The 115,343-nt window shown below is 70.0% G+C and carries 98 protein-coding genes and 5 pseudogenes (2 of these 103 only partly in view); 45 read left to right on the top strand and 58 right to left on the bottom strand.

Going from position 1 to position 115,343, the window contains the following annotated elements; translation table 11 throughout:
• Positions 1–3,511, bottom strand: a pseudogene (locus VAB18032_RS32600) (SDR family NAD(P)-dependent oxidoreductase) (its annotated part extends 4,373 nt beyond the left edge of the window); the annotation flags it as partial.
• A 13-nt stretch (positions 3,512–3,524) separates the two neighbouring features.
• The gene (locus VAB18032_RS12385) at positions 3,525–16,850 is read right to left on the bottom strand and encodes a type I polyketide synthase (RefSeq protein WP_013733177.1); all 13,326 of its coding nucleotides are present in this window, start codon (positions 16,848–16,850) and stop codon (positions 3,525–3,527) included.
• A 218-nt stretch (positions 16,851–17,068) separates the two neighbouring features.
• Here VAB18032_RS12385 and VAB18032_RS12380 point away from each other — a divergent pair, with 218 nt between their 5' ends.
• Together VAB18032_RS12380 and VAB18032_RS12375 are read left to right on the top strand one after the other, a co-directional pair.
• Complete coding sequence (locus tag VAB18032_RS12380; RefSeq protein WP_043720534.1) at positions 17,069–17,467, top strand: YybH family protein; 399 nt, start codon at positions 17,069–17,071, stop codon at positions 17,465–17,467.
• Between the two features lie 10 nt (positions 17,468–17,477).
• A complete protein-coding gene (locus tag VAB18032_RS12375) occupies positions 17,478–19,037 on the top strand; it encodes an aspartate aminotransferase family protein (protein ID WP_013733175.1) in 1,560 nt (519 codons plus the stop codon).
• A gap of 317 nt (positions 19,038–19,354) precedes the next feature.
• Here VAB18032_RS12375 and VAB18032_RS12370 read toward each other — a convergent pair whose 3' ends face one another.
• From VAB18032_RS12370 to VAB18032_RS12335, 8 genes are all read right to left on the bottom strand, one after another.
• Positions 19,355–19,900, bottom strand: coding sequence for a flavin reductase family protein (locus VAB18032_RS12370; RefSeq protein WP_013733173.1), 546 nt, complete (start codon positions 19,898–19,900; stop codon positions 19,355–19,357).
• Between the two features lie 70 nt (positions 19,901–19,970).
• Positions 19,971–20,390, bottom strand: a complete 420-nt coding sequence (locus VAB18032_RS12365; RefSeq protein WP_013733172.1) for a YybH family protein — start codon at positions 20,388–20,390, stop codon at positions 19,971–19,973.
• 108 nt (positions 20,391–20,498) lie between these two features.
• Complete coding sequence (locus VAB18032_RS12360; protein ID WP_013733171.1) at positions 20,499–22,070, bottom strand: GMC family oxidoreductase; 1,572 nt, start codon at positions 22,068–22,070, stop codon at positions 20,499–20,501.
• 50 nt (positions 22,071–22,120) lie between these two features.
• Positions 22,121–23,530 (bottom strand): flavin monoamine oxidase family protein, encoded by a 1,410-nt coding sequence (locus VAB18032_RS12355; RefSeq protein WP_013733170.1) that lies wholly within the window; start codon positions 23,528–23,530, stop codon positions 22,121–22,123.
• A 35-nt stretch (positions 23,531–23,565) separates the two neighbouring features.
• Positions 23,566–24,720 (bottom strand): acyl-CoA dehydrogenase family protein, encoded by a 1,155-nt coding sequence (locus VAB18032_RS12350; RefSeq protein ID WP_013733169.1) that lies wholly within the window; start codon positions 24,718–24,720, stop codon positions 23,566–23,568.
• Positions 24,717–25,970: a cytochrome P450 family protein gene (locus tag VAB18032_RS12345; RefSeq protein ID WP_013733168.1), complete on the bottom strand. Its 1,254-nt coding sequence runs from the start codon at positions 25,968–25,970 to the stop codon at positions 24,717–24,719. Before VAB18032_RS12345 ends, VAB18032_RS12350 begins: the two co-directional genes overlap by 4 nt.
• Entirely contained in the window at positions 25,967–27,523 is a 1,557-nt protein-coding gene (locus tag VAB18032_RS12340) for an aspartate aminotransferase family protein (protein WP_043720529.1), read from the bottom strand. Before VAB18032_RS12340 ends, VAB18032_RS12345 begins: the two co-directional genes overlap by 4 nt.
• 187 nt (positions 27,524–27,710) lie before the next feature.
• Positions 27,711–30,905, bottom strand: a complete 3,195-nt coding sequence (locus VAB18032_RS12335) for an AfsR/SARP family transcriptional regulator (protein WP_013733166.1) — start codon at positions 30,903–30,905, stop codon at positions 27,711–27,713.
• Between the two features lie 185 nt (positions 30,906–31,090).
• Between VAB18032_RS12335 and VAB18032_RS12330 the strand changes: the two genes are divergently transcribed.
• From VAB18032_RS12330 to VAB18032_RS12315, 4 genes are all read left to right on the top strand, one after another.
• On the top strand, positions 31,091–31,981 hold the full coding sequence (locus VAB18032_RS12330; protein ID WP_013733165.1) for an NAD(P)-dependent oxidoreductase: 891 nt from the start codon (positions 31,091–31,093) through the stop codon (positions 31,979–31,981).
• Between the two features lie 67 nt (positions 31,982–32,048).
• Positions 32,049–33,563, top strand: coding sequence for an MFS transporter (locus VAB18032_RS12325; protein WP_043720526.1), 1,515 nt, complete (start codon positions 32,049–32,051; stop codon positions 33,561–33,563).
• A 129-nt stretch (positions 33,564–33,692) separates the two neighbouring features.
• The gene (locus VAB18032_RS32495; protein ID WP_158309495.1) at positions 33,693–35,930 is read left to right on the top strand and encodes an ATP-binding protein; all 2,238 of its coding nucleotides are present in this window, start codon (positions 33,693–33,695) and stop codon (positions 35,928–35,930) included.
• Between the two features lie 210 nt (positions 35,931–36,140).
• Positions 36,141–37,061: an aminoglycoside phosphotransferase family protein gene (locus tag VAB18032_RS12315; RefSeq protein WP_013733162.1), complete on the top strand. Its 921-nt coding sequence runs from the start codon at positions 36,141–36,143 to the stop codon at positions 37,059–37,061.
• 92 nt (positions 37,062–37,153) lie between these two features.
• Here VAB18032_RS12315 and gdhA read toward each other — a convergent pair whose 3' ends face one another.
• Positions 37,154–38,497 carry an NADP-specific glutamate dehydrogenase gene (gdhA, locus tag VAB18032_RS12310; RefSeq protein WP_013733161.1) on the bottom strand — a complete coding sequence of 448 codons (1,344 nt, stop codon included), beginning with the start codon at positions 38,495–38,497 and terminating at the stop codon, positions 37,154–37,156.
• 520 nt (positions 38,498–39,017) lie between these two features.
• Entirely contained in the window at positions 39,018–39,965 is a 948-nt protein-coding gene (locus VAB18032_RS12305) for a hypothetical protein (RefSeq protein WP_013733160.1), read from the bottom strand.
• Between the two features lie 102 nt (positions 39,966–40,067).
• Between VAB18032_RS12305 and VAB18032_RS12300 the strand changes: the two genes are divergently transcribed.
• Both VAB18032_RS12300 and VAB18032_RS12295 read left to right on the top strand, forming a co-directional pair.
• A complete protein-coding gene (locus tag VAB18032_RS12300; RefSeq protein WP_013733159.1) occupies positions 40,068–40,520 on the top strand; it encodes a hypothetical protein in 453 nt (150 codons plus the stop codon).
• A 484-nt stretch (positions 40,521–41,004) separates the two neighbouring features.
• Positions 41,005–41,502: a hypothetical protein gene (locus VAB18032_RS12295; RefSeq protein WP_043723966.1), complete on the top strand. Its 498-nt coding sequence runs from the start codon at positions 41,005–41,007 to the stop codon at positions 41,500–41,502.
• A 251-nt stretch (positions 41,503–41,753) separates the two neighbouring features.
• On the opposite strand, the gene VAB18032_RS12290 is transcribed toward VAB18032_RS12295, so the two are convergent.
• The 3 genes from VAB18032_RS12290 to VAB18032_RS12280 all read right to left on the bottom strand — a co-directional run bounded on the left by VAB18032_RS12290 (position 41,754) and on the right by VAB18032_RS12280 (position 45,535).
• Positions 41,754–42,974, bottom strand: coding sequence for a CorA family divalent cation transporter (locus tag VAB18032_RS12290; RefSeq protein ID WP_013733157.1), 1,221 nt, complete (start codon positions 42,972–42,974; stop codon positions 41,754–41,756).
• The gene (locus VAB18032_RS12285) at positions 42,971–43,822 is read right to left on the bottom strand and encodes a glycosyltransferase family 2 protein (protein ID WP_013733156.1); all 852 of its coding nucleotides are present in this window, start codon (positions 43,820–43,822) and stop codon (positions 42,971–42,973) included. The genes VAB18032_RS12290 and VAB18032_RS12285 overlap by 4 nt, the downstream gene beginning before the upstream one ends.
• 1,098 nt (positions 43,823–44,920) lie before the next feature.
• Positions 44,921–45,535 (bottom strand): TetR/AcrR family transcriptional regulator, encoded by a 615-nt coding sequence (locus VAB18032_RS12280; RefSeq protein ID WP_232510788.1) that lies wholly within the window; start codon positions 45,533–45,535, stop codon positions 44,921–44,923.
• Positions 45,536–45,784: 249 nt separating this feature from the next.
• On the opposite strand from VAB18032_RS12280, the gene VAB18032_RS12275 reads away from it, so the two are divergent.
• Both VAB18032_RS12275 and VAB18032_RS12270 read left to right on the top strand, forming a co-directional pair.
• Positions 45,785–46,753 carry an NAD(P)-dependent alcohol dehydrogenase gene (locus VAB18032_RS12275; RefSeq protein ID WP_043723957.1) on the top strand — a complete coding sequence of 323 codons (969 nt, stop codon included), beginning with the start codon at positions 45,785–45,787 and terminating at the stop codon, positions 46,751–46,753.
• A gap of 166 nt (positions 46,754–46,919) precedes the next feature.
• Entirely contained in the window at positions 46,920–47,624 is a 705-nt protein-coding gene (locus VAB18032_RS12270) for a hypothetical protein (protein WP_013733152.1), read from the top strand.
• A gap of 137 nt (positions 47,625–47,761) precedes the next feature.
• On the opposite strand, the gene VAB18032_RS12265 is transcribed toward VAB18032_RS12270, so the two are convergent.
• Complete coding sequence (locus VAB18032_RS12265; RefSeq protein ID WP_013733151.1) at positions 47,762–48,733, bottom strand: zinc-binding dehydrogenase; 972 nt, start codon at positions 48,731–48,733, stop codon at positions 47,762–47,764.
• 257 nt (positions 48,734–48,990) lie between these two features.
• Between VAB18032_RS12265 and VAB18032_RS12260 the strand changes: the two genes are divergently transcribed.
• The gene (locus VAB18032_RS12260; RefSeq protein ID WP_232510787.1) at positions 48,991–49,278 is read left to right on the top strand and encodes a hypothetical protein; all 288 of its coding nucleotides are present in this window, start codon (positions 48,991–48,993) and stop codon (positions 49,276–49,278) included.
• Between the two features lie 427 nt (positions 49,279–49,705).
• Here the strand turns inward: VAB18032_RS12260 and VAB18032_RS12255 are convergent, their stop codons facing one another.
• Together VAB18032_RS12255 and VAB18032_RS12250 are read right to left on the bottom strand one after the other, a co-directional pair.
• Positions 49,706–50,365, bottom strand: coding sequence for an acVLRF1 family peptidyl-tRNA hydrolase (locus tag VAB18032_RS12255; RefSeq protein ID WP_013733148.1), 660 nt, complete (start codon positions 50,363–50,365; stop codon positions 49,706–49,708).
• 207 nt (positions 50,366–50,572) lie between these two features.
• Positions 50,573–51,178, bottom strand: a complete 606-nt coding sequence (locus VAB18032_RS12250) for a TetR/AcrR family transcriptional regulator (protein WP_232510786.1) — start codon at positions 51,176–51,178, stop codon at positions 50,573–50,575.
• 93 nt (positions 51,179–51,271) lie between these two features.
• On the opposite strand from VAB18032_RS12250, the gene VAB18032_RS12245 reads away from it, so the two are divergent.
• On the top strand, positions 51,272–52,324 hold the full coding sequence (locus tag VAB18032_RS12245) for an aldo/keto reductase (RefSeq protein WP_013733146.1): 1,053 nt from the start codon (positions 51,272–51,274) through the stop codon (positions 52,322–52,324).
• Between the two features lie 124 nt (positions 52,325–52,448).
• On the opposite strand, the gene VAB18032_RS12240 is transcribed toward VAB18032_RS12245, so the two are convergent.
• From VAB18032_RS12240 to VAB18032_RS12180, 13 genes and pseudogenes are all read right to left on the bottom strand, one after another.
• On the bottom strand, positions 52,449–53,039 hold the full coding sequence (locus tag VAB18032_RS12240) for a hypothetical protein (RefSeq protein ID WP_013733145.1): 591 nt from the start codon (positions 53,037–53,039) through the stop codon (positions 52,449–52,451).
• A 75-nt stretch (positions 53,040–53,114) separates the two neighbouring features.
• Positions 53,115–53,561 carry a PH domain-containing protein gene (locus VAB18032_RS12235; protein WP_013733144.1) on the bottom strand — a complete coding sequence of 149 codons (447 nt, stop codon included), beginning with the start codon at positions 53,559–53,561 and terminating at the stop codon, positions 53,115–53,117.
• A gap of 212 nt (positions 53,562–53,773) precedes the next feature.
• Complete coding sequence (locus VAB18032_RS12230) at positions 53,774–54,364, bottom strand: DinB family protein (protein WP_013733143.1); 591 nt, start codon at positions 54,362–54,364, stop codon at positions 53,774–53,776.
• 104 nt (positions 54,365–54,468) lie between these two features.
• Positions 54,469–54,618: a transposase gene (locus tag VAB18032_RS32845; RefSeq protein ID WP_013732928.1), complete on the bottom strand. Its 150-nt coding sequence runs from the start codon at positions 54,616–54,618 to the stop codon at positions 54,469–54,471.
• A gap of 30 nt (positions 54,619–54,648) precedes the next feature.
• Positions 54,649–55,269, bottom strand: a complete 621-nt coding sequence (locus VAB18032_RS12225) for an IS110 family transposase (RefSeq protein ID WP_013732929.1) — start codon at positions 55,267–55,269, stop codon at positions 54,649–54,651.
• 311 nt (positions 55,270–55,580) lie between these two features.
• Positions 55,581–56,225, bottom strand: a complete 645-nt coding sequence (locus VAB18032_RS12220) for an alpha/beta fold hydrolase (RefSeq protein WP_013733142.1) — start codon at positions 56,223–56,225, stop codon at positions 55,581–55,583.
• A gap of 173 nt (positions 56,226–56,398) precedes the next feature.
• Entirely contained in the window at positions 56,399–56,797 is a 399-nt protein-coding gene (locus tag VAB18032_RS12215) for a hypothetical protein (RefSeq protein WP_043720520.1), read from the bottom strand.
• Positions 56,798–56,877: 80 nt separating this feature from the next.
• The gene (locus VAB18032_RS12210; RefSeq protein WP_043720517.1) at positions 56,878–57,405 is read right to left on the bottom strand and encodes a GNAT family N-acetyltransferase; all 528 of its coding nucleotides are present in this window, start codon (positions 57,403–57,405) and stop codon (positions 56,878–56,880) included.
• Positions 57,406–57,623: 218 nt separating this feature from the next.
• The gene (locus VAB18032_RS12205) at positions 57,624–58,265 is read right to left on the bottom strand and encodes a DUF7003 family protein (protein ID WP_013733139.1); all 642 of its coding nucleotides are present in this window, start codon (positions 58,263–58,265) and stop codon (positions 57,624–57,626) included.
• Positions 58,266–58,376: 111 nt separating this feature from the next.
• Positions 58,377–58,925 (bottom strand): hypothetical protein, encoded by a 549-nt coding sequence (locus VAB18032_RS12200; protein ID WP_043723953.1) that lies wholly within the window; start codon positions 58,923–58,925, stop codon positions 58,377–58,379.
• Positions 58,926–59,485: 560 nt separating this feature from the next.
• The gene (locus VAB18032_RS12190) at positions 59,486–60,748 is read right to left on the bottom strand and encodes an ATP-binding protein (protein ID WP_013733136.1); all 1,263 of its coding nucleotides are present in this window, start codon (positions 60,746–60,748) and stop codon (positions 59,486–59,488) included.
• A 141-nt stretch (positions 60,749–60,889) separates the two neighbouring features.
• Positions 60,890–61,081 (bottom strand): annotated as a pseudogene (locus VAB18032_RS12185) (hypothetical protein); the annotation flags it as partial.
• Between the two features lie 59 nt (positions 61,082–61,140).
• Positions 61,141–61,591 (bottom strand): annotated as a pseudogene (locus VAB18032_RS12180) (TOTE conflict system archaeo-eukaryotic primase domain-containing protein); the annotation flags it as partial.
• Positions 61,592–61,811: 220 nt separating this feature from the next.
• On the opposite strand from VAB18032_RS12180, the gene VAB18032_RS12175 reads away from it, so the two are divergent.
• The 4 genes from VAB18032_RS12175 (at position 61,812) to VAB18032_RS12160 (ending at position 65,281) form a co-directional block, all read left to right on the top strand.
• Positions 61,812–62,123: a hypothetical protein gene (locus VAB18032_RS12175; protein ID WP_043720514.1), complete on the top strand. Its 312-nt coding sequence runs from the start codon at positions 61,812–61,814 to the stop codon at positions 62,121–62,123.
• A gap of 6 nt (positions 62,124–62,129) precedes the next feature.
• Positions 62,130–63,281 (top strand): hypothetical protein, encoded by a 1,152-nt coding sequence (locus tag VAB18032_RS12170; protein WP_043720512.1) that lies wholly within the window; start codon positions 62,130–62,132, stop codon positions 63,279–63,281.
• A gap of 257 nt (positions 63,282–63,538) precedes the next feature.
• Entirely contained in the window at positions 63,539–64,381 is an 843-nt protein-coding gene (locus VAB18032_RS12165; RefSeq protein ID WP_013733131.1) for an oxidoreductase, read from the top strand.
• A 15-nt stretch (positions 64,382–64,396) separates the two neighbouring features.
• Positions 64,397–65,281, top strand: coding sequence for a helix-turn-helix domain-containing protein (locus VAB18032_RS12160; RefSeq protein ID WP_013733130.1), 885 nt, complete (start codon positions 64,397–64,399; stop codon positions 65,279–65,281).
• A 257-nt stretch (positions 65,282–65,538) separates the two neighbouring features.
• On the opposite strand, the gene VAB18032_RS12155 is transcribed toward VAB18032_RS12160, so the two are convergent.
• A complete protein-coding gene (locus VAB18032_RS12155; protein WP_043720509.1) occupies positions 65,539–66,519 on the bottom strand; it encodes a zinc-dependent alcohol dehydrogenase family protein in 981 nt (326 codons plus the stop codon).
• An 80-nt stretch (positions 66,520–66,599) separates the two neighbouring features.
• On the opposite strand from VAB18032_RS12155, the gene VAB18032_RS12150 reads away from it, so the two are divergent.
• From VAB18032_RS12150 to VAB18032_RS12135, 4 genes are all read left to right on the top strand, one after another.
• The gene (locus VAB18032_RS12150; protein WP_013733128.1) at positions 66,600–66,959 is read left to right on the top strand and encodes a winged helix-turn-helix transcriptional regulator; all 360 of its coding nucleotides are present in this window, start codon (positions 66,600–66,602) and stop codon (positions 66,957–66,959) included.
• Between the two features lie 534 nt (positions 66,960–67,493).
• On the top strand, positions 67,494–68,585 hold the full coding sequence (locus VAB18032_RS12145; protein ID WP_013733127.1) for a helix-turn-helix domain-containing protein: 1,092 nt from the start codon (positions 67,494–67,496) through the stop codon (positions 68,583–68,585).
• A 29-nt stretch (positions 68,586–68,614) separates the two neighbouring features.
• The gene (locus tag VAB18032_RS30040) at positions 68,615–69,130 is read left to right on the top strand and encodes a PIN domain-containing protein (protein ID WP_126713179.1); all 516 of its coding nucleotides are present in this window, start codon (positions 68,615–68,617) and stop codon (positions 69,128–69,130) included.
• Between the two features lie 459 nt (positions 69,131–69,589).
• A complete protein-coding gene (locus tag VAB18032_RS12135) occupies positions 69,590–70,117 on the top strand; it encodes a hypothetical protein (RefSeq protein ID WP_148272255.1) in 528 nt (175 codons plus the stop codon).
• A gap of 105 nt (positions 70,118–70,222) precedes the next feature.
• Here VAB18032_RS12135 and VAB18032_RS12130 read toward each other — a convergent pair whose 3' ends face one another.
• From VAB18032_RS12130 to VAB18032_RS12120, 4 genes are all read right to left on the bottom strand, one after another.
• Positions 70,223–71,053: a DUF5984 family protein gene (locus tag VAB18032_RS12130; RefSeq protein WP_013733124.1), complete on the bottom strand. Its 831-nt coding sequence runs from the start codon at positions 71,051–71,053 to the stop codon at positions 70,223–70,225.
• Entirely contained in the window at positions 71,050–71,610 is a 561-nt protein-coding gene (locus VAB18032_RS30035) for a hypothetical protein (protein ID WP_013733123.1), read from the bottom strand. The genes VAB18032_RS12130 and VAB18032_RS30035 overlap by 4 nt, the downstream gene beginning before the upstream one ends.
• Before the next feature lie 11 nt (positions 71,611–71,621).
• Positions 71,622–71,762: an HAD family hydrolase gene (locus VAB18032_RS31670; RefSeq protein WP_013733122.1), complete on the bottom strand. Its 141-nt coding sequence runs from the start codon at positions 71,760–71,762 to the stop codon at positions 71,622–71,624.
• A 100-nt stretch (positions 71,763–71,862) separates the two neighbouring features.
• Positions 71,863–72,210 (bottom strand): cold shock domain-containing protein, encoded by a 348-nt coding sequence (locus VAB18032_RS12120; protein WP_013733121.1) that lies wholly within the window; start codon positions 72,208–72,210, stop codon positions 71,863–71,865.
• 69 nt (positions 72,211–72,279) lie between these two features.
• On the opposite strand from VAB18032_RS12120, the gene VAB18032_RS12115 reads away from it, so the two are divergent.
• Both VAB18032_RS12115 and VAB18032_RS12110 read left to right on the top strand, forming a co-directional pair.
• Positions 72,280–72,939 (top strand): class I SAM-dependent methyltransferase, encoded by a 660-nt coding sequence (locus VAB18032_RS12115; RefSeq protein ID WP_013733120.1) that lies wholly within the window; start codon positions 72,280–72,282, stop codon positions 72,937–72,939.
• 294 nt (positions 72,940–73,233) lie between these two features.
• Entirely contained in the window at positions 73,234–73,722 is a 489-nt protein-coding gene (locus VAB18032_RS12110) for an SRPBCC domain-containing protein (RefSeq protein WP_013733119.1), read from the top strand.
• Between the two features lie 33 nt (positions 73,723–73,755).
• Here the strand turns inward: VAB18032_RS12110 and VAB18032_RS12105 are convergent, their stop codons facing one another.
• Positions 73,756–74,535, bottom strand: coding sequence for an SDR family NAD(P)-dependent oxidoreductase (locus tag VAB18032_RS12105; RefSeq protein WP_013733118.1), 780 nt, complete (start codon positions 74,533–74,535; stop codon positions 73,756–73,758).
• A 124-nt stretch (positions 74,536–74,659) separates the two neighbouring features.
• Here VAB18032_RS12105 and VAB18032_RS12100 point away from each other — a divergent pair, with 124 nt between their 5' ends.
• The 6 genes from VAB18032_RS12100 to VAB18032_RS12080 all read left to right on the top strand — a co-directional run bounded on the left by VAB18032_RS12100 (position 74,660) and on the right by VAB18032_RS12080 (position 78,808).
• Positions 74,660–75,340 carry a TetR/AcrR family transcriptional regulator gene (locus tag VAB18032_RS12100; protein ID WP_050814590.1) on the top strand — a complete coding sequence of 227 codons (681 nt, stop codon included), beginning with the start codon at positions 74,660–74,662 and terminating at the stop codon, positions 75,338–75,340.
• Positions 75,341–75,486: 146 nt separating this feature from the next.
• Complete coding sequence (locus tag VAB18032_RS12095) at positions 75,487–76,251, top strand: hypothetical protein (RefSeq protein ID WP_013733116.1); 765 nt, start codon at positions 75,487–75,489, stop codon at positions 76,249–76,251.
• Between the two features lie 344 nt (positions 76,252–76,595).
• On the top strand, positions 76,596–77,003 hold the full coding sequence (locus tag VAB18032_RS12090; RefSeq protein WP_013733115.1) for an ArsR/SmtB family transcription factor: 408 nt from the start codon (positions 76,596–76,598) through the stop codon (positions 77,001–77,003).
• Positions 77,000–77,653 carry an SRPBCC family protein gene (locus tag VAB18032_RS12085; RefSeq protein ID WP_013733114.1) on the top strand — a complete coding sequence of 218 codons (654 nt, stop codon included), beginning with the start codon at positions 77,000–77,002 and terminating at the stop codon, positions 77,651–77,653. The genes VAB18032_RS12090 and VAB18032_RS12085 overlap by 4 nt, the downstream gene beginning before the upstream one ends.
• Before the next feature lie 302 nt (positions 77,654–77,955).
• Positions 77,956–78,120, top strand: coding sequence for a hypothetical protein (locus VAB18032_RS32090; protein ID WP_157626870.1), 165 nt, complete (start codon positions 77,956–77,958; stop codon positions 78,118–78,120).
• Positions 78,121–78,136: 16 nt separating this feature from the next.
• Positions 78,137–78,808 carry a DNA alkylation repair protein gene (locus VAB18032_RS12080; RefSeq protein WP_043720505.1) on the top strand — a complete coding sequence of 224 codons (672 nt, stop codon included), beginning with the start codon at positions 78,137–78,139 and terminating at the stop codon, positions 78,806–78,808.
• Positions 78,809–78,931: 123 nt separating this feature from the next.
• Here VAB18032_RS12080 and VAB18032_RS32085 read toward each other — a convergent pair whose 3' ends face one another.
• Positions 78,932–79,216: a hypothetical protein gene (locus VAB18032_RS32085; RefSeq protein ID WP_013733112.1), complete on the bottom strand. Its 285-nt coding sequence runs from the start codon at positions 79,214–79,216 to the stop codon at positions 78,932–78,934.
• Positions 79,217–79,387: 171 nt separating this feature from the next.
• On the opposite strand from VAB18032_RS32085, the gene VAB18032_RS30030 reads away from it, so the two are divergent.
• On the top strand, positions 79,388–80,038 hold the full coding sequence (locus VAB18032_RS30030; RefSeq protein WP_013733111.1) for a hypothetical protein: 651 nt from the start codon (positions 79,388–79,390) through the stop codon (positions 80,036–80,038).
• Between the two features lie 312 nt (positions 80,039–80,350).
• Here the strand turns inward: VAB18032_RS30030 and VAB18032_RS12065 are convergent, their stop codons facing one another.
• The 3 genes from VAB18032_RS12065 to VAB18032_RS12055 all read right to left on the bottom strand — a co-directional run bounded on the left by VAB18032_RS12065 (position 80,351) and on the right by VAB18032_RS12055 (position 82,249).
• Positions 80,351–81,205 carry a hypothetical protein gene (locus tag VAB18032_RS12065; RefSeq protein ID WP_148272254.1) on the bottom strand — a complete coding sequence of 285 codons (855 nt, stop codon included), beginning with the start codon at positions 81,203–81,205 and terminating at the stop codon, positions 80,351–80,353.
• On the bottom strand, positions 81,181–81,462 hold the full coding sequence (locus tag VAB18032_RS12060) for a hypothetical protein (protein WP_013733109.1): 282 nt from the start codon (positions 81,460–81,462) through the stop codon (positions 81,181–81,183). Before VAB18032_RS12060 ends, VAB18032_RS12065 begins: the two co-directional genes overlap by 25 nt.
• Before the next feature lie 481 nt (positions 81,463–81,943).
• Positions 81,944–82,249: a hypothetical protein gene (locus VAB18032_RS12055; RefSeq protein WP_013733108.1), complete on the bottom strand. Its 306-nt coding sequence runs from the start codon at positions 82,247–82,249 to the stop codon at positions 81,944–81,946.
• A 103-nt stretch (positions 82,250–82,352) separates the two neighbouring features.
• On the opposite strand from VAB18032_RS12055, the gene VAB18032_RS12050 reads away from it, so the two are divergent.
• Together VAB18032_RS12050 and VAB18032_RS12045 are read left to right on the top strand one after the other, a co-directional pair.
• The gene (locus VAB18032_RS12050) at positions 82,353–82,646 is read left to right on the top strand and encodes a transposase (protein ID WP_013289120.1); all 294 of its coding nucleotides are present in this window, start codon (positions 82,353–82,355) and stop codon (positions 82,644–82,646) included.
• The gene (locus tag VAB18032_RS12045; protein ID WP_013732883.1) at positions 82,643–83,557 is read left to right on the top strand and encodes an IS3 family transposase; all 915 of its coding nucleotides are present in this window, start codon (positions 82,643–82,645) and stop codon (positions 83,555–83,557) included. Before VAB18032_RS12050 ends, VAB18032_RS12045 begins: the two co-directional genes overlap by 4 nt.
• 541 nt (positions 83,558–84,098) lie before the next feature.
• Here VAB18032_RS12045 and VAB18032_RS12040 read toward each other — a convergent pair.
• The 15 genes from VAB18032_RS12040 to VAB18032_RS11970 all read right to left on the bottom strand — a co-directional run bounded on the left by VAB18032_RS12040 (position 84,099) and on the right by VAB18032_RS11970 (position 97,588).
• Positions 84,099–85,172, bottom strand: a complete 1,074-nt coding sequence (locus VAB18032_RS12040) for an LLM class flavin-dependent oxidoreductase (RefSeq protein WP_013733107.1) — start codon at positions 85,170–85,172, stop codon at positions 84,099–84,101.
• A 31-nt stretch (positions 85,173–85,203) separates the two neighbouring features.
• The gene (locus VAB18032_RS12035; protein WP_013733106.1) at positions 85,204–85,596 is read right to left on the bottom strand and encodes an SCO5389 family protein; all 393 of its coding nucleotides are present in this window, start codon (positions 85,594–85,596) and stop codon (positions 85,204–85,206) included.
• A gap of 301 nt (positions 85,597–85,897) precedes the next feature.
• Entirely contained in the window at positions 85,898–86,551 is a 654-nt protein-coding gene (locus tag VAB18032_RS12030; RefSeq protein ID WP_013733105.1) for a choice-of-anchor M domain-containing protein, read from the bottom strand.
• The gene (locus VAB18032_RS12025; protein ID WP_013733104.1) at positions 86,548–87,195 is read right to left on the bottom strand and encodes a choice-of-anchor M domain-containing protein; all 648 of its coding nucleotides are present in this window, start codon (positions 87,193–87,195) and stop codon (positions 86,548–86,550) included. The genes VAB18032_RS12030 and VAB18032_RS12025 overlap by 4 nt, the downstream gene beginning before the upstream one ends.
• A gap of 380 nt (positions 87,196–87,575) precedes the next feature.
• Positions 87,576–88,511, bottom strand: coding sequence for an anchored repeat-type ABC transporter permease subunit (locus VAB18032_RS12020; RefSeq protein ID WP_013733103.1), 936 nt, complete (start codon positions 88,509–88,511; stop codon positions 87,576–87,578).
• Positions 88,511–89,254: an anchored repeat-type ABC transporter ATP-binding subunit gene (locus VAB18032_RS12015; protein ID WP_043720500.1), complete on the bottom strand. Its 744-nt coding sequence runs from the start codon at positions 89,252–89,254 to the stop codon at positions 88,511–88,513. The genes VAB18032_RS12020 and VAB18032_RS12015 overlap by 1 nt, the downstream gene beginning before the upstream one ends.
• Positions 89,251–90,231, bottom strand: coding sequence for a choice-of-anchor M domain-containing protein (locus VAB18032_RS12010; protein ID WP_013733101.1), 981 nt, complete (start codon positions 90,229–90,231; stop codon positions 89,251–89,253). Before VAB18032_RS12010 ends, VAB18032_RS12015 begins: the two co-directional genes overlap by 4 nt.
• An 11-nt stretch (positions 90,232–90,242) precedes the next feature.
• Positions 90,243–91,826: an anchored repeat ABC transporter, substrate-binding protein gene (locus VAB18032_RS12005; protein ID WP_013733100.1), complete on the bottom strand. Its 1,584-nt coding sequence runs from the start codon at positions 91,824–91,826 to the stop codon at positions 90,243–90,245.
• Complete coding sequence (locus VAB18032_RS12000) at positions 91,823–93,415, bottom strand: TIGR03773 family transporter-associated surface protein (protein WP_013733099.1); 1,593 nt, start codon at positions 93,413–93,415, stop codon at positions 91,823–91,825. The genes VAB18032_RS12005 and VAB18032_RS12000 overlap by 4 nt, the downstream gene beginning before the upstream one ends.
• A 112-nt stretch (positions 93,416–93,527) precedes the next feature.
• Positions 93,528–94,658 (bottom strand): WxL protein peptidoglycan domain-containing protein, encoded by a 1,131-nt coding sequence (locus tag VAB18032_RS11995; RefSeq protein ID WP_013733098.1) that lies wholly within the window; start codon positions 94,656–94,658, stop codon positions 93,528–93,530.
• A 120-nt stretch (positions 94,659–94,778) separates the two neighbouring features.
• Positions 94,779–96,251 (bottom strand): choice-of-anchor M domain-containing protein, encoded by a 1,473-nt coding sequence (locus tag VAB18032_RS11990; RefSeq protein WP_193386300.1) that lies wholly within the window; start codon positions 96,249–96,251, stop codon positions 94,779–94,781.
• Between the two features lie 52 nt (positions 96,252–96,303).
• A complete protein-coding gene (gene rpsN, locus VAB18032_RS11985; protein WP_013733096.1) occupies positions 96,304–96,609 on the bottom strand; it encodes a 30S ribosomal protein S14 in 306 nt (101 codons plus the stop codon).
• On the bottom strand, positions 96,609–96,776 hold the full coding sequence (rpmG, locus tag VAB18032_RS11980) for a 50S ribosomal protein L33 (protein WP_013287204.1): 168 nt from the start codon (positions 96,774–96,776) through the stop codon (positions 96,609–96,611). Before rpmG ends, rpsN begins: the two co-directional genes overlap by 1 nt.
• Complete coding sequence (gene rpmB, locus VAB18032_RS11975) at positions 96,776–97,012, bottom strand: 50S ribosomal protein L28 (protein ID WP_013733095.1); 237 nt, start codon at positions 97,010–97,012, stop codon at positions 96,776–96,778. The genes rpmG and rpmB overlap by 1 nt, the downstream gene beginning before the upstream one ends.
• 57 nt (positions 97,013–97,069) lie before the next feature.
• Positions 97,070–97,588, bottom strand: a complete 519-nt coding sequence (locus tag VAB18032_RS11970; protein ID WP_013733094.1) for a winged helix-turn-helix domain-containing protein — start codon at positions 97,586–97,588, stop codon at positions 97,070–97,072.
• 45 nt (positions 97,589–97,633) lie between these two features.
• On the opposite strand from VAB18032_RS11970, the gene VAB18032_RS11965 reads away from it, so the two are divergent.
• From VAB18032_RS11965 to VAB18032_RS11955, 3 genes are all read left to right on the top strand, one after another.
• Complete coding sequence (locus tag VAB18032_RS11965) at positions 97,634–98,947, top strand: CobW family GTP-binding protein (RefSeq protein WP_013733093.1); 1,314 nt, start codon at positions 97,634–97,636, stop codon at positions 98,945–98,947.
• Entirely contained in the window at positions 98,944–99,204 is a 261-nt protein-coding gene (locus tag VAB18032_RS11960) for a type B 50S ribosomal protein L31 (RefSeq protein WP_013733092.1), read from the top strand. The genes VAB18032_RS11965 and VAB18032_RS11960 overlap by 4 nt, the downstream gene beginning before the upstream one ends.
• 215 nt (positions 99,205–99,419) lie before the next feature.
• Positions 99,420–100,394 (top strand): ATP-binding protein, encoded by a 975-nt coding sequence (locus VAB18032_RS11955; RefSeq protein WP_013733091.1) that lies wholly within the window; start codon positions 99,420–99,422, stop codon positions 100,392–100,394.
• A gap of 66 nt (positions 100,395–100,460) precedes the next feature.
• Here the strand turns inward: VAB18032_RS11955 and VAB18032_RS11950 are convergent, their stop codons facing one another.
• Together VAB18032_RS11950 and VAB18032_RS30675 are read right to left on the bottom strand one after the other, a co-directional pair.
• Positions 100,461–100,901 carry a Fur family transcriptional regulator gene (locus VAB18032_RS11950; RefSeq protein WP_013733090.1) on the bottom strand — a complete coding sequence of 147 codons (441 nt, stop codon included), beginning with the start codon at positions 100,899–100,901 and terminating at the stop codon, positions 100,461–100,463.
• A gap of 103 nt (positions 100,902–101,004) precedes the next feature.
• Positions 101,005–101,291: pseudogene (locus VAB18032_RS30675) on the bottom strand (GTP-binding protein); the annotation flags it as partial.
• A gap of 378 nt (positions 101,292–101,669) precedes the next feature.
• Here VAB18032_RS30675 and VAB18032_RS11940 point away from each other — a divergent pair.
• The 11 genes and pseudogenes from VAB18032_RS11940 to VAB18032_RS11890 form a co-directional block, all read left to right on the top strand.
• On the top strand, positions 101,670–101,960 hold the full coding sequence (locus tag VAB18032_RS11940) for a hypothetical protein (RefSeq protein WP_013733088.1): 291 nt from the start codon (positions 101,670–101,672) through the stop codon (positions 101,958–101,960).
• A gap of 288 nt (positions 101,961–102,248) precedes the next feature.
• Positions 102,249–103,178: an ABC transporter ATP-binding protein gene (locus tag VAB18032_RS11935; protein ID WP_013733087.1), complete on the top strand. Its 930-nt coding sequence runs from the start codon at positions 102,249–102,251 to the stop codon at positions 103,176–103,178.
• Positions 103,175–103,897, top strand: coding sequence for an ABC transporter ATP-binding protein (locus tag VAB18032_RS11930; RefSeq protein WP_013733086.1), 723 nt, complete (start codon positions 103,175–103,177; stop codon positions 103,895–103,897). Before VAB18032_RS11935 ends, VAB18032_RS11930 begins: the two co-directional genes overlap by 4 nt.
• A gap of 8 nt (positions 103,898–103,905) precedes the next feature.
• Complete coding sequence (locus VAB18032_RS11925) at positions 103,906–107,067, top strand: FtsX-like permease family protein (protein ID WP_043723915.1); 3,162 nt, start codon at positions 103,906–103,908, stop codon at positions 107,065–107,067.
• A complete protein-coding gene (locus VAB18032_RS11920) occupies positions 107,064–109,823 on the top strand; it encodes an FtsX-like permease family protein (RefSeq protein WP_013733084.1) in 2,760 nt (919 codons plus the stop codon). The genes VAB18032_RS11925 and VAB18032_RS11920 overlap by 4 nt, the downstream gene beginning before the upstream one ends.
• A gap of 412 nt (positions 109,824–110,235) precedes the next feature.
• A pseudogene (locus VAB18032_RS30025) lies at positions 110,236–110,665 on the top strand (asparaginase domain-containing protein); the annotation flags it as partial.
• Positions 110,666–111,014: 349 nt separating this feature from the next.
• Positions 111,015–111,728 carry a cysteine hydrolase family protein gene (locus VAB18032_RS30020; RefSeq protein WP_013733082.1) on the top strand — a complete coding sequence of 238 codons (714 nt, stop codon included), beginning with the start codon at positions 111,015–111,017 and terminating at the stop codon, positions 111,726–111,728.
• A 70-nt stretch (positions 111,729–111,798) separates the two neighbouring features.
• The gene (locus VAB18032_RS11905) at positions 111,799–112,323 is read left to right on the top strand and encodes a type 1 glutamine amidotransferase domain-containing protein (protein WP_013733081.1); all 525 of its coding nucleotides are present in this window, start codon (positions 111,799–111,801) and stop codon (positions 112,321–112,323) included.
• 109 nt (positions 112,324–112,432) lie between these two features.
• Complete coding sequence (locus VAB18032_RS11900) at positions 112,433–114,100, top strand: GMC family oxidoreductase (protein WP_013733080.1); 1,668 nt, start codon at positions 112,433–112,435, stop codon at positions 114,098–114,100.
• 27 nt (positions 114,101–114,127) lie between these two features.
• Entirely contained in the window at positions 114,128–114,847 is a 720-nt protein-coding gene (locus VAB18032_RS11895) for a gluconate 2-dehydrogenase subunit 3 family protein (RefSeq protein WP_013733079.1), read from the top strand.
• Between the two features lie 169 nt (positions 114,848–115,016).
• Positions 115,017–115,343, top strand: the 5' portion of a protein-coding gene (locus VAB18032_RS11890; protein WP_013733078.1) for a FadR/GntR family transcriptional regulator. It continues 399 nt past the right edge of the window; the window shows 327 of its 726 coding nt (coding positions 1–327); the start codon lies at positions 115,017–115,019; its stop codon lies off the right edge, out of view.

The following is a 115,343-nucleotide window of genomic DNA, read 5'->3' as shown; positions in this document are numbered from 1 at the left end:
GCGGCCGGTAGCGCAGGTCGGTGACGGAGGGGCGGAACTGGTCCGGGTCGGCCGGGCGCAGGGTGAGTTGGCGGACGGTGGCGACCGGGTCGCCGGTGTCGTCGGTGACGGTGAGGCGGACGGATTCCGGCCCGAGTGGGGTGATCCGGGCGCGCAGGATGGTCGCCCGGGTTCCGGCCAGGTGCACGCCGGCCCAGGCGAACGGCAGCCGGGCCGGGCTGTCGGCGGCGACGCCGGGCAGCAGGGGGTGCAGCGCGGCGTCGAGCAGCGCCGGGTGCACGGTGAACCCGGTGTTGTCGGGACCGGTGATCTCCGCGTACAGGTCGTCGCCGTGGCGGTGCAGGCGTTGCAGGCCGCGGAACTGCGGGCCGTAGTCGTAGCCGTGCTCGGTCAGCCGGTCGTACAGGTCATCGAGGTCGATCTCGGTGGCGGCGGCCGGGACGCGGGTGTCCGGGTGCTCGTCGGGCGGGGTGTCGTCCAGTACGGCGGTGGCGTGGCGCTGCCAGGGGGTGTCGTCGGTGGCGGCGGGGCGGGTGAACACCTCTGCGGTGCAGCGGCCGTCGTCGTGGCCGGTGACGGTGACCTGCAGGTCGAGCGGTTGGTCACCGGGCAGGGTGACGGGTGTGGTCGTGACGAGGTCGACCAGATGGGGGTGCCCGGTGCGGGCGCCGACGGTGGCGAGCAGATCGGCCAGGGCGACGCCGGGAAGCACGACGGTGCCGTGGAGGCGGTGGTCGGCAAGCCACGGCTGGGTAGTGGTGGACAGTTCGCCGGTGAACACGGTCGTGTCGCCGGCGGCGAGGGTGACGGCCGCGGTGAGCAGCGGGTGCCCTGCGGGCCGCAGACCGGCGTCGACGCCACTGGCCGGATGCATCCAGTAGCGGCGGCGCTGGAATGGGTAGGTCGGCAGGGCATGGCGGCGGGTTCCGGTGTCGGCGAGGATGGCGGGCCGGTCGATGCCTGCGCCGGTGGCCCAGAGCGTGGCGGCCGCGGTGCGCACGGCGTCCGGTTCGGGTTGGTCGCGGCGCAGGGTGGAGATGGTGGTGAGGGTGTCGGCGGCCAGGCCGCTGAGTACGGCGTCGGGTCCGATCTCGAGCAGCGTGCGGGCGCCGAGCCGGTGGGCGGTGCGGATCGCGTCGTGGAATCGGACGGTGGAACGGACCTGCCCCACCCAATACTCCGGATCCGACCACTGCGCCGTCACCGGCTCCCCCGTCACCGTCGACACCGCCGACACCACCGGCCGCCCGAAAGACAACTCCCGAACCACAGCCCGGAACTCATCCAACATCGGATCCATCAACGACGAATGAAACGCATGCGACACCACCAACGACCTCGACCGACACGACAACCGACCCACCACCGACTCCACCGCACCCGCCACCCCCGACAACACCACCGACCGCGGCCCATTCACCGCACCAACCGACACACCATCGGTCAACAACGGCACCACCTCCTCCTCAGAGGCCTGCACCGCCACCATCACCCCACCCGCCGGCAACGCCTGCATCAACCGACCCCGCGCACCCACCAACCGACACGCATCCGACAACGACAAAACACCCGCCACATGAGCCGCAGCAATCTCCCCCACCGAATGACCCACCACCACATCCGGCCGCACACCCCACGACTCCAACAACCGAAACAGCGCCACCTCCACCGCAAAAATCGCCGGCTGCGCATTCCCCGTCGCATCCACATCCCCCGCATCCCACACCAAACGCGAACACACCTCCTCCCACACCCGCCGAAACACCGGAAACACCCCCACCAAACCCTCACCCATCCCCACCCACTGCGACCCCTGACCGGTAAAGGCGAAGACGGTCTTGCCGCTGCTGCGGGTGCCGCGGTGCACGGCGGGGTGCGGACGGTCCTCGGCCAGGGCGAGCAGAGCCTGGCGCAGGTCGGCGGATTGGGTGCCGAGGACGGCGGCGCGGTGCGTCAGAGCGGCGCGGCCGGTGGCGAGGGAGCCGGCGACGTCGAGGGGGTCGGTGTCCGGGTCGGTGAGCAGGTCCGCGATGCGGCGGGCGGTGTCGGCGAGGGCGGCGGGCCCACGGGCGGACAGCAGCAGGGGTATGCGCTGCGGGCGTTCTCCGGCGGCGGGTTCGTCGGTCGGTTCGGATTCCGGGGCCTGCTCAAGGATGACGTGGGCGTTGGTGCCACCGAATCCGAAGGACGACACCGCGGCGCGGCGGGGACGTCCGGTGTCGGGCCAGTCCTGCCGGGACGACAGCAGCTGCACCGCACCGGAATCCCAGTCCACCATCGGCGACGGCACTTCACAGTGCAGCGACCGCGGTGCCACTCCCGCCCGTATCGCCTGCACCATCTTGATCACACCACCCACACCCGCAGCCGCCTGGGCATGACCGATGTTCGACTTCAACGACCCCAACAACACCGGCACACCACCGGTACGGGACCCGTACGTCGCCAACACCGCCTGCGCCTCAATCGGATCACCCAACGACGTACCCGTCCCGTGCGCCTCCACCACATCCACATCCGACGCCGACAACCCCGCCACACCCAACGCCGCCCGAATCACCCGCTCCTGCGCCGGACCACTCGGCGCCGTCAAACCATTCGACGCACCATCCGAATTCACCGCACTACCCCGCACCACCGCCAAAACCCGATGACCCCTCTCCCGAGCCACCGACAACCGCTCCACCAACAACAAACCCACACCCTCAGCCCAACCCGTACCCGCCGCACCCGCACCAAACGACCGACACCGACCATCCACCGCCAAACCCCGCTGACGCGAAAACTCCACAAACGCGGTCGGGGTGGCCATCACCGTCACCCCGCCGACCAGAGCGGCGGAACACTCGCCCCGACGCAGAGCGCTGACCGCCAGATGCAGGGCGACCAGCGACGACGAGCAGGCGGTGTCGACGGTCAGGGTCGGACCCTCCAGCCCGAACACGTACGCCAGGCGACCCGACGCGATGCTGCCCGCGCTGCCGCTGAACAGGTAGCCCTCGGCCTCGCCGGGCAGCCGCGGCCGGGCACCGTAGTCGTGGTACATGCTGCCGAGGAAGACGCCGGTGTCGGTGCCACGCAGCGACTCCGGGTCGATGCCGGCGTTCTCGGCGGTTTCCCATGCCACTTCCAGCAGCAACCGCTGCTGCGGGTCGATGGCTTCGGCCTCGCGCGGCGAGATGCCGAAGAAGTCCGCGTCGAACTGGTCGGCGTCGTACAGGAAGCCGCCCTCACCCGCGTACGACTTGCCCACCGCTTCGGGGTCCGGGTCGACCAGGTCGGCTGGCCAACCCCGGTTCTCCGGGAACGGACCGACCGCGTCGCGCTCGGCCAGCACCAGATCCCACAGCTCGTCCGGTGAGGTGACGCCGCCCGGGTAACGGCAGCCCATGCCGACCACCGCGATCGGCTCCCGATCCTGGTCCTCGGCGGCCCGCAGCCGGGCCCGCAGGTCCTGTGAGTCGGCGATGGCGCGCTTGAGGTAGTCGCGCAACTTCTGCTCGTCGGCCACGGTCGTCTCCCGCTCAGTCGAGGTCGTCGATCAGCGCGAACAGCGCTTCGTCACTGGCTGTGTCAAGGTCAACGGTGGCCGGGGAATCGGGGGCCGCCAGGGTGAGCAGCTGCCGCAGCCGGTCGGCGATCGTGCCGTCGCCGGGTCCGCCGTCGCGCAGGAGTGCCTCCAGCCGGTCGAGTTCGGCGTGCACGCCGTCGTCGGGTGGGCTGTCGGCCATCAGGTCGTCCAGGTAGCCGACCAACGCGGCCGGGGTCGGGTGGTCGAACGCCAGCGTCGCGGGCAGCCGGTGCCCGGTCGCCGTACCGAGCCGGTTACGCAGCTCGACCGCGGTGAGCGAGTCGAACCCGAGGTCGGTCAGGGCGCGGTCCAGGTCGATGCCGTCCGGGTCGCTGCGGCCGAGCACGCCGGCGACCTGCGCCCGTACCAGACCGGTGAGCAGGTCGCGTCGTTGTTCCGGTGAGCGGCCGGCCAGTTGTGCGGCGAGGGCGGGCCGGTCGGCGGCGACGGCCGCGGAGGCCGCCGGCAGGGCGGGCACGGCCAGGTCGCGCAGCACGGCCGGCGGGTCGGTGAGGCGGCGGACGTCGAAGCGGGTGACCGCGAACGCCGGGCCGCCGTCGGTGAGCGCGGCGTCGAACAGTCGCATCGCTTCCTCGTCGGCAAGTGGCCGCAGTCCCAGCCGGGCCACCCGCTGCCGGTCGGTGTCGGACAGGTGCCCGGACAGGGCGCTGCTCTGTGCCCACAGGCCCCAGCCGAGGGAGACGGCGGGCAGTCCGGCCGCGCGGCGGTGCTGTGCCAGCGCGTCGAGGAAGGCGTTGGCGGCGGCGTAGTTGCCCTGCCCGGCGGTGCCGAGGGTGCCGGCCACCGAGGAGTACAGCAGGAACAGTGCCGGGGGCCGGTCGGCGGTCAGCTCGTGCAGGTGCCAGGCGGCGTCCACCTTGGGCGCCAGCACATGGTCGAGGTCGTCGCCGGTGAGCGCGGTGACGGTGCGGTCACGGGTGGTGCCGGCGACGTGGGCGACGGCGGCGGGTGGCCGGTCGAGTCCGTCGAGCACGGCGGCGAGGGCGGCACGGTCGCTGACGTCGCAGGCGAGGGTGCGTACGGCAGCGCCGAGGCCGGTCAGTTCTTCGGCGAGCCGGTCGGCGTCGGGGGCGGCTGGTCCGCGGCGGCTGAGCAGCACCAGGTCGGTGGCGCCGTACGCGGTGACCAGGTGTCGGGCCAGGACCGCGCCCAGCGTGCCGGTGGCCCCGGTGACGAGCACCGGTCCGCCGGACAGGTCCGGCCGGGCTTCGGTGCCGGCCCGGGTGACCGGGGCCAGGCGGGGTGCCAGCAGCCGACCGGCCCGGATCGCCGTCTGCGGTTCGGTGGTGGCGGCGACGGCGGCGAGGGCCGCCCAGGAGGGGTCGGTGGCGTCCACGTCGACCAGCCGGAAGCGGCCCGGCTGTTCGGCCTGAGCGGACCGGACGAGGCCCCACACCGCGGCCTGGACCGGGTCGGGGTCGGCGTCGGTGGTGGTCGCGACCGCATGCCGGGTCACCAGCACCAGTTCCGCGCGGGTGTCGTCGGCCAGCCAGCGGCGCAGCAGGTCGAGGGTGGCGGTCAGGCTCTGTCGTACCCTTTGCGGTGGGGTGGCGGCAGGGTCGCCGTCCGGGGCGGCCACGAACACCGCAGCGGTGGCGGGCAGGTCGCCGACCGTGGCGTACGTGGGAAGCCCGGTGGCATCCGGCAGGCCGAGCGTCGCCGCGTCCACCGTCGCGCCGTTCGGGGCGGGCACCGGACGCCAGGTGAGCCGGTGCAGCCCGTCCGGGACAGCGGCCGGGCCGGCGGCGCGGGGCAGCAACCGCAGCCGCTCCACGGTCAGTACCGGACCGCCGGCCGGGTCGGTGGCGCTCAGCGACACCACCGTGCCGTCCTCGCCGGTTTCGTGGACGGTGAGGGTGACCCGCAGCGTGGACGCGCCGCTGGCGTGCAGGCGTACCCCGGTGAACGCGAACGGCAGCACCTCGGCGCCCACCTCGTCCGGTGCCGCGGCCACCAGGGGCAGCAGCGGGTGCAGCGCGGCGTCGAGCAGCGCGGGGTGCAGGGCGTAGCCGGCGGCCTCGGGCAGTTGGTCCTCGGCGAGGGTGACCTCGACGTACCGTTCGCCGGGGCGGCGCCACAGCCGGGTCATCCGGCGGAACGCCGGTCCGTAGTGGTAGCCGAGGCCGGCGAGCCGGTCGTAGACGTCGTCGAGCGCGACCGGTTCGGCGTCCTGCGGTGGCCACGGGCCGGACGGTGGGGCGGGCGTCGGTGCGGGGGTGAGCAGGCCGTCGGCGTGCCGGGTCCACGGGTGCCCGGCGGCGGCGCCGGCGGGGCGGGCGTACACGGCGACCGTGCGGCTGCCGTCGTCGGCCGGGGCGTCGGCCACCACCTGCACGGCGACCGGTTCGCGTCCGTCGAACGGCAGCGGGGTGCTCAGGGTCAGCTCGGCCAGCTGGTGGCAGGCGACCTGCGCGCCGGCCCGCAGCACCAGGTCGGTCAGGGCGCTGCCGGGCACCAGCGGGACGTCGCCGGGGCGGTGCTCGGCCAGCCAGGCGCCGCCGGCCGCATCGAGTCGGCCGGTCAGCACGGCGGTGTCCGAGCCGGCCACATCGACGGCCGCGCCGAGCAGCGGGTGGGCGGTGTCGTGCTGTCCGGCTGCGGCCGGGCCGGCGGCACGGGCGTCCAGCCAGTAGCGGCGGCGCCGGAACCGGTAGGTGGGCAGCGGCACCGGGCGGGTGCCGGGGTGCACCCGTTCCCAGTCCACCGGCACGCCCCGTCCGTGCAGCAGGGCCAGCGCGGTGAGCACGGTCTCCGGCTCGTCGCGGCCGGCACGCAGCATCGGGACGACGAGGCCGGGCGGGTCGCCCAGCGTGGCTGCGGCCAGTCCGGTCAGTACGGCGTCGGGGCCGATCTCGACCAGGTCGGTGACGCCCGTACGGTGCAGGGTGCGGACCGCGTCGGCGAATCGCACCGGCTGCCGCACGTGCCGTACCCAGTAGTCGGCGCTGCCCAGTTCGCTGGCGGTAGCCGGGTCGCCGGTGGTGTCGGAGACGACGGTGAGCACGGGTTCGCGGAAGGTGAGTCCGTCGATCGCCTGGCGGAACTCGTCGAGCACACCGTCCATGTGGTGTGAGTGGAAGGCGTGGCTGACCGGCAGCGCGGTGGCCCGCCGGCCGCGGGATCGCCAGTGTTCGACGGTGTCCTGGGCGGCGGCGCGGTCCCCGGCGACGACTGTGGATCGGGGGGCGTTGACTGCGGCCACGGTCAGGTCGGTGCGGCCGGCCAGCCAGTCGCGGACCTCGTCTTCGGTGGCGTCCAGCGCGATCATCGCGCCGTCGTCGCGGGCGGCCTGCATGGCGTGGCCGCGGGCGGCGATCAGCCGGGCGGCGTCGGCCAGGTCGAACACGCCGGCGACGTGCGCGGCGGTGATCCCGCCGACAGAGTGGCCGAGGACGGTGTCGGGTCGTACCCCGCAGGCCTCCACATGCCGGTAGAGGGCGACCTCGGTGGCGAACAGCGCGGCCTGGGTGAACACGGTCTGGCCGAGCAGGGCTGCGTCGGCGCTGTCCGGGTCGGCGAACAGGATGTCGCGCAGCGGCTGGTCGAGGTGCCCGTCGAGGTGGGCGCACACGTCGTCGAGGGCGCGGCGGTACGGTGCCGACCGGTCGTACAGGGTGCGGCCCATGCCGATGCGTTGGCTGCCCTGCCCGGTGAACAGGAACGCGAGCCGGCCGCGCGGACCGGCCGGGCCGTGTGTCAGGCCGGATGCGGATCCGCCGGTGGCCAGGGCTGCGAGGGCAGCGGCGCGGGTGTCCGGGTCGGTGCCGGTGACCACGGCCCAGCGGTGCAGGACGGTGCGGCGGGTCAGGGCAACCGCGACGCTGGTCGGGTCCGGGCGTTGAGGGCCGGTGACCAGGTCGTGCAGCGCGCGGGCCTGGTCGCTCAGGGCGGCGGGGTTGTGCCCGGACACCACCCAGGCGACCGGGCTGCCCGCTTCGGTGCCGGCGGCCGGTTCGATGTCGGCGGCCGGGGCTTGTTCGAGGATGACGTGGGCGTTGGTGCCGCTGATTCCGAAGGAGGAGACTGCGGCGCGGCGGGGACGGCCGGTGTCGGGCCAGTCCTGCCGGGACGACAGCAGCTGCACCGCACCGGAATCCCAGTCGACCATCGGCGACGGCACTTCACAGTGCAGCGACCGCGGTGCCACTCCCGCCCGCATCGCCTGCACCATCTTGATCACACCACCCACACCCGCAGCCGCCTGGGCATGACCGATGTTCGACTTCAACGACCCCAACAACACCGGCACACCACCGGTACGGGACCCGTACGTCGCCAACACCGCCTGCGCCTCGATCGGGTCACCCAACGACGTACCGGTGCCATGGGCCTCCACCACGTCCACATCGGATGCCGACAGGCCGGCGGTGCCCAACGCGGTACGGATCACCCGCTCCTGGGCGGGGCCGTTGGGGGCGGTCATGCCGTTGGAGGCGCCGTCGGAGTTGACTGCGCTGCCGGATACCACGGCGAGGATCTGGTGGCCCTTGGCCCGGGCCACCGACAGGCGTTCGAGCAGCAGCAGGCCGGCGCCTTCCGACCAGCCGGTGCCGGTGGCGTCGGCGGCGAACGACCGGCACCGGCCGTCGGTTGCCAGGGCGCGTTGGCGGGAGAACTCGACGAATGCCGTGGGCGACGCCATCACCGTGACCCCGCCGACCAGGGCGGCGGAGCATTCCCCGCGGCGTAGGGCGGTGGCGGCCAGGTGCAGGGCGACCAGGGAGGACGAGCAGGCGGTGTCGACGGTCAGGGTCGGACCGTTGAGGCCGTACACGTAGGCGAGGCGGCCGGAGACGGCGCTGGCGGTGTTGCCGACCAGCAGGTAGCCCTCCAGGTCGGCCGGTGGGCGGGCGGCCCGGGCGGCGTAGTCGTGGTACATGACGCCGCAGAAGACACCTGTGTCACTACCCCGCAACGACCGTGGGTCGATCCCCGCCTGCTCGAACGTCTCCCACGCCACCTCCAACAACAACCGCTGCTGCGGATCAGTCGCCAACGCCTCCCGCGGCGACATCCCGAAGAACTCCGCATCAAACAGATCCGCGTCGTACAGAAACCCACCCTCACCCGCATACGACTTACCCACCGCTTCGGGGTCCGGGTCGACCAGGTCGGCCGGCCAACCCCGGTTCTCCGGGAACAGGCCGACAGCATCCCGCTCCCCCACCACCAGGTCCCACAACTCCTCCGGTGACGTGACACCCCCCGGGAAACGACACCCCATCCCGACGATCACCACCGGATCCTCATCAGCCACCACGACCGGAGCCACGGTCTGCTCGGCGGCGGGACCGTTGACCGTTGCGACCAGATATTCGGCGATTGCGGCCGGGGTCGGGTGGTCGAACACCAGCGTCGCCGGCAGCGGCAGGCCGGTGAGGGCGGTGAGGCGGTTGCGCAGGTCGACTCCGGTCAGCGAGTCGAAGCCGGCGTCGCGGAACGGCACCTCCGGCATCACACCGGCCGGGCTGTCGTGGCCGAGCACCGCGGCGGCGGCGGTCCGGACGGTGTCCAGCGCGTACGCATGCCGTTGCGATTCGTCGAGCCTGGCGGCGTGCGCCGCCCAGTCGCCGCTCGGGGGCGCGGCGATCCGGCGCGGGCGGGCCGGTGCCAGCGCGCGCAGGGGTGCCGGCAGCGGGTCGTCGGTGCGCAGCCGGGCCGGTTCCAGGGCCACCGGCACGAGGACCGGTTCGGGTGAGCGCAGTGCCCGGTCGAACAGGGCGAGGCCGTGCGCGGGGGTCAGCGGTTCGATGCCGAGCCGGGCCCAGCGGGCGATGTCGGTGTCCCGCAGCGCCGCGCCCATCCCGGTGGTGGTGTCCCACAGGCCCCAGGCCAGTGAGGTGGCGGGCAGCCCGGCGGCGTGCCGGTGCGCGGCCAGGGCGTCGAGGGCGCAGTTGGCTGCCGCGTACCCGGCCTGCCCGGCCGTGCCCAGCACCCCGGCGATCGAGGAGAACAGCACGAACGCGGTCAGCGGTTGGTCGGCCGTCAGGTCGTGCAGGTGCTGGGCAGCGTCCACCTTGACTCGCCACACCCGGTCCAGTTGCTCGTCGGTGAGGGTGGCCACGGTGGCGTCGTCGACCACTCCGGCGGCGTGCACGATCGCGGTCAGCGGGTGCGCGGCCGGGATGGCGGCCAGCACGGCGGCGACGGCGTCGCGGTCGGTGACGTCGGCGGCCACCACGCGGACCTCGGCACCGGTCTCGCTCAGCGTGGCGGTGGCCGCGGCGGCGTCCGGGGCGTCCGGGCCGCGTCGGCTGACCAGGACGAGGTGACGCACCCCGTACGTGGTGACCAGGTGCTCGGCGATCAGCCGGCCCAGGCCGCCGGTGCCGCCGGTGATCAGGACCGTGCCGGCGGGGTCGATCACCGGTGCGTCCCCGGCGGCGGGCGCCGGGCCGAGGCGGGGTGCCAGCAGTGTGCCGCCGCGCACGGCGACCTGCGGTTCGCCGGTGGCGACCGCGGCGGCCACCGCCTCCGGGCCGGCACCGTCGCCGAGGTCGACCAGGGTGACGTCCGGATGTTCGGCCTGGACGCTGCGCAGCAGGCCCCAGACGGCCGCGCCGGCCGGATCGGGGGCGGGGTCGCCGGGGGTACTGACCGCGTGGCGGGTCACCACGGTGAGTGGGCCGGTGAGCCGTTCGCGTACCGTGTGCAGGGCGGTGCGGACGGCGGTCAGCGGGTCGTCACCGTCCAGGGTGAGCACCTCGCGGGGATCGGCCGGGCGGGACGGGGCGGGCAGCGGCTGCCAGCCGAGTGTCCAGAGCCCGCCGGTGCCGCCGGTGGCGGCGGCCAGGTCGCGGATGTCCACCTCGCGCAGGGTGAGCCCCTCGATCCGGCCGGCCGGGCGGCCGGTGGTGTCGGTGAGGGTGACGGTCACCGTGTCGGGGCCAGCCGGGGTGATCCGGGCCCGCAGGGCGTGGCCGGGTGTGCCGGTCAGATCGGCGCCGGTGACGGTGAAGGGCAGCCGGATGCGGCCCGGGGCGGTGCGGGATGCGGCCTGCAGCACGACCGGGTGCAGGGCGGCGTCGAGCAACGCCGGGTGGATGCGGTAGCGGGCGGGGTCGGCGTCGCTGGGCAGTTCCAGGTCGGCGCAGACCTCGTCGCCGACCCGCCACAACCGGCGGACCGCGGTGAAGTCGCCGCGATAGTCGTAGCCGGCCTCGGCGAGCCGGGGGTAGAGGTCAGCGATGGGCTCCTCGACCGCACCCGGCGGCGGCCACGGCGCGTCCACCGGCCCGGTGTCGGCGACGGTGCTCGGGACGAGTCGGCCGGTGACGCAGCGTCGCCAGTCCTGCGGGGCCGCGCCGCTGTCGGCCCGGGCGTGCACGGTGAAGCGGCGACCGCCGTCGGGGTCCGGCTCGTCCACGCTGACCTGGACCTGCAGGGTGCCCTGGGCGGGGACGGCGAGCGGGGCGGCCAGGGTCAGCTCGTCCACCCGGGTCGCGTCGACCCGTTCGCCGGCCACCCGGGCCATCTCCAGCAACGCGGTGGCGGGCACCAGCGCGGCGCCGTTGATCACGTGGTCGGCCAGCCACGGCAGGTCCGACCGGGACAGTTCCCCGGCGAGGACCAGGCCGGCCCGGTCGGCCAGGTCCACCGTGGTGTGCAGCAGCGGGTGTGCGGCCGGGTCGGCCGAGGTGCGTGGGGCAAGCCAGTAGCGGTCCAGGTGGAACGGGTACGTGGGCAGTTCCGCCGGCGGTGATCCGACGCCGATCGAGGCGGGGTCGAGCGGGGCGCCCGCGGTGTGTGCGGCGGCCACGGCCAGGATGGCGGTCTCCGGTTCCGGGCGGCCGGCGCGACCGGTGGAGATCACGGTGGCGTTGGCGTCGCCCAGCGTCTCCAGGATCGCCGGGACCAGCGCGGCGTCCGGTCCCACCTCGACGAAGACGGTGGCTCCGAGGGTGCGCAGGCTGGTCACCGCGTCGGCGAACCGGACCGTCCCGCGCAGCTGGCCGGTCCAGTAGGCGGGGTCGGCCAGCCGGTCGCCGGGCAGCCGGTCCCCGGTCGCGGTGGAGACGAACGGCACCTGCGGGTCGGTGACCTCGCGGGCTGCGGCCACCTCGGCGAACTCGGTGAGGATCTCGTCCATGTGGGCGCTGTGGAAGGCATGGCTGACGCGCAGCCGCCGGGTGCGCCGGCCCTTGACGGCCCAGTGTGCGGCCGCTTCCACGATCGGGTCGGGGTCACCGGAGAGCACCACCGACATCGGTCCGTTGACCGCGGCCAGGCTCAGTTGCGGGTACGCGGCCAGTGTGGCCTGCACCTCCTGTTCGCTGGCCTGCACCGCCAGCATCGCCCCGCCGGAGCGGGCCCGGTCCATCAGCCGGCCTCGGGCGGCGACCAGGGCGGCCGCCTCGGGCAGGGTCAGTGCCCCGGCCACGTGCGCGGCGGCCACCTCGCCGACCGAGTGACCGGCGACCAGATCCGGTCGCAGGCCGTGGTGGGCCAGCAACCGGGCCAGGGCGACCTCGACGGCGAACAGCGCCGGCTGGGCGTACCGGGTGCGGTGCACGTCCTCGGCGCTGAGCACGTCGGCCAACGCGCGGTCCAGGTGCGGGTCCAGGGCGGCGGCCACCTCGTGCAGCGCGGCGGCGAAGACGGGGAAGGCGTCGGCCAGCTCGGCGCCCATCCCGGGCCGTTGGGCGCCCTGGCCGGCGAAGACGAACGCGACACGGGCGGGCCTGTCGGCGAGGCCACGGACCACCCGGGCGTCGTCCGTGCCGGTGGCCAGGCTGGTCAGGCCGGCGAGCAGGTCGGCGTGGGTGCGGGCGACGACCGCGGCGCGGTGGGGGAACCGGGTCCGGCCGGCCAGCGTCCGGGCCACGGCGGCGGGGTGGGGGGCGTCGCCGGCGGTCAGTGCGGCGTGCAGCCGGCCGGCCTGCCGGACGACAGCGTCCGGGTCGCGGGCGCTGATCAGCCAGGGTACGGGCACCTCGGCGGGTGGTTGCGGGTCCGGGTCGCCGGGTGCCTGTTCCAGGATCAGGTGGGCGTTGGTGCCGCTGATGCCGAACGAGGAGACGGCGGCCCGGCGGGTGGCGTCGGTCGGCCACGGGCGGGCCTCGGTGAGCAGGCGCAGCGGGCCGGCCGCCCAGTCGACCCGGGGGGTCGGCGCGTCCACGTGCAGGGTGCGTGGCAGGGTGCCGGAGCGCATGGCCTGCACCAGCTTGATGACGCCGGCGACCCCGGCGGCGGCCTGTGTGTGGCCGATGTTCGACTTCAGCGAGCCCAGCCACAGTGGACGCTCGCGGCCAGGCCCGTAGGCGGCGGCGAGCGCCTCGGCCTCGATCGGGTCGCCGAGGGCGGTGCCGGTGCCGTGTGCTTCGATGGCGTCGACGTCGTGCGGGGCCAGTGCGGCGTCGGCCAGTGCGGTGTGGATGACCTGGCGCTGGGCCAGGCCGCTGGGGGCGGTCAGTCCGTTGGAGGCGCCGTCGGAATTGACTGCGGAGCCGCGGATGACGGCCAGCACGGGGCGTCCGGCGCGGCGGGCGTCGCTGAGTCGTTGCAGGACCAGCAGGCCGGCGCCCTCGGCCCAGGCGGTGCCGTCGGCTGCGGCGGCGAACGACTTGCATCGGGCGTCGGGGGCGAGGCCGCGTTGGCGGGAGAACTCCAGGAACATGCCGGGGGTGGCGAGCACGGTGACGCCGCCGGCCAGCGCGGTCGTGGACTCTCCGCTGCGCAGCGACCGGACGGCCAGGTGCAGGGCGACCAGCGAGGACGAGCAGGCGGTGTCCACGGTGAGCGCCGGGCCGGCCAGGCCGAGGTGGTAGGCGATGCGCCCGGACATCACGCTGGGTGTGGTGCCGGTGAGGATGTGTCCCTCGCCGGCGGTGCCGCCGTCGTGCATGCGGGGCCCGTAGTCGCCGCCGGTGCCGCCGACGAACACTCCGGTGCGGCTGCCGCGCAGGGTTTCCGGGTCGATGCCGGCGCGTTCCAGGGCTTCCCAGGCGGTGAGCAGCAGCAGCCGCTGTTGCGGGTCCATGGCCAGCGCCTCGCGGGGCGAGATGCCGAAGAAGGCGGGGTCGAACGCGGCGGCGTCGGGCAGGAAGCCGCCCTCGCGCACGTAGCTGGTGCCGGGGTGGTCGGGGTCGGGGTGGAACAGGGTGGCGGGCCAGCCACGGTCGGTGGGGAACGGTCCGACGGCGTCGCGTTCGTCGACGACCAGCTGCCACAGCGCGTCCGGGGTGTCGGCCCCGCCCGGGTAGCGGCAGGCCATGCCGACGATGGCGATCGGCTCGCCGGCGGCGGCCGTGGCGTCGGTGCCCGTGGCGGCGGGGGTGCGGCCGGCGAGGTGGGCGGCGAGGGCGTCCGGGGTGGGGTGGTCGAACAGCAGGCCGGTGGGAAGCGTGGTGCCGGTCGCGGCGGCCAACGCGTCGCGTAGTTCGACGGCCATCAGCGAGTCGACGCCGAGGTCGCGGAAGGTGGCCTGACGGTCGACCAGGTCGGGGTCGGGCACGCCGAGGACCGCCGCGACGTGCGCGGCCACCAGCGCCGACGTGTCGATCCGCGGCGTTTCGGTGGGCCCTGCCGTCGGGATGGGCACTGCCGTCGGGATGGGCGGTGCGGCCGGGGTGGGCGGTGCGGCCGGGGTGGGTGTGCGCGCGGGCGTGGCGGCCGGGCCGGTGCCGAAGTCCTGCCGCTGGAAGGCGTACGTGGGCAGCCGCGTCCGCCGTCCGACCGGCGGCGCCCAGACCGCCGGGTCGGTGTGGACACCGCGCACGTGCAGCCGGGCCAGGGCGGTGCGCGCCGACCGGTTCTCGTCGGTGCCGGCGCGCAGCAGCGGCACCGCGACGACGGTGCCGTCGTCGAGTCCGCAGCCGGAAACCAGGGCCGCGCAGACGCCGTCCGGGCCGGCCTCGATCATCGTGGGCGCGGCGTCGGCGGCGGCGCGGACGGCCGCGGCGAACAGCACGGGTTCGCGGACCTGGGCGACCCAGTGGTCCACGGTGGTCAGGGCGTCCGCGGCCAGGGCGCCGGTGCGGGTGGAGACCACCGGCAGGCGCGGCGGTCGCAGGGTGAGCCCGGCGACGACCTGGCGGAAGGCGGGCAGCATCGGTTCCATCAGCGGTGAGTGGAAGGCGTGGCTGACGGTGAGCCGCTTGACCCGGTGCCCGGCGGCGCGCAGGGCCTGGGCGGCCGCGTCGATCTCCGCGCCGGCGCCGGAGAGCACCGTGGCCCGCACACCGTTGACCGCGGCCACGGCCAGCCGGTCCGGGGCGGCGTCGACGAACGGGCGCAGTCCGTCCGGCGGGGCGTCCACGGCGATCATGGCGCCCCCGGCGGGCAGGTCGCGCATCAGTGCGCCGCGGGCGGCGACCATGGTGCAGGCGTCGGGCAGCGACAACACCCCGGCGACATGGGCTGCGGCGATCTCACCGATGGAGTGGCCGAGCAGCCGGGCGGTGGTGACGCCCCAGGACTCGATCAGGCGGTACGCGGCGACCTCGACGGCGAACAGCGCGGGCTGGGCCAGGTCGGTGCCGTCGAGCCCGTCACCGGTGCCGATGATGTCGGCCAGCGGGCGGGGCAGCAGCGGGTCGAGGTGTGCGCAGACCTCGTCGAAGGCTGCGGCGTACGCGGGGAATGCGGTGCGCAGCCCGAGGCCCATCCCGATACGTTGCGCGCCCTGGCCGGTGAACAGCACTCCGACACCGGGGTGGGTGGCGGTCTCGCCGGTGACCAGGTGCGCCGAGGGCGTGCCGTCGGCCAGGGCGGTGAGGGCGGCGGTCAGCTCGGCGTGGTCGTCGGCCCACACCGCGGCCCGGTGCCGGAAGGCGGTCCGGGAGGTGGCCAGCGCGTGCGCGAGGCCGGCCAGCGGGGTGGCGGGGTGGCGGCCGGTGTGCCCGAGCAACCGGGTGGCCTGCTCGCGCAGGGCCGGCGCGGTCCGGGCGGAGAGCGTGACCAGCGCGGGGCCGGCCGGCACGGGTTCGGTCGGGGTGGGCGCCGGCGACGGTGGTGGCTCGCCGATCACCACGTGGCAGTTGGTGCCGCCCATGCCGAAGCTGCTCACCCCGGCGATCAGCGGCCGGTCGGGGTGCGGCCACGGGCCGTGCGCGGTGGCGACCCGCAGCCGCAGCTCGGACAGCGGGATGGCCGGGTGGGGTCGGGCGAAGTGCAGGCTGGGCGGCAGCATCCGGTGGTGGATGCTCAGCACGGCCTTGACCAGGCCGGCGATGCCGGCGGCGCCTTCGAGGTGGCCGATGTTGGTTTTCACCGAGCCCACCAGGAGCGGGTCGGCCGGGTCGCGGCCGGCGGCGAAGACGGCGCCGAGCGCGGCGGCCTCGATCGGGTCGCCGACGGGGGTGCCGGTGCCGTGCAGTTCCACGTACTGCACGTCGGCGGCGTCGATGCCGGCGGCGGTGTGCGCCCGGGTCAGCATCCGCTGCTGGGCGTCAGCGCTGGGCACGGTCAGGCCGGGGGTGGCGCCGTCGTTGTTGACCGCGCTGCCGTGCAGGACGGCGAGGACGTCGTCGCCGTCGGCGTGAGCCCGCGTCAGGGGTTTGAGGACCACGACGGCCGCGCCCTCGCCGCGGACGTAGCCGTTGGCGCGTTCGTCGAAGGTGTGGCAACGGCCGTCCGGGGACAGTCCTCCGAAGCGTTGCGCGGTGTGCACGCCGTCGGCGAGCAGGTTGAGGTTGACCCCGGCCGCGATGGCCAGCGGGACGGTGCCGGCGCGGACGGCCTCGGCGGCCAGGTGCACGGCGACCAGTGACGACGACTGGGCGGTGTCGACGACCATGCTGGGGCCGCGCAGATCCAACGCGTACGAGACGCGGTTGGCGATGAGCGCGCGGTGGGTGCCGGTGTTGGTGTGCCCGGTGACCGCGTCCGGTCCGGCGCGGTGGATCAGGCCGGCCCAGTCGTCGCGCAGTGCCCCCACGTAGACGGCGGTCGGTGTGCCGGCCAGGTCGGCGGGGACGATGCCCGCGTCCTCCAGGGCTTCCCAGACCAGTTCCAGGACGAGCCGCTGCTGGGGGTCGGTGGCTGCGGCCTCGCGCGGGGAGATGCCGAAGAAGCCGGCGTCGAAGTCGCCGGGCCGGTCCAGGAATCCGCCGCGCAGGGCGCCCGGGGTGTGCTCGTCGCCGGAGGGTCGGCGGTCGGCGGGTGCGTCGGTGACGGCGTCGCGGCCCTGGGCCAGCAGTTCCCAGAACGCCTCCGGGTCCGTCGCGCCGGGCAGGCGGCAGGAGAGTCCGACCACGGCCACCGCGGTGTCGCCGGCTGTGTCGGTGGTCGGGGCGTCGGCGTGCGTGTCGTGGGTCATCGCGTTCGGTTGCCCTTCGTCGCTTCCCCTGGGAACCGCAGTCGGCGGTCGATCCGTTTCTATCAATGGATCGGCGACGGAACGTCAGCGTCCAGTCACGCTCCAGTCGCTCGGCTCTCTCGATGACCGTCGATGGGATGACGATTACCGCTGAGTGACTGCACAGTCACCCATGGCTTCTATGTTGTGCCCAACTACCGAAAGGCAGGTGTGTACGCATGACCTCCTCAGTGGACGACACCCATCTGGCCGACGACGCCCGAGAGGTGACCGCCCGGTACGTGAGCGCGATGAACTCCGGCGACGCGGAGACGGTGCTCAGCTTCTACACCGACGACGCGGTGACCATCTGGGAACCGGGCAAGCCGCTGCGCGGCCAGGAGCACGTCGACGCGGTCCGCGAGTTCGTCGCGTCCCGCCCGTCGATGCGCGCCGAGCTGCGCGAGTCGTACGTGGCCGGCGACGCCGCGCTGCTCGTGGTGGACTGGAGCATCGATCAGCCGGACGGCGCGGGCGGCACCACGCACCTGACCGGGACGGGGCTGGACGTCCTGCGCCGGGGCGCCGACGGCAAGTGGCGCTACGCGGTCGACAACGCCTTCGGCGACAGTGTCTGAGGTGGCCGCCGTGACCACCGAGTTCCCCGAGCTGGCCGAGGCGCACCTCGGCGGACTACTCGACCAGTTGGGCCTGGCCGTGCCCTACTCCCGGGCCAGCGGTGACACCCTCTACTTCGTCGACGACACCGGCGCCGAGGTGGCCGTCGACGACTTCGTCGGGGGGTACGGGTCGCTGATCTTCGGTCACCACCATCCGACCCTGACCCGGCTGCTGCACGATCTGCTGGAGCGCCAGGTCCCGGTGCACGCGCAGTTCTCCCGGCACCCGTACGCCAACGACCTGGCCGCCGCGCTGAACCGGGTGCTGCACCGCGAGTTCGGTATCGCGGAGCCCTACCGGGCGATCTTCGCCAACACCGGGGCCGAGGCGGCAGAGTGCGCGCTCAAGCACGCCGAGATGGAACGCGGTCAGCGGGTCGCCGCGCTGATCGCCGAGATCGACACGCACCTGGACGATGCCCGGGCGGCCGCGGCGGCCGGGGCCGGCCTGCCCGGCGACGCGGCCACCGCCCGACTGGGTGCGTTCACCGGCGTGGACGGGCTGATCGCCGCGGTCCGGCAGCACAACACGGCCCAGCTGGCTCGCGGACCGGTGTTCCTGACCCTGGAGAACTCCTTCCACGGCAAGCTCGCGGCCAGCGTGCAGCTCACCCACAATCCGGCCTACCGGTTGCCGTTCCGGACGCTTGCCGCACCGGCCCGGTTCGTGCCGGTGGACCGGCCGGGCGCGGTGGCCAAGGCGGTCGAGGCCGAGCGGGTCACGGTGTTCGACCTGGAGTCCGGCGACGGCGCTGTCCGGCTCGTCGAGCGGGACCTGCCGGTGATCGCCGCGTTCTTCGCCGAGCCGGTGCAGGGCGAGGGCGGCATCCGGCCGCTGGACGCGGCGCTGGCGGCCGAGATCCGCCAGGCCGCCGAGGCCGGCGGGTTCCCCGTGGTGGTGGACGAGATCCAGACCGGTGTGGGCCGCACCGGCACCTTCTTCGCCGGCGCACAGGCCGGGCTGCTCGGCGACTACGTGCTGCTGGCCAAGAGCATCGGCGGCGGGCTTGTGAAAAACGCCGTGCTGCTGGTGCGGGACAGCCGCTACCAGCCCGAGTTCGAGCTGGTGCACAGCTCCACGTTCGCCAAGGACGCGCTGTCGTGTCACATCGGACTGGCCGTCGTCGACCTGCTGGAGGCGGACGGCGGGCAGGCGTACCGGACCGTGCGGGAACGCGGCGACGCGTTGCGGGCGGCCCTGGACGGGGCGGCCGAGGCCAACGCGGACGTGGTGGCCGAGGTACGGGGTCGGGGCCTGATGCAGGGTCTGGAGTTCCGTGACCAGACCGACGCGCCGGCCGGGGTGGTGCGTGACTTCGCTCGCAACGGCCTCTTCGGCTACATGGTCGCGGGGCGGCTGCTGCGGGCGCACCGGATCCGGGTGTTCCCGACCGCCAGCGCGCCGCACACGCTGCGTTTCCAGCCGTCCCTCGCGGTGACCGACGAGGCGATTGCCCGCCTGGTGACCGGGCTGACCGACGTGTGCGCGCTGATCCGCGCCAACGACCCGACTTTGTTGACCGGCTGATCTCCTCCACATCAGCCGGGGTGGCGGCCGCCGATCATCGCGATCGGCGGCCGTCGTCGTGGGGCCCACCGGGCGGTGCCGACACGCGGAGAAGGCGCCCGTGGACGTTCTCGGAGGCTGTCGGTGAGTTTCGGGTTCTGCATGACGTCGGCCGTCCAGACCGTGACGTCGGCCTTCAAGACCTGGTCGTGGTCTTGAAGGCCGACGGTCGGTGCGTCACGCGGCAGGCGTCGCTGTCCGCCTGTTGGTGTTCGGGTGCTTCGGCCGGGTCCCGGTGCGGCTGTGCGCCTTCCGGGGGCCGTGGGTCGGCAGGGTTGTCAGATGCTGTCCGTCGGGCCGGCGTCGGTGCTGGGTGGCCAGGTCGTCGTGGGGTGGAACGCGCCGTCGAAGAACAGCAGTCCGGCGCCGGAGCGGTGGCCGGAGCCGATGACCCTGCCCAGGAAGACCGAGTGGTCCCCGGCCTCGTACACGTCGGCCAACGCGCACTCGACCCAGGCCAGGCTGTCGGTGAGCAGCGGCGCGCCGGTGAGTGCCCCGGGCATCCAGTCGCCCACCGCGAACTGTGCGCTGCCCAGCGGCCGGTCGCGGCTGGCGAAGTGCCGGGCGTACGGCTCGTGCCCGGCCCGGAGCACGGAGGCCGCGAAGTGGCCGGACCCGGTGATCGCCCGGTGCATCACCGCGTTCTTGCCGACGCAGCACAGCACCATGGGTGGTTCCAGCGACACCGAGCTGAAGGCGTTGGCGGTCATGCCGTGCAGGTGGTCGCCGCCGACGGTGAGAACCACGACGCCGGTGGCGAACTGAGACATCGTCGAGCGCATCTGGGCAGCGCCGACCAGGGATGCGTTGGTGGCCGTATCCATGTGCGGTCCTTCCCGCCGTGGTGACGCGGCCCACGTCCCGACCGACGGCGGGACGCAAGCCGCTGCGGCCTCAGGCGCCGAGGGTCTCGGTGTGCTCGGCCACCGGGCGGTCCACCGCCATAATCCACTTGCCGTCGGGTTCACGGACCAGCACGTCGGTGCAGCGGCCGGTGATCCGTTGCCGGGTGCCGTCGGCGGCGGTCACCTCCAGCTCGAAGCCGACGATGATGAGCGAGGTGTCGCCGGCCACGACGGAGTCGCGCACCACCGAGTGCAGTTTGGGGCCGGTGGCCAGCAGCTTGGTGATCGCCTCCGTGCGGGCCGCGCCGGTGAGTGGTTGGCCGGACAGGTTGGAGATCGCGTCCGAACGGTAGAGCAGGTCGAACAGGTCACCCCGGCCGGAGTTGAACGCGGCCAGGAAGACCGCGTTCTGGGTCTCCGGGTCGTCGGTCAGTTCCAGGCTCAGGTTGCTCACGTCGGTCTGGGTCATCGTGTCCTCACTTCCGGGTGGGATCGGTACGTTCGGCGCACCACAACACATTCAACGGCATCAATTCGAATCTTCGGTAATCAACCTCTCACGCAGCGTTCCATGCGGTTACCGAGCAGCCACGGGACGCTCGTCGACGACCTCCTGCGCTGCCGGGTGCGACACCCCGGACGCGCGGATCAGGTCCGCGGCGCGCTCACCGATCATCACGGCGTGGGCGTGGGTGTGACCACGCGGCGCCTCGGGGATCACCGACGCGTCGGCCACCCGCAGCCCGGTCACCCCGTGCACCCGCAGGTCGGCGTCGACCACGTCACCGAAGCGGCAACTGCCGACCGGGTGGAACACCGTCTGCGCCCGCTGCCGGACGTACTCGGCCACCGTGCCGTCGGCCGGCCACGGCACCACCGGCCCCTGGTGCAGGGTGCGCAGGGCCGCGGAGTCGAGGATCCGTTCGGCGAACCGGACGCCCGCCACGAAGGTCTGCAGGTCGGCGTCGTCGGTGAGGTAACCCGGGTCGATGCGCGGCGGGGTGTGCGGGTCGGCGCTGCCCAGGGTGAGCCGGCCCCGGCTGCGGGGGCGCAGCAGCACGACGCCGAGGGTGTAGCCGGGGATCGGGGTGCCGGTGTCGTCGAACGCCATCGGGGACCAGATCAGCTCCACGTCCGGTGCGCCCGCCGCGCCGTCGGCCCGCAGCAACGCCACCGCCTCGCCGATGTTGGAGGTCAGCGGGCCCATGCGATCGCGTTGGTAGCGTTCCCGGCCGTCCTGCAGGAAGCGGGTCGCGTCATCGGCCCGGACCGCCAGATCGAGGATCATGTGGTCGTGCAGGCCGCGCCCGACGGCGGGCAGCTCCACCTGTGGGCGCACCCCGGCCGCGTGCAGGTCGTCCGGGTCGCCGATGCCGGAGAGCAGCAGCAGGTGCGGCGAGCCGACCGTCCCGGCGCTGAGCACGACCTCGCGGCGGGCGGTGACGGTCCGGTCGGCCAGTCGTACGCCTGTGGCGCGGTGGCCGTCGTCGATCAGCACCCGGTGCGCCTGGGCGCCGGTGAGCACGGTCAGGTTGGGGCGGTGCAGGGCCGGCCGGAGGTACCCGTCCGCGCTGCTCCACCGGGCGCCGTCGCGCTGGGTGACCGGGGTCAGCGCGTACCCACGGTTGTCCGGACCGGCCAGCGCGCCGTCGACCGGCGCGAGCCCGACCTCGGCGCACGCCTGCAGGAAACGCAGACTGCTGACGTCCGGGTCTCGCTGGGGTGAAATCCACAACGGACCGCCGGTGCCCAGCGCTCCCCTGTCCTCGGCGGGGCCCGCCCAGTGCTCGGCCCGGCGGAACCAGGGCCGGACCTGCTCCCACGACCAGGACGGCGGCCACGACGTGAAGTCCTCGGCGTGACCGGGCACCCACATCTGGAAGTTGGTCGCCGACGAGCCGCCCAGCACCCGGCCGCGCGGCCAGCGCACCTCCCGGCCGCCCAGGTGTGGCTGGGGCAGGGTGCCGAAGTCCCAGTCGAGCTCGGAGCCGATCAGCTCCAGGGCGCCCAGCGGGACCCGGATGTCCGGATGGTCGTCGGGGCCGCCGGCTTCCAGCAGCGCCACGGTGACGGTCGGATCCTCGGACAGCCGGGCGGCCACCGCGCACCCGGCCGATCCCGCCCCCACCACCACGTAGTCGAATTCCACTGTTCCTCCTCGCGATGCGGTTGGCACGGGCGGGACCGGCCGGGATCCGGTCACCTGAACGCGTAGTGCGTCACCTGTTCGGCCGCCCGCAGTCCGGACTCGATCGCCCCTTCCACGTAGCCGCTCCACCCGCTGGCGATGTCGCTGGTGGCGAACGAGATCCGGCCCTGCGGGCGTTGGATCGCGTCGAGCAGCCCGGTCAGCTGGCCGGGCCGACGGAAGGACCACCCGCCGCGCGCGTACGGGTCGGCGCCCCAGTTCTGGCCCTTGACGGCCAGCACCCTCGCGTCCGGCACGACCAGCCGTACGGCCCGCTCGACCTGGGCCACGTTGTTGACGTTGAGCCGACGGTCGTTGCTGAACCCGACCATCAGCTGGCTGTCCGCGAACTGCTTGATCGGCACCAGGGTGTCCACCGGGTATCCGTCGGGGGTGTGCACGTAGGTGTTGCCGAGCGAGGTACGCAGCCGCAGCCACAGCTTCTGCGCGCCGGGTACACCGAAGGTCTCGCTGGAGGCGCGCCGCCGTTGCAGGCTGAGGCCCGGCGCGAAATCGATGGTGTTCCAGACGTTCACCGGGACCGCGACCACGACCGAGGAGGCGGTGTACGACATGCCGGCCCTGGTGCGGACGGTCACCTCGCGGCCGTTGTCGGTGATGGACCGCACCGGCGAGTTGAGTCGCAGGTCGGCGGCCGCCTCGGTCAGGATGGCCTGGGCGAGTCCGGTCATGCCACCGGCCGGTCGGTAGGTGTTGATGCCGTAGTACTGCTCGGCGTTGTAGTTGCACAGCGCCCACCAGTGCAGGAACTGCGTGTACGCGCCGCGGTCGGATCCCCCGCCGAGCCCGCCGGTGGCCCCGGAGAGCCACTTCTCGTCCAGGGTGCTCAGGCCCATGGCGTTGAGCCGGTCGCGGATGCTGTACGAGTCGACGAGGCGCAGCACGTCGGCCTGGGCCATCGGGTCCGTCGGGTCGGAGAACACCTGCGGTGCCTGTTCGCAGAACTGGGTGAGCAGCTCACCCTGTCGGCCGAACGCCTCCTCGGGGCTGAAGTAGCCGAAGCCGGTGGCGGTCGGGAACAGTGTCCGGTCGGCCGCCGGGTCGGCGACGAGGCCGATGCCCTGGTCCTCGATCTCCTGCCACACGTGGGTCTGCATCGGGTCGACCCAGACGCCGCCCATCTCGACCTGTTCGCCCTGGAACGTGCTGGTCCAGGTGCGTCCGCCGATGCGGTTGCGTGCTTCCAGGATCAGCACGCGCAGTCCCTTGCGCCGCAGGTCCCGTGCCGCGGTGATGCCGGCGAAGCCGGCGCCGACCACGATGACGTCGTACGCGTGGCGTCTCCGGGTCGCCGAGGCCTGCGATGGACGCAGGATGGTGTGCGCGGCGGCGGCCGCCGTGACCGCGGTCAGGACGCCGCGCCGGGTGAGCGGCCGTCCGGACAATGTGGTGTTGCTCATTCGTGTCGTCCCCTGTGGGATTTGGTGGGTTGGATTTACAGGAAGGGTGTGTCCGGGTCGAGTCCGACGAGGACCCGTCCGTGCACCTCCAGACTCATGTCCGGGGACATGAGGCCGTGTGTGGTGAGGCCGAGCAGGTCGCGGTGGAAGCGCTGGAACGGCGCGAACTTGCTCAGCGCGGAGGCCCCGGCGATGGTGTGCAGGTCCTGCACGGCCTCCTTGACCAGCTGGATTGCGGTGCCGGCCTGGCCGCGGACGGCGGCCTTTTCCGCCCAGGTGGGCTCCTCGCCGGCGTCGGCGCGGCGTTGCAGCATGTCCACGTAGGACGCGGAGAGCGTCTCGGCGGCGGTGATCTTGTTGGCGGCCAGCGCGACCCGATGCTGGATCAGCGGGTGCTGCCGCTGGTCGGTCCAGGACGTGTAGGCCAGGCCCCGTCCGGGCAGCCGCTCCAGGAACAGCTCCAGCGCCGCCTTGGCCATCCCGATGTAGGCGGCCGCCGACTCGGCCACCACGTAGCTGATCAGGCTGTAGGAGCGGCCCGGTGCGGTGGGCGTACGGCCGGGGGCGCCGGTGGTCAGCGCCACCTCACCGGTCACGACGCGGTGCGCGGGTACGAACAGATCCCGGGCGGTGGTGGTCGACGAGCCGGTGGCGGCGGCCGCGGAGACGTGCCAGTCGTCGGCGATGCTCAGGTCGGACATCGGCACCATCGCGAACACCTCGGTCTCGGTGCCGTCGGGCTCTTCGAGGATCGCGGCGAGCAGGTCCCAGTGGGCGCCCCGACAGCCGGAGTTGAACCGCCACGAGCCGTTGAGCAGGTAGCCGCCGTCGGTCGGGACCGCCTTCGCGGTCGGGGTGAAGCCGCCGGAGATGCGTACCGAGCCGCCGGCGAAGATCTCCTCCTGCGTCTGGTCCGGGTAGAGGGTGGCCATCCAGGCGGTGGACACCCACGCCACGGCGGCCCAGGCGGTGGAACCGCAGCCGCGGGCGATCTCGGTGAGCACGGCGACCTGCTCGGGCAGCGGCGCGTCGAGGCCGCCGAACCGCTTCGGCACGGCCAGCCGGAACACGCCGGCCTTGTCGAGCAGTTCGGTGTTCTCGTCGAGGATCCAGCGCCGTTCCTCGGATTCCAGGCCGTTCTCGCGCAGCCTCGGCACGATGTTGCGGACCGCGTCCAGCACCTCGCTCATCGGGGGTCTCCTTCTTCTCGGGTCAGCAGTGCGGGCAACGTCTCGTGACCGTTGGAGATGAACGAGCCCAGCGGCCGCAGTTGGTCCACCGGTTGCGCGAGGCGCAGGTCCGGGAACCGGTCGAACAGGGCGGACAGGCCGATCGCTGCTTCCAGCCGGGCCAGCGGCGCGCCCAGACAGCGATGCACGCCGTAGCCGAATGCCAGGTGGTCGCGGCGGGTGGGCCGCAACGGGTCGAACTGCGCGGCGGTGTCGCCGTACACACCGGGGTCGCGGTTGCCCGCGCCGAAGGCGATGACGATCGGGTCGCCCTGGGCGATGACGGCGTCACCGAGGTCGATGTCGGTGACCGCGTACCGCAGCGGCAGGTTGGGAAACGGGGTCTGCAGGCGCAGCGATTCCTCGATCACGTCCGCCCAGTCCAGGTCGCCGCGACGCAGGGCGTCGAGTTGCTCGGGATGGCTGAGCAGCAGGACGATGGTCTGGTCGAGCAGGTTCACCGTCGTCTCGTGGCCGGCGGTGAACATCAGCAGGACGGTGTCCACCAGCTCGCGTTCGCTGAGCCCACCGCCGTCCTCGTCGTGTGCCTGGATCAGGCCGGTGGTGACGTCGTCGCCGGGTTGGCGGCGTTTGATCTCGACCAGCTCGTGCAGCAGCCGGTAGAGCTCGACCTCGTTGGCCTTGGCCTGCTCGGGCGTGGCGGCGGTGTCCATGATCTCGTGCACGGTGCGCAGCAGCGGGCCGCGGATCTCGTCGGGGATGCCCAGCAGCGCGGAGATCACCTCGACCGGCAGCGGGTAGGCGAACCGTTCCCGCAGGTCGACCACCTGGCCGGCGGGCGTGCGGCCCAGGTCGGCCAGCAGGTCGGCGGTGACCGCCTCGATGCGCGGGCGCATCGCCTCGGTGCGGCGCGCGGTGAACGCCCGGGCCACCAGCTTGCGCAGGCGTTTGTGGTCGGCGCCGTAGGCGGTGATCATGTTGCGGTCGGCCACCCACATCGCCAGTGACCAGGTACGGGCCAGCTCGCTCTCGCCGCCACCCCAGGCCGGCCAGTGCTGGTAGGTGTCCCGGGAGACCCGGTCGTCGGTGAGCAGCTGCTTGATCAGCGCATGGTCGGTGACCCACCACGCCGTCACGTCGCCGGGCAGCAGCACCTGGACGGCCCGGCCGAGCGCACGCAGGCGCTCGCCCTCGCCGTGGATGTCACGTCCGGCCGTGTCGATGACCGGGATGCTCAGCCGGCTGGTCATTCGAACCGGCTCGCGTCCTGGTCGCGCAGGATCTGGCAGATGTCGCGGAAGCCGGCGTCCACCCGCGCGATCTCCTCGTCGGACAGGTAGATCGACGGCTCGAAGCGCATCGTCTCCAGGTTGCTGGCGGTGGAGAAGATCCGGATCTGGTGCTTGCGCAGCAGGTGGCCGCCGATGATGAAGGCGAGGGCCTCGTGTTCGACGGCCTCGCGGATCTCCGGTGACGACGAGTTGGACTGGTCGTGCAGCTCGAAGCCGAGCATCAGACCGACGCCGCGCACCTCCCTGACGACATCGGGGTAGTCGGCCTTGATCGCCTCCATCATGGCCTTGGCCTTGGCACCCCGTTCGGCGGCCAACTGGTACGCCTTGCCGTCCTCGGCCTCCAGCATCTGCAGCACCTTCAGCGCCAGTCGGCTGGAGAAGCCGTCCCGGCCGTAGGTGGAGGTGTGGATCAGCTCGATGTCCTTGCGGTAGCGGTGTTCGTTGACCAGGACGACGCCGAGCTTGGCCACCCCACCGCCGAGTGCCTTGGCCAGGATGATGTAGTCGGGCTTCAGGCCGATCTGGGTGCCGGCGAGGAAGGTGCCCGAGCGGCCCATCCCGGACTGGATCTCGTCGGAGATCAGCGGTACGCCGATCGTGTCGCACGCCTCGCGCAGCGCGCCGGCCAGCTGCGCGGACAGCGGGAAGATGCCCGCCTCACCCATGATCGGCTCGATCAGGAAGGCGGCGAACACCGGGAAGTCGCGCTCGACCAGGTCGACCACGCCGTCCTGCACCGTGACGTCGAGCAGGGTGGCCCGTTCGTCCTCGACGACCTTGGCGATCAGCTCGGGACGGTCACGGGGGATGAACCGGGCCTGCGCGGCGAGCGCCTTGAACGGGCCCCGGAACTCGGCGTTGTGGGTGAGCTGGACGCTGCTGACCAGCTTGCCGTGGAAGCCGCCCTCCAGGGCGAGGAACAGCGGCGGGCGGGCCTCGGTCTGCGCGTTGCGTCGGGCCACCTCGGCAGCCAGCAGGTCGAAGTCGGCACCGCCCACCAGGGCGGCCGCGTCGGCGGAGAGCCGGGCGCCGTCGGCGACGGCGGTGCGCGCCTGCTCCACGTGCGTGTCGATCTCCGCCTTCAGCTCGGCGATGCGCGCCCCGCGGTCCATTTCGGCGTGCTTGATGCTGATTTCGACGGCCTCGGCACCGGAGTTACCGAAAAGGGCGAAGAATTTGTCGTCGGTCTGCAACTCGCGACGGATGACGGCATTGAGCTCAGCGGCCAGGTTGAGCGCGAAGGAATAGCCGGAGAACTGCGCGTGCACGGGGGTCTGCTGGTCGAGCAGCCATTTCGCGTGCTCGACGATTTCCGGGTTGTTGTGGCCGAACATGAGGGAGCCGAATCCACTGGCCGCGTCGAAGACCCCGACCTCGGTGCCGTCGTCGGCCAGGTAGTACAGGGTGTTTCCGCGGGCACGGACGTACTTCAGCGCGAGACCGAACTCGGTCAGCACTTCGACCAGATAGGAGTCCGCGAATTCGGGCGCGCCAGGAGAAGAGGTCATCTTTACCGTCTCCGATCAGGAAAGGTTCCGGCGGATATCGAAGATCTGCGGCCCGCGCGGTTTTAGCGAGCGACAGGTCTTGTATATCGTGAGTTCCTGTCGTGTCCGGTCATCGCGGGTTCACCGACCGGCGAATGGGCGCGCGAAGGGCAGCCGATTACCGGACGATTAACGCTGCGGCCGTGGGTCAGTCGTCGAAGACCAGCCGCCGGGCCTCGCTCAACTCCATCAGCCGTCCGTCGCCGACGTGCTTGGCGAAGGCATCGCCCACGGCGGCGACCCCGCGGGCGGTGATCCGGTCCACGTCGCCCCGCTCCGCCGGGGGCAACGGCGCGCCCGCGCCCGCCCGGACCGCCTGGGCGGCGCCGGACAGCAGCGCCGCGCGTTCGTGGTCGCCGAGCAGCGAGTAGGTGCCTGCGACACCTTCGAGGGACAGCGCGATGGTCCGCGGGTCACCGGTCCCCCACGCCGCGACACTGCCCTCACGGTGCAGGCGCAGCGCGGTCTCGGCGTCTCCGCGCTGCTCGGCGACGAAGCCGAGTTCGGCCAGGATCAGCGCGACGCCGTACTCGCCGTCGAGTTGCCGGCACCAGTCGAGCCAGCGCCGCAGGTGCATCTCGGCCGCGTCGAGGCGGCCCTCGCGGCGGGCGACGAGGCCGAGGCCCACCTCGGCGAACTGCTGCCCGAAGGTGTAGCTCTGCTCGGCGGCCAGCCGCAACGCCCGCTCATGCAGCTCACGCGCCTGCGGGTAGTCGCCACCGAGCAGCGCGATACGGCCCAGCCCGGACATCTTGGTGGACGCCTCGTTCCACAGTCCGAGGGCCTCAGCGATCCGCAGCCCATCGCGATGCAGGCGGGCCGCCTCGTCGTAGCGGCCGAGCACTTCGGACAGCGACGCCAGGGCATCGGTGGCCTGCAACCGGCCCCAGCCGTCACCCAGGTCGCGGAACAGGGCCGCGCTCTCCTCGCCGTACTGACGGGTGGCGTCGAGATCGCCCCGCAGGATGCTGCGGGTGGCCAGCGCGGCCAGCGCCGCCGCGGTCCCCCAGGCGTAGTCGAGGTTGCGGAACTCGCCCAGCGCCCGGTCCAGGTACTTCTCGGCGCTGTCCTGGCCACCGAATCCGATCCGGGTGAACCCCAGGAACCACCGGACGATGGCCCGGTCCACGGGATCGGCCACCTCGTTCTCCAGTTCGTCGAACCGGTCGAGGTCGTAACTGGCGTCTCCGGCGCGCAGCCCGAAACCCGCCTGCCAGGCCAGGGCGGTGGCGCGCGGGGAGCCGCCGTCGGTCGGTGAGCCGTCAAGGGCGACGGTGAATGCCCGCTTGGCCTCGGCCAGCCGGCCCCGCAGGAACCAGTACCAGGCCAGCGCGTTGACCATGCGCAGGGCCAGACCGTTCGCGCCGAGCCGGGCCCCGGCGTCCAGTGCTGCCCGGAAGTTGGCCCGTTCGGCGTCCATCCGTTCCAGCCACCGGCGCTGGCTCGGTCCGCGCAGGTGCGGCAGCACCCGTTCGGCCAGGTCCGCGTGGTAGCGGGCGTGCCGCAACCGGACGTCGGCCTCCTCGCCGGCCTCCCGCAACCGCTCGGCGCTGTAGGCGGCGACGGATTCCAGCAGGCCGTAGCGGCGCACTCCGGCGACATCGGTCACGGTGACCAGCGAACGGTCCACCAGTCGGGCGACCAGGTCCAGCACATCGGCGCGGCCGACCACACCGCCGGCGCAGACGTCCTCGGCCATCTGCAGCGGGCAGCCACCGCTGAACACGGCGAGGCGGCGCAGCACCACCCGTTCCGGCTCGGTCAACAGCTCCCAGGTCCAGTCGAGCGCGGCGCGCAGGGTCCGATGCCGGGCCGGTGCACCCCGCATACCCTGGGTCAACAGGGCAAACCGGTCCTCCAGCCGGGCCGCCAGTTCGTGCACCCCGAGGGCCCGCACCCGGGTCGCGGCCAGTTCCAGGGCCAGCGGCAGGCCGTCGAGGCGACGGCAGATCGCATCCACCGCCTCGACGGTGTTCTCGTCCAGCACGAACCCGGCCGACGCGTCGGTGGCCCGGGCCACGAACAGTTGCACCGCGCTGGACGTGGCGGCCTGCGCCAACGAGGTGGGCAGCGCGAGCGGCGGCACCGTCCACAACCGCTCCCCCGCGATGCCCAGCGGTTCCTGGCTGGTGGCCAGCACCCGTACCCCCGGGGCGGCCTGCAGCACCAGCCCCACCAGCTGGGCTGCGGCAGCCACCACGTGTTCGCAGTTGTCCAGCACCAGCAACATCTGCTTGGCCCGTACGGCACTGGTCAGCCAGTCCTCCCGGGCGGTCGTCCGCACCCCCAGCGCGATGGCGACCTGGTCGGCGACGGCGGAGAACGGGTCCGGCTCGTCCGGGCCGGCGGCGACGATGGACAGTTCCACCAGCCACACGCCGTCCGGGTACTGACCGGCGACCTGTCGGGCGGCGGCCAGCGCGAGACTGGTCTTGCCGACTCCGCCGATGCCGTGCAGCGTCACCAGACGGCTGGCCTCCAGCAGGGCCCGTACCTGCACCACCGCGGCGTCGCGGCCGATCAGGCCGCTGACCGGCGCGGGCAGGTTGGTCACCGGACGCGCGGTGGTGGTGATCGGGGTGGGCGACGGCGCCAGCACCGGGTCGCGTTCCAGGATCGACTGCCGCAGCGTGACCAGTTCGGTGCCCGGCTCCACTCCGAGTTCCTCGGCCAGCAGCTCGCGCAGCTCGTCGAAGCCGGCCAGCGCCTCGCTCTGCCGGCCGCTGCCGTACAGGGCCCGCATGTGCGCGGCGCGCAGCCGCTCCCGCATCGGGTGACGCACCACCAGGTCGGCCAGTTCGCTGACCAGGAGGCGGTGCTCGCCCAACTCCAGCATCGCGTGCGCCCGGTCCTCCAGGGCAGTCAGCCGCTGCTCCTCCAGACGGGCGATGGCCGGGCGGGCGAACTCGGCATCGGTGAAGTCGGCCAGCGCCGGTCCACGCCACTCGGCGAGCGCGTCACCCAGGATCGACACGCGGTCGCGGGTGTCGGTGGCGGCACGGGCCCGGCGCAGCCGGTATTCGAACCGGCGGGCATCCACGTCGTGGTCGGACACGTCGAGCAGGTAGCCCGGGGGGCGGGACACCACCACCCGGGTGCCCGCACCGGACTCGGCCTTCTCCAGCGCACGGCGCAGCTGCCACACGGTCGTGTGCAGGGCGCCGATCAGGTTGCCGGGTGGCTCGTCGCCCCACAGCACGTCGGCCAGCGCGTCCGCCGACACCGGCCGCCCCTCGTGCACCAACAGCACCGCCAGCAGCGTCCGGACCTTGTGGCCGGGCAGGTGTGCCGGGCGGTCGTCCGCGGGCCACACGGCCAGGTTCCCCAGAATGCCGAAACGCATAGACACATACGATACGGGGTCTCAAGCACACGCTCAGTCATGGGAGTTGCTACGCAGAGAGTTGGCCCGCGGCGTAAGAGCGGACCGAGAGAGTTCTTGGAGAGCCAACCGGCAGATTGTGCGCAGAGCAGGGTGGCCGATCGTGCCCGCCCGAGGAACGCCCGTTCAACAAAAGGGGATTCAACATGGCTGCGGACAGCCGCGCACCAGTCACCGTCATCGGCCTCGGCGCGATGGGTTCGGCCCTGGCCCGGGCCTTCCTCGCCGCCGGACATCCGACGACGGTCTGGAACAGGTCACCCGACAAGGCCGACGACCTCGTCGGCCAGGGAGCGGTGCGGGCCGCGACGGTCGCCGACGCGATGTCGGCCGGCAACCTGATCGTGATCTGCGTCCTCGACTACCGGGCGATGCGCGAGATCATCGACTCCACCGGCCACTCGCCCGCCGACCGGGTGATCGTGAACCTCACCTCCGGCACGCCGGGCGACGCCCGCGCCACTGCGGCCTGGGCCCAGGAGCAGGGCATGGAGTACATCGACGGCGCGATCATGGCGACGCCGTCGATGATCGGCTCGGAGGAGACGCTGATCTTCTACGGCGGCCCGCAGGAGGTGTACGACGCGCACGCCGACACCCTGCGGTCCATCGCCGGCGCGGGCACCTACCTCGGGGAGGAGCCGGGGCTGCCGTCGCTGTACGACGTGGCCCTGCTCGGCCTGATGTGGACCACCTGGGCCGGCTTCATGCACTCGGCGGCACTGCTCGCCTCGGAGAAGGTGCCCGCAGCGGCCTTCCTGCCCTACGCGCAGGCCTGGTTCGAGTACGTCATCTCACCGGAGGTGCCGAACCTGGCAACCCAGGTCGACACCGGCGCCTACCCGGACAACGACTCCACTCTCGGCATGCAGACGGTGGCCATCGAACACCTGGTCGAGGCCAGCCGTACGCAGGGCGTGGACCCGACCCTGCCGGAGTTCCTGCACGCCCGGGCCGAACAGGCCATCCGACGCGGGCACGCGGGCGACGGCTTCGGCGCCGTGTTCGAGGTGCTGCGCGCACCCGCAGCCCAGTAGCCCAGTCCCGACAAGCAGTGCCTGAACGGCGGACACAGACCCGCCATCACGAGCGGAGGTACCAGACGTGTCGGTGAGGACGCAACCACGAGCCGGAGTGCGCGAGTGGCTCGGCCTGGCAGTGCTCGCCCTACCCACGTTGCTGTTGTCGGTAGACGCGACAGTGCTCTACCTCGCGTTGCCGCACCTGACGACGGATCTGTGGCCGACCGCGACGCAGACGCTGTGGATCGTCGACATCTACGGATTCATGATCGGAGGCTTCCTCATCACCATGGGCACCCTCGGCGACCGCATCGGCCGCCGACGGTTGCTCATGATCGGTGCGCTCGCGTTCGGGGCGGCGTCGGTGCTGGCGGCGTACGCCACCGACCCCACCGTCCTGATCGCGGCGCGGGCCCTGCTCGGCGTGGCCGGCGCCACCCTGATGCCGTCGACATTGGCGCTGATCACCACCATGTTCCGGGACCCGGGCCAGCGGGGCATGGCGATCGGCGTGTGGGCGGCGTGCTTCTCGGCCGGTCTGGCGGCAGGTCCACTGATCGGCGGCGCGCTGCTGGAGCTGTTCTGGTGGGGCTCGGTGTTCCTGCTGGCCGTGCCGGTGATGGTGGTGCTGCTGGTGGCCGCGCCGGTTCTGCTGCCCGAGGCGAAGGATCCGCAGGCCGGCCGGATCGACCTGGTGAGCGTGGCGCTGTCGCTGGCCGCGATGCTGCCGGCGATCTACAGCCTCAAGGTGATCGCGACCGAGGGCATCGAGGTGGGTGCGTTGGTCGCGCTGGTGGCCAGCGTCGTGTTCGGGGTGCTGTTCGTACGCCGGCAGCGGACCCTGGCCGACCCCCTGCTGGACCTGCGGCTGTTCACCCGGCCGTCGTTCGTCGGGGCCCTGCTCGCCCTGCTGGTGGGCCTGGCCGTGGTCGGCGTGGTCTACCTGTTCGCCACGCAGTACCTGCAGATGGTCTCCGGTCTGTCGCCCCTGGCTGCCGGGTTGTGGCTCCTCCCGTCGGCCGTCGCGATGATCGTCACCTCGATCGCCGCGCCGGTGCTGGCCCGCAAGGTCGCCCCTGGGCTGCTGGTGGCGGCGTCGCTTGTCGTCTCGGCGGTGGGTTACGTGCTGCTGGCCTTCGTGGACGGCCCGAACGGGATGGCACTGGTGGTCGCCGGGCTGGTCGTGATCTACCTCGGCATCGGACCGATGATGGCGCTGGGCACCGACCTGGTGGTGAGCCGGGCCCCGGCCGAGCGGGCAGGATCGGCTGCCGCGATGTCGGAGACCAGCATGGAGTTCGGCCTGGCCCTGGGTGTGGCCGTACTCGGCAGCCTCGGCGCTGCGGTGTACCGGTCGGAACTGCCCGGCGGCACGCCGGCGGAGGCGACGGAGTCCCTGGCCGGGGCGCTCGCGGTCGGCAACGCGGACCTGGTGGCGGCGGCCCGCGAGGCGTTCACCTCCGCGCTGAACGCGGTCGGCTGGGCCGGCGCGGTCGCCGCCGTCGGGATCGCGGTCGTGACCGCTCTGCTGGTACGGGGTCCTGAGGCTGGACCGAACCAGTCGGCGATGGAGGAGGCAGCGACCAGCCGCAACTGACATCTACGGCGGGTCGTCGCACCAGATAACAAAAACAGACACAGCCGGAGAGCACCGTCGCTCATTCTGCCGGACGTGGTGGGGACGGGGCCGGACAGGCTCCGTCCCCATCCGAATAAGGGGGAGATGATGTTCAGAGTTCTGGGCCCGCTGGAAGTACTGATAGACAGCCGTCCGATTCGGCTCGGCGGAATCAAGCAACGCGCCACTCTCGGTTTTCTGCTGCTCAAGGCCAACCAGGTGGTGCCGACCAGCCAGTTGCTCAGTGCGCTCTGGCCGGACAAGGACCCGCCCGCGTCGGCGCGCAAGGTCCTGCAGAACGCAGTGTGGAGCCTGCGGGCCGCGTTGTCGGTGACCAAGGGAACGGACATGCTGCGCCTGTCCACCCAGGCGCCGGGCTACATACTGCAGGTCGATCCGGCCTACGTGGACCTGTTCCGCTTCCACCAGCTGGCCGAGCGTGGCCGCGACGAGAAGGCCCAGCCGGATCGCGCCGCGGCCATACTCCGCGAGGCCCTCGCCACCTGGCGCGGCACCGCGCTGTCCGACCTGGTGGAGAACGGCATCTCGTGGCCGGAACTGGCAGCGGTGGAAAACGCCCGCCTGGACACCCAGCAGGACTGGTTCGACGCGGAACTGGCGTGCGGACGGCACCAGTCGGTGCTCGGTGAGTTGAAGGCCATGGTCGAGGCGCATCCGTTGCGGGAGCGGGCCTGCGGTCAACTGATGCTGGCTCTCTACCGCTGCGGGCGCCACGCCGACGCCCTCGCCGTCTACAGCGGCCTGCGCACGTCCCTGGTCGAGGACCTCGGGCTGGAGCCGGGCCCGGCGCTGCAGAAGCTGCAACACGCCATCCTCACCCACGACCCCTCGCTCACCCTCGACCCGGCCACCGTCCCGGCGCCCGCCCGCGATGTCGCCGTGATGCGGCCGCCACGTCCGATACCGCCGATCCCGGCACCCCGGGCACCCTCCGACCCGCGACGGGCACATCTGACGTTGGCCATGGTGCGAGTGCGCACCTGCGCCGATGCCACCGATCCGGTCCGCGTCGACTACGAACTGGCGGCGGCGACCCGCATGGTGCGCTCGGGCATCGAGGAACTGGGCGGCACGGTGGCCACGTCCATCGGGTCTGCGACACTCGCGTTGTTCGGCAGGCCACCCACACGCGGCGGCGACGAGGAACGCGCGGTGCGTGCGGCACTGACCCTGCGCGACTGTTTCGCCGACGGAATGGGACGCGGCCTCGTCATGCAGGTCGCGGTGGCGACCGGTGAGACGCTGGTGCTGACCGAGCCGAACTCCCGACTGACTGTCAGCGGCGCCCTGGTCGACCGATGCCATCAGATGCTGTCGGCCGTACCGGAGGGGACGGTGTGGGTCTGCCCGCGCACGCGCGAGCTGATCGGAGACGGTTTCGACGCCCTGCCGGCCGCAGAAGGGGCATGGGAGATTCGCGGTGTCGGTGGCCACGACCCCGAGCGTGACAGTGACCTGGCCCTGATACACGGCCTGCTGGAGCGGGCGTTGCGGCGCAACACCCCACACCTGGTGACCGTCCTCGGCGACTCCGACGACCTGCTCGACCGGCTGACCGGGCTGGTGAACGGGCCCCGGGTGCTGGACGGCCGCACCGCCTCTGATGATCCGCTGCGCGCGGCGGCCGAACTGGTGACCGAGCTGTGCGCAGTCGCACCGGAAGACACACCGGAGGTGATACGCGATCGGTTGCGGACGATTCTGGGCGCAGACGGTCCGGCAGAGTCCGTGGTGTCGGCGTTGCTGCCGCTGCTGTGCCCGGAACATTCGACGCAGCCGGGCACCCTCGCGGCGTGGCAGCTGCTGCTGGAACAGGCAGCGCGAGCCCAGCCGCTGGTGGTGCTCCTGCGGGATCTGCACCTGGCCGGCGACGACCTGCTCGACGCTGTCGAGGAACTGGCCGATCTGAACGCGCCGTTGCCGCTGGTGGTGGTGGCGGCGGCCCGGTCGGCGCTGTTGAAGCGCCGACCGAGCTGGGGCGGCGGTAAGCCCCACGCGGCGTGCATCACGCTGGACCCGCCCCAGAGCGGCACGATCAACCGGCTGCGCCACCTGATGGCGTCCGCCAGCATCGGCGGCCGCTGCGACGGCGAGTTACCCGACCAGCGGCGCAGGTCGGCGCCGCTGACCCCGCCGTGGGACCTCGGTCGCCCCGAGCCGCGCCTGGCGGCGTTGGATGTGCCTCCACTGACCCATGGAATTAGGCTCAGCACGCCTGACTCCGCCGATACGCTGTGCCGCGCCGTGTTCGAGGACGTAGCTGACGACACATTGGCTCTTGCCAGCACAGTCCGCCTGGACGGCCCATGTCCGCCCCCGCGCTGACAACGCCGCGATGGGTACATGGGTACGCCCGTCGTACATGGTCAGTGGCGATGATCGCTGGGGCGGTGATCGAGAAGCCGTAGGTCTCCCGTTGCTGAAGCCACGCCGAATCCGGTGGAGCCCCTTGGTCTTCCGGGTCTTCTCCTCCCCATGCGCGTGAGGAACGCGAAATCGGTTGTCACCGATGGCACGTTTTGCGAGGTTGAGGGTGTGAGCGCCGATCCCGATGCCGTTCCCGTGCCGGTTCGCCGCCTCGTTGACGCAGCGCTGGTGCGCCGGCTGGTGGCGAGCCAGTTCCCGCAGTGGGCCGATCTGCCGGTTCGGCCTGTGCCGCGCGGTTGGGACAACCAGACGTTCCGGTTGGGTGAGCGTTTGTCGGTACGACTGCCCACCGCGCAGGAGTACGCCCTGGCGGTCGACAAGGAACACCGGTGGCTGCCGGTGCTCGGGCCGCAACTGCCGCTGCCGGTGCCCAGGCCGGTAACACGCGGAGTCCCCGCCCACGGGTACCGCTTCGACTGGTCGGTCTACGAGTGGATCGACGGGGCACCCGCCAGCCTCGACAGGATCGGCGACCTGACCGGGTTCGCGAACGAGATGGCCGCGTTCCTCGTCGCTTTACGTCGCATCGATCCGGCCACGGGGCCGCAGCCCGGACTGCACAACTGGTTTCGTGGCGGGCCCCTGCACGTCTACGACCCGCAGGTCCGCCGGGCGGTCGAGACATTGGACCACCGGATACCCCGCGACATCATCACCGAGATCTGGCAGTCGGCACTGACGGCGATCTGGGATGGCCGACCGGTGTGGTTCCACGGCGACGTGGCCCCGGGCAACCTCCTGATCCGAGACGGGGTGCTCGCCGCCGTCATCGACTTCGGCACCTGCGGGGTGGGCGACCCGGCGTGCGATGTGGCGATCGCCTGGACGCTGCTGTCCGGTCCGAGCCGCGAGGCCTTCCGCGCCGGGCTCGATGTCGATGCGGCGACCTGGGCCCGCGGGCGGGCCTGGGCCCTGTGGAAGACCCTGATCGCGTACGCCGGCGCGCTGCACGACGACCCGGCCGCGGTCGCAGAGGCCCACCGCGTCATCGACGACATCGTCTCCGAGTACGCGACGTCAGGGCGGTGATTCGAGCGCCGGTGTTGATTTCTCCCCACCCCGCCGAAGGTAGTGATGAGGCGTACGTTCGCAGGGTGATGATGGGGCAAGTGATGGAACAGTCAGATGAGTCCCTGAACGAGCATGGCTTCGGCGACCCGGAGGAAGCCGTTGATGTTCGCCCCGGCCATGTAGTTGCCGGGCATCCCGTACTCCTCGGCAGTCTCGAAGCAGCGGGCGTGAATGTCCTGCATGATCTGCTGGAGCCGCTGCTCGGAGTAGGTGAACGTCCATGAGTCGCGGCTCGCGTTCTGCTGCATCTCCAAGGCGCTGGCGGCCACGCCGCCGGCGTTGGCGGCCTTGCCCGGCGCGAAACGTACACCGGCCTCGGTGAAGACCCGGATGCCGTCGGGCGTCGTCGGCATGTTCGCGCCCTCCACCACCGCGATGCAGCCGTTCGCGACCAGGGTTGCGGCGTCCGCGCCACTGACCTCGTTCTGCGTGGCACAGGGTAGGGCGACCTCGCAGGGCACCTCCCACACTCTGCGCCCGGGTACGAAGGTCGCGTGTCGTCGAGCCTCGGCGTAGTCCCTGATCGGCCCGCGCTGCACCTCCTTGATCTGCTTGAGCACCTCGACGTCGATGCCCTTCTCATCCACCACGTAACCGGAGGAGTCCGCGCACGCCACCACCACGCCGCCGAACTGCTGGACCTTCTCGATGGCGTAGATCGCCACGTTGCCGGATCCGGAGACCACCACCCGCTTGCCGTCGAGCCCGTCCCCGGCGGCACGCAACATCTCCTCGGCGAAGAACACGCTGCCGTACCCGGTGGCCTCCCGACGCACCTGGGCGCCGCCGTACGCAAGGCCCTTGCCGGTCAGCACCCCGGACTCGTACCGGTTGGTGATGCGCTTGTACTGGCCGAACAGGTAACCGATCTCGCGTGCGCCGACGCCGATGTCACCGGCCGGCACGTCGGTGTACTCGCCGATGTGCCGGTACAACTCGGTCATGAAGCTCTGGCAGAAGCGCATCACCTCGCGATCCGAGCGACCCTTGGGATCGAAGTCCGCGCCGCCCTTGCCACCACCGATCGGCATACCGGTCAGGGCGTTTTTGAAGATCTGCTCGAAGCCGAGGAACTTCACGATGCCCAGGTACACCGACGGATGGAACCGCAGGCCACCCTTGTACGGGCCCAGGGCGCTGTTGTACTCCACCCGGAAACCGCGGTTGACGTGCACCTCGCCACGGTCGTCCTCCCACGGCACGCGGAAGATCACCTGCCGCTCGGGTTCGCAGATCCGCTCGATGATCTTCGCCTCGGCGTACTCCGGGTGCCGGGCGAGTGCGGGACGGATGCTGTCCAGCACCTCGCGCACCGCCTGGTGGAACTCCTCCTCGCCGGGGTTGCGTCGGATCACACCGTCCAGAACGGCCTCGAACTTCTCATGCGTCGACAAATGGCCCTCCAGGCATGCTTCCTACGCGACCTCGCGCCACAGACATCGGACGGGCCCACGCGGCAGTCGTCCACACCCGTCGTAGGCCCTAGTCTCGGTGACAGCATATGGGCGTCGAGATCCACGGCGACGCGCATGCCCCCAATCCTGGTATGTAGAACAGCAGGTGGCGTGGGGGCCAGCCGGAGGGATAGAGGTTCATGGATGAGAGGAGGCAGCAGTCCGATTCGACACCTGCACATTCAGGGCTTCGCTCTGTGCGGGCCCTCCCCGGCCGACCGCGCCATGTTGAGATGAATATCGCGTACGAAGGCCCGCAGTTACTTCTGATAACCGCTGGCGTCCGGAGGGGTAACTGAATTGCCACCCCCATCTCATTCGCCTAATGACGGAAGTCAGTAACGCAACATTTGAAGTCGCGTGCCGCAGGCAATGCGTTGGAAGACAACCAATTCTTCCTCCACCCGCGGCGCGCGGCATGGATGGTGCCAGCGGCTTGCGGGCGGAGCGGGTACGGCGGTCAGCTCTGCTGGTAGTTGACTGCGGCGAAGCCGCATGGCTGGTGCAGGTGCAGGTAGTAGGCGCCCTCGCCGTAGTCGTCGAGGTCCGCGCCGCCGACCAGGCCCACATAGTCCATGGGCTGACCGCAGCCGGGGCAGTCGGCGTGCTCGGCGTCCTGAATCCAGTCGGGCCAGCCACCCAGGGTCGAGCCGCCGCGACTCCAAGCACATGCCTGGTAAGGGCTCGGCCGGGCCGCGCCCGGGACAGGTGCCAGTGCCGGCGGATCCTCCGGTTCGGCGGAGCCGATGTATTCGGGGCGGGTGTTACCGGTCCACCAGGTGGTGGACCCGGTCGGTGTGACCTGGCTGTACAGCGGCGTGTAGCAGGCACAGAAGTGGCAGGTCTCGATCACCAGCCGACCGGACCAGCCGGTGTGTGCCAACGCCGCCGCGACGGCAGGTTCCGTGGTGTCAAGGTCCGCGGCAATCCACAGCGGCGACGAGCACCACGGACAGGTGGGTCCGTCCGCGCGGCGCGGTGTGTCGCGCATGACCCACTGGTACGCGGTGCTGCCGCACAACTCCCGCCGGTGGCCGTCCGGCGTAACCGTCCAACCGCCCTCATGCGCGTAGGTCAGCACCGGGACATACAGCTGGTCCGCGCCGCCCGGTGGCTCGGCCGACCAGCGGCGCAAGGCGTTCTCGGCGAGCGGGTGAGCGGTGTGCGCCAGGATGACCAGCAGGTGGTTGAGGCACTCGGGTGTCCGGCCACCATCGATCCGCTCGATGATCCGGTGAACCACGTCGGCGTCCGCCGCCCGGTACAACTTCGCCGGCCACAGCACATCCAGATCGAGCAGGGAGCCCAGGTGTGGTGTCAGCCTTCCCGGATCGGTGTCCGCGATCTGGCACAGTTCCTCGATCGCGTCGCCGTCCTCGGCAACCTGTTGGATCAACTCCTCGATCACGAGGGAATGCTAGCCAGACCGTCCCACCGGCCACCCAACGGACCGACGGCCATGATGCCCCAGCACGTCATCGCCTTTGCCGGGTGACGTCGGTGTCAGCGGATGATCCTGGCGGTACGGTCCGGGCGTGGATCGGAGGATGCGGTGAGCTGGGTTGCCAACGTGATGCTGTCGGTGGGCCTGGAGGACCGCCTCAACGCGGAGGCGTTCAGCGACTGGCTCGACAACCGGTGTCGTTGTCGTGAACCAGGCATGGGGCCGGGCGGCTGCGGTAGCCTGCGCCTCATCACGGGTGTGGACCACCAGTGGGGCGGACATAAGAACCCCGAATGTCAGGTGTTCGCCGGTGCGCTGAACCACGCCGATCTCACTGCTGTTGTGGAGCACTTCGGCTCCGTAGCCTGGCGCAACCCCAACGCCGTGCAACTGTTCGTGATGGACCAGGAAGAGTTCTTCTTCCGCGTCTGGATGATTCGCGAGGGCGCTCTACGCCAGTACGCCCCGTCGTCGCCGAACGAGGAGGACGACGAGTTCTGGCCTCCCGTCGGGTCGTAGCCGCAGTCGAACGTCGCGCCCGACTCGACGGCGGCTGTCACCTGGCTCGGCGGTGGTGGGCTTCGTCGGTCGGGCAGGCTTGTTCCTGCCCGGGTTTCTCGGCCGCCCCATACTGACCAGTGCATCGGGCGCGCTACGGGCACAGGCATCTGACGTCGAGGAGGGTCGTCATGGCGTTGGTCAAGAAGGGCTCTCGGCTCATCACGGTTGACGGGATCACCTACAGGTGACGAGTGCGCGCCAGACCAACCTATGCCCAAGCCCTGTGTGAGAAGCCACTCGCTGTCGCTGTCGCACAGGTCGATTGCAAGGGCAGGGTGTTGCTGGTCAGCATGCCTCAGAACCATCCGAGCAACTGGTTTGGCGGGCCGGCGGTGCCCGCTCTCCCGTCGACAATCGCGGCGATAGTCCGAGCAGCACTGGCCGAGGGATGGCAACCTACCCAGCCAGGCACGGCCTTTCCTATGACTGCGCCGGCGGGCTGATGACGCGACGCTTCGGTGACCGGGCCACCTTCGCCGTGGAGGTCGGTAGGGTCGGGTCACATCAACTCCGCGTCGTCGACTTGTGGGCGGCTGGCAAACGGCTGACCACCGAGGACAACTGGGCCTTCCTCCCGTTCTTCATCCGCGTTATGCGGTCAAGCGCGGCGCAGGTGCGCCGACGTGACGTCAAGCCCTGTCCCTTCCCGGGCCGCGCACCGGAGGAGATCTTCCGGCTGCTCCACGCAGACGAGACGGAGTTCCGGGAGCAGTTCTGGTTCATGCGGTGGGGAGAGACGGTCGACAACGTCTCCATGTACGGCTATCTGGACGACGACCTGGTGATCGTCTTCGAGTTCTGGCGGGACGACCATCCCTTTGCAGAGGACCTGAGCAAGGTCTTCATCGCCAGGATCCCGCCCGAGGAATTCGTGGCCACGGTCGAGGAAGCAGCCCATCTGCTGGACGCCGAGCTCGCTAACGTCGATCCGCGCCGGTGAGCAGACCGCAACGCCCTACCGCGTCAAGTTCACCTTGACGCGCGTACGGACGCTGCCGGGACAGCCTGAGTCGGCTCTCGTACCGCGGACCGCCCCACCGGCAGACACCTCCACAGTGGCGCAGTTGGCCAAACCCTCACCCAACGCGGCTTTGGCTCCCGGGTGCGCAGCTGGCCGCAGGCGGCCAATCCCCTCCCAGGTGGCGTCCCGGTGGCTGGGCGCCACCAGCCCGGCGGCTCGCCACCGGACGCTCAGCTCCGGGGACGGCGGGACCGTGCCCGCACCACCAGGATCAGGCAGACGCTGATCAGTCCGGCGAGGACCGAACCGAGCAGCATGTACCAGAGCCCTTCCCGCGCGTCGGCGCCCGGCAGGCCCTTCAGGTTCGCCCCGTAGAACGCGGCGATCAGGGCGGGCGCCACGAAGACGGCAGCCAGGATTCCTACGATGGCCTGGAAGGCGCCGTCCCGGTCGGCGCGTTCCTGGGCCAGCCGGAACTGCTGGCCAGAGGTGGCGTTGGCGATGAGGTCGAACGACTGCCGGACCGCCCGGCGCTGCGCCTGCGACTGGGACAGGAACCGCTCACACTTCTCCCTGACGAGGTCGCGGACGTCGCCCGGGATGCCGGGCTGGATCTCGATCCGGCGGACCAGGGTACGCACGGCGTCCCGGTTGAGCGCGGTGCCGTGCCCGAGCAAGGCGAGGTGGCGCTGCAGGCGGTTGAAGTCCGGCCCGACGAACAGGCCGCCATCGCCCGCCGCCTGCGCCAGGAAGTAGTTCTCCCAGGTCTCCAGTTCCAGGTCGACCATGTCGACGGACCACTCGATGTGCCGCACCACCGCGCGCAGGACGCGGGCCATCCGCTCCGCGCCGCTGCCGCCCGCCGACTGGTCCTCCAGGCGCCGGTCCGGCAGCCCCCACGTCCGGTACTTCGAGCCCTCGCCCCCGGTCCGTCCGCTCCAGACGACGACGCACCAGCGCGGCGCCCAGATGATTCGGGCGTGCCGGTAGTGCGCCACCGGATCGGCGGCGGTGTCGTCCTGCCGCCAGTTCACCGACGGCGCCAGCACGTCGAACCAGACGGCGCCCTCGCGGGCCAGGGGCGGCGGGACCGGCGGGATCCACTCGGTGTGCCAGGGCATCGGTTCGTCGCGCAGCCCGTCAGCCAACGCGGCCAGTTCGTCCACCGCCCCGGCCGGCAGCAGGTCGGCAAGGAGCAGCCGCAACGCGGCGGTGGTAGCGGGCCCGGGCTCGCCGATCTCCAGGTCCCAGCCGTCCACACCGGCGGCGACCATCGCGGCCAGGTCGGTGCCGTCGCTGATCCAGCCGGCCCCGAGTACCTCGTGTCGGAAGTTGTCTGTGTCGAGGAGCGTGCGGTTGCGTCGTTCGATCTCGGCCCGGGCGCCGGTGACCAGCCTCAGTTCCTGATCGTTCCGGGTGACCTGTAGTTCGCAGGTGGCCAGTGAGCTCATCCGGCGGTGACCTGACCTGCGATCTCGGCCTGCCATTCGGCCGTGGTGAACGTGCTGATCTCCTCGGGCGAGGGCAAGGGCGTCTCCAGCATCCGCAATTCGTCGGGATCGTCGCCGCGCAGCGTGCGTAGCGCGACCAGTCGGGTGTGACTCCACCGGCGGTAGCTCTCCCGGTTGGACTCGAACCGGGCGGTCCGCACAGTCTGGTCCCGGTGCTGCCGGTAGAGGTGGACCGGGTGCGGCACGTACCACCCCGACGCGAACGTCGAGATGGCCAGCAGGACATCCTGGTCTTCCATCTCCGTACCGGCCGGCCAGCCACCGGCGGCGAGCAGCCAGGTCCGGTCGAACATCACTGCACCCGGGTGGAAGAAGAGGTTCTTGTGGTGCCGCCAGATGTCCTCCAGGCGCCCGGGTGGCACCGACCCCGGCTCGTACGGCCGGCGGGTGAAGCGGGCCAGCCGCTTGCCGTCCGGGAAGACGTCGACGCTCTCACCAAAGACGAACGACACCTCCGGGCGGGTACGCAGTGGCTCGGAGAGCAGCGCGAGCGTGTTCGGGAAGAACTCGTCGTCGGCGTCGAGCGGCGCCACCCAGCGCCCGGTGGAGCGCAGCAGGGCCCGGTTACGCGTCGCGCTGACACCGAGTCTCTCCCCGTTGGCCGCAACCCGGATCCGGCCGTCGGTGGCCGCCGCCGGGAAAGTCTCGTCGACCGGCCCGTCTGGGGTGCCGTCGATCTGGATCAGCCACTCCCAGTCCGGGCCGCTGTCCTGCGAGAGCAGGGATTCGTGGGCCTGGGCGAGCATGTCAACGTGAGCCGGCAGAACAGGCGTGATGACGCTGATCATTGCGTGATCCTAGCTGTCTGGGCAGGGGTGGGCGGACCGCCTGGTGCCGTTACCGCCAGCACGCAGGCCGGCACCAGCCAGCTCCCGCCGCCACTCGGGTCCGCGTCACGGTCGAGTCGGACGCGGTCGGCGAACGCGAACTCACCTGGGGCGAACAGCTCGACGTGCGCGAGATCCCCGCCTCCGGCACCGACGCCGAATTCACCGATCAGGCGTGGCCTCCCCGAACCCCTCACCGCCGACGAAGCCCGCCAGTTCCTCGCGGCCGAGCGCGGACACCGGCCCCACGGCGGCCCGGGGTCCTGCCGTACCTGACCAACGCCACCTATCTGCATCAACCACGTCTGGGCGCTGCATCTCGCCGCTTGGAGTCCGGCGACGACGGGCTGGTGAGGCTTCTCGGTCTGGCGGCTGGCGTTCCGCGGCATTGGTGCAGAAGTCCGCGCAGGAGCGCAGGCCGAGCAGACGGAACAGGCTGGCGGCGTCGGCGGGTAGCGCCTGGTAGGACCAGGCGAACACGCTGCGGACTCTGCTGGATTCGTCGTCGCCGGTGGCGAGTAGTTCCCACAGGCCAGATTCGTCGCGGAGGTCTTGAATCAGTTCGCCGAGGGTGTGTTGGGGGTAGCGGGAAGCGCGTTCGGCGGCGATTCGCAGGGCCAGTGGTAGTCGGGCCACCAAATCGCAGCGATACGCCGCATCGTGCCAACGACGGCCGCACAGTAGCCGTGAAAAGGCTGTCAGAGCGTGGCCGGCCGGTTGTCAGGGCGCCTATTGGCCCGGTGCGCGGGTTGCTGCGGCGGTCGACCGGCCATCGTGGATCCGGTGTGCCGTGCGGTCGGCGGAGGGCATGCCGTCGGTGTCGAGCATGGCCGCGGTGCGGATCGCGCCACGTTTGACGCCGTGTTCGCGGGCCAGAGCGGCGATGCTGGCACCGGCGCGGAAGGCGACGCGTGCCTGGTCAGTCGCGCCGAGTTGGGCAAGGCGAGGGCGTCGGCCGGACGTGCGGCCGTTGGCCCAGGCGGCGACGCCGTCGCGGGTGGGGTTCGTTCCGAGGTGATGGATCGGTGCAGAGGGCCGCGCGACGGTCCGTGAGCGTTGCTATGCGGAGGCTCTCAGGGGATCGAGGGCGGCCAGGATGAGGTCGAGACCGAAGATGAACTCCTCTGCCGGGTCGTAGCCGGCAGCGACGAGTGCCGCGGCGGACTCGTTGAGGTAGGGGAACTCGTCAGGAGGAAGCTGGGGCAGGAAGACGTCCTCGGTCATGTCCGCGAGCTCATCGGCGGTGTCGAACGGCAGGCTGGCTTCCTGCAGGGCGAAACCGTAGACATAGCTGTCGAGCAACCAGTTGGCGTGCGTCGCCATCAGAACCGGGAAGCCGGCCCTGCGCAGGCAGGCGATGACCGCTTCGCGGTGGCGCAGGTTCGCGGGCCCGGGCGACGCCCGCGACTCCATCAGGCCGATCGCCCACGGGTGACGGGCGAGAACCTGTCGGGCGGACAGCGCCCGCCGTCGCATCGCTGACTGCCAGTCGGTCCCTTCGGGCGGGAGCTCGATCTCCTCGAACACGACGTCGATCATGGCGTCCAGCAACTCGTCCTTGTTCGCCACGTAGTGGTAGAGCGACATCGCGCCCGCGCCGAGCGCGCCAGCCAGCCGGCGCATGCTCAGCCCGTCGACCCCCTCGCGGTCGGCGAGCCGGATCGCCTCGAGCACCACCCGTTGCTTGCTCAGCCCCGCGTCTGACGCGCCCTGACGTTGTTCCCTTGCAGACACAGGTCTCCTCGCTCCCTCGAACGGCTTGACAATCGTACAGCGTACGCCCATAGTACAGCGTACGACGTACAGTGTACGAGACGGCGGGAGTCGCAGCCGGGACACGAGGAGGCTCCGATGGGAACCGAACAGCGATCGAACGACCCGGCACGCCTGGCGCCAGGGGCCCGTGCGGCCGGGGCGGCGACGATGCGGGCCGCCGTCCGGCACCGCTACGGCCCACCCTCACTGCTCACGTCGTCCACCGTCGGGCTACCGCTGCCCGGTCGAGGCGATGTGCTCGTCCAGGTCGGCGCGGCCTCAGTACATCCCGGCGACTACTTCGTCATGACCGGTGAGCCGTACGTGCTGCGCCTGGCGTTCGGGCTCCGCCGGCCGCGCCACGGCATCCCTGGCAGGGACCTCGCCGGCGTGGTGGCAGCGGTCGGGAAGGATGTCACCGCTCTGCGCCCCGGCGACGAGGTGTTCGGCTGGAGCACCGCCGGAACACTCGCGGAGTACGCCCGCGTCCCGGCGGACAACCTCGTGTCCGTGCCCGCCAACCTGTCGATCGTGGACGCGGCAGCGGTCCCCACCTCGGCCATGACGGCGTTGCAGGCATTGCGCGACATCGCGAACGTTCAACCGGGCCAGACGGTGCTGGTCACGGGCGCGTCGGGCGGCGTGGGCTCCTTCGCCGTACAGATCGCCAAGGCGTTCGGTGCCGAGGTGACGGGTGTGTGCAGCACCCCCAACCTCGATCTGGTCCGGTCGCTCGGCGCCGATCACGTCGTTGACTACACGACGACCGACTTCACCCGCACCGAGAAGCGCTACGACATCATCCTCGACAACGTGGCAACCCAGCCCTTGGCGGCTGTCCGCCGAGCGCTGACGCCCACCGGCACCCTCATCCCCATCAGCGGACGCGGCGGTCGCTGGCTCGGCCCCCTCGGTCGGATCGTCAAAGCGCGCGTGCTGTCCGGGTTCACCCGTCAGCGGCTGAAGCCCCTCGTGTCGGTCGAGAAGCGCCAGGACCTGCTCACCCTGGCCGACCTGCTCGCGACCGGGCAGGTCACGCCGGTCATCGACCGCACCTACCCCCTCGACGAAGCAGCCGACGCCCTCCGCTACGTCGGGGCCGGCCACACCCGAGGGAAGGTCGTCGTCACCATCTGACAACCGGGCGACAAGAACGACCCCACCCGTGCGTATGCACGCCCAAACCTGCCGCCACTCCCCCGCACCGACCGCTCCTGTCGAAGGAAGAACCGACGACCATCCGAACGAACACCCCGAACCTGCTCGACAACCCGCCAACCGACCGAAACGAAGGGCGGAGAAGATGAGATCACCGCAGAACACCGCCACCACGCCAGCCCGCAGCCGGTTCGGTCGAGGCCGCCTCGTCGGCACCGCGGCGATCGCGTTCGCGGTGTCGGTGGCAATAGAGAACGCGGTGCTGGCGGGAACGGGCGCGCCGACCTTCGGCGCTCCGATCGAGGAAGTACTGGCCTACTACGCAGCCAACCGCGATCCGGTCGCGATCGCGTCCAGTCAGGTGGCCCTGAACCTGCCGCTGCTGCTCGTGTTCGTGACGGGCCTGCACGGCCTCGTGCAGCGGCAAGGCGAAGCGGGCGCCGACTGGTCGCGCCTCGCCGTGGCCGCCGGCGCGACGCTGTCGGCCATCTTCGTGCTTGTCAACGTCCTGCAGATCGGGCTCGTGCTCTCCGCCGACGGGCTCGCCGAGCCGACACCCGCGTTCGAGCTCGTCTGGCATGTTCACGCGGCGGCGTTCGCGCTGGCGCTGCCGACGCTCGGCACCACCTTCATCGGCGCGGCCCTCGCCGCGCACGCGAGCGGGCTGACTCCGCCTTGGCAGCGCCTGCTGGGCCTGGTAGGCGGGAGCCTGCTGCTCGCCGCGGGGCTCGGCAGCCTCGCAATCGCCGACGGCTCGGAGCTGATCTTCGTTGGGCTCCTAGGGTTCGCCGCCTGGCTCGTCTGGCTGCTCGCGACCGGCGTGCGTCTCGTCCGGTCGGGACCGAGATGAGGGCGGCGCCGAGGTCGCGCACGCGGGCGATGAGTCCGTGGAGGGCCGTCTGGTCGAGTCCTGGCTGTGTGGCGGACAGTGGCCGATTCTCAGTAACGGTTGAGGTGGCCGGGCCAGCGACTCCCGGGTGCAATGTCTCAGATCAGCAGCAGGGTCTTTCCCACCGCGGTGCGGTTTTCGACTGCGGCGTGTGCTTCAGCGGCACGCTCCAACGGAAAGGTCTGCCCGATGATCGGCCGGACGACTCCCTCTGCCGCCTGCGACATCATCCGCGCTGCCCATCGCCGCAGATGCGGTGCGAAGCCAAAGAGCTGTTCAATGCCGATCACCGTCACGCCCTTGTGGCGTGCCTTCACAGGGTCGATGACTGTGACCTCACCACTGGCGGCGCCGTGCACCGAGAAACGGCCGCCGCGGGCCGTCACATCGAACGCGGCCCGCCCGATCTCGCCGCCGACACCGTCGAACACCACATCCGGTCCCGCGCCACCGGTCGCCTCACGCACCCGGGTGGTCCAGCCCGGTTCGGAGTAGTCGACCACCGCATCGGCACCAAGGTCCCGGACCAGATCGAGTTTCCGCGATCCGCGAGCGGCTCCGACGACCTGTGCGCCTGCAGCGCGGGCGAGTTGCACCAGCATGCTGCCCACCCCACCCGCCGCCGCCTCGACCAGAACCCAGTCACCGGGACCCGGTGTGGCGTGTTCGGCCAGGCCCTGGGCTGTGCTGCCGTCGCTGTACAGGGCGGTGGCCTCTGGCAGGCCCAGGCCGTCCGGCACCGGGAAAAGGTCCCCGACCATCGCCACCGCCCGCTCGGCGAACCCACCGGTTTCTCCCGTACTGGCGACAACACGCCGCCCCAACCAAGCCGGATCCACCTGCGCCCCGACCGCACTCACCAGCCCGGCCACCAGACCGCCCGGCACATACGGCAACCGCGGCCGTTCGTGCCACCTGTCGGCGCCACGCCGAATCTGCGTCTCGACGAACGTCATGCCCGCCACCGCCACCTCGACCACCACCCGGCCCGGCCCGGCCACCGGATCCGGCATCTCACCCGGAACCAGGACCTCGGGACCCCCGAAACGCATCGCGTGAACCACCCGCATACCAACTGCTCCCATCGTTCGCCACAGCGGGACGCCGAAAGCATGCAACCTCAAGCTTTGTTGAAGTCAATCGAGCTGGCGGCCCGTGCACCCGTCGAAGCTGCAGGTGCGGCGACCGGGCCCCAGCTCGGGCTGCGACCACCGCACCGTCAACCCGAGGGGCGAGAGCAGATCAAGGTCGCTCCCCCTGGCCGTTGCGCGCCACGACTCCGTTGTGGTGCCGTGAAATGAACGCAGTCCGGGATAGCCTTGGCGTAATGGCTACCTATCGCAGCGCCTCAGTGCTTGTCTCCTCGGACGGCACCAGGACCCCCGGCACCGCCGCACTCTTCGCCGAACCCGCCCGCAAGGGTGGGACCCCGCCGTGGGCAGGCGACTTCCGACCCGCCAACAGCGCCGGCAACGGCCCCAAGAACGCGGTCGGGAAGACCTTTACGTTGGAGCTGCCCGACGGCAGCACCGGCAAGGTCGTGATCCAGAACCTCAAGCGCGGGAAGGGCGGCGTCGTGCTGGCGTTGATGGGCGAGGACGCGCCCCCCTTCTGATCAGAACCTGATCTACGGGGCCACCGCCCATGCCCGCCGATCACCCGTACGGTGGTGGCGGCCGTCCTGGCCGCCACCACCGCCGCGCTCCTGCTCGAGTTCCGGCACGAAGCTGAGCTGGGCGCCTGGTGGGCTTCACGGTGTCAACCGGCGACGGTGGTGCTTCTTGTCCGGACGACCAGGTCCAAGCCCGCATCGACGGGGCTGTAGCCGCTGGAGGATGGATCGCCACCGAGAACGCTCCTCGTCGAAGCCTCATCGATCTGGAAGGCAACGAAGTGGACGTCGTTACGGTCCACCAGGCATAGACGGGCGCTTCTGGCGAAGCGGGCGGGTTACGGGGACATCGCGCACAGGTCCCGGCACTGTGGGGCCGTCGCGCCTCATCCCGGCCGGGTCGTCGCCACCCTGCTGGACCTGATCGTGGTCACGGCATCAAATGGATGCGGATCCGTCTGGCCGCAACCGCCGCATCCTCCAGGACAGCCAGACGGGGCTCGGCGGATTCGAGCAGGTGTGGATGACGCAGCAGTGCCAGTGGCCCCAGACGCCGGTCCGTCAGCACCTCGTCGATCATCAACCGGTCACCGCCACAGACCAGGGCACTGATGGCATCGTGCGGGTCGGCGACAACACCGGGCACATGAGGCAGCATGATTCGCGCGGCGATGTCCGCAGCCCGCGACGTGGCGGCCTGGGCCTGGTTGGCGCGGCGACGCGCGTAGCGCTGCTGCGAGGATCCGCCGGCCGCGGTGCGACCCTGCACATAGAAGCGCTCGACCTTGGAGACGGTGATGGTCGTACCGTCCACGACACCGGCGGCAACCGCGCCCTTACGGGCCAGCAGTACGGCGATCCGGGGTGGTCTGATGATGCGGGCCAGCAGCGTGTCGACATCCTTCACGTCGGCAAGCCCCGGCGGCGGATACAGCGTGGCGGTGTCACCGTTGCTCGCGCCAGTCAGCACCAGGCCCTGCTCGGTGGCGCCGTCGTGGCGACTGTAGAAGCCGTCGAGCCAACCACGAATGCGCTCCGGTGAGATCTCCACCCACCGCCCGCCACCCGCGGCGAGTCGCGCCTTGACCACGTGAACACCGCCTATCGCAACGGCTGGCCTGCGCCCACCATGCTCACATGAAGCGGGTCGCGCCATCGAGGACAGCCCCAGTGATATCCGGTTCCAGCCGAGATGGGGGCGTTCACGACGCCCGTTGGACGAGGTGCCCGTGGGGTGTCGTCTCGCCGACGCCGGCGTCTACCTCGGCGCTGCACGCGTCGCCCACCGAGGTGAATGTCAGTGTGGGGATTCGCCGGACCGTAGTCCGTCGACGAGGAGCGCGACCATGCGCCGACCGTATTCGGGTTCCTCGTTCGGCATGGGCGCACACAGTTTCGCTACGGCGTACAGCAGGTCCTGGGCACTGATCCGGGCCTGGACCTCGCCGCTGGCTGTCGCGGCGTCGAGCAAGGACTCGAGGGCCGGCCCTAGCTTCTGCATGAGATATCCGGGCAGGCCGTCGAACGTCGGATCACCGGAGTGCAGGGCTGCGGCGAATCCGCGTTTGGTGGCGACGAACGCGGTGAACCGGTCGAGCCACCTCGCGAGGGCGATCCCCGGCTCGTGCGCGGCGGCCAGTGCCGGGGCCGCATCGGCGCAGGCGTCGATCTCGCGCTCGATGACGGCTTTGATCAGGTCCGAGCGCTGCGGAAAGTGCCGGTAGAGCGTGCCGACGCCGACGCCGGCCAGATCGGTGATCTCTTTGGCGGGGGCGTCGACGCCGGCGGTGCTGAAGACCGTCTTCGCCGCTTCGAGCAGGGCCTCGACGTTGCGGCGCGCGTCGGTGCGCATCCGGCGCGGAGCGCGTTCGCGAGCAGTCGATTCTGCTGTGTTGTCGGACACTGCTACGCCTCCCTTGCTTATCCGGAAAGCTTTTCCGTATAGTTAGTTCCGGAAAGGGTTTCCGGATAGCCACGATACCGCAAGGAGACGCTCATGTTGTACCGCACCCTGGGCCGGACCGGCATGAAGGTCAGCCCGTACGCACTCGGCACGCTGATGTTCGCCACGGTGATCGGGAACCCCGACCCTGACGACTCGATCAAGGTCATTCACAAGGCGCTGGACGCGGGGATCAACGTTGTCGACACCGCCGATGCCTACGGCGACTCGGAGGAGATCGTGGGCAGGGCCCTCAAGGGACGCCGGGACAGCGTCATCCTCGCGACCAAGGTGGGCTTTCCCCGGCTGAACGCGCTGCCCCGGGCGCCGGGCGCGGCCGTCGACCCCAACCAGCGAGGTGCCTCCCGCCGCTGGATCATGAACGCGGTCGAGGGCTCGCTGCGCCGTCTGCAGACCGACTACATCGACCTGTACCAGATCCATCGTCCGGACCCCGACACCGACATCGAGGAGACGCTTTCCGCGCTCTCCGACCTGATCCGCAGCGGCAAGGTCCGGGCGATCGGGTCATCCACGATGCCCGCATCCGACATCATCGAGGCCCAGTGGGTCGCCGAGCGACGCGGGCTGGAACGTTTCCACACCGAGCAGCCGCCCTACTCGATCCTCAACCGCAGCATGGAAAGCGAGGTGTTGCCGGCCGCGCAGCGCTACGGGATGGGCACGCTGGTGTGGGGCCCGCTCGGGCAGGGAATGCTCACCGGTCGGGTCCGCAGGGGCGAACAGAACGATCTGCGTCGTGCCCGCCTCTCCACGCACCTCACCGACGAGCGCCGGATCGACGTCGTCGAACAACTCATCCCGCTCGCCGACGACGCAGGCATGCCGTTGACCTACCTCGCCATGGCATTCGCCATCGCGCACCCCGGCGTGACCAGCGCGATCCTGGGCCCGCGCACGATCGAGCACCTCGACAACCTTCTCGCGGGCGTCGACGTCACGCTCACCGACGAGATCCTCGACCGGATCGACGAAATCGTCACGCCCGGCACCGATGTCACCCGGCTCGACCAGGCCTACCTGCCCCCGGCCCTGCTGAACCCGAACCTGCGCCGCCGGCCGGTCAGCGAGCGTGGCGCCGCCTGATCATCACGCCACAAGTACTGCGGGGCGTCCGCGATTCGTGTGAGCATGGCTGACGTCGTCGCCGAAGCGGCGATCGGCGTGCCCGGCAACCCAGGTGTCCCGGTCCGGCAGAGCATCACGCGGCTCACCTCACCGTGACAACACGGTCAGCGCGGCGGCGCATGAGGCGGCGGAAACCGTTGCCGTGCCGGGCGAGGACACGGCCGGTATCGTCCAGCCGCCATGTCGCGGCGGCCACGCGATCCCCGGTCAGCCATTCCTCCCGTACGACAGGCCGTTTCAGCTGACGCAGCAGCCAGGCGGCGGCCCACTGCGCGTAGTTCTCATGGCTGGCCCGCACCCCGACCACGGTCAGGTTCTCGGGATCGTTGCCGTCGTGGTCGTCCAGCAGGTAGTCGTCGCCCCACACACCGTGGAGTGCCTGTCCGAATGGCCCGTTGGTCCAGTAACCAACCTGCAGGGTGCGACGCCGGATGGTGAGCCCGGGAACATCAACGTCGACGTACAGCGGCGCCAGCCACACCTGCGACGAGGTGTCGTCCTCCGGCGAGAGCCCGTCGACGTCCCAGCCGGATGCTTCCCGCCGAAGCTGTTCCAGGAAGGCGATCTCCCCCTCGTTGCGACCGATCTCGTCTGGGAACCATCGACCCTCGGCTGCCTCAACCACCACCCGATCATGCCGCTGCCACGGCGCCTCAACGAAACGGTTCAGCACGCGCAGTCCAGCGCACGGCTCCCGGGCATCGGACTCATCCGCTGTTCGGGCGCCCGCCTGGCAACCCGATCAGGATTACCCCGTGCCGTTTGCGAGGCTTCGCAGCTCGTCGACTGTGCGCTCCACGGCGTGCCGTGAGTACGAGCCGAGCGTAGGCAGCGGCACGGCGTCGACGTCGCTGTGAAAATGCAGGACAGGAGCGTAGAGCGGTATGCCTGCCCGTACGTCGACCTGCAGGCAATCGATCGACTGGAGTGAGTTCCACGGTATGATCTGGTCCCGGCTGGCGAAGTTGCGGACACGGACACCTGCTGCGTCAACGACCACGCCGAGGCGCAGAGCGCGCCACACCCCCGCCATCCCGCTCGCGAGGAGTAGGGATCCCAGCACGATGCCGAACCAGTCGCGTTCGGCCACCACGTCCCCCGACGTGAAGTAGGTGACGCCCAACAGGGCCCACACGGCAGAGAGCACGACCAGGACCGGGATCTGGATGCGGGGCCTGATGACGATCGGCCTCATGGCGGAACATGCTACGGCGGCCTCCCCCGATCAGCGGCCGAGCCCGGATCTGCTGCGGCATCGAGCCGTTGCCACCAACCGCGGTCAAGACCAGCAGGCATGGGCCTGCCGTCGACCGCCCGCTACGCGCTGTCACCACAAATCAGGTCGGCACTCGGTCGTGTCGATGAGCGGATACTGCCCTGTCTGCCTGTATCGACGGGACCGGGTGGCTAACCGAACCGGTCAGCGAGCTTCGTCAGCTTGGTGACGTACGCCGGCCAGTCGTAGTCGTGGGGAACACCGGCGTTCTCCCGCCGCAAGCCGATCGCCCTGTCGTGCTGCTCGCGCATGATGTCGGCGTGACCGGCGTGCCGGGCAAGGTCGCACGTCACGTGGATGATGATCCTGTGCAGCGTCACATCCCTCTCGCCTGGGCGCCACCACGGCACATGCCCCGGCGCGTCGAGGGGTAGCTGTTCGATCGTCTGATCCGCGAACACCCCGACACGGCGATACAGGTCGATCAGCCCATCCTTCGTCTCGCCCTCCCGCGCGTACCAGTCTGCCTGCGGGTCCTCCTCGAACACCTGCATGGGAACCAGTTCCTCAGGCGTCGGGAACTCACGCCCGAAGGTGGGCCCGAAGTAGCCGGCTTCGACATGGAGGCAGTGCTTGAGAACTCCCAGCAGGTTGTTGCCGGTTGCGGTGCGGGGCAGCCTGGCCTCGCGTTCACTCAACCCGTCGAGCTTCCAGATTAGGTTGTCGCGCATCGCCTGCAGGTAGTGGTGCAGCGCAGCCTTCGGGTCGCCCAGATCAGCCATGCCTGCCAGTCTTCCTCATCCGCCCGAGCCATCTCTGCATGCGCTGCCTGCAAGATCAGCGTCTGGCTGGGCCGGCCGGTGCACGCATCTGGCTCCCCTCTGTGTCAAGACACCGCCGAGAGGAGAGTTCTATGCTGGGTTTCGGCGGGTCTGGTCCAGGAGGCGAAGTGAGCCCGGTCGGGGAACCGGGTGATGTCGGCGACCTCGACCAGCAGCCGGGCGGCGCCGGAGGGTCCGATGCCGTGCAGGTCCATCAACCTGGTGCCGGTGGAAGCGACCAGCTCCTACAGTTCCTTGTCGGCTTCCTTGGAGCGTCGGTAGATCCGTTCGAGGTCGGCGATCAGCTCCGCGGCGACCCGCCGTCGGGCCTTGCCGACCGCGTCGCGGGGCCGGACCGTGGCCAGCAGTGTCTTGGCCTGGGCGGCGGACAGACTCTTCTTCGCCCCACCCGGGATCAGCTCCAGCAGCAGTTGGTGCAGCTGGGACACCATCCGGGTGTGGTCGACACCGAGGCAACGGCGCCGGTCGACCAGGATCCGCAGCAAGGCAAGCTGCTCGTCGTTGACCACCGGGCGTAGTCCGGTCATGCGGGTGCCGACCAGCGCGATGGAGTGGGCGTCGGTGGCGTCGGTCTTGCGGCCCTGCCCGGTGGCGAACACCCGCGCCCTGGCGGACAGCTTCGGTGGAACGTCGACGACCTGCTCGCCGTCGGCCAGCAGCCGGTTGGCGATGTGCCGGCCGATGCCCTGACAGCCCTCGATCGCCCACACCCGGTGCGGCCACTGACCGGCGTACTTTCGCATCGCCGTGTAGCCGTCGCGGTCGGTGTCGAACCGGCCGCCGCCGACGACGGTCTCGTCGCCAGCCATGACCTCGATCGTTGCCGAACGCTTGTGCGGGTCCATCCCGATGACCACACGACTCGGTGTGACAGTCAACGTGTCCTCCGATGCTCGATCCACCTGGGTTGTCGAGCCGGGAGGGCAACGCTACTTCGAGCCGAGCAAACCCCTCTTGAGCCTCTCCCCGCCCTGGGGCGACGCCCGGGCCGCGCAGGCCAAATGAGAGCCACACGACCAGCGTGGGCAGCCGCAATGAGAGCGACAACCCGGGCGCCTCGACCGAAGCCTGGCCGGGCAACGGTCGCAGGTCAATGAAACAAGTAGCCGCGATCCGCGCCGCCTGTATTCGCGCGGCTGGCACCGGGCGCAGCGCCTCAGCGCGGCAAGTACGCGGTCAGCTGGTCGGCGAGTTGCTTCGGATGGCTGAGCGCCACCGCGTGGCCACCGTCGATTTCATCCGGTACGGCATTGAGGCGGTCGGCCGCCACGCGGCGCTGGAAGTCGGGCGGGAAGAATCGGTCTTCGCGGGCGATGAGCACCCTCGTCGGCACGTCCGGCCAGGCACCCAGGGGCCACGGCTCGTTCCATTCTGCGCTGACCTGGTCGCGGCCATGCGCCGAAGCCTCCGCGACAATTTCGGCCGGCACACCATTGTAGAACTGTTCCTCCTCACTGAACCCGTCCGCGCTGCGGTGACCGGTGTTGCCCCACCAGTCGCCGGGACTCTCACCCGGCTTCGGGATCATGGGAGTAAGCAGGACAATGAGCCGCACAGGCAGCTTGTCAGCGATCAGCGGCGCCGTGAACGCACCATAGGAGTGTCCGACGACGACGAGGTTGCTGCGATCGCCGACGGCATTGACGACCGTTTCACAGAACTCGGCGAAGCCTGCCGCCCTATCCTCGATCGGCAGCTCCGGCACCACCACGTCGTGGCCCCGTCCGGCCAGCTCAGGGCCCAGCAGATGCCAGTCCCAGGAACTGCCGCCACCACCGTGGATCAGAACGAAAGTCGCCATGCGTCACAGCCTCACACAGGGGTACGACAGTCAGTAGCGCCGCCCGATACGCCACACCCGGCCACCTACCGGCGACCTCACGGCAGGATCACGCATCGGGCCGGAAGCGTTGTCCTGCGACGACCGGATCTGCCGCGCTGCGCGCCTCAGCGCTGTCCAGTCGCTAAGCGGTACTACTCGGAGGGATTCTCTTCTTCGGCGTCCTCCCGGAATCGGCCCCGTGCCTGCATGACGTCCAACGCCGCGCGAGCAGCGGGTTGAATCCTGCCCGGCCAGCCGGAGGCGATGAAGTCGTCGTCAGTGTCATTCCAGGGCGTCACCACGCAGGCCGCCTGCAGTAGTCCATGTACGGCATCGAGTCGCTCAACCTCCTCGGGCGTGAAACACGACCAGTCGCGCCACTGCCACGGGATGTCGTCGTCGATCACGTCGAAGAACAGGTTGATGTAGTCGCCGACGCCGACGCTGCGAACGCCTGAATCACCCATGCTCAGGGCGACCAGCGCTTCCATGGCGCGATTGCGCAGGCGTTGCTCGACGAGGCGCTCGCTGGGGCGTTCGGGATCGTCCACGCCCCGAAGGTAGCGGCTGTCAGGACCTGGTTTTCAGGCGAAGCCCTACCCGAAGCGCGCCAGCCGTCACGGCCTTCCGATCAACTGGGCAATTTCTCGAAGAGTTCGTTGATGGTGTCGTAGTACCTCGTCGTACGCCCGAGAGCAGTCATGCCGAGTCGCCTGCAGACGGCCTGTGAGGCATGGTTGTCCGGCTCCGTCACGGCGAGGACCCTCGGCAGCCCACGGCCGAAGGCATCGCGAAGGACGGCATCCGCGGCTTCGGTGGCATAGCCCTGCCCCCGAGCGTCCGGGTGCACGTGCCAGCCGATCTCGACATCGTTCGACCCGCTGAAGGATTGTTCCGCCCATGGGGGGATTGGCAGGAGCAGGAGGTTGCCGACCAGTCGACCGTTCGCCGTGGCGATCGCCCAGTTCCCGTAAATGGGATGTTCGATGGCACGCAGACGTCTGATCGACGCGAGCGCGTCCTTCCTCGTTTTCATGGTCGTCGGTTGCGCGCCGGAGGAGACTACGATCTGCGAGCCTGACTCCAGGTCCAGGAGGAAGTCGGCGTCGTCGTCCTGCCATGGACGCAGGAGAAGGCGGTCACTAACGATCGTGCGCATGCCACCCACCCTATTCACTGCCCATCATCCGCTGGTGGTCGCAGATAGGGCGCTACGGAGCATGACGGAGATCCCGGACCCCGCGCCCGAACGTACCGATGAGCGGATGTCCGAGCCACGCTGGCTCGAACGCACGGGAAGTGCTCCAGCCGCGCCGAGGGATGCTGGTTCCGCAGGTGCACGGCCTTCGCTCTCCCGCTAAGAGGTGGGCCGCCCGGCTACAGGCTCCCCGACTCCGGCCAGTTCGACCAGTGCGTGTTGGGCGGCAAGCTGGGCGCGTATCGGCTGAGGTCTCCGGTCGCCAGGACATCGGCGATCTGGTGGAAGGTCTCAGAGTCGCTGGGGCGTAGCCCGCTCACCAGGTCGGGGTGGTTCCACTGGTCGAGCCGCAGAACCTCGGGTAGGTCGACTGGGATTCGGCGCCGCAACTCCCCCTCATCGGCCAGGAGCAACTCGCGATGACGCGGAACAAGCTGACGCAGGACGTTGACCAGATCCTCGCCCGGCTCGGCAGCAACTGCGATCGTCCGGCCGCGAACCACCACCGGCCCTCCGCGGTAGGTTTCGGGCTCGTCGGGGTCCTCTATCTGGTTCCAGTTGTCTACTCGTTCGTGAAAGTCACCGTTTCCGTAGCCAGGTTCGCCGCTGGTCAGGCAGTTGCCGAACACGTGGAGCACGTCGATGAGGTTGCCGGCCCGGGGCGAGTAGCCGACCGTCTCGACGATGAGGGCCCACCGCCCAGCGTCCCGGTACCCATGGAGCCGAGCGTCGACGGCGTAGTAGTAGCCGTGGCCGAGGTCCGGAAACAGGAACTCCTCGGCAGCGGCGTCGAGCTGTTCGAGGACCTCAGCCGATCGCACAACTGAGCAGTCTAGTCAGCCTCGGCCGCGACCCTGAGGCGTCCACATCCGCCGTCAAGGCGCGTCGACCGTCAAGGACGGCTACCGATCCTGAGGCACGTGGGGTCGGGTCTACCCCGTTCCGGTCGGGATCGGTGAACCATCGAGCAGGGCGCCCAATCGAGCGGCGGATTCGTCGGTCAGACGATAGACGCCCTGGAGGCTGACGGAGCGTTCGAGACGACCGTCGACGACGTACTTCAAGGTGCGCTGTTCTCCGCGTCGGTTGCGCCAGGTCAGCGCGCCGAGCAGGTCGCCGGGAACGGCGACGTCGAAGCGGATCGGCGTCGCCTCGACATGCACCGGGCTCGCCCCGCATCCGCCGGCGCCGAGCATCGCCCAGTCGTCATGACCGGCATAGGCCGGGTCGCGCCAGGTTGCTGGAGCAGCGCCGCAACAGGAGCGCCGCTGCTTGTCGACGACACGCAGACGACTCACCACGTAGACCACGTGTCGGTTGACATGCAGCGCGAAGACATCGTCGCCGACACCGACGCTGGTCCAACTGGGCAGAGACTGATGCACCCCGCTGAACGCCACCGGCGGCCGCTGGCCGACGCAGTGCCTGCGTAGCTCCCGGCAGACGTCATGGGTCCACAAGGCGGTGAAGGCAGCCGACATGGCCGTGATCATAAGAGCGACGACCGACAGTCTCGACCATCACGCCGGGAGCGTTGAGGGACCGAACCGGCATCCGGATCTGCTGCCTGAGCACACGCGAAGTTCCAGCGATCCCCTTTCAGGATCGTCCATCTCATCTGTCAGTGCTCCCCCCGATGAGGTGGAGCGCGGCCGGTATGTCAGGCAGGTACTCGCTTGGGGAGTCTCGGCCGTAGCCCGCATGGCCAGCCCCTGAACTCGAGACCTGCGTCGTAGGTGGGTCAGCCCCTTTCGGCATCGAGCACGAGCCGTGCCTGGTTCGCAGTTCCAGGAAAGCCTCCGGGCCCGAGTTCCGGTGCCAGAGACCTGCCACGACAGACGTACGCCGGCTCTCAAGCCTATCCAGCCGGGCCGCTCTTCTGCCGAGTGCTCGCCGACCTTGCCCTCGGACTGGTCCGCGCGCAGACCGGTCAGTCCCTGGACGACCTGGTCCGGGAACTCGCCCTGCTCGTGGCCGCCACACCACCGCCTCCGCCCGGTTGAGGGCATGCCCACTCCCCTGACGGCTGATGAGCGGCCTGTCAGCCTGCTGTCGAGGTGGAAACCTGCCATAGGGCGCTGACCGGCATGGCGCGGATTCTGTCGCCGAACGGCAGCGTGGCGGTTCCGGTATAGAGGACGATGCCGACGATGAAGTCGTCGCCGAGGCGGTCGGCGAGTCGGCGTAGGCCGCGGAAGTCGTCGGGTCCGACGGTGCTGGCTGCTTTGACCTCGATCCCGACCACCTGACCAGCTCGGTTCTCGAGCACCGCGTCGACTTCGTACCTGCTCTGGTCGCGGTAGTGGGACAGGTCGACGAACTGCTCGGACCAGGTGAGCTGCCGGGACAGCTCGGACAGCACAAATGACTCGAGCAGTGGGCCGAACGGTGCGCCCGGCCGGAGCAGTGCCCGGGCGTCGGTCCCGATTTCGTTGGCGGCGATGCCCGAGTCGACGAAGATCAGCTTCGACGCGGCGGTGGCACGGGTGCCGAGGTTGCGGGACCAGCCGGGAATCCGTTTGATCAGGAAGATCTCTTCCAGGGCTTGGAGGTAGCGGACGATCGTCGGCCGGCTCAGTCCGAGGGCGGACTCGAGGGAGTTCGCGGCGATGATGGTCGCGGACCTGGCCGCGAGGAGGCGTACCAGCCTGCGTAGCTCGCCCTTGTGCTGAATGTCGGACAGCTGCCGCACGTCGCGGTCGATGAGCGCCTGGACATAGGCGTCAAGGAACCGTTGGCGGCGGCGCGGGTCGGTGCGGGCGGTGGCCTCGGGTAGGCCGCCTCGCACGATCCTGGCCGCGTAGTCGGCGCGGGTCACGTCCGACTCGTGTCGCAGGTCCGGGCCGAGCGCGAAGACGGCGTCGATAAATCCGTCCAGGGCTCCGTCGAGTTCGCCTTGGGAAAATGGCCAGAGCTCGACGGTTTCCATCCGACCGGGCAGCGCGTCCGGCGCAGCCACCATGCCGAACAGCCGAGACGATCCGGTGAGCAGGTACCGGCCAGGACGGGGATCCTCGTCGACGGCAGCCTTGATGGCCAACAGGAGCTCCGGAGCGCGCTGGATCTCGTCGATGACCAGGAGTTCGGAGGAGTCCACGAACCCGACCGGATCGGCGATCGCCGCCGCCCGGTCCTGAGCCCGATCAAGATCGCGGCGCTCGGCCAGACGATCGCCGGCAACGAGGCGGACCAGGGTGCTCTTACCCGCTTGACGTGCCCCGCTGATCAAGACGACGCGGGTGTCCGCCAGAGCAGCGTTGACCTGCGCGGCAGCGTGGCGGGGGATCAGATGCGGTGTGGGCACGGCGTCATCATAACCGGCGCATTTCCGATCTGCGAGGCCTCTTGCTTTCGATTTGCGGCACCATACGCGTTCGATACGCGGCCATTTGATGTTCGATCTGCGGGCCAGACGAACGGGGCGGTTCGTAAAAGAAGTCCACGGCTACGTCGCGTTGCTACGGGTCGTGGCGAGTTCGGGAAAGGCGTCCTTCCAGCGTTGGCGAAGCTGGGGTGGCAGCCAGAGGCTGAGCCAGAGCCGCCGGAGGAGGTGCGCATCGAGCCAGGTGTGCAGGTCCTCAACCGTAGCGGCTTCGGTGAGTACCACCTTGTACATGCTGGCCTGGCGTGCGGTCCGGGCAGCACGTCCTGGTTGGGGAACAATCGATCGCACGAGCGCAGGTCCATCGATCCGCGTAGCACCATCGCCTCACGCAGCAGGACCGTGCCCACGGCCCGCGCGGTGGCTGCGGAAACGGCGCCGGTGAAGTGGGCTCCGCGGCCTGACTGGGATCTCCAACGCGGCCGGCACCGCGTTGGCCCGTGCCGCCTTCACGTACGCGAGGGCGTCGAGCATCGCCGTCGGCCCGTCGAAGTCGGCCACGACGAAGTGGCAGGTGTTGCCGGGCATCAGCGGGTACAGGCCCATGAACACGTCGCCGACCAGATGCGCCGCGACGACCTCAGCCGTGCAGGGCAGGTGGGTGGCACCGCGCCGGTCCATCCCCTTACGCCAACCGCCGGCGACCGCCGGCATCCACCCGGCAGCGCCGGTACGGGCGTTCTCCCACCGCACGGCGTACACGTCGGCCCGGGCCCGGAACCGGTCGGCGAACAACGCCAGCTTGTCCCGGGTCGGCGAGGCCATGCTGACCAGCCCCGGCGGCTCCACCGGCGCGGACAACTGCTCCGGCGCCGCAGACGTGTCCGCACCGCGCAGCCTGCAGCAGACGCGCCAGCCGGGCGTTCTCCGCCCGTAACCGCTCCACCTCCCGCCGAAGATCGACGAACTCGGCCATCGAACCCACGCGAACATCCTCGCGCATCGGGCTTCAAACGCCGCGACACCGGTCCGCTATCCTCCGCCGATGGCATCGAAGGGGACCGCCGCGCTGCAGGCGATGATCGAGGAAGCCACGGTCGACGCGTACGGCGACGACGAACAGCTCACCGGCCTGTTCACCATGATCGAGGAACATCTGGCGGTGCCGTTCACCACCACCGTCCTCGGCGTCGAGGTCACCGTGCGGAAGATCGACCTGACCGCGGACACCATCGTCGCTCTCTGCGCCCGAGGCCACCACCGGCAGCGGATCGGCCTACTCGACCTGCCGCTACCCACCCCGCCACCGGACGGCGCCGGGTGGATCGACGCCTACCGGCACTGGGCCGAAAGGTAGGCCACGATGAGCGAGTACCAGTACTACGAGTTCACCGCCCTCGACCGGCCCCTCACCGGCCGGGAGCGGGCCGAGTTGCGGTCGCTGTCGACCCGGGCCGACATCACCGCCACCAGCTTCGTCAACACCTACGAGTGGGGCGACTTCAAGGGCGACCCGCGAAAGCTGATGGAACGGTACTTCGACGCGCACCTGTACCTGGCGAACTGGGGCACCCGCCAGCTTATGCTGCGGCTACCGAAACACGTGCTGGACCCCGCCACGGTGGCCCGGTACTGCCAGGGTGACAGCGCGGCCATGTGGACCGCTGGCACGCACATCATCATCGACCTGCATGACGAGGACGAGGACGGCGTCGACGAGTGGGAGCTCGACGGCCACGGTCTGCTCACCTCCATCATCCCGGTCCGGGCCAGCCTCGCCGCGGGCGACCTGCGCCTGCTCTACCTGGCCTGGCTGCGCTGCGTACAGTCCGAGGAGATCGCCGACGACGAGCCCGAACCACCCGTCCCGGCCGGACTGGGCGCCCTCAACGCGCCCCTCACCGCCGCCGCCGAATTCCTGCGCATCGATCCCGACCTGATCGCGGCCGCGGCGGCCGGGTCGACGCCGGCCGCCTCCGGCGAACCGACCGCCGCGCACCTACGCACCTGGGTCGTCGGACTGCCCGCAAGGGACAAGGACGCCATCCTGACCGACCTGATCACCAGCGGCGACAGCCATCTACGCAACCGACTGCTGCGTCGTTACCGCGACGCGCATTCCCCCGAGGCGTCTACCCCGACGGCCGTCCGTACTGCCGGTCAACTGCTCGCCACCGCCGCGCAGTTGCGCGCCGTGCGGGAACGACGGGATGCCGAGCAGCGGGAACGCGAACGGATTCGCCGCGAACGGTCCGCCGCAGCCGCCCGACAACGACACCTCGACACCCTCGCAGTCGACCAACCCGCCGCCTGGCAGCGGGTCGACGAACTCATCGCCACGAAGAGACCCCGCGAGTACGACACCGCCGTTCAACTCCTCGTTGACCTGCGCGAACTCGGCGAACGCGACGGGGACAGCTCATCGTTCCGACACCGGGTGGCCGAGCTACGGGCGGCGCACGCCCGCAAGCCCAGCCTGCTCGAACGCCTCAACCTCGCAGGCCTCGACACCTGACCAAGAGGGGCCTGGCCGGCTTCTGAACTCGAAGACGCCACGCCGGCTCTCAAGGCCATCCAGCCGGGCTGCCCGTCTGCCGAGCGCGCACGTCTCTGCTGCACCCGTATTGGCGGGCCGGGTGCCTTGGCCGTTCCTATGCATATCCGTCCCTGGCTGAGCAGTGCGGACCTGGCCAGCATGAAAGGGGTCGCCACACACAGCGAATATCGATCACACGAAGGGACCCATGGTCTCTTCAGTTCAAGGAGCGCTTCATGACTACCTGGTTCATCACCGGCGCCTCGCGCGGTTTCGGCCTGGAGATCACCCGTCAGGCGTTGGATCGCGGCGATAACGTCGTAGCCACCGCCCGAAACCCCGAGGCGGTGTCAGCGGCGTTGCCCGATCACGGTGACCGCCTGCTCGCGGTCGCGCTCGATGTCACCGATGAGGAGCAGACCCGCGCAGCAGTGTCTTGCGCGGTCGAGGCCTTCGGCGCAATCGACGTTCTCGTCAACAACGCCGGGCGAGGCCTACTTGGCGCGGTGGAGGAGTCCTCCGATGCCGAAGTTCGCGCGATCTACGACACCAATGTCTTCGGCTTGCTCAACGTCACCCGCGCGGTGCTGCCGGTGATGCGTTCGCAGCGCTCGGGCCGGATCCTCAACGTCAGCTCTCTGGGAGGTTTCAGCAGCTCGGCAGGCTTTGGCATCTACTGCTCGACCAAGTTCGCCGTCGAAGGGATCTCCGAGGCCATGCGCGCCGAACTCGCGGGACTGGGCATCGCCGTGACGTTGGTCGAGCCGGGCTACTTCCGCACCGACTTCCTCGATGACCGGAGCCTGCGCACCGAGGGCACCGTGATCGATGACTACGCCGGCACCGCTGGAGCGGTGCGCGGCGCGGTGCCTGGTCTCAATCACGCTCAGCCAGGGGATCCGGTCAAGGGTGCCGCGGCGTTCCTGACCCTCGCTGACGCGGAGAATCCGCCAGTGCGGGCTCAGCTGGGCAGTGACTGCCTTCAGGAGCTGGAGAACAAGATCACCCAGTTGCGGGCGGAGTCGGAGGCGTGGCGGGACCTGGCGCTGTCCACCGATTACGACGACGTCCTGGTCTGAGAAGAAGGAGACGCCATGACCGAGCTGGGTGACTATCTGCGATCATGCCGTGCCAAGGTGAGCGCTGAGGCCGCCGGGCTGCCGAGTACCGGTCACCGCCGCGTGCCCGGGCTGCGGCGCGAAGAGCTGGCTATGCTGGCGGGAGTCAGTGTGGATTACATCGTGCGCCTGGAACAAGGCCGCGCGAAGACGGCCTCACCGGAGATCCTTCAGGCGCTGGCGCAGGCACTCGACCTGCGCCCTGACGAGCAGGAATACCTGTTTCGCTGCGCGGCCGACGCCAAAGGCCCCGCAGCACGGGCGAACCCGGCACCGCCCGACGCGCAACGTGTCTCCACCGCCACCCGGGTGCTGCTGGACAGCATGACCGCAGTGCCCGCCCTGGTGCTGGGCCGACGGATGGACATCATCGGCTGGAACACTCTCGGTGCCGCCCTCTTCACAGACTTCAGCGTTCTTGCGCCGCAGCACCGCAACCACATCCGGCTGGCGTTCCTCGACCAGCGAGTACGCAGCCTCTACCGCGACTGGGAGACGGTCGCCAAAGAATGCGTGGCCTACCTCAGGATGGATGCCGGCCGCTACCCGCAGGACCCGGCACTAGCTCGTCTCGTCGGCGAGCTGTCCATGAAGGACGAAGACTTCCGCCACTGGTGGTCCACCCACCGCGTTCGCGCACAACGGTCAGGGCGCAAACATTTCCTCCATCCCACCGCAGGAGAACTCTCGTTGGACTTCCAGGTCCTCGATGTGCGCGGCACGACCGATCAAACCCTGCTCGTCTACACCGCGGAACCGAACTCCCGCTCCGCGCAGGCCCTGGCCTTCCTCAGCGGATGGACCCGGACCACTCGGGAAGAACCCGCGGCAAGGCTCACCTCGCACCACCCCGGGAGCTGACAGGGCCGGGCACGGCGGCAGGAAAATCTCACAGAGTACGCAGACCAACGGCATCCGCACTCGTCACCGGTGCCCGAGCCCTGAGCAGACTGCCGCGGCTGATCTGCAGGGAGCAGATGGGCGCATCGTCGTCCACGAGGTTCCACCGGCCTGTCTGGTCAATGCCACGGGAGCCTCCGTCGTGCCGCTGCCGGCAGACACCAGGCGCCATAAGATGCCGTACCTGACCCCGGCTGACGCCTACCGCACCTCGCCGATTACGGCGTCACCACGATCTTGCCCGCAGGCGTCCCCTTCTCCAGGTACCGGTGCGCCTCGATGATGTCGTCCAACGGGAACACCCGGTCCACCGTCGGCTGCAGCACGCCGGTGCGGACACCGGCGGCCAGGAACGCGGCGACGCGCCGCGCGGTCTGCGGGTCGACCATGTCCGCGAAACTCATGTAGCGGTGAATGGTCAGCGACGGATTCGCCGGGAAGGACGCCGGCCGCGGGTCCAGCCAGCCCACCGTGGCCAGGGTGCCGCCGAGCTTCGCGGCCAGCGACAGTTCGGCCAGGCCCGGGCCCATGACGGCGTCCAGGATGATGTCGGCGCCCACCCCACCGGTGTGCCGCCGGGTGGCCTCCCCGATGTCCTCCCGGTCGGTGGCGATCACCGCGGCGGCTCCGGCGGCCAACAGGCTCTGCACCCTGGCGCTCTGCCGGGTGACCGCGATCGGCACGGCGCCGATCTGGCGGGCGATCTGGATCGCGGCCCGCCCGACACCGCCCGACGCCGCGGTGATCAGGACCTGGTCCCCCGGCCGCATCCCGGCCCTGTCCACCAGCGCGCCGTAGGCGGTGAAGTACGACACCCACAGCGCCGCCGCACCGACGGGCTCCAACCCGGCGGGCCGGGGCACCACCCGGTCGGCCAACAGCGTGGTGTACTCCGCGTACGCGCCCCTGGTCTCGAAGTCAGGTACCGCACCGAGGATGACCGGATCGCCGACGGCCAGTCCGGTCACCCCGGACCCGAGCGCGTCGATCACACCGGTTCCCTCGACGCCCAGCCGCGCATGCGGCAACTGCACGGGCCGCGGGGACTGCCCGGCCCGGACCATCTGGTCGAGCGGGTTGACTGCGAAGGCCTCGATGCGTACGCGCACCTCGCCGGCTGCGGGCTCGATGACCGGCTCGTCGACGACGCGCAGAACGTCCGGACCGCCGGTCTCGTCGAACACGACTACTCGTGGCATGGATGGCTCCTTGTGCTCCTGGTGGGCTTCACCGGAAAACGCTACGGAGCCGATAGGAACCCGCTGGTACCTTTCGACCTGTGCACGACGCCCACGGTCAGGTCTTCCTCGCCGACTGCCCCACCCGCCTGGCCGTCGAGATCATCGCCGAGAAGTGGGCGGTGATCGTGCTGTTCGCCCTCAGCCTGCAACCCCGGCGCCCCGGCGAGCTGGCCCACCTAATCGGCGGCATCTCCCACAAGGTCCTCACCCAGACCCTGCGTCGCCTGCAGGCATACGGCCTGGTCGAACGCCGCGCCTACGCCGAGGCGCCCCCACGCGTCGAGTACAGCCTCACCCCACTCGGGCAGACCCTGGTCGAGCCGATCAAGGTCCTGACCGACTGGGCCCGAGACAACGGCGCCGCCATCGTCGAATTCCAGGAACAGAACGAGCACTGAATTAGCCAACCCACCGAAGAGGTCCAGGCGACGCTGCGCCCCAACGCCTCGCGTGCGCCCTCGCCACGACGAGCTCATTGGCGGACGGATAGGCAACAGCTTCGCGCGGGGTCGCAGGTGCGAAACACGAGCACGACGACGACCTGAGCCCTGGGCTACACGGAGTTGTTCGGCGCCACCACGGCGCAGCTGCTCCTGCGAGGCGGCGCCAGCTCGCGGCTGATGCGTAACGGCGCTGGTTGCCAGACCGGAATATCGTCGGGAAGGCCGGAGGCAGCGCGGTGCTTGTCGGAGCGAAATAGCTGAGCACGACGAGTTGCTCGACGGTGGGCGTGTCGGTCGAGCGTCTGCTGGCCGGTGCCCGTGCTGCCGGATGACGAGCTTCGGCGTCAGGGTCCGCGGCTTCGGATTTGCCCCCGAAGTCGCGAAACGTGCGATGCCCCTGCGGTACCCCTCCGGCGTCAGCCGGATACGCCGAATCCAGGACTTCCCTGTGTTGACCCATTCCGCCGCGGAGTGTGCGATTATCGCACCATGGCTGATGGCTGGGACTGGCCCCTCGTCGGTGAGCAGGTACGACAAGCCCGCCTTTCGTTGGGGATCTCACAGCAGGATCTCGCCACGATGGTGGGGCTAGACCGCACCATGCTGGCCAAGGTTGAGGCCGGCAGCCGCCGTTTGGACGCCCTGGAGCTGGCTAAGCTCTCCAGGGCGCTGAAGGTGTCGATGGAGTACTTGATCCAGCCGCCGCCCACGGTGTTGTCCCGACGGGCGGCGCCGCTGACCGAGGAAACCGACACTGAGGCAGCACGGTCATCGGAACGCCTCGAAATCGCTCTGGTGGAGTGGTTGCACAATGTCCAGCAATTGCTGGACATTGGCGTCCTGCGTGCCCGTCCGCTGCTTCGCTACCCGCATTCGGTGACATCCGAGGACGATGCGCGTCAGACAGCCCGGTGGTTGCGGCAGCGGTTCGATCTCGGCGATGGACCGATCGACAGCATCATGGACGTCTGCGAGCGCGCAGGTCAGTGGGTTCTGGTCACCGACCTGCCAGGCGACGGCGCATCGCTCATCGAGGGCGACATCGCCGTTGCTGTCGTGAGCACCACGGGCGATCCTGGCCGCCGTCGGGCTACCGCTGCCCATGAGTTGGGGCACCTCATCATTGGTGATGAATATTCCGCCGACCTCGGCCTGAGTGCCTCACGTGCACAACGAGAGACGGTGATTGACGCCTTCGCCGCCGAACTGCTGCTGCCCGTGCAAGCGATTGCCGCAGCCCGTGGGACGGTGGGCCGGGATCAGATCGTGAGCTATGCGGCTCGATACCGTACCTCCTGGTTGCTGGCACTGCGGCAGGCTGAGCAGGCAGGGGCCATCGACGCAGAGACCCGTAGGGCCTGGAGCCAGGTTCGGCCGACCCACGCGGAGTTCATGGAGGCGGTGGGCTGGGTACCGCAGCCCGACCTCGAGTCGGTACGGGTATCGCCCACATACGCAAAGGCCGTGATGGGAGCGTTGCGGAACAGGCGAATCACACGTACCAGGGCTTTGGAGTTGATGAATGGCCACATCGCCGAGGCGGACCTACCGCAGGACGACGACCTGGAAATCGCCCCGTGAGTCGCCCACCGCACGTCACCTCCGTCCTTGTGCTCGACACCATGATTCTCAGCCACTTCACTCTCGCTGACCGGCTGGACGTCTTGCAGGATCTGCTGCTCGATGCCGAATGTTGGACGACGCAGGTGGTTCGGGAGGAGTTGCGGGCGGGATCTGAGGATCATCGTGAACTGGCCGTCGCTTGCGAGGCGGACTGGCTGACCACTGCCCAGCTGGACACGCTCGATGAGGTGCGGTGCTTTACCAAATGGGCCGCGCGGCTCGGTTCAGGTGAGCGCGACCTCGGGGAAGCGTCCGTCCTCGCGGCCGCCGAACTGCGGGAAGGCGTGGCCATCACGGACGACAGGAACGCGACGCAGGTCGCCCGTGCCTACGGTGCCCGCGTTCACGGCACCATCTGGCTTCTCGCGGCGGCCTGCCGAGACGGCAAGCAGACCCTGACGGCTGCGGGGAACCTCATTGAGGCATTGAGAGCAACGGGTGCTCGTCTGCCCTGCTCCGGAGCGGAGTTCCCGGACTTCGCCCGTAAGCACAATCTCCTGTAGTCGCTGCTGACAACTACTCGGCTTAACGAAGGGGCAGTGCCTCGTATGCGGCGGCCAGGGTCTTCGCGTGGTCAACCGGAAGCTGCTCTCATCCGACCGGCGCCACGACGACGACGCTGACCGGCGAAGACAGGGCGGTAGCTCGCCACGCCGTGGTGCTCGACCGCCGGAGAGCCTGACTCGCCGTTGAAGACGAGGCGTTCGAGTCGGCGGTACGCCCGGACAGGCACGAGCATGCCCACACAGGACCGGTCTGGCCGCCCAGGCCTATCTTCTGTCGAACACCAAAGTGCGCAACGGTGATCAGCTGATGTTGACGTGCCGACGAACCCTCGCTATCGGCAAGCCCCAGGAGACGTCGGTTTCTACCGCCGGCCGCGTGCCACGGACGGTGACTGCTTCCGAGGCTACCCGGTGTCGGGACGTGCCGATCAACGGGCACACCGTATGGTGTCGGCGATGAGCGAGACCGTTGTCCCGGCCACCCGCAATCGGCGCGGCACCATAGCGTTGGTACTCGCGTGCATCAGCCTCGTGCTGTCGCTGGTCATGTGCTGTGGGGCCGGGCTCGTCGCCAGCACCAGCGGAATCGACCTGCTCCCAGTGCAGTCCACGCCGCAGGTCGCCAGCGCCGCTCAGGTGGAAGCGGTCGCTCACGTGACCCTGCCGCCCGGAACCGTGCTCCTTACCGCCGCCTACAGCAACGGCCTGGAAACGGTGCTTTCGGCGAAGTTTCGGATACCCCGAACCGAGCTCGACGTCTTCATCGCCACGGCGAAGTTCACTGCGGCGCCCGTACCCGGGCTACGGGCAGTCGACGCAAAACACAACGTCGGCGGCGGCGACCTGTGGGATCCCGAAGCCGCCAAGTCCGTCTCCGGCGTCGATGAAGAGCAACCCACTGCCGACGGCACACGTCGGGCCGTCCTGTTCAACCTCGATGCCCCCGACGCGGTGACCGTCTACTTGTACGCCAGCCGCGGCTGAGCCCTGCGGCCATCCTCTTCTGGCCGCTGGCCGCGGTTGCAGAACGTGATCAGGTCGCTTTGTTCAGCCTGCCGGTACTGCCGGTGAGCGGATGCTGTTCCCCGGTCAGGTGCCCGAAGGATTGCCTGGTCCATGGAGGTGTCGGCCCGTGGGAACGTCACCGAGCAGCAGACGGGCACCTTGGCGGACAGCATTCCAGTCGGTCTTCGGGGCACGGTCGAGGTTCCTGGCAAGCCAATGCCGCCGGTCTTCGTGTTCCCGCCGCAGGTCGACGAGGTCGATGTCCACACCAGGTAGCCCACCGCGGTGTTCCAGATCCTCGACCCGCTGCCCCATGGCGTCCATCAGCTCACGGTCGAGGATGTGTACGGCTTCCAGGTAAGCGGTGGTCGGAAGGCTGAGCCGGACTGTGGAGTCGGCGGTGAAGCCGATCTCGCCGTCGTCCTCGTGCCGCCAGTCCAAGGTGATCTCGTCGCGATCGCCGCAGGTGGTGCGCCAGAGCCGGAGCGTGGGAGGGTTCCGCAGGTATCCGAAGTCCAGGTGGTGCTCGCCGTGCCATACCGCGGCCGTGACGACCGGATGGTCGGGCACGTCCGCGTTGCCGTCGTCGAACCGTCTCTCATCCGGTTCTTCCACGAACTCGAGCGGGTCACACGTCCACTGCGCGTGGTGGGAGGCGATGAACGGCTGCAGATCGTCGGGCACCGGCTCCAGCACCTCCGGTGTCAGGACGATGAGGTCTTCCCAGAGCCGGGCCAGGTAGTAGTCGATGTAGGGATGCGGGTCGGATTGCCGGGTGCGGCGCAGCAGTTCCTGCCCGCTTGTTTCGAGCCAGTACCAGCCCTCGGTGAGCCCGAACCAGTGCAGGCTCGGCTGGTCGCGGCCCCACGGCGACACCTCGTCCAGTGGGTACAGCTCGAACCGGAACCTGATCATTGAGGCAGTACCCGGCGCAGCTCTGGGGTGTTCTTGTCGGCGCGGAGGTTCAGCAGCGAGATGAGGCGGCTGCGGACTCGTGGATCGTCGTTGGTCAGGTATATGTGCAGGCCGATTTCTTGGAAGTCGTGCCGCAGGTCGGTGCACGGATCGTCCTCGACCCCGCTGCCCGCGACGCGGAGGTATGAGCAGTACCAGGCGTCCGCCGCGCCGATGATCTCGTATTTGGTTCCCGTCCAGAGGTATTCGAGAAGCCTCGTCTGAACGCGTCTGCGGCCGAAGGCAGCCAGCGCTGGCCTGATGTGCCGTTGGGTGTGGCTGGGGTCGGGTTCGTAGACGGCGGCGCGCATGAGTGGTTCGAACAGTTCCTCGGGCTGCTGTGGCGCGGCCTCCCGCATGATCATGAGGGCTACGTGGCATTGCCAGTGTCGGCGGACCTTCTGGTTGGTGCGCTCGTCGCCGGACGGTGCGGGCGGGTGCGCGAGGCCGAGCAGGTCAAGAACTTCTATGAGTGCCCGTTCGTACCGGTCGTAACGCTCGAAGCGATCCTCGTCCACGGCCAGGGACTCTACGTGGATACACGCTGGCGGCTCAGCGCGAATCGTTTCAGGCCATGCCGCCGCCACTCCCCACGCCAGCTCTCCAGCAGCGTCGTCTCCGTGTCCATCAGCAGGGCGTCGAAGTCGAAGATGAGCGCCTTGACCGTCACTGCGGCAGTATTCCAATCCCGCCGCCTCGGATCTGCACTGATGGTGCGGTGGCCGATCGACGGGATGCTCGATCATGTGGCCGCTGGGTCGGACAGGTTGTCAGCGCCCGCCGCGCTCGGGTGGTTCGTCAAAGGCCAGTGTCATCGTGCTGTGGTACGCGCGGGACTGGGCACTCTCGCTTTGTTCGTCAAGGGGCTCTGTCTCGGTCGTCCACACCTTTACCGCCCGATACGCGAACCCGTCCTGCGCCATCGGCTCGGCGATGAAGGAGACCCCCTGTCCGGCAGCAAGCTGCCGGTACCCGTTCATGGCGATAGCCGAAAAATGGACCCAACACCCGCCGGGAACCTCGGCCCCATCGATGACACCCCAGCCTTCATCGCCGTGATAGATCCGAACGACTCCTGAGCCTGCCACCCAAACATTCTGCCCGGTGCCCGCGAGCATCGATCAGCTCGGCGGCCTGCGGTAGATTCGCCGCTGCGACGGCCGGCAACGGGGAGGGTCAGCGGGGGGATGGACGCCAGTACCGAGGAACTGCGGGACGCGCACAACGTGCTGTCGGAGTGGTACGCGGAGAACCTGGTAGGGGTGCTGGAGAGCATGCCGGTCGAACGCGCGATGCTCGACCTGTTCGCCGAGCTGACCTTGACCGTGGGCGCGGAGGTCGCGGACGTGGGCTGCGGCACCGGACGACTTCTGCCGTACCTCGCGGACCGGGGCCTGTCGCCGCGCGGGGTGGATCTGTCGCCAGGGATGGTGGACGTGGCGCGGCGGGAGCATCCGGGTTTCGGGTACGCGGTCGCCGATCTGCGGGAGTTACCGTTCGGGGATGCGTCGCTGGCCGGGGTGGTGTGCTGGTATTCGTTGATCTTCCTGGCACCGGACGCCCGGGTACGGGCGTTCGCCGAGCTGGCCCGGGTCGTGCGGCCGGGCGGCTACCTGGTGGCGGCGTTCAAGCACGGCGACGGGACAGGGCATCGCAACAGTCCTGGTAGCCGCGTCGGCAGTCTCGGCATCGACTTCGATCGGTACTGGCTCTCGGCCCGGGAGATGGAGGACCGCTTCACCGCCGCCGGCTTCGCCCTGGTTTTCCAGGGCGAAACCCCACCCGAAGACGCGGAGCCCCGGTACGGGTACATGCTGGTCCGCAAGACCGGCTCCACGAACGCGTAGGGTGCGGATTTTGCTGCCGGCCGGGCGCGCGATGCGTGACAGGATGCCGGGGTACGTCGAACGGTCGGTGGGGCCGACGGGCGGATGTCCGCGCCCAAGGGGCCTACGACTCATCTGCGCCCGTACGTCGCGGCGCCGCTCACGGTTTTGCCGATGGCAGTGTGTCTGAGCTCGACTGATGATCGCTGTGCGGCAGTCGCTGGTGACCGGACTAAATCCGCCGGCCGCACGTTTCTTACTGATCGTAACGGACGTGCGGCCACCCCTTGGTGGCTGTGACAGCGGGAGGACGGCATGGTCCGACACGACACCTTCACGATCTCGCGGCACCTCGACGTGCCGCCGGGCGAGGTCTTTACCGCGTTCGCCGACACCGCGATCAGACGGGGATGGTTCCGGCTTCCTGGCAGCGGAGCTTCATACGAGCACGACTTCCGGGTGGGCGGAGGCGAGACGGCAAGCAGCACCTTCACCGGGCTGGACACGGCGCCCGAGCGGTTGGAGTACCGGTCGCGGTACATCGACATTGCGGACGCGCACCGGATTGTCTACGGCTACGAGGCCATCGTCGACGGCGTCCTGCGATGGACCTCACTGGTCACCGTCCGGCTGGACGCGGAGACGGACGGCACCCGTCTGGAATGGACCGAACAGGTGGCATTCCTCAAGTACACGGGGGACGGCAGTACGGACCTGGCGCACCTGCGCGGCGCGAGCGTGCTGCGGCTGAACGGCCTCGACGCGGTGCTGCAATCCGGCCGGCAGCGTCAGCAACCGCGGTGATAGTGCCTGCACTCGCCGTGTGGGCTGCGGGGTTCATGCCGCTTCCTTCTGCAGTGCGGGGCCGAGGAGCAGTCCGCCGTCGATGACATACTCGGCACCGGTGATGAACGTCGCGTCCGGCGATGTGAGAAACAACAGCAGCGCAGTGATGTCGGCGGGCTCTCCGAGTCGCGGGACGGCGAACGGCTCGGGCGAGTAGAAGTCGGCGATCGCGGTGTCGCTGCCGGCCGCCGGCTCGGTGATGAACGGGGTGGCGACAACGCCGGGGTGGATGACATTGACGCGGATGTTGTCGCGGCCCAGCTCAAGGGCAGCAGTTCGAGTGAGCCCTCGAACCGCCCACTTGCTGGCGACATAGGGCGCGTAGAAGGCAGTACCGCCGATGCCCATGGTGGAAGCGATGTTGATGATCGTTCCTCCACCCGCGCGCCGCAGCGCCGGTGCGGCTGCCTTGATGCCGAGGAACGTGCCGGTGAGGTTGATGTCGAGGATGCGAGCCCACGTAGCCCGGTCGGTGGACTCGATGAGGGCCGGCGGGTTCTGCACCCCGGCGTTGTTGACCAGGATCGTGAGCGCGCCGAAGGCCCTTTCGGTCTCCGCGACGGCGGCGGCCCACGACTCCTCCTCGGACACGTCGAAGCGGACGAAACGCGCCCGATCTCCCAACTCGGCGGCGAGGCCAGCCCCACGCTCGGCGTTTGTGCCACCGATGACGACGTTGGCGCCTTCGGCATGGAAGGCGCGAACGTGGCTGGCCCCCTGCCCACCAGTGCCACCGGTGACGAGAACGGTCTGATCGGCGAAGCGGGACATCAGATCCTCCGAGTACGTATGGGGGCGACACCCGAGACCAGGTGGCGAGTCGAGCGACTCACCTTGCCGAAGCTACGCCCCCGCAGAAGGTGAGTCAACCCACTCGCCTCGCTATGATGGGCGCATGACCCCAGTGCCGTCGGCCTATCACCAGCGCGTGGCGGAGGAGAAGCGCGCGCTCATCGTGCAGGCCGCTACTGAGCTTTTCCTCGAACTGGGCTACGACCGGACGTCACTGGCCCGTGTTGCCGACAGTGCTGGCGTGTCAAAAGCAACGTTGTTCAAGCAGTTCCCGACAAAGGCAGCATTGTTCGATGCCATCGTCATCGACTCATGGGCCGAGAACGACGTCGCCGACGTGCCACCCACCGGTGACCTGACAGCCGGCCTGACGGTTCTGGGACGGCGCTACGCGACACTGGTGAGCCAGCCGGAGATGACCGACCTGTTACGCATCGTCATCGCCGAACTGCCACGCTTTCCCGAACTGGCCAAGGCGCACTTCTCACAGGGCAAACTGCCGTACTTCGAGACCATCCGGATCTACCTGGTGGCCGAGCACGACGCGGGAGCCGCAGACATCGCTGACCCGGAGATGGCCGCCACCCAGTTCCTCGGGATGATCTCCAACTACCTGTTCTGGCCGAGCCTTCTGCTGCCGGACTGGACAGTGTCCCCTGCCCGCACGACCGCGGTGGTGGAAGAAGCCGTCCGAACCATGGTTGCCCGGTACGGCACCGATGGTCACCACCGGGACCGCGAGGTCTTTACCGCATCTACCGCAGACGACACGCAGGGCCGCTGAGAAGTCCTGGCAACAGACTCCGCGGCAAGCCCGAGCCTTGCCAGCTGGCAGATTGGTCCCCAGGTACAGGCGCTCTCCCCGACCCCGCCAACGGTGCGCCTGGAGACCGTCCTCGACGTCATCGCTCGGTCGGACATCATCGAGGCATGGGCGATCTTCTCATCAATCTGCTGGCGAGCGTCATCGCCGGCACGGCCGTCTGGCTCACGGGGTTCCTGCTGCGTCGGCGCAAGCTGAACCGGGCACGCGCCTTCTTCGGGCTCACCGCCGGGGCGAGTTGTCTGCTGGTGGTGTCCCGGCACGCGTCGTCGCCGCGCGAGTTCAGCGTCCACCGCCGCGACGTCGCCGCGCTGGTGGAGCTGGCGACCATCGCCCGGGAATGCGGCGCCCACGCGGACCGGGTCGGCGAGAACCAGCCGACCGGGGAGATCGGCCGGCTGACCGAGTTCTGTGTCGGCGGTCCCGGCGCCAGCCCGCGCAGCGCCACACACGTACGCGCGATCCTCCGTGGCGTGACGTACGAGGTCTTCGACGAGGACAAACGCCGGATGTCATTCACCGTCGGCGGCACCGACTACGTCTACAGCCCAGAGACCAGCTACGTCCTGCTCGCCCGATTCTGGGGGCCGACCGGCGGGCGCCCGGTGTTCTTCATCGGCGGCCTGACCGCGGGCAGCAACCTCGCTGGCGCCCGCTACCTGACCAGACACCACTCCGACCTCGCCCGGACGTTCGGCGCCGACCGGCCGTTCGCGTTGGTGCTGCGCATCATCGAGCCGGCCGCGTACGGCACCGACTTCACCGAACTGATCGCCGACGTGACCGACATCGCGTTCCAGCCGCCTGCACACTCGGACGGCGAGAGGACCCCCCAGCCACCGGAAATGCCGGCCACACACGCCAGCAGCTGAGCCCTCTGCGAAGACGGAACGACGAGGGCAGCGGGGGGTTGGGCGTCCTGGTCTGCTGCATGTCGGGGCATGTCCGTGGTCAGGACTCCCGGGGACGGCATGGTAACCGCAGGCCACGCCCGACTGGCGACGCCGTCGACCAGCGCGGTCACCAAGCGGGTGGTCCTGGGCCGAGGTCGGCTCGGAAGCGGCCGCTGGAGCAGCGGAGGCTGCGGCGACCTGAAGCCGTCCGCTTCGACCAGGTGGCTGCCTCGTCAGCCGAACGCATGGTGTACGGCGGATCAGCACAGCACCGCATAGTTCAGGCTTGACTTAATTAAGTACAGACTGGGATAGTTCCCCGGGTGCACGCGTTCGATGTCCTCGGCGACCCGGTCAGGCGCCGAATACTGGAGCTGCTCGCCGACGGCGAACAGGCCGCCGGAACCATCAGCGAGGTGGTCCGGGCAGAGTTCGGCATCTCAGCACCTGCGGTGTCGCAACACCTGCGAGTGCTGAGGGAGTCGGGTTTCGTCACCGTCCGCCCGGACGGTACGCGCCGCCTCTACGCCGTGGAGGCCGCGCCGCTGCAGGAGGTCGACATCTGGCTCGGACGCTTCCGGCAGTTCTGGAGCCAGCGCCTGGACGCGTTGGCCACCGAACTCGCCCGTGGCAAGCGCCAACGCCGCGAACCGCGCGACAACCCTGGAAACCCTGGCGAGACACCGGAACGTCGTCAGGCAGCCGAGTCAGATAGCGAGGAATCGACGTGATCGACATCATCAACCAGGTCAACGCCACCCACCGGGAGATCGGCAACCAGGCGGTTGCCGCTGGCGCAGGGCGATCGCTGCTGCTGCGGCGGGTCTACGACGCCCCGATCGAGGACGTGTGGAGCGCCTGCACCGAACCGGAGCGGCTCAGCCGCTGGCTGGGCCCGATCGAGGGCGACCTGCGGGTCGGCGGCACGTTCCAGCTCAAGGACAACGCCGGCGGCGAGATCCTGCGCTGCGAGGAACCCCGCCTGCTCAAGGTGACCTGGGTCCTCGGCGAGGGCATGTCGACCGAGGTCGAGGTGCGCCTGGCACCCGGCGACGACGGCCGCACCGTCTTCGAGCTGGAACACGCCTCACCCGCCGAGATCGTCGACGAGTTGGTGCGCACCTACGGTCCCGGTGGAACGATCGGAATCGGCGGCGGCTGGGACCTCGCGCTGCTCGGCCTCGACCTCTTCCTGCACGGCGTGAACGTTGACCCTGCCACGTGGGAGGACACGCCCGAGGCGAAGGAGTTCGCCATCCGCAGCTGCCAGGCCTGGGCCCCCGCCATCCAGGCCGCCTGGGGAACCAGCGACGACGACATCGCCGCGGCCATCGCCTTCGCGGTACAGCACTACGCCCCCGACACCAGAGGCGACAGCTGATGACCCACGATGTCATCACCACCGCCGCCGGCAGGGCGCCCAGCGCCGCCGCCCGGGAGACGAGGCTGCTGCGTCGCCGGACCGCTCTACATCGTCGTGGTCGTCCTGCAGATACTCACCAGGGACGGATTCGACAGCAGCCGGCACCCGGCCAGCATGCTGGGCACCGGCGACCAAGGATGAATCCAGATCGCCAACCTCGTGGTCAGCGGTCTGCTGACCGTGGCGTGTGTGATCGGGCTGCACCGGACCCTTGGCCCGGCGGTGCGGCCGGGCGGTGCCTGGGGACCCACGGATGACCGGTGTTCGGTGGCGCAATGCTCGGCGCGGCCGCCTTCTCCGCCGACCCCGCCGACGGCTTCCCACCGGGCACACCGACCGAGCCGTCCGCGCCCGACCCACCACGAACCCCGACGGACGCGAACGACCAGCGGATGCCACCCGCTGCGCGAGTGACCCCCGCATGATGGACAGGAGGCTGAAATGACTGGGACGACAGTGGCCGAGGTGATGGCCGAACTCGCCGCGATCGAGGACCCGAAGACCCGCGAGGTGAACGAGAAACACGGGGACGACCACGGTGTGCACCTCGGCAAGCTGCGCGAGCTCGCGAAGCGACTGAAAACGCAGCAGGCACTCGCGTGCCAACTCTGGAAGACGGACGACACCGCGGCGAGGCTGCTGGCGATCCTGATCTGCCGCCCAAAGGCGTTCGAGCGTGACGAGTTGGACGTCATGTTGCGCGAGGCGCGCACACCCAAGGTGCACGACTGGTTCGTCAACTATGTGGTGAAGAAGAACCCGCACGCCGAAGAGCTGCGTCTGGCCTGGTCCGCCGATCTGGATCCGGTGATCGCGAGTGCCGGCTGGGCGCTGACCACCGAACGCGTAACGAAGAAACCCGAGGGCCTCGACCTCGCAGGACTACTCGATGTCATCGAGGCGGAGATGAAAGACGCCCCGGATCGCCTGCAGTGGGCGATCAACCACTGCCTGGCTCAGATCGGAATCGAGCACGCCGAACAACGTGCCCGTGCGATCGACATCGGCGAGCGCCTGGAGGTACTCAAGGACTACCCGACTCCGCCGAACTGCACGTCTCCGTTCGCGCCCATCTGGATCACCGAGATGGTGCGCCGACAGCACGACAGGTAGGAACCTCCTGCCCACGCTCCCCCGCTGCCCCTCGGGCACGATCGACAGAAGGTGGCGATCGACGCGAAGCGCAGAGCTCACGCAGGCCACCCATGCAAACCCGCTCGTCGGGCGTGCCTGTGGTCAGGACGCCCGGGGACGGCACGCGCGGAAGGCATGGAGCCAGTGTCTTATTTGCTCCTCGTCGTGCAGGTACGGGCCGTCCTTGGCGTAGCGCAGGTCGATGCCGTGCAGCTGAGTCAACGCCCACCAGACATCCGCGTCTTCCACACCGCCGCCATCCGGGTCGGTGACCCACTGAGCTGCCCATCGGTCGACCTCGTCGCGTGACTGACCCCCGTCCAGGAGCGCCAGGAGCATCGACTCGATCTGGTCGCGATTCGGCGGCGGGTGATGACTCAAGGACATCCCGCAACCTTGACACAGAGATTCACAGGACGTGCCACTCCCGGGTGGACGGCCGGGGCACGATCCCGGTGGAACTCAGATCCCGGCCGGTACACCGTTCCCAGTAGCGCGAACTGACTCAGGTCCTCGATCCGGACCGACCCGCTGTTCTCGATCAGCTATGTTGCCGGCGTGGAGATCCAGGTGCTGGAGCGTGCGCTCGTTGAGGTGCCGACCGCCGACGTCACGGGCATGGACCGGCGTGCGTTCGGCGAGTTCGTGGGACCAGGCGGTGAGCTCGCCTCGTACGCGTTCGGCTGGACCACCGGCTCGGACCCGCACGTCGCCCGTTTGTCCATCGGGATTGGTGCCGGCAATCCTGGCGGCGGCACCTTCCACGCCGTCATCTTCGCCAACGAGGGTACGCACGCGTTCTCGCTCGTCGACGAGCCGTTCGAGCGGGTCCCGCAGGGCGGTCCGGACCTGACCGCAGTCCAGTCACGCGCCCACGAGGACCTGCCGTTCGTCTGGTGGGTCACCGACCACGTCATGCAACACGATCGGCGAGCCTGGTGGATGCGGCACTGGCTACTGGGCACCACCTGTATCCAGACCCCTGAAGTCTTCGAACGCCACGAGCCTGTCCTGCTGATCAGTCACGACGCCGACGACGGAGTCTGGCAGCTGGTCGGAGCCACCGACGCGACAGGCAGCACCGGCAAACTCGGGCACCTGCACCATGCCGTCGACGAGGACCCCAGCCTGATCGACGTCCTTGACCTACCGCCCGGACACAGCGCGACACGCGCGGGCATCGGGAAACCCTGGACTGGCGACATCTAACGCAATCGAGGCATCTACTTCCGGCCTTCGACCGGCCACTGGCGAACGGTGGCCCGTAACCTCATCTGGCCACACAAAGCGGTCGCGGTCGAAGGTGGCGTCGGTGACGACCGCCGACATCCGATCCTGCCGATCAGCCGAAATCGTCATGCCCGACTACTCCGGCCGGCTGCGTCACGTTCGGGAGTCGGCTGCTGGACAACCTTGAGGGTCCTACCGGGCCGTACCCCGGGCATGGGTCGGTCGAGAGCCGTTTTGAGACATCCTCATCCCGCCGATGAGCGCACGTTGTTGGCGGGGGATGCCGCGGTATCAGGAGCGGGCTCGGCTCATCTCGACGTCGATGCGCCGTTGCTCAGCGTCGCGGAGCTTCAGGTAGTGCTCCGCCCTGGCCTGGTTACCGATCTTGCCGGCCGCTTCCGCGGCGGCCTGCAGCACCACCAGGGGCAACCCGGGAACCTGGCGCGCCTGCCTGTCCGCCTCGGCGAACACCACATCGGCCAACTCGGCGTCTGCGGAGCCGGCCAGGAGAAACAGCTCCTCGACGTACATCCGGCCCAGGCCCACCGCCGTCCAGCCGGCCACGCCATCCAGGGCTCGGCGACACGCACGCAGCGCCTCCCACGCGGCACGGTGGCCGCCGGCCTGACGTTCCAGCTGGGCCAGGGACTGCCACGCCGAAGCGGAGTCCCAGGGATTGTCGGCAAACTGGATGCTTTCCCGCTGCGCCTTGGCCGCCTCAGCGAAAGCTCCCAAATCGGCTAACTGGTATCGAAGCTGACTCAGTGTGCTCTTGTCTCGCTGGCGACCGGCTGCCCAGCGGTCCAGCCACCGGCGGGCGAGTTCACCCTCTCCCATTAGTTTGGCCCGCTGCACCCACCGAAGCGGGTCCTCGGCGGCAGGATCGGCCGGGAAACGTGACCGCTCCCGTTGCGCCCACTCCGCCAGGTCCTCCTCGGACACGTGCGGCTCGCCGGCTTCGTCCAGTAGGCGCTCCAGCACATCGTTCCGTTCGGCATGCGCGCTGTCGCGCACGAAACCGACGGTGGCCTGCACCCCGGCAGCAAACAGGTGCTCAATGTCGTAGCCACACCAGGTGTCGAAGTTGGCCCGCTTCATCTCCCAGTGCAGCCACACATCCTCTACCCGTCGATGCTCCGCGAGCACAGCTCGGTCTCTTCAGTCAGCCCCTGGAACGGTGCCTCGCGTCGGCACCACGCCTCCTGCTCGGCCAACCAGCGCACCAGCGGGAGATCCTCTGCCCGCCGGTCGTACTGCAACGCCCACAACACCGCCGCCCGCCGCGCCGCACGACCGTCGCAGTCATAGCCATCGGCCCCCGTGGCCCGTTCATAGCGCAGCTCCCGCCACACAACCGAGGAGCGCCGCATCCGCTCCAGCTCACGCCGCGCTTCCTCGATCACCCGCCAAAGATCGCACCACGGGCGGCGTCTTGTCACGCTGGCGCGAACCGCTGTCGAGCGGGTGCGCTGTCTTGCCGCGAGGCGCGTGTGCAAGCTGCCGCGGACCTCCAGGATGTGCTTACCTGACCAGCGGGGCGGGGTTGGGGGCGGCGAGCTACTCGACGCCAGCTACCGACGTACGAGCCGGGGCCTGCAGGATCGTGTTGCTCGGCTCCCGGCGGCCCTGAACACCCCGCAGCTGCCCTGCAGCTCAGTCGAAGGTACCGACGACAGTGGCCGCCCGCGCCGTGCACTGCATGGTAGGACCGGCTCTTGTCACCCTGATCGTCGTTGATCCCCGCATCTGGCCGCCGGTCGTGCGCGGCCACACCCGGCCCTAGGCGGGGGCAAACGGTTGGGTACGTTCAGCCGTGCCTGGCTGGGCACCCGAACTTGTGCGCCGACAGCAAGTTCAGGAGAAGGACAGCGACAGAAGGACGACTCAGGAGGCGGACGGTTCGATCTCCCCCGCAAAGATGATGAACTGGTCGATAAGGCTCCGCCGCAGATGGACGACGTCCGTTCCCGCCAGGCGGGGACCTCCATTCGGCGTGGTAAAGACCCACTGGTACCGGGCCCACTCGTCAGGCATGTCCACCGCCGAGCAGCGCACCATCGTGCCGGTCCCCGCCGGGTGGCGCCGGATGTCCAGCACGAACCGCTCGACCGCCGCGATTCCTTCGCTGCGACCCAACGGCCCCCAGAAAACCACGTCTGAGGTCAGAGCCTGGGAGAGCAGGGCAGTCACATAACTGTCGTCCGAGGCGTTGAACGCGGAGATGAACCTTGAAGTGACCCCCTGAGACTGGACACCTCCTGACTTGGCATCCTGCTGAGGAGGAGGAAACGCTGTGGCTCGACAGAGCAAGTACCCCGAGGAGTTCCGCCGTCAGGCTGCGGCGTTGGTGCTCGACTCCGGTCGGACTATTCGGGATGTGGGTCGGGAGTTGGGCGTCAACCACGAGACGCTGCGCAACTGGGTCGATCGGATGCGGCAGGAACGTGACGGCGGCCGGCCGAGCGATCTGGCCGCTGACGAGCGGGCCGAACTGGTGCGTTTGCGGCGGCAGGTCGCCCAGTTGGAGCTGGAGAAAGAGATCTTGAAAAAAGCCGCGGTCTTCTTCGCACGCGAGACGGAGCGGTGAATCGTACCGACGTGTACCGGTTCATCGACGCGGAGAAGACCATCTACCCGGTCCGTCTGCTCTGCCGACTTCTCGGCGTCGGGCACAGCGGTTTCTACGACTGGCTTCGGCAGGGACGTCAGCGCGCTGTTGAGCGGAAACGCCACGACCAGCAGCGCGTCGAGATCACCCGGCAGGCGTGGTCAGAGCACCGCGGCGTCTACGGCGCCCGCCGGCTCACCGCTGAGTTGCACGAGCGCGGCCACCGGTGGAACCGCAAGGCGGTGGCCCGGCTGATGCGGCTGGCCGGGATCGAGGGCGCCCACCGCCGGCGGCGCGGTAAGCCCCGCCGCAAGGCCGCGTCAACGTCGACCGCGCCGGACCTGGTCCAGCGGCAGTTCACCGCTGCGGCACCGAACCGGTTGTGGGTCGCGGACATCTCCTACCTGCGCACCTGGGAAGGCTTTCTCTACCTCGCTGTGGTGGTCGATGCCTACTCCCGAAGAGTCGTCGGGTGGGCGATGGCCGACCATCTACGCACCGAGCTGATCCTCGACGCGGTCGGCATGGCCATCCAGCATCGTCGGCCCGCCCGCGATCAGCTCATTCACCATTCGGATCGCGGGACGCAGTACACGTCGTTCGAGTTCGGCCGAACCCTGCGTTCCTGCGGCGTCCTCGCGTCGATGGGCTCGGTCGCCGACTGCTACGACAACGCCATGGCCGAGACGTTCTTCGCCACCCTCAAGACCGAACTGGTCTACACCCGGGCCTGGCCGTCACGGCATGAGCTGGAGATGGAGGTCTTCTCCTACATCGAGGGCTTCTACAATCCTCGCCGCCGACACAGCCGTCTGGGTAACGTCAGCCCCGACACCTACGAGAAGATCCACCGAGAGTCCCTGACAGACATCGAGGTGTCCGGCCGATAGGGGTCACTTCACCTGTCGATCGCGGAGCGTGCAATCTCTTCCTGCATCCCCCAGTAATACCAGCCGTTTCGCGTGCACTCGTCCCGCGACCGCCTTCCGATCACGGTGAACCATCCCGGTCGCAGCACTGGCCGCCCTCATCAGGAACCAGCCCTGCCGAAGGTCGGCCGCCTGACCGCAAGAGCGGACCAGGAGACCGGCAATCGGCCGCTGGCCCATAGGACCGCGCCATGGGATCGACATCAATGAGGTCTGTCTTGGAGGGTCATCGATGGTTGGGCTGTTCGACGGGTTCGAAGGCTATCGCGTGGTAAGCGAGGCCGAGTCGTGCCAGGCGTTGACCACGGAATTCCGGTAGCACCACCTTGACTACTTCCTCGGCGCCGGCATGACTCAACTGCCGCAGCCAAGAACCACCTACACCCGCCGAAGGCGTCGCAGGAACTCCGCTCTGTCCCGCGCCGGCCGGCGACCAGCAACCTGCTGGGCACCGGCCGCGCGTCGGCATGCTGCCGACGACTGCCGAGCCTCTGCTGCGCCGTTACCCACGATCGCGACACCAGGCAGTTGAAGCATCCGCCCGCGCTGTCGGCGCCATCGGCATACCCCGAGACCCCTCGGTTGACTTGCCGAGCACGTCCCGGGCGATGCGGTGGATCGTGTCGAGCGTACGGTCCCGTCCGCCGACGCCTTCGACCATCAGTAGTAGATGCCGTACCCCAGGCAGGGCGGCGGCCTGCTCCAGCGCCTCCTTGCAGCGGCGGGGTGAACCAACCGGGTGGATGGCGGCGAGCCGCTCCACGTAGGAGGACAGGTCCGGAGGGCCCGCCGGGGTGCCGTCCAAGCGGATGTACTCGCGGGTGCCGGCCAGCAGCGCCGGGAGCCCGACGCGTACGGCGTCGGCGGCCTGCTCGTCGTCGTCCTCGATGTGCGCCAGGTGCACGCTGGCATGGCCGACGCGGTTCACGTCGTGGCCGTGCGCGGCGGCGGCCCGGGCATAGCGGTCAAGGAGGCTGGTCTTCTCGTCGAGGTCGGCGTGCAGGCCGAGCAGCAGCGGCATGCCGTGCTGCGCGGCGAGGTCGACCGTTGTGGGCGAGGTCGCCGCGACCCACACCGGTATCCGCCGCGCGGGCCGTGGCACCACGGACACCGGCCGGAAGGGGAACCGGTCGTTGCCGGCCACCGTCGGGGCTCCGGACAGCCAACGACCCAGAAGCTCCAGCGCGTCGTGGAAGCCGGTGTGGAAGCCGTCCAGGCCGGTGCCGAACACTTCCAGGTCGACCCACGGGCCGCCACGGCCGACACCGAGCCGGAACCGGCCACCGGACAACTCGTCGAGCAGCACTGCCTCCTCGCCCAGCGCGACCGGGTGGCGGTTGGACAGGATGCAGGCGGCGGTGCCGACCGTGATGGTTCGGGTGGCACCGAGCAGGTGCGCGGCGAAGGTGATCGCCGAGGGACACACGCCGTAGGAGATGAAGTGGTGTTCGGCGATCCAGACTCCGGCGTACCCGGCGGCCTCCGCGGCGCGGCCGTACGCGTGGGCGTCGGCGAGAGCCGTGGCGTGGGTTGCGCCTGGGCGGTGCCCGGCGAGCAGGAACAGGTGGACGTTCATGTCCTGGCCTGCTCGCCGGGCGGGGACCGGGTCAGCAGTCACGCAGCTCGGGCGACTGGTTGAGCAGCTGGCCACGGACGGAGACGAAGCGGCGGTAGGTGTCGGAGTCGACGGCGGAGAGCCGGAACGCCGCGACGCGGTGGCAGTTCTGGAAGGCCAGTTTCACCCCGAAGTGGCGCTCGAGGCTTGACCGGATGGCGTCGCTGGCCAGGGCGCGCAGGAGCTGGCCCCGCTCGGTCTCGGTCGGTGGTGGGACGACGTTGTCGGCGAAATCGGCGTCGAACGACTCCAGGTCAGCTGCCACCCGGCTGACGACCTGCCAGGCGTACGGCAGTGAGTCGCGAACACAGGCCACGAACGCCTCGTCGTCGACGGGACCCGCCTCGGCGGCTTGCAACAGGCTCGGTGGCACGGCGAGAGACATGCTCCTCCTCACACGATAACGATCACTATTGTCGTTAGCGTCGCGTCACGAGCACATCACGTACTCTCCGTGTCGTCAATGGCACTGCTCGTGTTTCCTCGCCCTGGCAAGGACGGTCGGCGACATGCCCCCTTTCGTCGCAGCAGGGCAGGGTGGCGCTCGGCGCAGCACCCGCAACGCTGGTAGGCCGGCCGGCGCGAGGCCCGGTGGACGGTGGGCTCGCGCCGGCCGGGTCCGCCGTTTGCCAGGTACCCCCTACCTCGGCGGACGCCTGGGTTCAGTTACCGCTCGGGAGCGGTGGTCAGGGGATGACTTCAAAGGTCCAGGTCTTGGCGCCGGAGCTGATGGCGGTGCCGTTGGAGGCGAGCTTTCCGGTGACTTCGAAGGTGACGGCGTAGGTGCCGGCGGCGTCGAAGCCCCAGTTGACGTGGGCGTGGGTGTTGTAGTTGACGTTGAGGCTGTCGGGCAGGCCGTTGCCGCTGTCGAACAGCACCGTCGGGGTGCCGCCGGAGACGGTGTAGACGCTGAAGCCGGCCGGTCCGGTGACGTTGGTGAGTTTGAAGGTGACCCGATTGTTCTGGAACACGCCGTGGGGCACCTCGGCGGTGTTCCAGCCTGCCCACAGGAGACCGGAAGAGCTGGCCTGCGGTAGCACCCAGGCCTGACCGCCGACGCCGAGGAAAGACCAGGCACTACCGCTGGGGACGGTGACCTTGGCGGTGTTGGGGACGCGCAGGACGACATCGGCGGGATTGCGCTCCACCGACGGGCTGACGGTGTCGTCGAGCAGACTGACGGTCAACGCTCCCCCGGCGTAGTCGACGTCGATGACGTCGACGTGCCCGCTGGACAACACGATCGGCGCCGCGACAGCGGGGATGGCGGTGCCGGCGAGCAGCGCGGCGGTCAGGGTGAGACCGGTCAGGAAGCGGCTACGGGTCCGCATGGTGTTCACTGCTTGACCACGACGCGTAGGGTGGCCGCTTCGCTGGTGACCTGCGCCCCGGTGGCGGCGAGGATGCCGGTGACACGGAAGGTGACGCGGTAGGTGCCGGCCCGGTCGAAGGCCCAGTTGGCGTGCAGGTGGTCACCGGCGGTGAGGACGACGGTGTCGGGCAGGCCGTCACCGCTGTCAGCGAGGATGTTGGGCTGCCCGACTGCGTTCTCGGTGTAGATGGCGAGTTGCCCGGGCCCGCTGACCGACTGCACGGTGAGGGCGAGCGCGTCGGCGGTGAAGGTTCCGGCCTCGACCTCCTCCGTAGCGATGCCGGGCCAGACGAGGTTGGTGTTCTGGATCTCGGGCAGGATCCACACCTTCGACGTCCCAGGCGTGCCGAGAAAGCTGAAGGCGGGATCGTTCGGGACGGTGACCCTGGCCTGGCGCTTGACGACGACCTTGACCTCGTCGGTGGCGTACTCGACGTCGTTGTCCTCGTCGTGGACGCCGAGCTCCAGTTCGCCGGCCTCATAGGCGATGTCGACAAGGTCGAGATGTCCGGAGCTGAACGTCACCAGGGATGCCTGTGCCGGCGGTGCTGCCGCGAGCAGCGCCGCGGTCACCACCCCGGAGGCGAGAAGCAGACGGATGGGCTTGGGCACGGAGAACTCCTTCCCGCGATCCCCTGTGGACCACAGTTATTGCAAATGGTAGTCGTTTTCTATAGTGCGGGGAAGGTCTGGTCGGTGGTGTGCGGGCCGCGCCGGCGTGACGTTCGCGCCGACATGTCGCGGTGCAGGCTGCGTCAGGTGTCCGACCCGTGCAGCGTCCGGCAATCGGGCGTCCGTCGCGGTGATGGCGTTCGCTGGAGCCGCCGCAGCATCGGGGGCAGCGCCCGTACGACGTGGCGGCCTCGCCACCGAGGCCGCCACGTCTCCCCTGGTCCGCCTGGAGGTACACGCTCCTGAGCAAATCGTCGAGATGACAACCGAGTTCGTGTCACGTGCGGTGCTCGGGCCGCCGATCACCGCATCGGCGTCGTCTACCGCGCCGCCGGTGACGGGGCCTGCGGGCGAGCCAGGTCGGACAGCGGCGCGCGTCGTGTGTCATCTGTGGATTCGTGCCTCGAACGCCGCCACCGTTTGGTCAACAGGCCGTGGCGGGGCGCGATCAGCCAGGCGGCGAGGAAGACGGCGGTGGCGATCAGGACGATGGTGCCGCCGACGGGGGTGTCGTAGCTCCAGGACAGGTACAGCCCGACGGTCGCCGACGCGCCGCCGATCACCGGGGCGAGCAGCATCATCACGCCGAGCCGGTCGGTGAGCAGGCGGGCCGCCGCGGCGGGGGTGATCAGCAGGGCCAGCACGAGGATGTTGCCGATGGTCTGCAGGGAGATCACCACGGCCAGGGTGACCAGGACGTAGAGCACGATGTCGAGCCAGAAGACCGCAAGCCCCATGGCGCGCGACATCTCCCGGTCCAGGCAGACGGCGACGAATTCCTTGTGCAGGGCGAGCGCCAGGCCGAGGATGACCAGGCTGGCGCCGCCGACGACGTAGAGGTCCCGGTCGGGGATGCCGGTGATCGAACCGAACAGGAACTGTTGCAGCGACCCGGCGTATCCGGGGGCCTGCGAGATGATCACGATGCCGAGGGCGAACGCGCCGACCAGGAAGACGCCGATGATCGAGTCCTCCTTGACGCGCCGGTTCTGCGCGAAGATCGCGATCAGCAGGGCGGTGGCGACGCCGGCGACGGCGCCACCGAGGACCAGGCTGCCCTGCAGGACGAAGGCGACCGCGATGCCCGGGAAGACCGCGTGGGCCACGGCGTCTCCGATGAACGCCATGCCCCGCAGGACGACGTAGCAGCCGACCACGCCGCAGACGATGCTGGACATCACCGCGATCGCCAGCGCCTTGGGCAAAAACGCGAGATCCGGGTTGAGCAGGTCGGTGAGGAAGTCGGTGATCGACATCAGGCCGCCCTCACGAGTTTCAGCAGCGGGGAGGTTTCGCTCACGCCGAAGGTTTTCGTCCACAGCTCGGCGTCCTGCAGATCCGCCGGGTGTCCGTCGGCGATGATCCGGCCGTTGAGCAGGACCAGTCGGGTACAGGTGTCCACTGCGGCGACGAGGTCGTGGGTGGTCATCAGCACCGCGTGCTCCTCGCTGGCCAGGCTGGTGAACAACTGGCCCAGCAGTTCCTGGGTGGGCATGTCCAGTCCGGTGAACGGCTCGTCGAGCAGCAGGATGCGCGGCGCGAGAGCGAGGGCCCGGGCGACCAGGACACGTTGGCGTTGCCCGCCGGACAGCTCTCCGACCGGCCGGCGGCGCAGCTCAGTGAGCTGGACCCGGTCCAGGGCGTCGCCGACGGCCCGCCAGTCGGCGACGCCGGGCCGGCGGAGCAGACCCATGCGGCCGGTCCGGCCACTCATCACGGCTTGCTCGACCGAGATAGGGAAGTCCCAGGTGAACTCGTGGCGCTGGGGCACGTAGCCGATGTCGGACCGGCCAGGCCGCGACGGCTTGCCCTCCACCAGCACCCGGCCCGCGCGGATGCGGGTCAGTGCCAGGATGGCGCGCAGCAGGGTGGTCTTCCCGGCGCCGTTGGGTCCGAGCAGCCCGACCAGCTCACCCCGGTCCAGGTGCAGGCGTATGTCCCGCAGAACCGGCCGACCGCCGAGGTCCACGTCCAGCTGGTCAACCTCCAGCGCTCTCAACGGTCACCCCCGGACGACAAGGTCGCGCGTTCTCGCTCTACCTGCCGCTTCGCTCTTCGTCCGCGTACCAGCAGAAGCACCAGGCCGCTGGCGAGCAGGGCTGCCATCGCCAGCAACGCGGCGAGCAGCAGCCGCTGGGAATCATCGGCCGGCTCGCCGGCCTCGGCCCGTTCACCGGCGGCCGATGCCTGCCCCGCCGGCACGAGGGTGTCCGCCGTGGCGGCGTATGCCTCGTCGGCGCTGGCGGCGTCTCCCACAGCGAAACGCAACGTGCGGGTCGCTGTCACCGTCTCGCCGCCGATCAGGTCGGCGGAGACCTGCACCGCGATCAGGTAGACGCCGGGGGCGGTGAAGACCCAGTTGGCGTGGGTGTGGGTGTTGACCTCGGCCCAGAAGGGCTGTGCCTTCGGCTCGGTGGAGCGCCACAGCGGCTGGGGCGGGGCGAAGTTGCCCGACTGCAGATACGTCGTGAGACTGCCCGGTCCGCGTACGCCGCGCACGGTCAGGGTGACACCCCGGTCGATGCTCTGCATCACCCGGGGGTCCTGGGTGTTCCAGCCCAGCCACACGACGTCGGGGCTCTGCACCTGCGGCACCACGTACACCTTCGTGCCGGCGTCGACGCCGAGGAAGGCGTAAGCCGGGTCGTCCGGAACGGTCTGCAGCGCGGCGTCGGTGACCCGCAGCACGGTCTCGTCGGGGTTGCGCCACACCGGCTGTGCCTGCGTGCCGTCGTGAATCAACAGCGTCCACTGGTCGCCGACGTATCGAGGGCCGATGTCGACGTGCCCGGCGGAGAGTTCCGCCCGTCCGGTGGCCAGGGGCTGGTCGGCGGCGAGCGACTGGTTGAGGTCCGGTGTCGGCTGCTCGGCCCGCACCGGGGTCTGCGTCGTGGCCACCAGGAGCGCCGTGGCCAGCGCGCAGCGCGCGATGGTGATCGTCGTGCGGATGCTGCCTCGCGGCTGTCGTGCCGTCACTGGCTTTTCCATCAGTTGTCTCCGGTCAGGCAGTCGTGCAGTGATTCGGCGTTGAACCGCATCATCTGCAGATAGCTGGTGATGTCGCGGTCGAGGGTGTCGCCGTAGATCGAGCAGATCCGCAGGCCCTGCTCGCGGGCTACCTCGGTCAGGGTGGTGGACCGGGCGGCCAGTCCGGGTTCCAGGAACACGGCGGGGATCTTCAGGTTGCGGATCGTCTCGACCAACCGGCGACGATCGGCCAGGCTCGGCTCGGTGGCCGGGTTCGGGGTGACGAAGCCGGAGATCTGGATGCCGTACGCCTGTCCCAGATAGCCGAACGCGTCATGCGTGGTGATCAGGTGCCGTCGCGACGGCGGGATCCGGGCGATGGTGTCCCGGATATAGCTGTCGAGCTGCTCCAGTTCTCGGACGTAGGCCGAGGCGTTCGACCGGTAGACCCCCGCACCACGCGGGTCGGCTCCGATCAGGGTGTCGCGGATGAGTTCGGTGTAGGAGATGGCGTTGCGGACGTTCTGCCACAGGTGGGGGTCGATCTCGCCGTGCACGTGTTTGCCGAGGACCGCCTGCGGAAGCTGGTACACCTGGGTGCCGGGCCGGCCGAGGAACCGGAACCTGCGGTCACCGGGCACCTCGAGTAGCGCCTTGCCCGGCACCTCGATGACGGTGCGGGCCGGGTCGTAGACCCGCTGGTTGGCCTCGCCGCTGCCCTCGGGGTCGGCGAACAGGTAGAGCCGCCGCTGGTCGAGGTCGACGGTGAGGTCGGCGTGCCCGGAGTTCAGGACCGCCACGCCGGTCATGCCGGGCACCGTGTGCGGATCCACCCCGACGGCGAACGTGAACGTCTGCTCGCCCATCGGGACCGGGGGTGACTGCGCATCGACGGCCAGCTGCGCCCGCATGGTCAGCCGGTAGACGCCTGGTCTGGTGAACGCCCAGCTCATGTGCGTATGCGCGTCGGGTGGCAGGGTGGCGGTGTCGTCGCGGAAGCCGTTGCCGGGATCGAACCCGTCGGAGGAGTCGACGTAGAACGACGGGTTGCCGAACGACTCGGTCAGGTAGGCGACCACCACACCCGGGCCGTCGGCCGAGGTGGCGCTGAGCAACACGTCGGAGGCGCGGTTCGCCCCGTGCGCCGCACCGGTGCCGCGTACCCGCATGCCCAGCCAGATGGTGTCCAGCGACACGTCCTCGACCAGCGGGATGATCTCCGCGGCGTACTTCACCGCTCCCTCGGCCAGCGAGACGTTCGGTACGCCGTCGCGCAGGTTGGCATCCAACGCCTTGATGATGGCCTGCTCCTCCAGCAGCAGGTAGTTGCTGAACGCGACGTCGGCGTAGACGACATCGCGGATGTCGCGCAGCGACGGCTCGTAACTGTGCGGATCGGCGCCGTCGGGCACCAATGAGCTGACCGCTACCCGGTCACCGCCGACATTGCTCACCAGGTCCCGCAGGATTCCGGTGGTCGTGATGACCTGCAGGCGCTCGTCGTTCGCGCTCAACGCCACCTCCGACCGGCAGCCCGCGACCAGCCCTACGATCAGCAGCGGCAGGATCGCCCGCCGCAGCCCTGGCGCGACCAGCGGGCTCACGGATTTGCCCTTGCGGTGTCGGCGAGGCCGGCGCGGCGACGACGAGTGAGCAGCATCAGCACGGTCCCGACCGCGACGAGGACCACGCCTGCCGCGGCGGCCGACAGGACCCAGCCGGTGCCGGTACGCGGCAGACTGCCAGCACCCTGTTCCTTCCCGTCGTTGTCTCCGCCGCCTCCGGAGCCACTGTCTGGTCCGAAGCCGCTGGTCGGGTCGGTGCGGTCGCCGACGGCGATGGTGAGCGTCTTCGTGTCGGTGACCGCCTTGCCCGCGGTGGTGGTGCCGCTCATCTGCACCGCGAGGCGGTACAGACCGGGCTCGGTGAACGCCCAGTTGCCGTGCGCGTGGGTGTTCAGCGGGACGCTCAGCTGCTGCGGGAACGGCTTGGCGGAATCGAAGAGCACGTCGGCCTTGCCGAACGAGCCGGTCAGGAAGAGTGCGAACCGGCCCGGCCCGTTGACACCCTTGAGCGCCCAGGTGACGGTTCCCTTGACGCCGGACACGACGGACTGGTGCTGGGTGTTCCAGCCGGGCCAGACGATGCCGGCCTGCTGGGACTGCGGCAGCAGCCACACGGTGTCGCCTTGCTTGCCGAGGAACTCCGCCCCCGCCGGAACGGTGATCTTCGCGTTGTCCTTGACCTGCAGGACCACGTCGGCGGTCTCCCGCCAGACGGGCGGGCTGCTCCGGTCGTCCTTGATCCGGATCGTCCAGGTGTCCGCGGACAGCTGCGGGCCCATGTCGACGTGCCCGTCGGCGATGACCTGCCGGGCACCGGCCGCGGTCGTCGCCGCCTTCACGGGCGGCGCTACGGCAGGCTTCGGTGTGGCTTCCGGCTTCGGCGCGGCGGCGGGTGCGGCCAGTGGCCGCGGTGCTGACTGCCCCTCGGGCGGCACCGGCTGGCGTACGGCCGGCAGCGGCGCCTGTTCGGCGGGACTGATCGTCGGCACATGCACCCGGTACGTCGCGTCGGCGCTGACCTTACGGCCCGAGCGCAGGGTGGACGAGCCGGTCAGGGTGAACCGGTAGTCGCCGGCCGCGTCAAAGACCCAGACCACACCGCCGGTACGCATCCCCACCGGCAGGTGCGCCGTCCGCGTCACGCCGGGACGGCTGCCGAACAGCGGGCTCGCCTCGCCGATACCAGCCAGGGTGTAAGCGGCGAATTCACCGGGCCCCTCGACCGAGCGCAGGGTTAGGGCGACCGTGTCGTCGACGACGACGCCCGGGCGTACGCCGGTGGTGTCCAGGGCCGGGAATCCGGTGTCGCCGGCGGACAGTGACCACACGGGGTGTCCCGTCGGCCCGAGGAACGCGAAGGCCTTCCCGGGCGGTACCCGGCCAGCGAGGCCACCGTCCGGACCGAGTATCACCTCGGCCGGGTCATGCCCGGGCACATCGTGTGCCACCTGCGCGGCGTCGCGGATGCGCAGCGACATCGAGTCACCGTGGAGTGCCAGGGACACCAGGTCCGCGCCGTCAGTGGTGATCCCGGCCGGTTCCGCGGCCGCCGGCGTCGTCCCGGTGGTCAGGGCCAGCACGGTCAGGGCGAGGCCGGCGACACCGGCACGCAGGCTTCTCATCGTCATTGCTTGCTCCCCAGGCGACGTGGTGATGGGTCGTCGTGCCGCATCGCGACGGTGTGGCCGGTGGCGTTGCCGCCACCCGGCGTGGTCTGAAGGCAGGTAGGGCTTGACCGTGTCAGGGCGCGTCCTTCCCCGGGTGGTCGACGTCCGGGCCACCCGTACCGATCGCGTCGGGGACGGCGGTGTCCCGGTCGCCGGAGACCCGGTCGGCGTCCCGGCTGGCTTCGATGCGGCCCTGCTCCCGGGCGGCGGCCACCACCCGGGCGATCTGCCGCGCCCGCCGTCGGCGCGCGGCGATCACTGCGAAGCCGACAAGGGCGAGCAGGGCCAGCAGGACCAGCTGCGGCCAGGGCACCGCCCAGATCGAGGTTCGCGCCGTGGCGACCGCCGGCGGAGGGTCGAGGACCTGGTCGCCCACGGCGGCGGGCGTGACAGCGCCGCTTGCGGTCAGCCGGAACAGCGGCGGGACACCCGTCATGCGTACGGTGGTGGTCAGCCCACCGCCGGGCAAGATCTCCGGCAGGTCCGCCGCGTCGATGGATCGCCGGCCGAGACCGAACGGTCCGGCCACGCCGAGCGTGGGCCGCCCCGTAAGCCGGACGTTGCCGGTGTTCCGGACGGTGAAGGTGGCGGTGAGCGTGCCACCGCCGAGGGGGTTGAGCGAGCCGCTGTGCTGTACCCGAAGCTCCTCGACGGTCAGCGCCGGTTGCAGCTCACCGGTCACCCGCAGGTAGATCCGCGCGCCGACGCGGTGGTCGACGGCGACCTGGTTGCCCTGGGCGTCCGCCGTCGTGGCGGCGAGTGAGGCGACGATTCCCCCGGCGTGGTCGCCCGGCGTGGCGTTGTCCGGCACGGTGAGGGTGAACGGAACGTTCAGGCGGGACATCGACGGGATGGTCACGCGGCCTTGGGTGAGCCGGACCCAGGCGCCGACGTCAGTGGGTTGCTGGCCGCCGGCCAGGAGGTCGAAGCCGCCCTGTGCGGTGGTGAACGCGTCGCTGGCGTAGAGGTTCAGGGTGAGCGGGCGCGGCGAGTGGTTGGTGACCGCGACGTAGTCGGTCAGGGTGGCGCCCGGGTCGAGCTTGTAGGCGAACGTCGGCCGGCCGTTCGGGCCCTTCGCGCTCGACGGCGCCACCCCCCAGGTCACGGCGGACGGCGCCGACGATGCGCCAGGTGTCGGCGCGGGCGGTGCCGGTGACGCGCCGAGCAGGACGACGCCGGTGGCGATGGTGGCGAGCAGGCGCATGGTGGAGACGGTTCCGTTCAGGGTGAGGGATGGGGTGGGCGGGTCGCGGCAACGCCCCGCCCACCCCGCGGCCGTCCGGTGACGCAGCTCAGCGCCGGGTAACCGGACGGGTTCGGGCGATCAGATCGCGGTGAGGGTGAGGGTCGCGGTGTAGGTTCCCGCGGCCGTCTCCGTGGGCAGGCTCAGCCGCAGCCCCGCGCTGAGCTGGGCGGTGCCACGTCCGTTGCCGCTGGGCGCCGTACCCAGCACCGCGCTGGTGCCGAGGCCGCCGCCGCTACCGACGACATACGGTGCCACCTCCGGTCCGGCAACCACACCCTGCCCGGCACCCTGTGCCAGCACCCGGGGGCTCCAGCCCAGGTAGCCGGCGCTGAACGTCGCACCGTCCGGAGCGGTGAAGTCGGTCGGGATCTGCCCGGAGGCACTCCATCCCGGCTGACCGGCGCGGGTGTCGGTCACCGTGACCGGTCGCAGCTCACCATTGCTCTCCCACCGGTCGCCGCCGGGGCTGAGCTGCGCGGGCGGCAGCACCACGGCCCGGTCGTCCGGGTTGACGCTGATGACCAGCGAGCCCTGCGTCTCGTCGATCGACGCGGTGATCGTCTGCGATCTGCCGGGATCCTGCGGCGGGAACGCCACCCAGAGGGTCACCGGTTCGCTGGTCGCGGCGACGGTGTGGTCGTCGTCGTAGAGCTTGGCCAGGTACTCGCAGGCGTTCAGCTCCCGGGTCGCGGTGAACGAGTAGCTGGGCCCCGCCTCACCCGCGATGACGGCCCAGTCCGCCGTGCCCGGACACCTGCTGAACCAGTGGTAGTGGTCCAGCTCCGTCTGCGGCGTCTGCACTGCGGTGAGCGTGACGGTGTCGTTCGGTTGGTATTCGTCGGCCATGCCGCTGACCGACAGGCTGACCTGCGGGCCGCTGCCGGACAGTTCGCCCACGACGAACGAGTAGTCGACCGGCCCGGTGCTGACCGTCGTGCCGTCGGTCAGCGTCGCGTCGGCCTGGAACTTCAGGGTGTAGCTGCCAAGCGCGCTGAAAGCCCAGTTGGAGTGGGCGTGGGTCTTCACCGGGACGTCGATGGTGTCCGGCAGGCCGTCGTCATCACGGAACTTGATGATCGGACCGCCGAACGAGTCCTGCGTGAACAGCGTGACGGTGCCCGGTCCCTGCACGTCGACCAGGCTCAGCCGCACCTTGTTGCCCTCGAACACCCCCGTCTTCAGGGTCGTGGTGTTCCAGCCCGGCCAGAGCAGACGCGGGTCCTGGGTCATCGGCAGCAGCCAGATCCGGCTGCCGGCCGGTCCGAGGAAGGCGAAACGGGAATCGTCCGGAACGGCCATGGCCGCCTCCGGCAGAACCTGGAACGTCACGTCCGCCGGGTCCCGCGTCACTGCGGGGCTGACCGTGTCGTCGTTGACCTTCAACGACAGCGCACCATCCTCGAAGTGCACGTCGACCGCGTCGGTGTGCCCCTTGGACAGCACCACCTTCTCCGCCGCCGACGCAGCGGTGGGTGCCAGCATCGTGCCGGCGACCACCACTGCTCCGGCGACCAGGGCCGCGAAACCGCGAGCCCTCACTGTCGTATTCATACCTCCCCTTTCACACCGCGCACGCCTGCGCGCGGTGATACATGTGGTGACGTCACCGCGACGCCTTGCGTACCCCGGGCATCTCGCCGCGCAGGGCCAGCTCGCGGAACCGCACTCGGGACAGCCCGAACCGGGTCAGCACCCCGCGTGGGCGGCCGTCGATCTGGTCGCGCGACCGCAGCCGCACGGGACTGGAGTCGCGCGGCAGACGACTGAGCCGGCGGACGGCTTCGGCGCGAGCGTCCGGGTCGGTGTCCGGGTGGGCGACCAGGCGCTTCAGCTCGGCTCGCGCCTCGGCGTGGCGAGCCACCAGTTCCTCTCGGTGCCGCTGGCGGTTGACCAGGCTCTTCTTGGCCATCAGCGGGCCTCGCGGAACTCGACGTGGCGGCGTACGACCGGGTCGTACTTGCGCAGGACGAGCCGGTCGGGGTCGTTGCGGCGGTTCTTGCGGGTGACGTACGTGTAGCCGGTGCCGGCGGTGCTGCGCAGCCGCACGATCGGACGGACGTCGGTCTGGCGGGCCATCAGACCTTCGCCCCCCGGGCGCGCAGTTCGGCGACGACCTTCTCGATGCCCTTGCGGTCCACAGTCTTCAGTGCCTTGGCCGTGAGGGTGAGGCTGACCCACCGCCGCTCCGACGGCAGCCAGTAGCGGTGGTTCTGCAGGTTGGGGTTCCAGCGGCGGCGGGTGCGCCGGTGGGAGTGGGACACGGCGTTGCCGAAGCTCGGCTTCGCGCCGGTGACGTCGCAACGTCTGGACACAGTGATAACTCCTCACTCAACTCCATAACGATAACGAAAACGGTTTTCAGTCTCGCATCAGCCGATCGGCCAGTTCGACGCGGGGTCGTCGACGACCTCGACGGAGCAGTCGACGCCCAGGCGATAGCCCACGCCACGCAGCGTCGTCACCACGGGCAGATCGGCACCGACCTTGGCGCGCAGCCGCCGGACGTGGACGTCCACACTCCGAGGGCTCGCGTAGGGGTGCCCCCAGACCCGGTCCAGCAACTGCGCGCGGGTGAAGACCTGGCGGGGATTCGCGACGAGGCACCACAGCAGGTCGTACTCCCGACGGGTCAGCACGATCTCGGCACCGCCCCGGTAGACCGCCCGCGCCTGCGGATGGACCCGCAGATGCGCACCCGAGTCGCGCGCCGACGGTGACGCCGGGGGCCAATCCCCGCCCAGCAGCGCCAGCAGAGCGGCGAAGAGGTCGACGTGCTCGTGAGCACCTGGGCCGATCCTCAGGTGGACCGTGACGGTGAGGACCTCGCCGACCCGACGCGCCTCCGCCTCACCCACCGGCACATCCCTGTTCACGTCGACGACTCGCATGTGCCTAGAATGACAATCGTTTTCAAGTAAGTCGAGAGGAACACGATGCCGTCTTCACCACAGGCCCCGACCCGCGCCGTGACAGCAGACGCCGATACCCGCCCGTCACTGACCGTGCTGTCCGGGTTCTGGCCATCGGCGACCTTCGCAGTCGCTCGCGCGCTGCTCGCCGCCGATGAGTCACTGCTGCTGGTGCGGCACGACCTCGCAGGGATCCGCGACGGCGTCGTCCGGCGGGTGGTCCGCTCCGGCGCCGGCATCATCGAGGACGAACAGGTCGTGCTGCGACACGGCTGCGTCTCCTGCACCCTGCGCGAGGACGTGCTGCCCACCCTCGTCCGACTCACCCACGGCCACCCCGGCCGGGACCTGGTGCTGATGCTGCCCGAGGTGGCGGAGCCGGAGGCGGTCGCCGCCGTCTGCGCCCATTGCCTCGTCGACGGCGCGCCGATCGCCGACCATCTCCGCATCGACTCCTACGTGACCGTCCTCGACGCCGAACATCTGCTCGACGGCCTGACCAGCACCGAGGACCTCATCACGCTGGGCATCCAGGCCGCCGCCGACGACCACCGCTCGCTCGCCGACGTCGTGGTCCGGCAGATCGAGTACGCCGACACCCTGGTGCTCTGGGGACAGTCCCGCGAGGGAGAGTTCGACACTGGACGGATGGCGGTCCTGCTCCAGCGGATGGCACCCTGGGCCGCCCACATCCGTGTCGACAGTGACATCGTCGATGCCGGCATGCTCACCCGCCAGCTGCGCCACACTCACCGGTACCGGCTGGAGACCCCGGGGGTGCTGGCCCGCGGCCTGCAGGGCTACACCCTCGGCGTGCACGAGCCGAAGCCCGACTGCGGAGTCGTCTCCGCCGTCTTCCGTGCCCGCCGACCGTTCCACCCGCAGCGTCTGCACGACGTCCTCGAAGAGGTCAACGCCGAGGTCATCCGCTCCCGGGGCCACCTGTGGCTGGCCAGCCAACCCGACACCGTCGTGGCCTGGGAGTTCGCCGGTGGCGGCCTGTCCATGGGATCCCTCGGGCACTGGCTGGTGAGCCTGCCCGAGGACCGCTGGGAACACGTTGACGACCAGCGCCGCCTCGCCGCCGCCCTGGACTGGGACCCCTACTACGGCGACCGGCACCAGCACCTGGTCTTCATCGGCCTCGACATCGACCCTGTCGAGCTGCACCGCACCCTCGCCGGCTGCCTGCTCACCGATGCCGAACTCGCCGACGGCGAGGAGACCTGGCGCACCTACCACGACCCGTTCGCCGGCTGCTTCCCCCTCGGGGCGGAGGAATTGACCGACACCGACACCGACACCGACACCGACACCGAAGGAGCGCAACCCGCATGAAGCCCACCATCCACCCCGAGTACCGACCCGTCGTCTACCGCGACAAGGGTGCCGACTTCGCCTTCCTCACCCGCTCGACGGCCACCAGCGACCAGAGCATCGAGTGGACCGACGGCAACACCTACCCCGTTATCGACGTCCAGATCTCCTCAGCCAGCCACCCCTTCTGGACCGGCAAGCAGCGCCTGCTCGACACCGCCGGCCGGGTCGAGAAGTTCCGCGCCAAGTACGCCCGCCGCGGCCGCCAGGGCGGATGAGCACCGACACAAAGGTCGCCGAGCTGGCGCCTGGTCGACGCCGCCCGACGGGACCGGCGGTAGCGCAGTTCCACCGGTGTCGGACCAGCGAGACCCGGTCACCGAAACGACAGCCACGGTGCAGTCTCGGCAAGTTGAACGACTTGGGCAGGACGGGCCACTACAGTGCCTCAAGTGGAAATGGTTTCCACCTACATCACGATGGAGCAGTCCGAATGAAGATCGCGTTCGTTGGCAAGGGCGGCAGCGGCAAGACCACGCTGGCGGCCCTCTTCGCTCGCCACCTCGCCGCCGGGGACCGGCCGGTGCTGGCCATCGACGCCGACATCAACCAGCATCTCGCAGTGGCGCTGGGAGCGAGTGAGGAGGCCGCAGCGCAACTGCCGGCGCTCGGTGACGCCTTGCCGCAGATCAAGGAGTACCTGCGTGGGGACAACCCCCGGATCACCTCGGCGGCCGCGATGGTCAAGACCACCCCACCCGGTGCCGGCTCCCGACTGCTGCGCGTCGCGGAAAGCAACCCGGTGTACGACTGCTGCGTCCGCGAGGTGGGCGGGGTGCGGCTGGCCGTCACCGGCGCGTTCAGCGAGGAGGATCTGGGGGTGGCCTGCTACCACTCCAAGGTCGGCGCGGTGGAACTGCTGCTCAACCACATGGCCGACGGCCCGGCCGAGTATGTGGTGGTGGACATGACCGCCGGCGCGGACTCCTTCGCCTCCGGCCTGTTCACCCGCTTCGATCTCACCGTCCTGGTATGCGAGCCCACGGTGCGCAGCGTCGGCGTCTACCGCCAGTACGCCGGCTACGCCCGCGACTACGGGGTCGCCCTGGCGGTAGTCGGCAACAAGATCGAAAACACCGCCGACGTGGACTTCCTCCGCGAACACGTCGGAGCGGACCTGCTCACCTGGGTCAGCCGGTCGGCGTACGTGCGCCGCGCCGAACGTGGCATCGTCGACCCACTGGACGCCCTGGAGCCCGCCAACCGCGCGGTGCTGACGCAACTGGCCGACGCCGTCGACGCCACCGGCCAGGACTGGGAGGAGTTCACCCGCCACGCCCACGAGTTCCACCGCCGCAATGCGCACGCCTGGGCCAACGAGCGCGCCGGAACAGACCTGACCGCCCAGATCGACCCCGACTTCGTCATGGGACCCGCGGCACGGCTTCCGGTACGGGCTCTCGGCTGAGCCGGCAGCGCGGTCGCGGATCGGGTCGCGGCAGGGGCCCACCGACTGCTGCCTGGCCGACAGCGATCAGCGGGCGCACTCCGCGCAAGTGCCGAAGATCTCCAGGGTGTGGTCAACGTCGGTGAAGCCGTGCTGGACGGCCATCTTGTCGGCCCACCGTTCGACGGCAGGCCCGGCCACCTCCACCGTGCGTCCGCACTCGCGGCAGACCAGATGATGGTGATGCCTGCTCTGGCTGCACCGGCGGAACAACTGCTCGCCGCCGGGCAGCCGCGTGGAGTCGATCTCACCGGCATCAACCAGCAACTGCAACGTGCGGTACACGGTGGTGAGGCCGACCCGCGCCTTGCGGGACAGCAGCATTTGATGCAGGTGCTGCGCCGAATGGAACCCCTCGACCTCGCGCAGCAGTGCCAGCACCTCAGCTCGCTGGCGGGTGTTGCGGCTCACGTTGGGCATGGTCTGAGTCACCGTGGTCGCGTCCTTCTCCAGTGCCGGCCGCAACATGTCAGCCGTCCTCGATCTCACCGTTCGCCGGTGACAGGACCATTATGCGTCGCGTGGCCGCACGTCTTGCGTCACCGACCGCGGTCCCCACCAAGCGCTGCGGTGCGGACACCGGGTCGGCCTGCTCGTGGTCGTGCAGATCACTGAGGTCCAGCCGGGGAACGGATCAGGGAGCAGCCGCCACGCGTCCTCCCCCGCGGCAACCTCCGTGTCGGTGAGCAGGCAGCCCACCAAGGCCTTCCGCAGCCCGTCGCCGTCCAGGCCGACGCCGATGAGCACGAGTTCCTGCTGCCGGTCACCGAAGACCGGATGCCAGCGAGACTCCAACTCGACCCGCTCGTCGGGATCCTGCGGCCACTGGCCCGACACCACCACCGGGTCACATCGTCCGTCATCGAGGAAACCGCCGTTCTTCGCGCGGTCCGCGTCGGCGACGTCGTGTACGCCGACGCCCGCATCACCTGGGGCCGAAGGCAGCTCCATGGAGGTCACGTAAAGGTCACCGCCGACCGGTGGGACCGCGGCGTACCACCGGTCGATGTAGCCACCGCCCACCTGGTCATGGTCGCTGTCGACGACGACGGTCAATCCCCCGGTGCCGCCGTTTCTGAACCGGACCTCCCCGCAGGCTGATGCGTGGTTGCGTGTCGATCGGGAGCGTGGCGACGCGTCTCCCCCTCAATGCATCAGCCCGTGCCCTGCTACGGATCCCGGTTCCTGTGCTGCCAGGCATGTCGTGGGCTACTGACCGTCGCCTATCCTGTCCGGATGGGTGGGCCGGCGGATGACCTTGGCCGCCTTGATGCCTTCACCTTCCCGACCGTGCCTGAACGCGGCGTCTACCTCGCGATCATGCGTCTGTTCACGGCGTCGCTGATGACCGACCTCTCCGCGCAACAGGTGGTCGAGGAACTCGCCGCCCACGAGATCGACATTTCCCTCGTCCGCTCGGCGAACGGGTGCAGCGGCAGGCCGATGAGGTGCTCTTCAGCGCGGACGCGGCCCGGGAGATCAGTCGGGCTGAGGCTGCCGGCGCTGTCTTCCGCCTGCTTTCGGTGAGCGGATCCCGGATGTCCGGGCCATCGGTGTGCACCGAGTAGCTTCGCCGCCCGTCGACGCGTTCACGAGCAGACCCTCGTTCCGGTATCGCAGGAAAGTCGTCCCGGGGCATGGTCAACGCCGCCGCTGGTTGCGAAACTGCTTCAATCTGGGCCAGCACGGGCAATCGGGGCTCTCGACACATCGGCAGCTATGTGTACTGGCCAGGCGACACCCTGTCCCCGGCCGGTGGGCCTGACCACCAGCCGAGACGGGCTCGGCGTCGGCGCCACCCGGACGGAGGAAGCAATGTCCCGCAGACCGCTGTCCCTGCCGCAGCCGCCGGCGCGCGCGTCCGAGTTCGGCCGGGACGCGCTCATCGTCTGCGAGAACCTGGTGCGGATCTACCAGACGGGTTCGATCGAGGTGCAGGCCCTGCAGGGACTGGACCTCACGGTGGACAGCGGGGAGTTGGTCGCCGTCGTCGGTGCCTCCGGATCGGGCAAGTCGACGCTGCTGTCCATCCTGGCCGGTATCGACGCCCCCACCGCCGGGCGGGTGCGGGTCGACCGGTGGAGCCTGTTGGGGATGTCCCGCGCGGACCGGGTGGACTACCGGCGGCACACCGTCGGGTTCGTCCGGCAGCAGACGGCGAGCAATCTGATCCCGTACCTGACCGCACGGGAGATGGTGGACCTGCCCATGACGGCGGCCCGCACCGGCAAGGAGGAGCGCCGCAAGCGTGTCGCTGAGCTGTTGGACAGCCTCGGTGTCGCCGACTGCGCCGATCGCCGCCCAGGGCAACTGTCCGGAGGGCAGCAGATGCGGGTCGCGATCGCGGTGGCACTGGCCAACCGGCCGAAAGTGTTGCTCGCCGACGAGCCGACCGGCGAGTTGGACGCCGCCACGTCCGCGGAGGTTTTCGGCGTGCTACGGGACGTCAACCGGCGCTACGGCGTCACCGTTGTCGTGGTGACCCACAACCCGGAGGTCAGCGGCCAGGTCGAGCGGACCGTCGCGATCCGGGACGGGCGTACCAGCAGCGAGGTGCTGCGCCGCACCACCACCGATGCGGTGGGTGACACGCACATGGTCGCCGAGGAGTACGCCGTGATGGACCGTGCCGGGCGGGTGCAGGTGCCCCGCGACTTCCGTCAGGCGCTGGCGCTGACCCGACGGGTCCGGCTGGCTCTGGAAGCCGACCACATCACGATCCGCCCGTCGGGAAACGGCGAATGAGCAGCGAGCCGCTGCTGCGCGTACGCGGCGTGCATCGGCGTTTCCGCACCGGGCCGACCGTCGTGCACGCGCTGCGTGGTGTGTCGTTCGACGTGTCCGCCGGTTGCATGGTGGCGCTCGTCGGCCGGTCCGGCTCGGGCAAGACCACCCTGCTCAACGTCATCGGCGGTCTGGATCGCCCGGACGCCGGCACCGTGCACGTCGACGGCGCGGACGTCACCGCGCTCGACGAGGACGGCCTGTCCCGGCTGCGGCGCGAGAAGGTGTCGTACGTCTTCCAGAGCTTCGGGTTGATCCCGGTGCTGTCGGCCGCGGAGAACGTCGCCGCCCCGCTGCGGCTGGCCCGCGTCGCTCCGGCCGAGCGCGAGCGGCGGGTCGAGTTGCTGCTGGAGCTGGTCGGTCTGGCCGACCATGCCCGGCAGCGGCCGGCCGAGCTGTCCGGCGGGCAGCAGCAGCGGGTGGCGATCGCCCGCGCGCTGGCCGCCTCGCCCCGGCTCCTGATCGCCGACGAGCCCACCGGGCAACTGGACGCGGAGACAGGCCTGTCGGTGATGGCCCTGCTGCGTGGGGTGGTCGAGTCCGAAGGTGTCACCGCACTGGTGTCCACCCACGATCCGGTGATGATGGCGTTGGCCGACCGGGTGATCCGGATCCACGACGGGCACCTCCACGACGAGGCAGCCGGGCAACCGGACGAGCCTGTGCCGGACGCGGGGTGACGCGGGCGATGCTGAGGCTCGTCCGGCGGCGCGCCCGCGCGCAGTGGCCGTTGCTGGCGGCCCTCGTCGGGGTCGTCACCGTCGGCGCGACCCTGCTGGGCACCTGCACCCTGCTGAGCACCCGCACCACCGAGCGGGCGTTGGAGGTCGCCATGGCCCGCGCCGCCCCGGCTGCCGTCGACGTGACCGTCTACACCGGCACCGTCGAGGGCCCGGACGCGCAGTCCGTCGACGCCGACACCCGCGCCGTGCTGGCCGCCACGCTCGCACCGTTTCCGGTGACCACCACTGCGCGGGCGTCGACGGTGCTGCGGGCGTTGCCGGCCGCACTCGCTCCGGGCACCACCGTCGCGGCCCAGGCGTACCTGTCGGGGCTGGACGACCTGCCGACCCGAGCCGAGCTGGTCACCGGGCGCTGGCCGCGTGAGCGTGGTGACGCGGTGGTGTTGGAGTCCACCGCCCAGCTGATCGGCCTCACCCCCGGTCGCCGGGTGCGTCTCGGCGCCGAGTTGGCCCACGATCCCGTCCCGGCCATCGACGTGACCGTCGTCGGTGTGGTGCGCCCGTTGCCGGGGCGCGGCTGGGACCGCGACCCGCTGGCCGCGGCAGGTTCCGCCACCGGCTACCACGACGGCCGTTTCCAGCAGCCGGTCAACGCCTACGGCCCGTTCCTCGTCGACCTCGCCGACCTGCTCACCACCGGCGCCACCATCGGCCGGATGGAGGTCACCGCCCATCCGGACCTGTCCCACGCCCACCGCCGCGACCTGCAGACCGTGGCCGACGCTGTCCGCGGCGCGGACCGTCGGCTGGCCGGTACCCTCGGTGACCGTGTCCGGCTCGCACGGGTCGCCTCCGACCTGCCGCTGACCCTGCGCGCCGCCGGCGACCAACGGCACGCCACCGCCGCCCTCGTGCTCGCCATCGCCGTCCTCGGCGGTGTCCTGACCGCGACGGCACTCGTCCTCGCCGGCCGGCTGACCGCCGGCATACGCGCCGACGAAACCGCCCTCCGGACCGCCCTCGGCACCAGCCGCCGTCAACTGGCCGCCACCGCGACACTCGACGGCGGGTTCGTCGCCGCCGTCGCCGTCGTGCTCGCGATACCGGCCTCGTCGGCCCTGCACGCCGGCCTGACCCACCTGCCTCCCCTGGACGACGCCGACCTCACCACCACGCCGACCGTCACCGCCGCCCAGGTCCTCGCGATCGTCGCCGGCGCGCTGGTCCTCGCCGCGGTCCTCACCGTCCTGGCGATCCGACCCGGTCCGGCACCCGGGGACCGCCGCACCCGCCGCGAACTGCTGGCCCGATCCGGCGCCGACCTGATCCTCGCCGCACTCGCCGCCACCGCATGGTGGCAGCTGTACGCGCAGCCCACCACCGCCAGCCCCCGCGCCGACACGGTCCGCATCCTCGCACCGGCGTTGCTGCTCACCACCGGCGCCGCCCTGGCGCTGCGGGTGGTACTGCCCGCCCTGCGCGGCACCGACCGGCTGGCGTACCGGACCCGTGGGCTGGCGCTGACGCTGGCGGCCGCCGAGGCCGCCCGCCGACCCCAGGCCGTCGCCGCCGGGCTCCTCGTCGCTCTGGCCTGCGCTGCCGCAACCTTCGGTCTCGCCTTCGACACCACCTGGCACCAGTCGCAGCGTGACCAGGCCGCGCTCGCCGTCGGCACCGACCTGGCAGTGTCCCTCGACGCGACGCCCGTGCCCGGCGACGGCGCGAACCTCGCCGCAGCCACCGCCGGCACGGTGAGTCCCGTCCTCGACCGGGGTACCGCCGTCGGTCAGTGGCTCGGCACCGCCGGCGACGCACCGCGCCTGGTCGCCGTCGACACCACCCGCGCCGACGCGCTGCTGCGCGGACGCCTCGACCACGACCGCACCTGGACGGACGTCGGCGCAGCACTCGCCCCACCCACCCCGGTCACCGGCCTGCCCGTGGCAGCCGGCGCCCCACTCGTCCTGAGCGGCACCGCGACCGGCCCCATCCCACTCACCGTGACACCCCGGCTGCTGCTGCAGGACGCCACCGGTCTGCGCACACCCTGTACCGGTCCCCCTGTACCGCTCGACGGCCGCGAGCACCGGCTGCCCGCGTGCGCGACCGCCGACGGACTGCACCTCGTCGCGGTGTCCCTGCCGGTCACCGCCGGCCCCGATGCCACGGTCGGCAGCCCCATCGGCATCGCCGTCACCCTCACCGTGCCGCCCACCGCATCGGCGGACGGATCGCCGTGGACGGCCACGTCCGCGCCGCCGATCCCGACCAAGTTGCGCGACCCGACCGTCGTGCTCTCCGCCACGGCGACGGGAACCGCGCTGCAGATGGCGGCGACCGTCGACCTCGGCGACGCGGACGCCGCCCGCACCCTTGTCGCCACCGCCTTCCCCGACCCTGGCCCGGTGCCCGTCGCCGTCGGCACCCGCTTCGCTACCGCGGTCGGCGCCGACATCGGCAGCCAACTCAGCATCACCGTCGGCACCACGCCCGTCCCGATCGTCGTCACCGAGGTCGTGCCGGCCGTACCGTCCGCCCCCGGCGCCGCCGCCGTCCTGGCCGACCTGGACACGCTGTCCCGCGCCCGCGCCGTCACCGGCGACCTGACATTCCCGGTCGACGCCTGGTGGGTCGGCCACCCCACCGACCCCGGTGCCGCCGAGCGGGCCACCGCCCTGCACCTGGGCACCGTCACCACCCGCGACGCGGAAACCGCCCGTCTCACCAGCGGCCCGCTGCACGCCGCGCTGCCCGCCGCACTCCGGCTCGTCGTCCCCGCCTCGGCCCTGCTGCTGCTCGCCGGCATCGTCGCGCACGTGACCTGCGATCTGCAGGTCCGCGCCGTAGAGGTGGCGCGGCTGCGAGGCCTGGGGATGACCCGACGCGGCATCCGGGCCGTACTCCTCGGCCAGCACGCCGTCATCCTGCTGCCCCTGCTCGCCGCGGGCACGGCCGTCGGCGCACTCGCCACCCGCCTCGTCGCTCCCCTGCTCGTACGCTCCGACACCGGCGCCGCACCCATCCCGGCCGCCCAACCGCACTGGCCGTGGCCGGCCGAGGCCGCGCTGCTCGCCGTCCTGCTGGCCGGCTGCCTGCTGACGGTCGCCGCGGTGGTCAGCGTCCAGGTCCGCCGGGCCGACGCCGCGCACCTGCGGGTGGTGCCGTGAACCGGTGGCTGACCCGCCGGTGGCCGGCGCCGCACTGGCCCAGCGTCCGTGGCCGTGGCCGTACCGACGCGGGCGCGCTGCTGCTCACCGCCTGCGTCATCGCCGTCGTCGCGCTGCTCGCCGGGGCTGTGCCGGCGTTGCTGCGTGCCGCCGCCGACGACGCCGTCCAGGACACGGTCCGCCGCGCCGGCAACGAGTCGCACGTCCTCGTGCACGCCGACTGGGAACGCGACGCCGGCCCGACCGGCGGACGGCTGCGGATATCCCGCCTCGCCGACGACGTCGACGACTTCCGCGCCCGGGCGACCTACACGCTCGGACCCGACCTGGACGCCGCGCTGCTGCCGTCCATCGCCGTGGTCAACAGCCCGATCCTGCGCATCACCGACGGCAACCTGCCGCGTACCGTCCAGCTCACCTACCTGGCCGATGACCTCGGCGGCCCGGACGTGACCTGGATCGCCGGCAGCGCACCCGGCCCCACGATCCCCGAACGGTCCATCGAGATCCCCTACCACGGGCCGCCCTGGCCGGTGCAGGTCGGCCTCTCCGAGGCCGACGCCGCCGCCCTCCAGGTCGGCCCCGGCGACCGCATCCCGGCCGAGGACGACCACGGACGCGACAAGGACATCCGGATCAGTGGGATCTACCGCCCCGCCGACAGCGCCGACCCCGCCTGGCGACTCGCCCCGGCGCTGCTGCGCCCCGTGCCCGGCGCCGACGGCCCAGGCACCACCCGCGTCGCCGCCCTGCTGTCACGCGAGTCGCTGCCCGACGCCCGGCTCGCCTTCGACCAGGACCAGCTGCGGCGCACCGTCCACTTCGCCCCCGCACCCGACGCGCTCACCTGGGGCGCCACCGCGACGCTCGCCAGCCAGGTGGTCAAACTCAAGGCATCCTCCGGCTCATCAGCCGCCCGCGACGGCTCCCTGAAGTGGGAATCGCAGCTCGACACCGTCCTGCGCGACGCCCGTACCCAGATCAGCGCCGCTTTCACCCAGGCCGCCGTCCTGCTCGCCGCAGTCCTGACCGCCACGGTACTGGTCCTGCTGCTCGCCGCCGACCTGCTGGTCCGCCGCCGTACCCCGGCGCTGAGCGCCGCCCGGCAACGCGGTGCGGCGCTACCCGACCTCGGCGCTGAACTGATCATCGAGTCCACCGTGGTGTCCCTGTCGGCCGCCGCCGTCGGCCTCGCACTCGCCCACACCACCGCACCCGGTGCCTCCTGGACCTGGACCATTCCCGTGGTCCTGGCCGGCGCCGTCGCCGGGCCGACGTTCGGCACCCTCGCCGCCGCCCGCGCCAGCCGCGACCGACACCAACCCGCCAACCCGGCCGCTCGGCGCTGGATCCTGACCACCGGCCGGCTGCGCCGCGCCGCCGTCGAAGCCGCCGTGCTGATCGCCGCGGTCGCCGCCGTCGGCACCCTGCACCAGCGCGGACTCCTGCCCGACGCCTCCCACGGCGACACCGGTGAGCTGACCGGCGACCTGGTCCTCCCGATCAGCGCCGTCGCCCTGGGCGCGCTCGCCGGCGCACTCGTCGTGCTGCGGCTGCTGCCTGTCGGATTACGGATCGCCCTCCGACAGGCGCTGCGCTCGCGCCGCCCGCTGGCCGTGTTCGGCGCTGCCCGGGCGGCCACCACCGCCGCACGCGCGCTGCCGCTGCTGGTGCTCGTCAGCGCCACGGCGCTCGCGTCGTTCGCACTTGTCGTCGGCGCCACCATCACCCGAGGTCTCGATGACGGCGCATGGCACACCACCGGTGCCGACGCCCGCCTCGACATCAGCAGCGACGTCCAGGACGCGACCCCCGCACTAGCCGAACGCATCGCCGCCGCACCCGGGATAGAGCAGGTCGTCGCCGCACAGGTAACCGACTCCGCACCGCTCTTCACCGAATCGACACTGTTCACCCCACGCCTGGTCATCGTGGACGCCGCCGCGTTCGGGCGCCTCCTGGCCACCACCCCGCTACCCGACGCCCCGGCACTGTCCCAGCTCACAGCACCCGGACCTGACCCCGCCGGCGTGCCCGCGCTGGTCCGATCGAGCACCGGCGACCTGCACACCGGCACGCGGCTGCAACTGTCCCGCGACAACGGCCCGACGATCCGCCTCACCGCGGTCGGCACCGCGCCCCCCGTCGGCGGCGCCGGCGACGTCGTCATCGTGGACGCCGCTGCCCTCGCCGAGGCCGGGCTGCCCGCCGTTCCCAACACCATCTGGGTGACCGGCCCCGGCACGGCACAGGCCGTGTCGGACAGCGACGTCCCCGCCGACATCGTGCTGCGCACCGACGTCCTGCAGGCGCAACGAGTGGCGCCGCTGACCGCAGGAACACTACGGCTGGCCTGGACGACCGCCGCGGTGCTGCTGGCGCTGGGACTGCTCGGCCTCACGCTCGCCGCCGCCGCCGGTGCGCAGGAGCGGTGGCAGACCCTGACCCGACTGCGGACCCTCGGCCTGCGGCCACGCGACGCCCGCTGGGTCGCCGCAGGAGAACTGCTGCCACCGGTCGTGGTCGCCGCGGTGTGCGGCCCGCTACTCGGGGCCCTGCTCGCGCAGCTGACGCTCGGCCCGCTCGAGCTACAGTTGCTCACCGGCCAAGCCGCCGACCCGGCGACGGTCCTGCCGTGGTGGCTGCTCTGCCTGACAGGTGTGGCGCTGGTGGCGGCGGCCACCGCAGTCGTCCCGGTCGAGGCGGCGCTGCGGCGACACGACCGGCTCAGCGAGGTACTCCGCGCCGGCGAGTAATCAGCTCATGCCGCCACGATGACAAGACGTCGAGGGCCACCAGCACGCCGGGGAGTAACGCGGTCGCCCACGAGGTCAGCCCGCGCCCTGCCGCACAGTCTCCGTCCATGACGGTGAACACGCCAGCGAGACGGTTGCGCCAGCTGGCTGAGTACCTGAGCCTCGATTGGCGCTGGCTGCAACGTCGCTGCGCCGACCTCGGCCAGTACGGCTTCGCGGGCATCGCCGAGCCCGCAGCCGTCTCCTCTCCCTCGACGGGGTCGACCAAGCATGCCGCTTCATCGGCACTCTGCCGTAATACGCTCCTGCCCATCACAAATCCGCGACCGCTGGAAGGAACGCTGTGTCTCCCACCCCGACAACATCGACGCCGAGGGTGGTGGTGGTGTTCGGCCTGGGCGGCACGATCGCCATGACACACAGCAGCGGCGGAGGTGTCAGCCCCACCCTGTCCGAGGGAGCTGGTTGACGCCGTACCGGGGCTGGCCTCGACGGGGATCGGCATTGAGGTGGTGGATTTCCGTCGCCGCCCTGGCGCATCCCTGACCTTCACCGCCATCGTCGCGCTCGTCACCGCGGTGACCAGCGGAATCGCGGCGGGCGCGACCGGGGTGGTCGTCACTCAGGGCACCGACACGATCGAGGAGACCGCGTACCTGCTCGACCTGCTCCATCAGCGACCCGAGCCGGTAGTGGTCACCGGCGCAATGCATAACCCGACCATGGCCGGCGCCGACGGACCCGCCAACCTCCTTGCCGCGATCCGCACCGCTGCATCCCCGGCCGCCCGTGGCCAAGGCTGCCTCGTCGTACTCGCCGACGAGATCCACGCCGCCATGCGTACGTGCCTGGGCGCCATGGCCGGTTCGGGTGGCATTGATGGTCATCAGTCAATGGTTGCGCGTGGCCCGCGACGCCATCTGGCCGCCCGTTGAGCCTTCTCCGCCACGAATACCGAAGCTGCGCCGCGTCTGGACTACCGCTGGTCAGGAGTTTGTAACCCGGCGGAAGTCAAGATGAAACACCTCTTGACTCTGCCCTGAACTGAGTTAGTGTTCAGACCACCTGCTCACCAGATCAGAGGGTCATCGATCGTTGTGGCCGCCGAAGAGGTGGCGTGCGCTCGGCGTCGAGTGACCTGACCGTACGAAATCGTGGCTTTGGTGCCCGAACAAGATGCCAGGAGGATCGATGTCTTCACTCGACTACACCTACGAGAACATCGACAAGGTCATCGACCGGTCGACCTGGGTGGCTCCGACGATTGACCCGGGTAAGACGATGCTGCTGGTCCTGGACATGCAGAAGGCGTGTGCCGAGCCCGGTGGTGCCATGTACATCCCGAGCATCGGCGGCGCGCCGGAGGGCAAGGACGTGGTCCAGCCGGTAGTCAACGTGCTCGATACCTGCCGCGCCAAGGGCATCCCCGTCGTCTGGTCGCTCTGGGGCCTTCGCGGCGATGGCAAGGACGCTGGGTACGCCGACCGCAAGTGGGGCCTCGAAGGTCAGTTGGCTACCTTCCCCGGCTCCTGGGGCAACGGCGGCGACGAGCTGGTCAACGAGCTCAAGCCGCTCGACGACGAGCCGGTGATGCGCAAGCACCGGTTCTCCTCGTTCTACGGCACGCCGTTGACCGAGTATCTGCGCCGCGCGGGCTGCGACACCCTGGTAGTCGCTGGTCTCTCCACCGGCAACTGCCAGATCGCCACCGCCATCGATGGCAACAACCAGGACTTCAAGGTGGTCGTTCTGGCCGACACCACCGCTGCGATTCCGGCGTCCATCCCGGGTGCCGCCGAGCAGCCGCTGGGCTTCGGCCAGCACTGGGAGGCCCTGCGCAACATCCAGGCCAACCACGGCGACGTGCGCACCAGCGTCGAGTTCCTCCGGATGATCGGCGCCTGACCGCCATCCCCGGGCCCGGCTTCATGTGGGAACCACCGAGAAACGCAAGTGCGAAGAGAAGGAACGTGAGATGTCGCTTTCCGGCAAGCGCGTAGCGCTGCTGATCGAAGACGAGTACCAGATTCTTGAGGGCTGGTACCCCCTGCTGCGCCTGCAGGAGGCGGGCGCCGACGTCCGGGTCATCGGCAGTGGCACCAAGGAGTCGTACGACAGCAAGGAGCACTACCCGATGCGGGCGGACGCCGGCGCGCCGGACGTCTCCGCCGCCGACTTCGACGCGGTCATCATTCCGGGCGGTTTCGCCCCTGACAACATGCGCCTGCACCCAGAGATGATCGATCTGGTCCGGGAGGCGTACGAGGCCGGCAAGCTGGTCGCCGCGATCTGTCACGGTGGCTGGATGCTCGCCTCGGCGGGGGCGACCAAGGGCCGGAGGATCACCGGCTATCTGCCGATCAAGACCGATGTCGAGAATGCGGGCGGCACGTGGGTAGACGAGCCGGTCGTCGAGGACGGCAACGTCATCACCTCGCGCACGCCGGTCGACCTGCCGCACTTCGGCCGGGCCATTGTCGAGTACCTCGGGCGCGTCTGACCGCACGGCCCGTCGGCCGCCGGCCCGGGCTGGCGGCCGACGGGCCCGGTGATCGCCGTTGGCCTGCCCTGCCACCGAGCGCCCGTTCGAAAGGAGAGGAGAGAGAGGTATGGCCCATTCGTCAAAGCCGGAACCGGTCGACGCGATCGTCGTCGGACTCGGCGCGACCGGTGGCACCGCAGTAAAGGTGCTGGCCGAGGCAGGCATGAAGGTTGTCGGATTCGACCGGGGACCCTGGCTGCGTGCCCACGAGCACTACTCCGGCGACGAGGTCAAGTACGTCAACCGCAACTATCTGTGGCCCGACCCGAAGCTGTTCCCCCGGACCCTGCGCCACGACGAGAATTCCGTCGCCGAGGTGTTTCCGTTCTCGCCGACCCCGCAGCTGGTCGGCGGCGGCACCAACCACTGGGCCGGTTGGGTGCCTCGGCCACGCGAGTCCGACTTCATCCAGCGCTCGCTGCACGGCGACCTGCCGGGCGCGAGCCTCGCCGACTGGCCGATCCGCTACGAGCACCTGGAGCCCTACCTGACCAAGGTCGAGTGGGAGTTCGGCGTGTCCGGTGTGGCCGGCGCGGACAAGTACGAACCGTTCCGTAGCCGCCCGTACCCGAGCGAGCCTCTGCGTCCGACGCGCTTTGGCCGGCGGTTCTACGACGCCGCCAAAAAGATGGGGTTCAACGCCTTCCCGATCCCGCACGCGATGGTCACCAACCGGCACAAGGGCCGAGACCCGTTCAACAAGACCAGCTTCTGGAACCAGTACGGCGACCCGAGCGGTGCCCGGTCGAACACCCTCACCACGTTCATCCCGGAAGCTGTGGCGACCGGCAACTTCGAGTTGCGCTCCGAGTGCTTCGTGCGGGAGATCAAGGTCGGCAAGGACGGCCGGGCGACCGGCGTCGTCTACATCGACCCGGAGGGACGCGAAGTCGAGCAGGACGCCAAGGTCGTCGTGCTCAGCCTGGGCGCCATCGAGTCGGCCCGACTGATGCTGATGTCGCGCTCCGCGACGCACCCGGACGGCCTGGCGAACTCCAGCGGCCTGGTCGGCAAGAACGCGACCTTCCACGAGTACGTTTTCGCCGTCGGCCTGTTCGACAAGGAGGTCGACGACCCGCTGTACGGCTGGGCCGGCAACTACATCAGCGGCGGCACCTTCGAGTTCTACGAGACCGGCAAGGACCGCGGCCACATCGGCGGCTGTTTGATCTCTGCCTCGCAGACGGTTCATCCGGTCAACTGGGTCTTCCCCGGCCGGCCGAGCTGGGGCAGCGCCCTCAAGGACGCCGACCGTGACTACTTCAACTACGCGATGAAGATCGGGGCGATCCTGCACGACATGCCGCGCGAGTCCAACCGCGTCGACCTCGATCCGACCGTCAAGGACGCGTGGGGTCTCCCGGTCGCCAGGATCACCCACCAGCCGCACGAGAACGACGTGCGTATGAGCAAATGGCAGGTGGACAAGAACGCCGAGATCCTGGAGGTCGCGGGCGCTCGCAAGACGGTGCCGGTGTACCTGGACCGGATGACCGGGAATACGTGCCACCAGCACGGTACGGCACGGATGGGCAACGACCCGACCAAGTCGGTGCTCAACGAATGGTGCCAGACGCACGACATCGACAACCTGTTCGTCGTGGACGGGGCGGGCTTCCCAACCTCGACCGGGGTGAATCCGACGCTGACCATGATGGCCAATGCCTGGCGAGCGTGCGAGTACATCGTCGAGACGTACGCCAAGGGCCGCGAAGAGCACATCAAGGTCGCCTAGCCAACACGTTCCACGAAAGGAGGACTTGTGACCCTCAAGGCTGATTGGGAGGTCGTCGGAGCACCGATCGACCCCGATTCGAACGAACGGCTGTTCTTCACCGAACATGAGTGGGAGACGATCGAAGCCGCGACCGCTCGCATCATGCCCACCGACCACGACCCCGGGGCGCGTGAGGCACGGGTGGTGGTGTTCATCGACCGCTACCTGTCCGGTATCGACTACATCTTCGCCGCGGCGGACGGCAGCGGGTTTCTGAAGTTGACCGGCAAGTTCGCCGAAGCGTGGCGGGCCCGAATGTGGGACATGCAGCAGACCTACCGCCACGGCATCCGCGACCTCGATGCGGTGGCCAGGAAGAGCTACGACGCCGACTTCAAGAACCTGACCGAGGATCAGCAGGACGGCGTACTGGAGGCGGTCTCCGGCGCGCCGAAGCCGGCCAAGGTCACCCTGGGCACGAGGGAAGCGGTGACCACGTTCCTGCAGGGCACCTTCGACGAGGGAATGAGCTTCTTTCCCGCCCTCTGCCTGCACACGAAGCAGGGCTTCTACTGCGACCCGGTGTACGGCGGGAACAAGGACCACATGGGCTGGAAGGCCATCGGGTTCGTCGGCCCGGAGTCGCTGAAGGACACGATGGACGGCACTTACGACACGAGTGCGTTCTTCATGGAGGGCGAGTTCACCTGGGAGCAGTTGGTGCCGCATCTGCGTGACCATCCGTTCCAGCCGGCAAGCCGGTAGATGTAAGCGGCCCGGGCAGATGTCCGGGCCGCTCCGTCACCATTGAATGGGCTGGCATCGATAGCGGCGGCGGGACAATGCTAGAGTGTGTTCAGGCCACCTGACCATTCATGTGTGAGTTGATCACCGGGTAAGGCCATACGTGCGCTACATGGAAGGGGTCGTGAGGATGGCCGGCATCGGTCCTGGCGATATCGAGCCGGTCCGCCGACTGAAGGTTGCCGACTCGGTCGCAGCCCAGCTGGAGCAGTTGATCACCCGTGGCGACATCAAGCCGGGGGAAAAGCTGCCGCCGGAGCGGGTCCTGGCCGAGCGGTTCGGCGTCGGGCGCAGCTCGATGCGGGAGGCGATTCGCGTCGTCGAGGCCAACGGCATGCTGCGGACCGACCATGGCCGAGGAGTCTTCGTCGTCAGCGACAAGAAGGCGATGCCCAAGCTGTCCGATCTGCTGGTGTTCGACGACTTCACCGTGCCGGAGCTGTTCGAGGTCCGCCTG

Origin of the sequence: Micromonospora maris AB-18-032 (assembly GCF_000204155.1) — a bacterium.
GTDB classification, from domain to species: domain Bacteria; phylum Actinomycetota; class Actinomycetes; order Mycobacteriales; family Micromonosporaceae; genus Micromonospora; species Micromonospora gifhornensis.
The sequence above is the reverse complement of the archived record's forward strand: the minus strand, read 5'-3'. Positions and strand labels throughout refer to the sequence as shown.

Coding starts and splice junctions, on each gene's coding strand:
- VAB18032_RS12385 (WP_013733177.1), bottom strand. CDS start 16,850: ATGACCCACGACACGCACGCCGACGCCCCGACCACCGACACAGCCGGC.
- VAB18032_RS12380 (WP_043720534.1), top strand. CDS start 17,069: ATGACCTCCTCAGTGGACGACACCCATCTGGCCGACGACGCCCGAGAG.
- VAB18032_RS12370 (WP_013733173.1), bottom strand. CDS start 19,900: ATGGATACGGCCACCAACGCATCCCTGGTCGGCGCTGCCCAGATGCGC.
- VAB18032_RS12365 (WP_013733172.1), bottom strand. CDS start 20,390: ATGACCCAGACCGACGTGAGCAACCTGAGCCTGGAACTGACCGACGAC.
- VAB18032_RS12355 (WP_013733170.1), bottom strand. CDS start 23,530: ATGAGCAACACCACATTGTCCGGACGGCCGCTCACCCGGCGCGGCGTC.
- VAB18032_RS12350 (WP_013733169.1), bottom strand. CDS start 24,720: ATGAGCGAGGTGCTGGACGCGGTCCGCAACATCGTGCCGAGGCTGCGC.
- VAB18032_RS12345 (WP_013733168.1), bottom strand. CDS start 25,970: ATGACCAGCCGGCTGAGCATCCCGGTCATCGACACGGCCGGACGTGAC.
- VAB18032_RS12340 (WP_043720529.1), bottom strand. CDS start 27,523: ATGACCTCTTCTCCTGGCGCGCCCGAATTCGCGGACTCCTATCTGGTC.
- VAB18032_RS12335 (WP_013733166.1), bottom strand. CDS start 30,905: ATGCGTTTCGGCATTCTGGGGAACCTGGCCGTGTGGCCCGCGGACGAC.
- VAB18032_RS12330 (WP_013733165.1), top strand. CDS start 31,091: ATGGCTGCGGACAGCCGCGCACCAGTCACCGTCATCGGCCTCGGCGCG.
- VAB18032_RS32495 (WP_158309495.1), top strand. CDS start 33,693: ATGTTCAGAGTTCTGGGCCCGCTGGAAGTACTGATAGACAGCCGTCCG.
- VAB18032_RS12300 (WP_013733159.1), top strand. CDS start 40,068: ATGATCCTGGCGGTACGGTCCGGGCGTGGATCGGAGGATGCGGTGAGC.
- VAB18032_RS12295 (WP_043723966.1), top strand. CDS start 41,005: ATGACGCGACGCTTCGGTGACCGGGCCACCTTCGCCGTGGAGGTCGGT.
- VAB18032_RS12290 (WP_013733157.1), bottom strand. CDS start 42,974: ATGAGCTCACTGGCCACCTGCGAACTACAGGTCACCCGGAACGATCAG.
- VAB18032_RS12285 (WP_013733156.1), bottom strand. CDS start 43,822: ATGATCAGCGTCATCACGCCTGTTCTGCCGGCTCACGTTGACATGCTC.
- VAB18032_RS12275 (WP_043723957.1), top strand. CDS start 45,785: ATGCGGGCCGCCGTCCGGCACCGCTACGGCCCACCCTCACTGCTCACG.
- VAB18032_RS12270 (WP_013733152.1), top strand. CDS start 46,920: ATGAGATCACCGCAGAACACCGCCACCACGCCAGCCCGCAGCCGGTTC.
- VAB18032_RS12265 (WP_013733151.1), bottom strand. CDS start 48,733: ATGCGGGTGGTTCACGCGATGCGTTTCGGGGGTCCCGAGGTCCTGGTT.
- VAB18032_RS12260 (WP_232510787.1), top strand. CDS start 48,991: ATGGCTACCTATCGCAGCGCCTCAGTGCTTGTCTCCTCGGACGGCACC.
- VAB18032_RS12245 (WP_013733146.1), top strand. CDS start 51,272: ATGTTGTACCGCACCCTGGGCCGGACCGGCATGAAGGTCAGCCCGTAC.
- VAB18032_RS12235 (WP_013733144.1), bottom strand. CDS start 53,561: ATGAGGCCGATCGTCATCAGGCCCCGCATCCAGATCCCGGTCCTGGTC.
- VAB18032_RS12230 (WP_013733143.1), bottom strand. CDS start 54,364: ATGGCTGATCTGGGCGACCCGAAGGCTGCGCTGCACCACTACCTGCAG.
- VAB18032_RS32845 (WP_013732928.1), bottom strand. CDS start 54,618: ATGGACCTGCACGGCATCGGACCCTCCGGCGCCGCCCGGCTGCTGGTC.
- VAB18032_RS12225 (WP_013732929.1), bottom strand. CDS start 55,269: ATGGACCCGCACAAGCGTTCGGCAACGATCGAGGTCATGGCTGGCGAC.
- VAB18032_RS12220 (WP_013733142.1), bottom strand. CDS start 56,225: ATGGCGACTTTCGTTCTGATCCACGGTGGTGGCGGCAGTTCCTGGGAC.
- VAB18032_RS12210 (WP_043720517.1), bottom strand. CDS start 57,405: ATGCGCACGATCGTTAGTGACCGCCTTCTCCTGCGTCCATGGCAGGAC.
- VAB18032_RS12200 (WP_043723953.1), bottom strand. CDS start 58,925: ATGTCGGCTGCCTTCACCGCCTTGTGGACCCATGACGTCTGCCGGGAG.
- VAB18032_RS12175 (WP_043720514.1), top strand. CDS start 61,812: ATGGCATCGAAGGGGACCGCCGCGCTGCAGGCGATGATCGAGGAAGCC.
- VAB18032_RS12170 (WP_043720512.1), top strand. CDS start 62,130: ATGAGCGAGTACCAGTACTACGAGTTCACCGCCCTCGACCGGCCCCTC.
- VAB18032_RS12165 (WP_013733131.1), top strand. CDS start 63,539: ATGACTACCTGGTTCATCACCGGCGCCTCGCGCGGTTTCGGCCTGGAG.
- VAB18032_RS12160 (WP_013733130.1), top strand. CDS start 64,397: ATGACCGAGCTGGGTGACTATCTGCGATCATGCCGTGCCAAGGTGAGC.
- VAB18032_RS12155 (WP_043720509.1), bottom strand. CDS start 66,519: ATGCCACGAGTAGTCGTGTTCGACGAGACCGGCGGTCCGGACGTTCTG.
- VAB18032_RS12145 (WP_013733127.1), top strand. CDS start 67,494: ATGGCTGATGGCTGGGACTGGCCCCTCGTCGGTGAGCAGGTACGACAA.
- VAB18032_RS12135 (WP_148272255.1), top strand. CDS start 69,590: ATGAGCGAGACCGTTGTCCCGGCCACCCGCAATCGGCGCGGCACCATA.
- VAB18032_RS12130 (WP_013733124.1), bottom strand. CDS start 71,053: ATGATCAGGTTCCGGTTCGAGCTGTACCCACTGGACGAGGTGTCGCCG.
- VAB18032_RS12120 (WP_013733121.1), bottom strand. CDS start 72,210: ATGCTCGCGGGCACCGGGCAGAATGTTTGGGTGGCAGGCTCAGGAGTC.
- VAB18032_RS12115 (WP_013733120.1), top strand. CDS start 72,280: ATGGACGCCAGTACCGAGGAACTGCGGGACGCGCACAACGTGCTGTCG.
- VAB18032_RS12110 (WP_013733119.1), top strand. CDS start 73,234: ATGGTCCGACACGACACCTTCACGATCTCGCGGCACCTCGACGTGCCG.
- VAB18032_RS12105 (WP_013733118.1), bottom strand. CDS start 74,535: ATGTCCCGCTTCGCCGATCAGACCGTTCTCGTCACCGGTGGCACTGGT.
- VAB18032_RS12100 (WP_050814590.1), top strand. CDS start 74,660: ATGACCCCAGTGCCGTCGGCCTATCACCAGCGCGTGGCGGAGGAGAAG.
- VAB18032_RS12095 (WP_013733116.1), top strand. CDS start 75,487: ATGGGCGATCTTCTCATCAATCTGCTGGCGAGCGTCATCGCCGGCACG.
- VAB18032_RS12080 (WP_043720505.1), top strand. CDS start 78,137: ATGACTGGGACGACAGTGGCCGAGGTGATGGCCGAACTCGCCGCGATC.
- VAB18032_RS32085 (WP_013733112.1), bottom strand. CDS start 79,216: ATGTCCTTGAGTCATCACCCGCCGCCGAATCGCGACCAGATCGAGTCG.
- VAB18032_RS12040 (WP_013733107.1), bottom strand. CDS start 85,172: ATGAACGTCCACCTGTTCCTGCTCGCCGGGCACCGCCCAGGCGCAACC.
- VAB18032_RS12035 (WP_013733106.1), bottom strand. CDS start 85,596: ATGTCTCTCGCCGTGCCACCGAGCCTGTTGCAAGCCGCCGAGGCGGGT.
- VAB18032_RS12020 (WP_013733103.1), bottom strand. CDS start 88,511: ATGTCGATCACCGACTTCCTCACCGACCTGCTCAACCCGGATCTCGCG.
- VAB18032_RS12000 (WP_013733099.1), bottom strand. CDS start 93,415: ATGACGATGAGAAGCCTGCGTGCCGGTGTCGCCGGCCTCGCCCTGACC.
- VAB18032_RS11995 (WP_013733098.1), bottom strand. CDS start 94,658: ATGCGCCTGCTCGCCACCATCGCCACCGGCGTCGTCCTGCTCGGCGCG.
- VAB18032_RS11990 (WP_193386300.1), bottom strand. CDS start 96,251: ATGAATACGACAGTGAGGGCTCGCGGTTTCGCGGCCCTGGTCGCCGGA.
- rpsN (WP_013733096.1), bottom strand. CDS start 96,609: ATGGCCAAGAAGAGCCTGGTCAACCGCCAGCGGCACCGAGAGGAACTG.
- rpmG (WP_013287204.1), bottom strand. CDS start 96,776: ATGGCCCGCCAGACCGACGTCCGTCCGATCGTGCGGCTGCGCAGCACC.
- VAB18032_RS11970 (WP_013733094.1), bottom strand. CDS start 97,588: ATGCGAGTCGTCGACGTGAACAGGGATGTGCCGGTGGGTGAGGCGGAG.
- VAB18032_RS11965 (WP_013733093.1), top strand. CDS start 97,634: ATGCCGTCTTCACCACAGGCCCCGACCCGCGCCGTGACAGCAGACGCC.
- VAB18032_RS11960 (WP_013733092.1), top strand. CDS start 98,944: ATGAAGCCCACCATCCACCCCGAGTACCGACCCGTCGTCTACCGCGAC.
- VAB18032_RS11955 (WP_013733091.1), top strand. CDS start 99,420: ATGAAGATCGCGTTCGTTGGCAAGGGCGGCAGCGGCAAGACCACGCTG.
- VAB18032_RS11950 (WP_013733090.1), bottom strand. CDS start 100,901: ATGTTGCGGCCGGCACTGGAGAAGGACGCGACCACGGTGACTCAGACC.
- VAB18032_RS11940 (WP_013733088.1), top strand. CDS start 101,670: ATGGGTGGGCCGGCGGATGACCTTGGCCGCCTTGATGCCTTCACCTTC.
- VAB18032_RS11935 (WP_013733087.1), top strand. CDS start 102,249: ATGTCCCGCAGACCGCTGTCCCTGCCGCAGCCGCCGGCGCGCGCGTCC.
- VAB18032_RS11930 (WP_013733086.1), top strand. CDS start 103,175: ATGAGCAGCGAGCCGCTGCTGCGCGTACGCGGCGTGCATCGGCGTTTC.
- VAB18032_RS11925 (WP_043723915.1), top strand. CDS start 103,906: ATGCTGAGGCTCGTCCGGCGGCGCGCCCGCGCGCAGTGGCCGTTGCTG.
- VAB18032_RS30020 (WP_013733082.1), top strand. CDS start 111,015: ATGTCTTCACTCGACTACACCTACGAGAACATCGACAAGGTCATCGAC.
- VAB18032_RS11905 (WP_013733081.1), top strand. CDS start 111,799: ATGTCGCTTTCCGGCAAGCGCGTAGCGCTGCTGATCGAAGACGAGTAC.
- VAB18032_RS11900 (WP_013733080.1), top strand. CDS start 112,433: ATGGCCCATTCGTCAAAGCCGGAACCGGTCGACGCGATCGTCGTCGGA.